The following is a 114,383-nucleotide window of genomic DNA, read 5'->3' on the forward strand; positions in this document are numbered from 1 at the left end:
TGTCCGAGTGACTCTGCACATGGCAGTGGTACATCCACGCTCCCGCTCCGACCCCCTCCCCCGCGATCACCTGGAACCCGAACGAGTCCGCCGGGCCGACGATCTTGTTGTCGATGACCTGGCTGGGGTCGTCCGGCCCGGTGAGCATGCCCGTGCGGTTGTCGGCCCAGCGGTGACCGTGCAGATGGAAGGTGTGGTAGTACTCGCCGTGCGTGATCATCACGAACTCGACGCGATCGCCCACCGTCGCCTCGAAGTTCGGGCCGCTGTGCGCGGGTTTGTTGTTGATCAGCATGTCGTTGAAGACGATCGTGTGGGTGGCGTCCGGGAGGACGTCGCCCTTGCGCCGGACGATCACCGGCCCGTACAGGCCCTTGCGGATACCGCCGGTGCCGTGCTCGGTGCCGACGACGTGGTCGTGGTAGTGCCAGTACCCCGCGCTGCCCGCCCGCCAGGTGCCGTCCTTACGGCGGCCGGGGGTGTGGGTGCGCCAGGTGTAGGTGCGGGTGTCGCCGGGTTCGACGTCGCTCTTGTTCAACTTCGTGCCGTCGCTGGTGATTTCGTAGTCGAGCCCGTGGACGTGCAGGCTCACGGGCACGTCCATCGTGTTCTCGAACTCGACGTGCAGGGTGTCGCCCTCGTTGAGTTCGATCAGCGGCCCGGGGATGGTCGCCTTGCCCTTCTCGAGGCCGTAGCCCATCTGTCCGTCGGCGAGTTTCTCGGCGTACAGCGTGATGTGCCGGACCTCGCCGCCGGCCGGTGCGGTCCTCGCCGGTCCGTCGGCGCTGACGGCCTCGGGGGCGAGGGACAACGATGTCGCGACGGCCGTGCCGCCGAGCAGAACCCGTCGGTTGAAGCTGCGTCTGTCCATGCCGAACTCCCCACTCCGGTACGGGCTTTGAGACGGTAGCCCCACTCGACTCGTTTATCCACACCCTGGACAAAGTTCGCGCGATTACGGTCATAGGTATTGGCGAGTCATGCAAAGGGGTCTAACTTCCTTGGCGCTGTTGCTGTGACCGAGGAGGTGCCCATGCACTTACGAGGGTTGAGCACGAGAAGGAGAAGGAGACGCGCCTGGGCGGCCACCGTTGCCGCCGGGGTTGTCGCGGCAGGGCTGCTCTCCGGTCCCGCCGCCAGCGCGCGCCCGGCTCCGGACCCGCCCCTGACAACGATGTCCGTGAAGTCGCCGCCGGGCGGCGCGAACGTACGGGTGCTGATCTTCTACGGATCCGCGGCCGCAGGCGATGAGTCGCCGCTGGTGAACGCCGGGATCGAGGCGATCGAGAAGATCGGCCTGTCCGGCCCCGCCGACCAGCGCTTCAAGGTCGAGGCCACGAACGACGCCACGGTCTTCACCGACGAGACGACGCTCGGCCGCTTCAACGCGATCGTCTTCCTCACCGGCGGCGGCGATGTCCTGGACCCCGAGCAAGAGGCGGGCCTGGAGGCCTACATGGAGGCGGGCGGCGGTTTCGTCGGCATCCATGACGCGGCCCGCGCCGAGCCCTACTCGGACTGGTTCACCGGCCTCGTCGGCGCCCGCCCCGCGGCCGGCGGGCCGACGACCGCGCAGCGGGCCGTCGTCGAGGTCGGCGACCGGCTGCATCCGGCCACCAAGGAACTGCCGTTGCAGTGGAAGCGGCCGGACAAGTGGCTGAACTGGGTGAAGAACCCGTCCGGCACCGTGCATACGGTCGCCCGGGTACGGGAGTCGTCCTACCAGCCGGGGTCGAGCGCCAACGGCTGGGACCACCCGGTCAGTTGGTGCCGTGACTACGACGGCGGCCGCTCCTTCTACACCGGCATGGGCGGCACGGTGTCGTCGTACGACGAGACCGACTTCCGTACGCACCTGCGCGGTGCCCTGCTGTGGACGACCCGGCTCGTCCAGGCCGACTGCAAGGCCACCATCACCGGCAACTACAAGGCCGAACGCCTCACCCAGCCCAACCAGCCGGGCCGGAACGACCAGATCGGCGAGCCGCACGGCCTGGTCACCGCGCCCGACGGCCGCGTGCTGTACATCGGCCGGGGCGGCGCCGACTCCTCCCAGCCGGTGGTCACCGACTGGAACCACCCGGACGTCGGCAAGGGCAAGGGCGAGATCCACGTCTATGACCCGAAGACCAAGAAGGTCACGCTGGCCGGGGCGTTGACGGTCTTCGGCAACAAGGGCGGCGGCGACGAGCTGATCAAGGTGGAGGAGGGGCTGCTCGGCATCGAGCTCGACCCGCGCTTCGAGGAGAACGGCTGGGTGTATCTGCACTACACCCCGCACTCGCAGATCAACCGCGACACGCGGATGGCCGAGCGGCGCGTCTCCCGGTTCACGCTCGACCTCGCCACGAACAAGCTGGACCTGAGCAGTGAGAAGGTGCTGCTCAAGTGGCCGGTGCAGATCCACAGTTGCTGCCACGCGGGCGGCGGGATGACCTGGGACTCGAAGGGCAACCTGTACATCGCGACCGGCGACAACAACTCCAGCCGCTTCAGCGACGGTTACTCCGGCAACAACCCCCAGCCCGACTACAAGGGCGTGTCCTTCGCCGACGCCCGCCGCACCGCCGGCAACACCAACAACCTCAACGGCAAGATCCTGCGCATCCATCCCGAGCCGGACGGCACGTACACGATCCCGGCCGGGAACCTCTTCACCGGCAAGGAGACCGACGAGGGCGGCGGCAAGACACGCGGCGAGATCTATGTGATGGGGGTCAGGAACCCCGCTCGCATCTTCGTCGACAGGAAGACCGACATCCTGTACGCGGGCTGGGTGGGCCCGGACGCCTCGGCACCCTCCCCGACATGGGGCCCGGCCAAGTACGACACCTTCGCGGTCATCACCAAGGCGAGCAACCGGGGCTGGCCGTACTGCATGGGCAACAAGCAGCCGTACCGGGACCGCAATCTGCCGGATCCGACGAAGCCCCTGGGCTGGTACGACTGCGACCACCCGAAGAACGAGTCGCCGAACAACGACGGCCTCGTCAACCTCCCGCCGGTCACCGGCAACAACATCTGGTATTCGCCCCAGGGCGGCGCTCCCGACTTCCCGCGCGACGCGAACGGTGTCCCGTCGTACAAGCAGGAGGAGTCGAAGTACCTGCTGCCGTGGCTCAAGGGCGGCGGGCAGGCGGCGATGAACGGACCCGTCTACCGCTACGACACGGCGATCGCGAGTGACGTGAGGTGGCCGGCGTACTGGGACGGCAAGTGGTTCGTCGGCGACTTCTACGACGCCGACCAGCCGCGCAACGCGGTGATCACCGACCCGAAGACCCAGGGTGACGGCGGACTGCCGGTCCACTCGGAGTCGCTGAAGAAGATCGTGCCGGTCGGCAACGACGGCATCAAGAACCTCATGGACTGGAAGTTCGGTCCGGACGGTGCGCTGTACGTGCTCGACTACGGCCGCGGCTTCTTCACCTCGGACGCCAAGTCGGCGCTGTGGCGGGTCACTTACACGGGCGGCGGTCCGACCCCGGCCGCCGACCGGCTGGCGAGAGGAGGGGCCCGGTGATGCGCCGACGACGTCAACGAAGAGTCTGGACGGCCTTGTCGGCCGTGCTGCTCGTGATGCTGGGACTGCAGTCCGCGCCCGTCGCCGTCGGACAGCCCGACGCCCCGGCCGCGGCCGCCGCACAGGTGCTCACCTGGACCGCGGGCGACGACATCACCAAGTACGCGTCGGCGCCGGCGACCGCGGTGGCCGGTCAGGCGACGATCGTCTTCGAGAACAGCGCGGCGACCGGCAACACCACCGGAATGCCGCACACGCTGACGTTCGACACCTCCGATCCGGAGTTCAACAACGACGTCCAGCTGAACATCCTCGCCAACCCGAACGACGACCAGGGCGGCCGCCACACCGCGGAGGTCACGCTCACCCCCGGCCGCTACCGCTACTACTGCACGATCCCCGGGCACGGGCAGATGCAGGGCATCCTCGTGGTGACCGAGGGCAGCGGCGAGGACACGACGCCACCCGAGGCGTCGGCCCACGTCAGCGGGACGCAGAACACACAGGGGCAGTACGTCGGTTCGGCGAGCGTGGCGATCCACGCCACGGACGACCAGGGCGGTTCCGGAGTCGACCGCGTCGAGTACGCACTCGGCGACGCGGGCACCTGGCAGCCGTACACCACCCCGGTCGTGGTCGACCAGGTCGGCGACCACAAGGTCCGCTACCGCGCCTTCGACAAGGCGGGGAACGTCTCGGCGGAGAAGAGCGTCGCCTTCACGGTCGTCGCGCCGCAGACCGACGACACGACCCCGCCGGAGACGTCGGCGACGGTCAGCGGCGAGCAGAACCCCGACGGGACGTACATCGACATGGCGACGGTCACCGTCTCCGCCTCCGACACCGGTTCCGGCGTCAACACGATCGAGTACGCGATCGGCTCCGGCGCCTGGCAGCCGTACACCGCTCCCGTGATGGTGCACGCGGCCGGGACCCATACGGTGCGTTACCGGGCCGCCGACAAGGCGGGGAACGTCTCCGCCGAGAAGAGTGTGCAGTTCACGGTCGTGGCGGCGCCTCCGCAGGACACGACGCCGCCGGTGACGGGCGTGTCCGTCGAGGGCACGAAGAACTCCGACGGGGCGTACATCGGCAACGCCAAGGTGACCGTCACGGCGACCGACGCGGGCGGCTCGGGTGTCGACCGGATCGAGTACTCGATCGACGGCGGACCGTACATCGCATACAGCACTTCTGTGATCGTCGACCGCGCGGGCACGCACACCCTCGCCTACCGGGCGACGGACAAGGCGGGCAACACCTCCGCGGCCCGCACGGTGACCTTCACGGTGGTGTCCAGTCAGGTTCCGGCACCCAACTGCCCCGAGTTCGACGAGCGGTTGACGGTGATCGTCGGCACGGTCGACTCGGGCGTCCCGAACCGGCTCACCAACAGCCGGTGCCGGATCAACGAGTTGATCGAGGACGAGAAGGAGTGGACGTCCCAGGCGCTGTTCCTCAAGCACGTCACGGCGGTCCTGGACAAGCTCCTGAAGGAAGGGGTCGTCGACCAGCGCGAGCACAACGCCATCCGCAAGGCCGCGCGCGAGTCGGGGATCGGCAGGCCCGGCCAGACCGAGGGCTACCGCACGATCCTCGACGGCAGCGCGGAGTCCTTCGCCAAGTGGCAGCACGTGGGCGGCGGTTCGTTCGCGCCGAACGGCGACGGATCGATCACCAGCGGCACCGTGAAGCAGGGCCTGGGCATGCTGTGGTTCCCGGAGCGCAAGTACGGCGACTTCTCGCTCAAGCTCCAGTGGCGTGACGACGCCCCGGGCACCGGGAATGCCAACTCCGGTGTGTTCGTCCGCTTCCCGTGGGTCCACGACCACCCCGAGGAGTCGCGTCCCGAGTGGGTCGCCATCAAGTACGGGCACGAGGTGCAGGTGTTCGACCGGCCCGACGGCGACATGTACAAGACGGGCTCGGTCTACGGCTTCGACCGTGTGGGGCTCGCCGGTGCCGGCGTCACGCAGAAGGGGACCTGGAACGACTACGAGATCCGCGTGGTCGACCAGCACTACTCGGTCTACCGCAACGGCGTGCTGATCAATGAGTTCGACAACACCGCAGGCCAGGAGTTCTCCCCGCCCCGCTCGGACGACCCGGGCACGGACGGGCGGCGGTTCGCCTCCGGCTACATCGGGCTCCAGGTGCACGGCACGACGGATGTGATCTCGTACCGGGACATCCGGATCAAGGAGCTGTAGGTTCCGGGGGAGGCGCCTCCGACGGGGGCGTCTCCTTCTTCGGCGCCGCCTTCTTGGCCCGGCTCGGCTGGACCCGCTTGGGCTCCCCCGGCATCTTCGGGTACTCCGGCGGGTACGGCAGGTCGCCGAGGCCGTGGTCGCGTTCGTCCTTGTTGGCCAGCTCCAGCAGGGCCTCCAGGGAGAAGCGGTGCTCGTCCATGCCCGCGTGCACGTCGCCGAGTTCGGCGAAGCGCGCGGGCATCGTCGCGATGTCGAAGTCCCGCGGATTTGCCTCGCCGACCTCCTCCCAGCGCAGCGGTGCCGAGACCGGGGCGTGCGGGCGCGGTCGTACGGAATAGGCGGAGGCGATCGTGCGGTCGCGGGCCGTCTGGTTGTAGTCGATGAAGATGCGTTCGCCCCGCTCCTCCTTCCACCACTTGATGGTCACGTGATCCGGCATCCGGCGTTCCATCTCCCGGCCGATCGCGATCGCGGCCCGCCGCACCTGGGTGAAGGTCCAGCGCGGCTCGATGGGCACGAAGACGTGCAGCCCGCGTCCGCCGGACGTCTTCGGCCAGCCGCGCAGCCCGCCGAACTCCTCCAGCACGCCCCGTAGTTCATGGGCGGCGCGCACGGCGTCGGCGTAGTCCGTGCCGGGTTGCGGGTCGAGGTCGATGCGCAGTTCGTCGGGGCGGTCGACGTCGGCGCGGCGCACCGGCCAGGGGTGGAAGGTGAGGGTGCCGTACTGGGCGGCCCACAGGACGGCGGCCTCCTCGGTGGGGCACATCTCGTCGGCGCTGCGGCCGCTGGGGAAGGTGATGTGGGCGGTGGGGATCCAGTCGGGCATGTTCTTGGGCGCCCGCTTCTGGAAGAACCACTCGCCGGTCACGCCGTCCGGGTAGCGCTCCAGGGTGGTGGGGCGGTCGCGCAGGGCGCGCAGGATGCCGGGTCCTACGGCGATGTAGTACCGGGCGAGGTCCAGCTTGGTGAAGCCGCGCTCCGGGAAGAAGATCTTGCCCGGGTTGGACAGGCGCACGGTTCTGCCCCCGGCCTGAAGTTCCACCGCTTCGCCCATGCGAGCCACGGTAGGCGCAGCGGGCATACCTCGCACACCGGGCGGTCAGGGGCGTCTGCGGTGGCGATCGCCGAGGCTCATCCCAAGCACACGGGAAGTCCGACGGTGAGGAGGCAGTGGTCGGTGACCTGGTCTCCGCGCGGGCTCGACTGGCCGACCGTGGTCTTCGCGGCGTCCTGACGGGCGAACGGCGCGGCCACGGCGGATACGGCCGTCCCCACCCCTCCCGCCACGGCGATGACCAAGGCGACGCTGACCGTGCGCAGCGGCAGACGGTGCCTCTTCGGCCGGTCCAACCGCGTATTCATCTGCGTGTCCACCTGGATGTTCATGGGGACACCCTGCATGATCGTGCCGCACAGCGCTCCCTGAGCACCACTGATCGACTGAGGCGCTCAAGCGCGCGGACACCAGGGACGACTCGTACAGTCGGAGCATGGACCTGCCGGTGATGCCGCCCGTGAAGCCGATGCTCGCCAAGTCGGTCGCGAAGATCCCGCCGGGCATGCAGTACGAGGCGAAGTGGGACGGGTTCCGGGCGATCGTGTTCCGCGACGGGGACGAGGTCGAGCTGGGCAGCCGTACGGGAAAGCCGCTGACCAGGTACTTTCCCGAGCTGGTGGCGGGGCTGAAGGAGCGGTTGCCCGAGCGGTGCGTGCTGGACGGGGAGATCGTCATCGCGCGTGAGGGGCGGCTGGACTTCGACGCGCTGACCGAGCGCATCCATCCGGCCGACTCCCGGGTGCGGATGCTGGCCGAGAAGACCCCGGCGTCGTTCGTGGCCTTCGATCTGCTGGCGCTGGCGGACGAGTCGCTGATGCAGACCCCGCTGGCGGACCGGCGGGCATTGCTCACGATGGCGTTGTCCGGGGTGACGGCGCCGGTGCATGTGGCGCCGGCGACGACCGACATCGAGACGGCCGAGGGATGGTTCGAGCAGTACGAGGGGGCCGGTCTGGACGGGGTGATCGCCAAACCGCTCGGCCTGCGCTATCTCCAGGACGAGCGCGCCATGTTCAAGATCAAGCACGAGCGGACGGCGGACGTCGTCGTCGCGGGCTACCGGCTGCACAAGAGCGGGCCGGTCGTGGGCTCCCTGCTGCTCGGCCTGTACGACGACCGGGGCGCCCTGCAGCACGTGGGCGTGTCGGCGGCGTTCCCCATGAAGCGGCGCGCCGAGCTGGTCGAGGAGCTGGAGCCGCTGCGCATGGAGGAGGTCGCGGGGCATCCGTGGGCGGCCTGGTCCGACGAGGCGGCTCATGAGACGGCCCGGCTGCCGGGCGCGCCGAGCCGCTGGTCGGGCAAGAAGGACCTGTCCTGGGTGCCGCTGCGGCCGGAGCGGGTGGCGGAGGTGGCGTACGACCACATGGAGAACGGCGTGCGCTTCCGGCACACGGCGCGATTCCGCCGCTGGCGCCCGGACCGCACGCCCGAGAGCTGTACGTACGCGCAGTTGGAGGAGCCGGTCCGCTACGACCTGGCGGAGATCTTCGCACCGCAGGCCTGAGCCTCATGGGCTTCGAGCCCCGCGTCAGGGCTTCATCAGTACCTTGATCGCGCCCTCCTGCTTGCGCTGGAACATCTCGTACGCGTGCGGCGCGTCGCTCAGCGGCACGCGGTGGGTGGCGAAGTCGTCGACGCCCAGGGGGTCCTCGTCCGTCAGGTACGGCAGGATGTCGTCGGTCCAGCGGCGCACGTTGGCCTGGCCCATGCGGATCTGGATCTGCTTGTCGAACAGGGTCAGCAGCGGCAGCGGGTCGGCCGTGCCGCCGTACACGCCGGACAGTGAGATGGTGCCGCCGCGCCGTACCAGGTCGATGGCGGTATGGAGGGCGGCGAGCCGGTCGACGCTGAAGCGCTCGGCCATCGGGCCGCTCAGCTTGCGCGGCAGCAGGGCGGAGGTGTTCTGCACCAGGCGGGCCACCGCGCTGCCGTGGGCCTCGGTGCCGACCGCGTCGATCACGGCGTCGGGACCGCGGCCGTCGGTCTGGTCGCGAATCGCGGCGACGAGTTCCTTCTCGTCGTCGAAGGACCGCAGGTCGAACGTCTCGACGCCCCGCTCGCGCGCCCGCTGCAGCCGCTCGGGGACCAGGTCCACGCCGAACACCCGCCCGGCGCCCCGCACCTGGGCGATCCGGCAGGCCATGTCGCCGATGGGGCCGAGGCCGAGCACGGCGATGCTGCCGCCCTCGGGGATCTCGGCGTAGCGGACCGCCTGCCAGGCGGTGGGCAGGACGTCGGAGAGATAGACGAACCGGTCGTCGGGCGGCCCTTCCGGGATCTTGATCGGACCGAACTGCGCCTGCGGGACCCGCAGATACTCGGCCTGGGCGCCCGGCACGGAGCCGTACAGGCGGGTGTAGCCGAACAGGGCGGCGCCCATGCCCTCGCCGGTGACCTGGGTGGTCTCGCACTGGGTCGGCAGGCCGGTCAGGCACATCCAGCAGTCGCCGCAAGCGATCTGGAAGGGCACCACGACCCGGTCGCCGGCCTGCAGGTCCATCACCCCGGCGCCGACCTCCTCGACGATGCCGATCGGTTCGTGACCGAGGATGTCGCCCGGGGTCATGAACGGGGTGAGCACCTCGTAGAGATGCAGGTCGGAGCCGCACAGCCCGGTGGATGTGACACGGATGACCGCGTCCGTCGGCTCCTGGATCTGCGGGTCCGGCACGTTCTCCACGCGGACGTCCCGCTTGCCCTGCCAGGTCACTGCCCTCATCGCCCCGCGCTCCCTCCGTCACGTGTGCGTCCGCTCGTACGGTGGGCGCCGGGTACCCCGGCGCTCCCCCGCCGAACCGCCGGGCCGGGCCCCGGCACATCCCACGGGCCGGCCGTCCCGGGCATGGGCCGATCGGCGGATTCACGCACGCGGCAGGCACTCAAGGGGTATGTGCACCTATGAACTGATAAGCGCACAATTAGCGACACAGACCGGACGGGTGGTGGCGGGTGACCATGGTGGGCAGGAAACGAGGGGCGCGGCCGAGACGCGCCACGACGATGGCGGCGCTGGTGGCCGCCGTGCTGACCGCTTCCCTGGCGGCCGGCTGCACGACGTCCGACGGCGCGCGCGACGACGGCCGCGACGACGGCCGGGGCCAGGAGCAGCCATCGGCGCCGAGTGGGAGCACCAGCCCGGAGAACCGCGAATCGGTCCTCGCCGTGAAGATCGACAACGTCCGTGCCGCGCGGCCGCACACGGGTCTGAACGAGGCGGACATCGTGTACGTCGAGCAGGTCGAAGGCGGGCTCAGCCGTCTGATGGCCGTGTACGCGCAGAAGGTGCCGAAGGTCGTCGGGCCGGTGCGCAGCGCCCGCGAGACCGACTTGGAGCTGTTGCGCCAGTTCGAGCGGCCGATCCTCGCGTTCTCCGGGGCCCAGAGCAAGCTCCTGCCGCTCATCGACAAGGCACCGCTGCAGGCGGAGCCCCCGGGCAAGGGCTCCAGCGCCTACTTCCGCAGCACGACCAGGCGCTCCCCGCACAACCTCTACCTGCGACCCCGCCGGCTGATGCCCGTCGCCCCGGGCACGAACGTCCTGACGACCGGCTTCCTCTTCGGCGCCGCCCCCGCGGGCGGCAAGGCCACAGCCTTGCGGACGGTGAGCTTCGATGCGGCCCGGTACGCCTTCAGCTGGTCCAGGAGCCAGAACCGCTGGCTGATCACCATGGACGGCAAGGCCGCCATGACGACGGACAAGAAGCCGATGACGGCCGGGACGGTCGTCGTGCAGTACGTGAAGGTGCGCAAGTCCCCGTTCCATGACGCCACCGGCAAACACACCCCGTACAGCCAGACGGTGGGCTCGGGGAAGGCGACCGTGCTGCGCGACGGACTCGCCTACGACGGCGTGACCTGGAAGCGCCCGAAGGCCTCGGGCGGCACGACGTTCACCACCCGGGACGGCAAGCCGATGAAGTTCCAGCACGGCCAGGTGTGGGTCGTGCTGGCCCCGGCACGCTGAGCGTTCCGGGCGAAGAGCGGCCGACGGGCGCTCAGGGTTGTCCGACGAGGGGTTCCGCCGGGTTGCGGAGCCCCTCGGCCGCGTCCGCGACCCGGCGGATCAGGTCGAAGAACAGCGTCTGCTCGTCGGCGGAGAGGGGGGCGAGGAAGACCTGGTTCATACGGGCCGTGCGCACGGTCAGCTTCTTGTGCGTACGCAGTCCCTCGTCCGTGAGACGCAGCAGGAAGCGGCGGCCGTCCTGCGGGTCGCGGACCTTGTCGAGCAGCCCGCGGCGGCCGAGCCGGCTGATCACCTCGGCGATGGTGGACCGGTCGAGCCCGACCCGCTCCCCCACCGTCCGCTGGTCCAGGCCCGGTTCGGCGACAAGCGTGTTGAGGACGGCGAACTGGGGCGAGGTGATCTCCTCGGAGACCATCGTGTTCCAGAGCAGGTAGTGCGCCTGCTGGAGCCGCCGGGCCAGATGCCCGGGGTGGGTGGTGAGGTCCACGGCGGCCATGTGCACTCCTGAGGGGGTCAATTCATCCGTGCACTGAACGATACCCGCCGGGACCACATGTGTCTGCACGCCCGCACCCCCACCGATCTCGCCTTTCTCCAGGGCCTTGACGCTTCACCCCACAAGTGACAGCGTGAAGGAAACTTCACCGAAATGCTCAGTGCCCTGATTAACTGGTTGACCGGGCGCTCGGACGGGATGGGGCTTCACGGATGGACAAGGTGGTCGCCACGGCCGGTGAGGCGGTGGCCGATGTGCCGGACGGCGCATCGCTCGCGGTGGGCGGTTTCGGGCTCAGCGGCGTGCCGAACGTGCTGATCCAGGCCCTGTACGAGCGGGGGGTCAGCGGCTTGAGCGTGGTCTCCAACAACTGCGGGGCGATGGAGTCCGGTCTCGCGGTGCTGCTCGCCGCGGGGCGGATCGCCCGGGTGACCGGCTCCTACATCGGCGCGAACAAGGAGTTCGCCCGCCAGTACCTGGCCGGTGAGCTGGAGGTCGAGATGATCCCGCAGGGCACGCTGGCCGAGCGGCTGCGCGCCGGCGGGGCGGGCATCCCGGCCTTCTACACGCCGGCCGGAGTCGGCACCCAGGTCGCCGAGGGCGGACTTCCGTGGCGCTACGACGGCTCAGGCGGGGTCGCGCTCGCCTCCCCTCCGAAGGAGGTGCGGGAGTTCGACGGCACCGAGTATGTGCTGGAGCACGGGATCCGCACCGACTTCGCGCTGGTACGGGCCGCGAAGGGCGACCGGCACGGGAACCTGGTCTTCAACAAGTCCGCCCGCAACTTCAACCCGCTGGCCGCGATGGCCGGCCGGGTGACGATCGCCGAGGTGGAGGAACTCGTCGAACCGGGCGACATCGATCCGGACGCGGTGCACCTGCCGGGCATCTTCGTGCAGCGGGTCGTCGCGCTCAGCCCGGAGCAGGCGGCGGACAAGAAGATCGAGCAGCGGACGGTGAGCAGCTGATGGCCTGGACACGTGAGGAGATGGCCGCCCGGGCCGCACGCGAGCTTCAGGACGGCCAGTACGTCAACCTCGGCATCGGCCTGCCGACCCTGATCCCGAACTACCTCCCCGAGGGCGTCGAGGTCGTCCTGGAATCCGAGAACGGCATCCTCGGCACCGGCCCCTACCCCACCGAGGACCAGGTCGACCCGGACCTGATCAACGCCGGCAAGGAGACCGTCACGGTGCTGCCGGGCGCGTCCTTCTTCGACTCGGCGCTGTCGTTCTCGATGATCCGGGGCGGGCACATCGACGTGGCCGTGCTCGGGGCCATGCAGGTGTCCGAGAAGGGCGACCTGGCCAACTGGGCGATCCCCGGGAAGATGATCACCGGGATCGGCGGGGCGATGGACCTGGTGCACGGCGCCCGCACGGTCATCGTCGTCATGACCCACACGGCCAAGGACGGCTCGACGAAGATCCTCTCCGAGTGCGCCCTGCCGCTCACCGGCAAGGCGTGCGTGAACCGGATCATCACCGACCTCGGCGTCCTGGACGTCACCGCCGACGGCCTGGTGCTCGTAGAGACGGCGCCCGGTGTGAGCGTCGACGAGATCACCGCCAAGACCGACGCCAAGCTCACCGTCGTGGAGGGCCTGCTGTGAACACCGTCTACCTCGTCGACGCCGTCCGCACCCCGATCGGCCGCTACAGCGGCGGCCTGGCGGGCGTGCGCCCGGACGACCTGGCCGCCCACGCCCTGCGGGAACTCCTCGGCCGTACGCCCGACCTGGACCCCTCCCGGATCGAGGACGTCTACTTCGGCAACGCCAACGGCGCCGGGGAGGAGAACCGCAACGTCGCCCGCATGGCCGCGCTGCTCGCCGGCCTGCCCACGTCCGTGCCCGGGGTGACCGTCAACCGGCTGTGCGCCTCCGGCCTGGAGGCGGTGATCCAGGCGGCCCGCGCCATCGCGGTCGGCGACGCCTCCATCGCCGTGGCCGGCGGGGTGGAGTCGATGACGCGGGCGCCGTACGTGCTGCCCAAGTCCGACAAGCCGTTCCCCGCCGGGCACGCCGAGCTGTACTCGACCACCCTCGGCTGGCGCATGGTCAACCCGCGGATGGAGCCGCAGTGGACCGTCCCGCTGGGCGAGTCGGCCGAGCTCATCGCCGAGAAGCACAAGATCAGCCGCGAGCAGCAGGACGAGTTCGCCCTGCGCAGTCACCAGAAGGCCGCCAAGGCACAGGCGGAGGACCTGTTCGACGCCGAGCTCGCGCCCGTGTCGATCCCGCAGCGCAGGGGCGATCCGGTGGTCTTCGGCGCCGACGAATGCGTACGGCCCGATGCCTCGCTGGAGGCGATGGCCAGGCTGGGGCCGTCCTTCCGCAAGGAGAACGGAACCGTCACCGCGGGCAACGCCTCACCGCTCAACGACGGCGCCGCGGCCCTGCTGCTGACGGACGAGGAAGGCCTGAAGGCCACCGGCCGCGAGCCCCTCGCCCGGATCTCGGCCACCGGCGTCAACGCCCTCGACCCGCACTGGTTCGGCCTCGCGCCCGTCGAGGCCGTCAACCGGGCCCTCGCCAAGGCGGGCAAGGAGTTCGGCGACCTCTCGGTCCTCGAACTGAACGAGGCCTTCGCCGCCCAGGTCCTGGGCTGTGTCGCCGAATGGCCCGAGTTCGACCCGGCGGTCCTCAACCCGCAGGGCGGCGCCATCGCCCTCGGCCACCCGCTCGGCGCCTCCGGTGCCCGCCTCGCCGGCACCGTCGCCCATCAACTCGCCCGCAAGGGCGGCGGAATCGGCGTCGCCACCCTCTGCATCGGCGTCGGCCAGGGCCTGGCCCTCGTCCTCGAACGGTAAGAACACGCAGGCGTCACGAACACCCAGGAAGCCCCAGGGACCCCCATGACTCTCACCCAGCACGACATCGACCAGGAGATCGCGGCCGAGCGCGCCGCGTACGAGAAGCGGATCGCCGACGGCGCCCCCGTCGAGCACCACCCGCGCCGCGACTACGCCCCGTACCGCTCCTCGGTCCTGCGCCACCCCGAGCAGCCGCCGATCGCCATCGACGTCACCAAGGACCCGGAGCTGGTGGAGCTGTCCTCCCCCGCCTTCGGGGAGCGGGACATCACCGAGATCGACAACGACCTCACCCGGCAGCACAACGGCGAGCCGATCGGTGAGCGCATCACCGTCTCCGGCCGCCTCCTGGACCGCGACGGCCGCCCGATCCGCGGCCAGCTGATCGAGATCTGGCAGGCGAACTCGGCCGGCCGCTACGCGCACCAGCGCGAGCAGCACGACGCGCCGCTGGACCCGAACTTCACGGGCGTCGGCCGCACGCTGACGGACGACGACGGCCAGTACCACTTCACCACCGTCCAGCCCGGCCCGTACCCGTGGCGCCAGCACGTCAACGCGTGGCGGCCGGCCCACATCCACTTCTCGCTCTTCGGTACGGCGTTCACGCAACGCCTGGTGACGCAGATGTACTTCCCGAACGACCCGCTGTTCCCGTACGACCCGATCATCCAGTCCGTGACGGACGACGCCGCCCGGCAGCGGCTGGTCGCGACGTACGACCACAGCCTGTCGGTGCCGGAGTTCTCGATGGGCTACCACTGGGACATCGTGCTCGACGGACCGCACGCCACCTGGCTCGAAGAGGGACGCTGACCTGCCATGACGAAGATCGACACAAGCCGCCCGGAGACCGTGCTCCCCACGCCGTCGCACACGGTCGGCCCCTTCTACGGGCACGCCCTGCCGTTCCCCGGCGGCGGTGACATCGCGCCCGTGGGCCACCCGGACACCATCACGCTGCAGGGGTACGTCCTCGACGGTGAGGGCAACCCGCTCCCGGACGCCTTCGTGGAGCTGTGGGGCGCCGACCCGGACGGCAATGTCCCCCAGGTCGACGGCTCGATGCGACGCGACCCGGCGAGCGGCGGCTTCCTGGGCCGCAACGGCGTGGAGTTCACCGGCTGGGGCCGCATCCAGACCGACGCGGGCGGCCACTGGACGGCGCGGACGCTGCGGCCGGGGGCGCGGGGGCGGAGCGCGCCGTACATCAGCGTGTGCGTCTTCGCTCGCGGGCTGCTGGTGCATCTGTTCACCCGGATCTATCTGCCGGGCGACGAGGCGGCACTCGCGGCCGATCCGCTGCTCTCCCGGGTGGCGCCGGAGCGGCGCGGCACACTGATCGCGCGGAAGGAGCGCGCGGACACCTACCGTTTCGACATCCGCCTTCAGGGCGAAGGCGAGACGGTCTTCCTGGAGTTCCAGTGACACCACCTGCCGAAAGGGCCGAATCCGGACCCGAGGCCGACACCGGCCTGCTCGCCCCGGGGTGGACGGGCTCCCCCGCCGCGGCCGCGACGAGTGACGCCGCCTGTCTGCGGGCGCTGCTCGACGCGGAGGCCGCGCTGACCCGGGCCCAGTGGGCGCTGGGGCTCGCCCCGGCCGAGGCGGCGACGGCGGTGACCGAGGCGGCCGACAACCACCCCTTCAACGTGCGGTCCCTCGCCGAACGGGCGCGGTCGGGCGGCAACCCGGTCATCCCCCTGGTCGCGGAGCTGACGAAGGCGGTCGGCGACGCGTACGGCCCCTATGTGCACCGGGGCGCCACCAGCCAGGACATCATGGACACGGCGACGATGCTGGTCGCCGTGCGCACGCTCGACCTGATCCTCGGCGACCTCGGCCGCACGGAGCGCGCACTGGCGGTACTGGCCACCGAGCACCGCGACACCGCGCTGCCGGGGCGGACGCTCACGCAGCACGCCGTACCGACGACGTTCGGGCTGAAGGCGGCCGGATGGCGGGCGCTGGTACTCGACGCGCGGGACCGGGTGATGGCCGTACGGGACTCGCTGCCCGTCCAACTCGGCGGTGCGGCGGGGACCTTGGCAGCCTTCGGGGCGTACGGCGCGAGCGATCCGACCGAGCTGCCGGCGGCGTACGCCGGTGAACTCGGCCTCCGGGCACCCGACCTGCCCTGGCACACCCTGCGCACTCCGATCGCCGACCTCGCCGGGTGCCTGGCCTTCACGGCGGGCGCGCTCGGCAAGCTCGCCGTGGACGTCCTCACCCTTTCCCGCACCGAGATCGCCGAGGTCGCGGAGGGCAGCGGCGGGGAGTCGTCCGCCATGCCGCACAAGTCCAATCCCGTACGGTCCACCCTGATCGCCTCCGCGGCACGGCGGGCGCCCCAGCTCGCGGCGACGCTGTACGGGTCGCTGGCCGCGGAGGACGAGCGGCCGGCCGGAGCCTGGCACGCCGAGTGGGAACCACTGCGGGACCTGCTGCGACTGGTGGGCGGGGCCGCCCGGGACGCCGTCGAGCTGGCCGAGGGGCTGCGCGTCAGGCCCGCTGTCATGCGGGAACACCTGTATCTCACCCACGGGTTGATCGTCTCCGAGCGGCTCTCCGCCGAGCTCGCCCCCGTGCTGGGCCGTGCCCGCGCCAAGGAACTGCTCACCCGGCTGGCATCGGAGGGGCGCCCGCTCGACTCCGCACCCGAGCTGGCGGACGTGGACCTCGACCCCACCCACTACACCGGCTCCGCGGGAGCCCTCACCGACCGTGCTCTGGAGCGACGTTGAATCTCCTCAACCACCGTGCCGAAGGGCCCGCGGCCGCGCCCCCGCTGCTGCTCGGACCGTCGCTCGGCACGTCGTACGCCCTGTGGGACAAGGTCGCGCCCGAGCTGTCGGTCACCCATCGCGTGGTCCGCTGGGATCTGCCGGGGCACGGCGGTTCGGCGGCTGATCTCATCACTGAGGGCGCGACGGTCGGCGACCTCGCCCGTCTGGTGCTCGCGCTCGCCGACTCGCTCGGTGTCGAGCGGTTCGCGTACGCGGGTGTGTCGCTCGGCGGTGCGGTGGGGCTGCATCTCGCGGTGCACCATCCGGAGCGGGTCTCCTCGCTGGCCGTGATCTGTTCGTCGGCGCACTTCAACGGTTCCGGGCCGTGGGAGGAGCGGGCCGCGCTGGTGCGGCGCGAGGGGCTGGCGGAGCTGGCGCACAGCGCGAACGCCCGCTGGTTCACGCCCGGCTTCACCGTGCCGGAGCTGGTCGCCGATCACCGTGACGCCGATCCGGACGCGTACGCCGCCTGCTGTGACGCCCTGGCCGCGTTCGACCTGCGGGACCGGCTGACGGAGATCGCGGTACCGACCCTGCTGATCGCCGGGCGCGAGGATCCGGCCACCCCGCCCGCGCATCTGCGGGAGATCGCGGACGCCGTGCCCGGTGCCGCCCTCGTCGAGCTCCCGGGTGCCTCGCACCTGGCGCCCGCCCAGTGTCCGCAGGCCGTGCTGACGGCGCTGCGGGCGCACCTGAACGGGGGCGCCGAGCGGGGCATGGCAGTGCGGCGCGAGGTGCTCGGCGACGACCACGTCGACCGGGCGCAGGCCCGGCAGACCGCGTTCACCGCGCGCTTCCAGGACTTCATCTCGCGCTACGCCTGGGGCGAGATCTGGACCGACCCGACGCTCACCCGCCGCGAGCGCAGCATGATCACCCTGACGGCCCTGGTCGCGCACGGCCATCACGACGAGCTGGCCATGCATGTCCGGGCGGCGCGGCGCAACGGTCTGACGCCGGAGGAGATCGGGGCGGTGCTGCTGCAGACGGCCGTGTACTGCGGGGTCCCGGCGGCGAACTCGGCGTTCGCGGCGGCCCAGCGGGTGCTCGCGGAAGAGGAAGGGTGACCCTGCCGGTCATAGCGCCGGCAGCATCTCGCACATGCCTCCACCGCGTGCCTACGGTGGAGGCATGTCGACGATTCTGATCACGGGTGCCACCTCGGGGCTCGGCCGGTACGTGGCCTTCGAGCTGGTCCGCTCCGGGCACCGCGTGCTCGCGCACGGGCGGGACGCCGGACGCACGGAGCGGCTCGTCGAGGAGCTGCGGGCCGAGGGTGAGGCCGAGGGGTTCGTCGCCGATCTGGCCTCGCTGGGACAGGTGCGTCAGCTGGCGTCACACGTCGCCGGGGCATGTCCCGAGCTCGATGTACTGATCAACAATGCGGGGCTGGGCTTCGGTTCGCCCGACGCGGGCCGTGAGCTGAGCGCCGACGGACACGAACTGCGCCTCGCGGTCGACTACTTGGCGCCGGTCGCGCTGACCCGCGCCCTGCTCCCGGTCCTGCGCGCGAACGCGCCCGCGCGGATCGTGAACGTCGGCTCGGCCGGACAGGAGCCCCTGGACTTCGACGACCCCGAGCTGACCCGCGGCTACAGCGGTGTCTCGGCGTACCGCCGCGCCAAGTTCGCGCTCGCCGCCCATACGTTCACCCTGGCCGAGGAGCTGGCCGGCACCGGCGTCTCGGTGAACGTCCTGCACCCGGCCACCTTCATGGACACGACGATGGTCCGGGAGGGCGGGATCACGCCCTGGAACACGGTCGCCGACGGCGCTCCCGGCGTCCTGGCCCTGGCCACCCGGGATCTGGGCACGGGCCGGTACTTCGACGGCACGCGTCCGGCGCGGGCGCACGAGGGGACGTACGACCCCGAGGTGCGGGGGCGGCTGGCCGCGGTCACCGATCAGCTGCTGGCCCTCTGACCCGTCTCACACCACGCCCGAGAGCAACACCGCCTCCCCCTGCGCCACCAGCCCGTCCGCCCCGCACGACCGCGCCAGCGTCAGACCCCGGTGCAGCTCCGCGGCCGAGCGGGCCGCGATGGCGTACTCGACGCGGGCGGCCGCGTGTTCGTACTGGCAGGGCGAGGCCTCCAGATAGGTGACCGCCTACTCGGCGAGGCGTACCGCGCGCTGGCCGGTCTCCAGCGCGGCAGCGCACCGCAGGGCCTCGCCGATGGCGGTGTCGGTGCCGAAGCGCTCGGCGTGGCGGCGGACGTCGGTGGCGAGCCGGGCGGCGCGCTCGGGGTCCTCGCTCGCGAGAGCGCGGGCCAGGTCGACGGCCCACGGGACCAGGACCGGGTTGTGGTGGCCGCGCACGGCCGCCGCCTTCTCCGCCGCCTCCAGTTCGTTGATGCCGTCCTTGGTGCGGCCGACCGCGAGGAGGAGGCGGCCGCGGACCGAGCGCGGGTCGGGCAGGACGATGGTGGACGGGTAGGGCGGGGCGAAGCCGTACTCCTCGGCGACCTCCCACGCCTGGTCGACATGGCCGCGGGCGAGCAGGGTGTCGACGAGGTTGCAGGTCGCGGACCAGTGCAGCGGCAGCCGGCGGCCGACGCGTTCGGCGAGCGCCAGCGACTTGCGCAGGGACGCCTCGGCCTCGCGGAGCCGGCCGCGCCTGCGGAGGGCGAGGCCGACGTAGGCGTGGGCCAGGGCGAGGTGGCCGCCGCTCCAGCCTGCGGACTCGTAGGCGCGCAGTCCCTCGTTGTAGAGGGTTTCGGCCCGGTCGAGCCGGTCGGTGTAGGCGTAGGAGCTGGCCAGCATCATCGGCAGCTCCAGGCCCCACTCCGGGTCGGTCCAGCCGAGTCCGGGCGCGAGGCGGCCGTTGACGAGGGCGCGGTCGCACAGCTCGACGACCTCCTCGGAGTTCTCGCCGCGGGCCATGGCGTCGAAGCCGCGCAGGATGAGCAGGGCGCGCTCGGAGTTGTCGCGGCCGGTGCAGGTTCTGGCGAGATCGGCGAGGCGGGCGGAGCGTCCCGGGGAGGTGGCCTCGCCCGCGTGGATGCCCTCCCACATGAACTGCACCGCCTGGAGCCGCAGCTTGGCGGGTCCGGCCGGCTGCCGGGCGGCCTCCGCCTCGACGGTGCGGACGGCCTCCTCCAGCTGGTCGTTGTGGAGCAGGGCCTGGGAGAGGCGGTGGACGGCGGCGACGCGTTCGTCGCCGTCCAGGCCGGGCATGGCGAGCGCGGTCTGGAGGTGGTCGACGGTGGTGGCGGGCGCGGTGAGCAGGGTGACGCAGCCCAGTTCGTAGAGCACACGCGCGTGGACCTCGGGCAGGGGCGGCTCCACCAGGGCGCGCTCCAGGCAGCGGCGGGCCGCGTCGGGCGCGCCGACGGCGAGGTGTTCGCGGGCGGCCTCGCGCAGTTGCTCGACGAGTTCCTCGTCGCTGTCCGGGTGGACCTCGAGGAGGTGGCGGGCGGCGACCGCGGCACTGTGGCCGTTGTCGGTGACGACGCGGGCGGCGATGCCGTGCATCGCGGTGCGCAGGGCGTCGGGGATGGAGTTGTAGACGGCGGTGGCGATCAGCGGGTGGACGAACTGCAGCTCGCCGTCGTCCGGTTGGACGCCCGCCGGGTCGGGCTCGGTGAGGATGCGGGCGGTGCGCAGCAGGTCGGCGCAGCGCACGGCGTCGTCGAGGCTCATGGTGGCGAGTTCGGCCACCAGGTCGACCGAGATGCCGGTGCCGAGGATCGCGGCCGCCCAGGCGAACCGGGTGGCCTCGATGCCGAGTGTCTCCAGGCGGGCGACGAGGCCGCCGCCGCGCGCCGAGCGGTTCAGGGCGCGCAGCTCGCCGGCCGCGGACTCGGTCGGCTCGAACTCGCTGTCCTGCACTTTGGCGAGGAGTTCGACGGTCTCGTACGGGTTGCCGCCGGTCACGGCCCAGACCTCACGGCAGAAGGGCGCGTCGGCGTGCGCGCCGAGGGTGGCGCGGGTGAGGCCGGCGGTGGCCTCCGGGGTGAGGGCGCTCAGGCTGGCGACGGAGGATCCCGCGGCGGCGACCGCGTCGAGGTGGCGGGCGCTGTCGCCGCTGACCTCGCCGGGGCGGCGGGCCACCATGACGAGGACGTTCAGGTCGTCGAGGCGTTCGGCGAAAGCGGCGAGCCAGCGCAGGGTCTCCTGGTCGGCCCAGTGGGCGTCGTCGATCAGCAGCACCAGCGGCCAGTCGCGCCGCGCGAGCCGGCGTACGGCGGCGACCAGGCCGTCGCACACGCCCTGCGGGTCGGCCTGGCGCTCGCCGGGGTCCGTGATGCCGAGGGCGGGGCCGGCGATGTCGTACCAGTCGCCGAGGTATTCGCGTGCCTCTTCCGGCATCAGCGACAGCAGCGCCGGCTGCAGCAGCTGCCGTACCACGTTGAAGGGGACGGACCTGAGGGTCTCGCTGCCGCGGGCGGACCACACCGCGCAGTTGCGTGCCTCGGCGATGCGGCGTGTCTCGGCCAGCAGCGCGGTCTTGCCGAGTCCCGCCTCGCCCCGCAGCACCAGGAGGCTGCCGGCGGAGGACTCGTCGGCGCACAGGGTGTCGAGGGCCCGCTCGACGGCGGCGAGTTCCTCGTCGCGCTCCCACAGCGAGGCCGAGGCGGCCGGTGTGGGCCGTACCTGCGTCATCCCGCTCCCTCCCCAAGTCGCCCGAACGACGTACAGAGCTCGAGCGTAGCCGTCGCACTGACTGAGTGGAGGCCGGTCCGGGCAGCTGTTGCCGTGATGGGTGAAAGCGGGTGCGGGCGGGCGACGCGCAGGGCCCGCGACCTGCGTCGGCAGAACTTACGAACAGTCAAAATCCAATATGGGCACCGGCAGTCGAGAGGCTGGGGCATGACGCTGACGATCCATGGAAAGGGAACGGTCCGGTCCCGCAGGGCCCTGGTCGCGGGTTCGGTGGGCAACTTCATCGAGTGGTACGAGTTCGGTGTCTACGGCTACTTCGCGACGATCATCGCGGCGCGGTTCTTCACACCGGAGGGCGGCGGCGAGGCCGAGGCGCTGGTGAGGACGTACGCGTCGTTCGCGCTGGCGTTCTTCTTCCGGCCCGTCGGGGCGGCCCTGTTCGGCCGGCTCGGCGACCGCATCGGCCGCAGACCGGTGCTGATCGTGGTGATCCTGCTGATGACCGGGGCGACGACACTGATCGGCGCGCTGCCGACGTACGCCACCGTCGGCGCCCTCGCCCCGTGGCTGCTGACGTTCCTGAGGGCGCTTCAAGGGCTGTCGGCGGGCGGGGAGTTCGGGGGCGCGGTGGCGCTGATGACCGAGTTCGCGCCAGTGGGGCGGCGTGGGCTGTACGGGGCGTGGCAGTCGTTCACGGTGGCGCTGGGGCTGCTGGGCGGTGCGGGGGCGGCGGCGCTGCTGTCCACTGTGCTGACGGAGGATCAGCTGGGCGACTGGGGATGGCGGTTGCCGTTCCTGCTGACGCTGCCGCTGGGGCTGGGTGCCCTGTGGCTGCGGCTGAGGCTTGACGAGACGCCGGCGTTCCGGGAGGAGCGGGAGGCCGAGCGGCCGCCCGGGCGCGCGGTCGTGGGGGCGATCGCGCTGGGCGCCGGGCGGATCATGGGGTGGGCGGCGGCCGGGTACACCTTCCTGGTCGTGCTGCCGTCCTATCTGCAGTCGACGCTCGACGCGTCGTTCCAGCAGGCGCTGATCGCCACGGTCCTGGCCAACCTGGGGTTCGCGCTGACCATCCTCCCGGCCGGCCTGCTCAGCGACCGGTTCGGCCGGCGGCCGGTGATGCTGACGGGGGCCGTGCTGGTGGTGGTCCTCGCGGTGCCGCTGCTCAACCTTCTTCAGGACCCGGGCGTTTCCCTCACCGTGAAAGGTGCGGCAGTGTGGGGCGCGGGTGCCGTCGTGGGGCTGCTGGCGGGGCCCGGCCCGGCGATGCTCGCCGAGCTGTTCCCGACGAACGTGCGGTACACGGGGCTGGGACTCGCCTACGCGCTGTCCAATGCGGTGTTCTCGGGCTGCGCCGGGCTCATCATCACGGAGACGATCGAACGGACCGGGAGCGTGGACATCCCCGCGTACTATGCGGCGGCGACCTGCGCGGTGAGCGTCCTCGCGCTGGCCACGACCCCAAAGGCCGGGGGCAAGGCCTCCGAGGCCCCGGACAAGGCTCCTGGCGGAAGAGCGAGGTGAGCACATGCGGGTGATCGGCCTGATGTCGGGCACGTCGTACGACGCGATCGACGCGGCCGCCGCCGACCTGGGTCTCGTCGGCGACAGCCTCGTGCTGAAGCCGCTGGGGCTGGTGAGCGAGGCGTACGACGACGCGCTGCGGGAGGAGCTCGCGGCGGCGCTGCCGCCCGGGACGACCTCGATGGCCGAGGTGTGCCGGCTCGACACCCGGATCGGGCAGGCCTTCGCGGCGGCGGCCGTGCGGGCGGACCGGGAACTGTGCGACGGGCGGGCGGAGTGGGTGGCCTCGCACGGACAGACCGTGTTCCACTGGGCCGAGGACGGGCAGGTGTACGGCACGTTGCAGCTCGGGCAGCCGGCGTGGATCGCCGAGGCGACCGGGCTGCCCGTGGTCGCCGACTTCCGGCCGCGCGACATCGCCGCCGGCGGCCAGGGTGCACCGCTGGTCAGCCTGGTCGACCTGCTGTGGCTGCGCGGGCGTCCGGGTACGCCGGTCGCCCTCAACCTCGGCGGCATCGCCAACCTCACCGCGCCGGACGGCACCGCCTTCGACACCGGGCCGGGCTGTGCGCTGATCGACGCTGCGGCGCGCGGGTTCAGCGGCGGGCGGCTGGTGTACGACGTGGACGGTGCGCTGGCCGGTCGCGGCGAGGTCCATGAGCCGCTGCTGCGACGGCTGCTGGAGGAGCCGTACTACGCGCTGCCCGCACCCAAGACGACCGGCAAGGAGCTGTTCCACCTCGGCCGGCTGACGGACGCGCTGGCCGGGGTCGGGACGCTGCCCGCCGAGGACGTCGTCGCCACCCTCACCATGCTCACGGCACGGACGGTCGCCGACGCCGTGCGCTCGGTGGGCGCGACGGAGGTGATCGCCTCGGGTGGCGGAACGCGCAACCCGGTGCTGATGCGCATGCTCGGGCAGCGGCTGCCGGGGGTGGCGCTGCGTACCTCCGACGCCCTGGGGCTGCCGGCGGCCGCGAAGGAGGCGTACGCCTTCGCCGTGCTGGGGTTTCTGACCGTGCACGGACTGGCGGGCACCGAGCCGACGGCCACCGGCGCCCGACACACCCGCGTGCTCGGCTCGATCACCCCGGGCCGGCACGGGCTACGGCTGCCCCCGCCCGCACGGGAGCGACCGGTGCGGCTCGTTCTGGAGTGACGTCGGCCGAAATCCGTGCCCGCGGGGACCGGATCCTCTCATCCGGCTTTCACCGAGACCTCATACGGTGGGCGTATGACGCAGGTGACTCCTCCCGGCTGGTACCCCGACCCCGGCCGGAAAAGTGACGGTCCGCCCACCGAGCGCTGGTGGGACGGCAAGGCATGGACGGACCAGGTCCGGCCCGCGGGGTCGGCCGCCGCGTGGGAGCCTCCGGGCCAGCCGGCGGATCACGGGCAGCCGGCGGCCGGCGGAGCGCAGCCCGCGGAGGTGCTGCAGTCACCGGCCGACGCGGCCCCTTACGCATATCCGGTGCATCCGGGGTATCCCGGCGAGCCGCAGTCCCGCGGGCGGCGCGGTCTGCGCACGGGCATAGCCGTGGGAGTGGCCGCGGTCGTCCTCGCGAGCATCGGTGTCGGCGTGTACGCGCTGGCCGCCGACGACGGCGCGGGCGGCGGCAGTGCCGACTCCCGGCAGGGCCCGGGCGGGCCGGGTGGACAAGGCGGCCAGGGCGGGCCCTTCGGTGACTCCGGTGGCGGCAACGGCGGCGGTTCCGGGGGCAACGGCGGGTCCGGCGGGCAGTCGCCGTCCCCCGACGAGTCCGAGGCGCCGAAGGTGGACAGCGGCGCCGTGACCGACCCCGTGAACGGGATCAGCATCCCCATCCCGGACGGCTGGTACGGACAGCAGATCAGGTGGGGCGCACAGGTGGCCTCGGACAAGACCTACAAGTGCCCCTCCGACACCTCCCAGACCTGCATGAAGGGCGGCGCCTACTCCGCGCCCGCGCTGGCGCTGCGCACCAAGGGCGACACGGCCGAGGAGATCGCCAAGGCGGACATCGCGGCGAACGCCGACGAGTCCTACGGCAAGGGATACGGAAAGATCACCTCGCACGAGGTACTGGCGTCCAAGCCGGTGACCGTGGCCGGGCAGAAGGGCTACATGGTCCGCTGGAAGGCGGTCACGAGCAAGGGCGCCGACGGCTATGTCGAGTCGCTCGCCTTCCCCTCGCCCCACAATAAGCAGCAGATGGTCGTGGTCCGCCTCGGCGTCGACGCCGGCGAGCAGTCGGTCCTCGACGAGATCGCCAAGGGCATCAAGGTGTCCACGGGCGGCGGCAACGGCCAGGACGTCTGAGCCGCGTTCCCGGCGCCCCCGCGGCTCGGTCGCGCCGGACGTGATGCGGCCGGGTGGGGCGCCCCTCCGCTCAAGAGGAACCCCACCCGGCCGGGGGGTGCGCGCCGCCCCCGTCCCCACGGTGCGGCGCGGAACAGGTCACCGTCCAGTCATCCCGTGGACGGCGGCCTGAGTCTTCAGGTCAGGCCCAGACAGGGCAGTACGGCGGCCTCCACGAAACGGACGAGATAGTCGGGGTCGGCGTCCTCACCTTCGAGGATCGGACGGGCCCGCAGCACGCCGAAGATCTGGGCGGGGACGTACGCCAGCGCCGGATGGTCGCGGGCGACCTCGCCGCGCTCCACCCCGCGTCGCAGGATCGCCTTCAGCGCTTCGATCTCGGGCTGGATGAGCGCCTCGCGCAGGGCGCACTGGAGCTCGCGGTCCTGCGTCACGGCGTGGCCGAGTGCCTGCAGGAGCCGGGTGTCCTTGCCCGACCACGCCCCGGCGGCCCGGGCGGCCTCGCGCAGGTCCCCGGCGAGTGTGCCGGTGTCGATGCCCTCGAAGCGGGTCTGCCGGCTGGCGCGCAGGGCCGCCGCCACGAACTGCGGCTTCGTCTTCCACTGCCGGTAGAGCGTGGACTTGCTGCAGCGTGTGCTGGCGGCGATGCCCTCCATGGAGACGGCGTCGTAACCGCACTCCCGGATCTGTTCGAGCACGGCGTCGAAGAACTCCTGCTCACGCTCCGGCGTGATCTTGGAGCGGCGCGAGGCGGCGACCGTCTCCGGTCCGTCCGCGGCCTGCGACGTCATCTGCTCTTCCCCTCGCTTCGGGTACGGCGCCCGGCGGGTGAACCGGGTCGCGCTTCCAGTGTGTCGTACGTCTATCGATACGCCACTGTACCGGAACGCCGACGTATCGGTACAGTGGCGTATCGGTACAGAGGCGTTTCGGTACGCAGACGTCTCGATGAGTTCGTTCAGGGAAAGGGCCGGGGGAATGAATGGCCGCACCGAGCCTGCAGAAGCGGAGACCGACGCGATAGCGCGGCCTCCGCTGGTCCGTGAGCTCCTGCTCGTCGCAGGGCTCTTCCTCGTCTACAAGCTGGGCCGGCAACTGGCCACCGGCCACACCTCCGAGGCGTTCCGCAACGCCGACCGTGTGTGGGACCTCGAACGCGCCGTCCGTCTGCCCGGCGAGGGCTCGGTGCAGCACCTCCTGCTGCACGGCGACACAGTCGTCCACATCGCGAACACCTACTACGCGACCGTCCACTTCCCGGCCACCGCGGCCTTCCTGATCTGGCTCTATCTGCGCCGCCCCGCGCACTACGTCTGGGCCCGCCGCGTGCTCGCCGCGCTCACCGCCGCCGCCCTCGTGGTCCATCTGGCCTTCCCGCTCGCCCCGCCGCGCATGCTGGCCGTGAGCGGCCTGATCGACACCGGGCGGGTGTACGGCCCCTCCGTGTACGGCGCGCCGCAGACCGACCACCTGTCGAACCAGTTCGCGGCGATGCCGTCGCTGCACTTCGGGTGGGCGCTGATGGTGGCGATCGGCCTGATCGTCGCGACCCGGTCCCGCTGGCGCCGGCTGTGGCTGCTGCACCCGCTGCTGACCCTGCTGGTCATCGTGGGCACGGCCAACCACTACTGGCTGGACGCCATCGTCGCGACGGCCATGCTCGGCCTCGCGCTCGCGGCGATCCACCTGCCGCACCGCACGGCCACCACGGCCGGACGCGGCACCCGCAAGCTCGTGCCGACACCCCGGGACGAGGAAGCCGTCCTCGTGGGAGCGGACCGATGAACGCCACCCTCCTCGCCGTCGTCCTGTCCCTGTTCTCCGCCGTCGCCTACGCCGCCGCGGCCGTCGCCCAGGAGCGCCTCGCATCCCGCGGCCCGGGCCCGGGCCTGCTGCGGCTGCTGGGCTCAGGCGCCTGGTGGGGCGCGGTCCTGCTCAACGCCTCCGGTGCGCTGCTGCACGTGGTGGCCCTGAAGTACGGTCCGCTGACCGTGGTGCAGCCGCTGGGCGCGCTCACCCTGGTGGCCGCGGTGCCGCTGGGCGCGCGCGTCGCGGGGCGGCGGGTCAGCGCGGTCGAGTGGCGCGGTACGGCGCTGACGCTGGTCGGCCTGGCCGCGATCCTCGTCACGGCGTCCGGGGCCGCGCCCGACGATGTGCTGAGCACGTCCGAGGCGCTGGCGGTCGCGGCCGTGACCGCCGCACTGATCGGCATGCTGGCGCGGCCCGGCGCCCGGCCCGGACTGCGGCACGCGAGCGCGTCCGGCCTCACCTCCGGGGTCGCCTCGGCGCTGACGCAGACCGTGACGGTGGCCGCGACGGACCACTCCGCCCCGCTGCTCAGCCTCCGGGTGGTCGGCGTGGCGCTGCTGGTCGCGGCCTTCGCGGCGAGTGGACTGCTGCTGTCGCAGACCGCCTACCGGGGCGGCCTGGGGGCCCCGCTGGCGGTGGTGACGCTGGCCAACCCGATGGCGGCCGCGGTGATCGGACTCGTCCTGCTCGGCGAGCGGCTGCAGGGCGGCGCCGCGGGCGTCCTCCTCGCGCTGGCCGGAGCAGGCGTGGCGTCCTGGGGCGTCGTGCTGCTCAGCCGGGCGACACCCGAGCCCGCCGTCACGCCCTCCCACGAGACCGACGAGGAGCACCCCGTGGCCGCCGTACTGGCGCTGGGGCCCGCATCGGCGGCGCCGGAACCGGTGTTGGTGCCCCGGCAGCCGCAACCGGGGCACCTCACGCCGCTGTGACAGGGGCTACTCGGTGATGATCGCCGGGTCGCTCACCCCCGGCCGTCCGTTCTCGACGTGCCCGGTGAGGCGCCGCAGGAAGGCCGGGTCGGCGTCGGTGGTGACGGTCAGGTCGTACCAGCGCCTGCTCGCCGTCAGGTCGACGCAGTGCTTCACGGTGGCGCCGGGCCGGACGGTCACCGTCACCGGGGCACCGCCGTATCCGCCGGTGATCTTCAGGCGAACGCTCGTCGTTCCCTTGTTGGTGAAGACCAGCTCGATGTCGTCCCCCGTGTGCCGGGCGGTGACCTCGGGACCGGCCTTCTTGTTCGAGCCCTTGAAGGCGCGCAGGAAACCGTTCGGGCCGTGCACGGTGAGGTCGTACGAGCCGTTCGAGTACGCCGAGTTCCAGGTGTCGGCGACGGTCCTGCCGGCCTCGGTGGTGTAGGTCCACGGCCCGTCGGTGCGATTGCCGGACGTGACCAGGAAGGCGGCGCCGGCCTTGGCGCCCGAGGCGAAGGTCAGGGTGAACTTCCCGGCCGCCGCGTCCACCGAGCCGTCCACGTACGGGGCGTACTTCAGCGGACGGGCGGGGCGCAGCCCGCGCTCCTGCTTCGGCAGGGATCCCTGCGCGGGCGGCGTCGGCACGTAGTCGGGGTGACGGACACGGTCCGGCGGCTCGTAGCCGTCGGTGTCCGGCAGGGCGACCGGGCGGGTGTCGGTGCGGGAGAAGTCGAAGGCGGAGGTCAGGTCGCCGCAGATCGCGCGCCGCCAGGGCGAGATGTTCGGCTCGTGGACGCCGAAGCGGCCCTCCATGAACCGGATGATGGAGGTGTGGTCGAGCGTCTCGGAGCAGACGAATCCGCCCTTGCTCCAGGGCGAGACGACCAGCATCGGCACCCGCTGACCGAGTCCGTACGGACCGGCGACATGGCCGCTGTCGCCCTTGAACAGGTCCGGGGCGGGATCGACCGTCGACCTGCCCTGCGCGGCGGAGGCCGGCGGGAAGGGCGGGATCAGGTGGTCGAAGAAGCCGTCGTTCTCGTCGTAGGTGATGAACAGGGCCGTCTTCGCCCACACCTCGGGGACGGAGGTGAGCGCGTCGAGGACCTGGGCTATGTACCAGGCGCCGTAGTTGGCGGGCCAGTTGGGGTGCTCGGTGAAGGCCTCGGGGGCGACGATCCAGGAGATCTGCGGCAGTTTGCCGCCCTTGATGTCGGCCTTCAGCCGGTCGAAGTAGCCCTCGCCCTTGGTGTAGTCGGTGCCGGTGCGCGCCTTGTCGTACAGCGGGTTGCCGGGCTCGGCGCCCCGGTACTGGTTGAAGTACAGCAGCGAGTTGTCGCCGTAGTTGCCGCGGTAGGCGTCCTGGATCCAGCCCCAGGAACCCTGCGCGTCGAGGCCGTCGCCGACGTCCTGGTAGATCTTCCAGGAGACGCCCGCCTTCTCCAGACGCTCCGGGTACGTCGTCCAGCCGTAGCCCTTCTCGTCGTTGCCGAGGACCGGGCCGCCGCCCTGGCCGTCGTTGCCCGTGTACCCCGTCCACATGTAGTAGCGGTTGGGGTCGGTGGAGCCGATGAACGAGCAGTGGTAGGCGTCGCAGACGGTGAAGGAGTCGGCGAGCGCGTAGTGGAACGGGATGTCCTCGCGGGTCAGGTACGCCATCGTCGTGGAGCTCTTCGAGGGGACCCACTTGTCGTACTTGCCGCCGTTGAAGGCCGCGTGTCCGTCGTTCCAGCCGTGCGGGAGGTCCTGGATGAAGGCCATGCCCAGGTCGTCGGCGTCGGGGTGGAACGGCAGGATCTCCTTGCCGCCGCCGTCCGTCTGGTGCCACACCGACTTGCCGTTCGCCAGGGTCGCCGGGCGCGGGTCGCCGAAGCCGCGGACGCCGCGCAGCCTGCCGAAGTAGTGGTCGAAGGATCGGTTCTCCTGCATCAGGACGACGATGTGCTCGACGTCCTCGATCGAGCCCGTGCGATGGTTCGCGGGAAGTGCGGCAGCGCGCTGAATACTGGCCGACAGGGCGCTGAACGCCGTGGTGGCGCCCGCGAGTTGGAGGAATCGGCGCCGGTTGACGTCGGGCATGAGTGAGGGACCTCTCATCCTGCGCACGGAGAGCCGGAACATGACGGAAGGTGCGCGCAGCGAGTGTTCCAAGAGCAACAAACGTCAGGGAAGGGTCCGGTGGCGCTCGTGTGAAAGTCGGGGGTACGCGAGGTGTGCCGCAGCGGCCCCCGGGGGATGGTCGCGATCATGACAGAGACGACGCGCACGGACTCCCCGCCGGCCTCACGGCCCGTACGCCAGCTCCTCGCCGCCTCCGTCGGCAACGCCGTGGAGTGGTACGACTGGTACGCCTACACGTTCCTGGCCACCTACATCGCCGCCGAGGTCTTCCCCAAGAGCGCGGACAACTCACTGGTGCCGCTGCTGTCGACGTTCGCGGTGTTCGCGGTGGGCTTCTTCATGCGGCCGGTGGGCGGACTGCTCATGGGCGCGATCGCCGACCGGCGCGGGCGGCGCGCCGCGCTGACGGTCACCATCCTGCTGATGGGCGGCAGCAGTCTGCTGGTCGGGCTGACCCCGACGTACGCGGCGGCCGGGGTCCTGGCTCCGGTGGTTCTGGTGCTGGCCCGGCTGCTCCAAGGCCTGTCGGTGGGCGGCGAGTTCGCGGCGTCGACGACGTTCCTGGTGGAGTCGGCGGGGCCGGAGCGGCGCGGGCTGTTCTCCAGCTTCCAGTACGTGTCGACGACCGCCGGTCAGCTGGTCGCCTCCGGCGTCGCGACGCTCCTGGTGGACACCTTGAGCGACGGGCAGATGAACGGCTGGGGCTGGCGGGTGCCGTTCGTGCTGGGGGCGGTGCTCAGCCTGGTCGGCTTCTGGATCCGGCAGGGCGCGCAGGAGACGAGGAGTACCGAGCAGCAACAGGCCGCCCGCCCGGGCCTGTTGGAGGCACTGCGCCGCCACCCGCGCCAGTCGCTGCTGATATGCGGAATCACAGCCGGCGGAACGATCGCCTACTACACCTGGACGTCGTACCTGCCGACGTACGCCGAACTCAACGCGGGCGTCGAGAAGTCCGACGCCCTCCTCGCGGGCACGATCTCGCTCGCCTTCTTCGGTCTGCTCCAGCCCCTCGGCGGCCTCCTCTCCGACCGCTTCGGCCGCCGCCCTCTGCTGCTCTTCTTCGGACTGGGCTTCACCCTCCTCACCGTCCCGCTCCTGCACACCCTGCGCGACTCCTTCGCCGTGCTGCTGCTCGTGCAGTGCGCGGGGATGGTCCTGCTGACCGGGTTCACCTCGATCAGCGCGGCCGTGAACGCCGAGGTGTTTCCGCCGCGGGTGCGCGCGGCGGGCATCGGGTTCCCCTACTCCCTGACGGTCGCGCTGTTCGGGGGTACGGCTCCGTACGTCGGCACGCTGTTCAAGGAACTGGGTCACGCGGGCCTGTTCCCCTGGTACGTCGCCGCCCTGTGCCTGGGCTCCTCGCTGGTGTATCTGCGCCTGCCCGAGACCGCGCACCGGGCTCTGGAACGGTGATCGCGCGGCTGCGAACGGAGAAGCGCGGCCCTGAGGTCGCTGTCGTAGCCGGCCCTGAAGACGTAGTCCGGGTCGGACTTCGGGTCCCAGCCGGAGCCGACGAGCGGGCCCCAGCCGTACTGGTAGCCGTTGCAGGACCCGGCCGACCGGGTGCCTGAGCTCCTGACACATGTCAGGACCGTGCCTGACCGCGCTCTCCTAGCCTTTCGTGCATGACCCATGTATACGGACACTCGGTCAATCTCAGGGGGCACCACCTGTGAAGCTTCGTCTTCTCGCTGCCGCCGCCGCGCTGCTGCTGATCGGCGGCGCGGCCGGATCCGCCGCTGCCGACACCCCGGCCGGGCAGCCCGTGCAACTGGGTGCCGCGTCCGTCGCGGTGCCCGCCGGCGTCAGCGCCGGGGTCGCCGTCTTCGACCGGCAGACCGGTACCTTCACCGAGCAGCTCAACTCGAGCACAGGCTTCCGCTCCGCCTCGGTCGTCAAGCTGCTGCTGGCGCTGGACCACCTGTGGAACCGGGGCCCCGACTACACGGTGCCCGCAGCCGACCGCGCATGGCTGGAGCCGATGCTGCGCAGCAGCAACGACGACGCGGCCAGCGCCTACTGGTCGGACAACGGCGGTACGGCGATCATCACCCGCATGGTGAGCCGCCTCGGCCTCAAGGACACCGCACCACCGCCCACCGGGTACGAGGGCTACTGGGGCTACACCACGCTCTCCGCCCGCGACACGGTGACGATCTACCGCTACCTCCTGGACTCGGCGCCCGGCCCCGTGCGCGACTTCGTGATGGGGAACCTGCGCCAGTCCACCCGCTGCGCCTCGGACGGATTCGACCAGCACTTCGGCATCGCCGGGGCGTTCGAGAAGCCGTGGGCGGTGAAGCAGGGCTGGTCGGGATCCTCGTACGAGAAGGGCACGTGCGGCCCGCCGCGCACCGCTGCCGCGACGGACACGGCGAGCCCGGCACCGGCCGCCGCCGCGGACGTGGACCTGACCCGCCCGGCGCTGCACAGCACGGGCACCGTCGGCGCCGGTGACCGCTCCATCGTGGCCGTGTTCACGCTGCACCCCGTCGGCACGTCGTACGGGAAGGCGTACACGGACATCGGCCGGCTGACCCGCTCCCTGAACGTCCCCGGAGCCGCGCGGCCCGCGGGATGGTGGTACGGCACGTGGAGCGACCATGTGAACGTCCGCCCCGACCCCGGCACGGGCAAGGCACCGATCACCCAACTCCCCGCGGGCGTCGAGGTGCTGGTGGGCTGCCAGGCCAGGGGCGAGGTGGTCGACGTACCGCCCTACACCAACGAATGGTGGGCGTACCTCCCTCAGTACAAGGGCTGGATCTCCAACATCTACATCAAGTCGCCCGACAACAAGATGCCGGACGTCAAGGACTGCTGAACGGCCTCGAGCGGCAGCTCCGCCACCTCACCGCTCGTAGTCGGCGAGGTAGCGGAGCACTTTCTCGACGTGGGGCCGCACCCGTTCGGGGACACCGCCCTCCGTGATGACCGTGCGGTCGCTCGTGCGGTAGCCGGCCGCCATCAGCGCGGGAAGATCCTTGGCGGGCATGTCGGCCTTCTTGAACTGCTGGTCGAGCCAGCACACGTACAGCGACATCGTGGAGATCGCGTCCGGTGGCGACCGGTAGTCCTTGTCCCCGTCGCCGTCGCCGTCGACCGCCCAGGCCCGGAACACCGACGGCGTCCACATGGCGATGCCGTACTCCTCGCTCGCCGGGCGGGCCGCGTTCACGTCGAAACCGCTCTCCGCCTTGAGCATGGCGGCGAGAAAGGCCGGCGTGACCTCCGCGTCGGTGCAGCGGTGGGCGGCCTTCACGATGACCGGCCGCAGCGCTTCGGGTACGTCGGAGTCCTCAGGGATCTCCCCGGCGGCCGGGCTGTGCGCGTCGGTGACGACGGCCGGCGTGCCGCGCCCCTTGTCGTCGTCGTCCCCGCCTCCGCCGCCCCCGAGCAGCGCGGCCCCGGCGCCCGAGAGCAGCACGGCCCCGGCGATGGCGGCGGCCGACACCGCGCCGAGCGTCTTTGCGGTGACCGGCAGCAGCCGGTGCCGGCGCGGGCTTGCCAGTTGCTCGATGCGGGCGGAGAGGCTCGCGGCAGTGTGGCGCAGGCGGCCCGCGTGGTCGGGTACCAGACAGTCCTCGATGAGCCGGCGCCAGTTCTCGTCGAGTCCGGCGTCCAGACGCAGCGGTGCGGTGCCGCGGGCGTAGGCCTGCGCGGCGAGTGAGCGGGCGCGCGCGGTGGCGCCGGGGAACGGGTGCAGGCCACCGGTGAGCACCTGGTGGGCCAGGATGCCGAAGGCCCAGATGTCGGCGGTCGGCCGCACCACCGTCCCGTCGGCTCCGGTGCGCTGGGACCACCACTCCGGCGGCACATGGTCGAGCGTGCCGAGCGGCGGCACATAGGCGTGGGTGCCCTCGAGTTCGGTGGCCAGGCCGAAGTCGGCGAGCCAGACCGCTCCGTGGGCGCCCAGCAGCACGTTGGCGGGTTTGAGGTCGCCGTGCACCCAGCCGGCGCCGTGCATATGGGCGAGCCCGGCGGCGACGCCGCGCAGGATCCGCACGGCGTCCGGGATCGGGCCGCCCGTCCCGGCGGCGTCCAGCACCTGCCGGAGACTGGCCTCGGCGCGGTCCATGACGAGCGCGATCGCCCCGTCCAGCGCGGGCAGATCCGGTGCGGCCACCGTGCACACGGCATGCGTCCGTACGAGGTGCGGATGGTCCGCCGCGGCGCTGAACCGCACCTCGCGCGCGACCAGTTCACCGAGCGCGGCACGCTGACCGGGCGCCAGGGCACCGGTCGGCAGCACCTTCACCGCCGCGATCGTGCCGTCCGCGACCGCATGGGCCTCGTACACGGTCCCCCAGCCGCCCGATCCGATGACGGCGTCCAGCTCCCAGCCGTCGATGCGGAAACCCGCCGGCAGCCGCGGCATCTCGCGGGCGCCCTCCTCGGCGCCTGACGTGCTCACGCGCCGCTCGTCTGCGGGACGGGCCGTCTGCGGGACGGCAACAGGGCGAGATGCTCCTCGCGCACCAGGCCGAAGCGCAGGGCGAGGGAGGCCAGTCGGGCACGCTTGGCACCCGTGCGAGCGCTGCCGTCCGCTCCGGGCTCGTCGCCGATGTCCAGACGCAGCTTGGCGAAGGCCAGATAGTCGATGTGGTAGTTGACCGCGGAGCGGGTCAGACCACGACAGCTCTCCAGCGGGCGGAGCCTGTCCGCGATGTCCCCGGCGCCCGGCAGCGTGCCGTCCGAGGGGTCGCGCAGCCGCGGCTCGCACAGGGCCACCAGCACCAGGAAGTACTTCGCCGTAGCATCGAGCGCGTAGGGATGGACGGTCAACTCCCCTGCGTCGGGGGAGGATCGCTCGTCCAGATAGGCGTGCTGCGGGGCGAACACCTTGAAGTCGACGGTCCCGGACAGCGCGGGCAGGACGACCCGGGAGAACTCGAAGGGCACCGGCGCTCCGAGCCGACCGGGCGCGACGGTGATGTACTCGCCGGCACCCTCCAGGTTCTCGACCGCATACGCGGTGTCACGGCTGAAGTTCGACAGCCGCCAGTAGTCCTCGGCCGCCTCCAGCCGCCCCGCCCGCCGGGAGATCCCGGGATCGGGCAGCGCGATGGAGAGGTCCCGGCCGCCGGGCACCCCGCGTCCGAAGTCGGCCACGTCGCCCGGTCCCAGATGCAGCAACTCGGGTCTGGCCGCGTCGACTTGGCCCGGCCGTGACGGGCCGGGCGGCTGCACAATGATCGTTTCCATACCGACTTTCCCCCGATGTGGTCGCCAGGATCGCGGAGTCGATTCCGGTTGCCGCAAACCCGGCGTCCGGGCACCGGGCAAGGCGTGGCTCCTGGTCACAGTCGCCGCTCCGCCACCTCGCGCGTCCCAGCTGTGAAGGCGTCAATGGATCGTTCGCCACCACGTGCCGACTTCTGGTCAAAAGCCGCACAGGTGACACCGTTGCCATGTCCGGCACCGCATGCGGGCCGATTCCACGGGTGAGAGGCGCGAGGCACGTCCACTAGGACGATCGGCCGATCATCTCGGTTCCCGGCCCGTAAGCGCTTTCGCGGCCTCATGGCGGATGACGGCTCTGCCCATCTCCTGCGCCGGAATCGCTGCGGGCGGGCACAGTCCGGACGCGGGTCCCTGACACCTGTCAGGGACCGCCGGGACCGGCGGCCCTCTAAGTTCCGGTGCGCACAGGGTCCCTCCGCACGCGGTCCCGTCGGTCGCCCCGACCGGCATCCGCCCGTCCTCACTCCCCTCGCTCGGCACCGAAGGAGCAACGAACCCATGCGCATCAAGCGATCCCTTCTCGCCGCGATCGGCACCATGACCTTGGTGCTGGGCGTCTGCGCCTCCGGCTCGGCCCAGGCGGCGACCTCCGCCACGTCCGCCGTCCCCCCGACGATCTCACCGGCCGCCCCTTCGCAACTGGTGCCCTCCGGCGACCACGTCACCTGCGACACGGGGAACTTCTGCGCCGGCGTCTGGGACCCCACGGTCAACCAGTGGCGGGTCTTCTTCCTGTACCAGTGCAACCGCTACTACCTGTCGAACTGGCACGGCACGGGCGAAGTCATGAACAGCCAGACCGACGAGGCCCAGGCGACGCTCTACGGTCAGAACGGCAACGTGATCCAGACCTTCCCGGTCAGCACCGACGCACCCGACGTGGACTGGGAGCCGGTCTGGTCGATCCGCAACTGCTGACCGGGGCGACAGCAGGTGCGCCCCTGGCGGGTGCGCATCCTGTCGGCGGATGCCGAGTGTGGGGTGTGGTCGACGGTCTTCGTGGGAGCTTTCGCGGTACGTGCGGCACGCCGAACGCTACGCCTGTCACGACCAGCCCGACGGCCTCGTCCGCACCCCTGCCTACCGTCCCGGCCTGGTCGATCCCCACCGTGGCCGCCTATGGTGGGGACGGCCGGAGCCGCGCTGCGGCGCGTGCGCCCGCCTGCCGGCCGGGATCCGGGAGTTGGGCTGCATGGCAGCGACGGCCTTCTCGTGCGCTCATCAACTCCGGCCGCGTCGAAGCCGAGCACACCACGCTGTCCCCACGCCGCGTCACCTCACCCAGCCGCTGAGCACCCGCACCGGCTGGCTCGACGTCGACCGGCAGACCACCGGCACGCCGGGCGGGCTGTCCGGTGGCCGTCCGGTTCAGCCGTTCAGGATGCCGCCGACGTCGGTGACGGGGACCGTGTCCGCGGTCCGCGGAACCGTCACGCGGACCGGTTCACCGATGTCCGACAGGGCCATGGTCAGCGTCACCCGCGCACTGGACAGGTTGACGCTCATGCGGGTCTGCACCAGGCGCCCCCGGCCGTCGACCCAAGCGTCCGCGAAGACCGGGAGGTCGCTGCCGAGGACGTCGCGGGCTTGGTCCGTCTTCGTGCGGACGTCCGGGGCCATGCGCAGAGTGACGGTCCGGTGGTCGAGGATGCCGCGGTAGTGCACCGCGCGCACCCCCCGGACGTTCTCCTCGCCCTCCCGGGAGATCTTGCGCATTGCGGCGATCTGCTGCAGGACGTGCTCGGGGTCGTTGAGCGGGGCCCGCAGCAGGTAGTGGGCCTGCGCCTTGTCCCGGGGCACAACCCCCCAGGCGTCCTCACCGATCCCCTGGACGCCGCTGATGTAGATCTTGCCGTCCGCGAAGACCTGGTCGCTGTGGTCGATGGCGCCGCCGGGGAGGTCGACCGCCAGGTGACCCCTGTCCGCGGCGAAGTCGAAGCCGCCGGTGACGGTGAGGCCGTACACCTGGCCCTCACCTTCCAGTTCGATCTCCTGGCGGAACCCGGCGCTGTCCTCGCGCAGAGCCGCGACGGCCGCTCGTACTGCGGAGCGGGGGCCGGCCGACGAGGTGGAAGACGGTGACGCGGACGCGGGCTTGTCACGGCTTCCGGCGTCGGCCGTGGAGCAGCCGGCGCACAGCAGCGCGGCGGCAGCGGTGAGCAAGAGAGGACGGCGCATGGATTCTCCGGAGTTCTTGGGCGAGCACTCGGCCATTGCGGTACCGCCTCGCGCGGAGATCTTACGAAGTTGCGCACAGGGGTGCGAACGAAATGTGGTGGGAGCGTGCGGTGACGGCCGTGAGGGAAACCTCCGTGCTCCACGACGGCCCTCCGGCCAGGGCCTTCAGATCGCCCCTTCCGTGAGGCGGAAGCAGTGTTGCGTCCCCGTGACGCCCTTCCGGACGATGTCGCCATCACCCAACGACGGGAGCCGCAGCCATGCCGCACATGACGACTTTCGCCAGGAACCAGTGGTACAGCTAGCGCACCTTTCTGACCTGCGCTTGTGTGGGGGCGATGAGGCTGTGACCTGCTAGGACGGGTTGCGGAGGCGATCGGAGGCAGTCAGAGGAAAACACTCTGATTCGACCCCGGTTCGACCCGGGTCGCTCAGAGGCAGTCAGAGGCAGCGACCTCTGCAACTGACCTCTGGGGGACCTGAGTCGGCCGGTGTGGATCACCAGTGGGCCTCTCTGGCGGTGCTCTGGTTCGACCTCGGTCGAGCTGCGATGGGGACGCCTGCCTCCACTCGGGGCCAGGCATACGAGGGCCTCCAGGACGGCCATTCTGGAGACCTTTCTGGCGCCGATGGAGGTCGGTTCCGGACACCACCCGTGGTTTTAGCGGGCCTGGGTGGCGTCCACGTCTTTGCGAGACGACCTCACCGTGCCAGACAGCACCCATCACGCCCTCACTCAACGAAACTCCACCCAATTCCGCGGCCTTCTGGAATACGCCCGACTTCCGTCGGCCGCAACCGATCTCATTCTGCTCGGAGACCTCACCGGCCGCTACGCCACCGGCAGTTACAGCCGGCTCGCCCCCGGCGGCCGGACGGTGGCCTTGCGTGCGGACCGGCAGGGGGCGGCTGAGCACGGGCACCGGATCACCGCGGCCATCGCCTGCCACGTGGCCCGCGCCGGCGGCACCGTCGACCAGCTCACCCAGCTCCTGCTGCACCCCGACCACGAAGGCGGGCGGCACGCCCGCAACATCGCGTTGCGGTCCGGGCAGTCGCGCGCCCTGGACTACATCCGGCGGGTCTGGGCCAACGCCACGGAAGCGGTCAGCACCACCAGGGCGGTGGACTCCCGGCACGACGCGTACGAGGTTCTCGCCGCGCTGCGCGACCGCATCGAGACCACGCCCTGGCGCGGGGAGCGGGGGCGGACCGCGCTGCGGGTGCTGCGGGCGCATCTGACCTTCGCCGAGATCGCGGGCGGCCCGCTGCATCACGCCAGTGAGCGGCAGACCGCGGAGGAAGCCGGCATCTCCCGCACGACGTTGCGGGCCGTCTACGACACCGTCCTCAAGCCGCAGGGCTGGCTGCGCCGGCTGCGGGTGGGCTACGGACGGGAGGGCTCCACGTGGTACCTCGATTGCGGCAGCGCTCCCAGCCAGGGTGCCCCTGCTCCGATGTCTCGTTTCCGGACCACTCAGTTCCCCCCCGACCCGGCACTTGAGGAGTGGCCCACCCCTGAGACGGCCACGACGGCCGACATCGACTCCACCGTCCTCGGCCGTCTGATGGGCCACGACGCCTTCGCCCATCACGGCCTCGGCAGCGCCGCCCTCATGCTCATCAGCGCCCTGCACCAGCGCCCCCACCAGACGGTCGCTGAGCTCGTCGGTACCTCCTCGGTGTCCCGCGCGACCGCCTATAGGACTCTGAAACGCCTCGCCGAGCACGGCCTCGTGCAGCACACCGGGGAGACCTGGGCCCTGGCGCCGCGTGCTCTGGAGGGCTTTGGTGACGGCCTCCCGGGCGCGGATACCGGCCTCACCGCAGCGGCGGCACAGGGCTGGGACAAGGTCGCCGAGCACCACGGCACTGCGGGTGTCGCGGCCCGGCGGAAGGCCCTGCACGCGGTCGAGCGTGCGGCCTACCGGGAGGCGCTGGACCGGCTCGCGGAGCACCGCAGCCAGGCCGTGGTGATCGTCCGCGACGGCCGCCGAGTGCTGGTCCCCGCGTCACGCCCCGACGAGATCCCGCCGACCTGGCACGCCCCGGACGGGCGCGTCCTCGACCCGGTCACAGGTCGTCCGGCTTCCGACTGGCGGGTCGCCACGGACGGCCGCCTGATCCTCATCACCCCTGCCGACCAGCGCAGTTACGACGAGCTGGCCGCCGCCCATGCCGAAGCCCTCAGCGAATGGAACTCCGCCGCATGAACCAACAACACCCTCCAACGAACTCTGCCCAGAGTCACCCGGTGACTCCGGATGCCTTGCGCAAGCAGTACGAGTCCGGTGCGACCGTCGACGAACTCGTTGCCGTCAGCGGTCTGTCGTACGGCACGGTCCTCAACCGGCTGCACGATGCCGGGACCGTCATGCGCACCTCGTGGCAGACCCGCAGGATGCGCCAGGATCCCCAAGCCCGCCGACGTCTCGCAGCCCGTCTGCGCACCCTTTACGAGCAGCAGGGGGCGACGCTCACCGAACTCGCCGCGGCTGCGGGAGGGACGAGGCGTGGTGCCCGGCGTCTGCTGATCGAGGCCGGCGGCACCGTGCGCACGACGCAGCAGACGCTGCGAATGCGCGCCGCGGCGCGGGCCGTTGAGCGGCACAAGCTGGCGCTGTCTCTGCGGGCGCGCTACGAGGCCGGCGCCACGGTCCCGGACCTAGCCAAGGAGTGCAACTACTCCGTTGCCACGGTCTACCGGCTCCTGCACCAGGCAGGCACCCGCATGCGGCCTCAGCACCGCCACGGCCCTGCTCCTCGTGAAGGGAAACGGCCATGAGCGCGCCAGACAGAGCCGTCGCTCGTTCCACCCGCCATGTCCGTCGCATGCGCGTCCTGCCCGAAGGCCATCCCGGCTGCAGCTGCGGGGCACGGGCACCTCCCCCAATCCGCCGGAAGACGTGCTGGCAGAGCAGCGGCACTGTCACCGAACCGCACGAGACAACACCCCTTCCCTTTTCAGGAGATCAAGCACGTGAACGAGAACACCCGTCACAAGACCCTGGCCGCGGCCACAGCCCACGCCTGGGACGCCTTCGTCATCGTCGTCGGCATGCTCAAGGGCGGCACCGGCAAGACCACCTCCGCCTGGTTCATCGCCCTCTACTACGCCGTCGTCCTCGACCTGCCGACGCTGCTCCTGGACGCCGACGCCACCAGCCAGTCCGCCTACGACTGGTTCAAGGTCGCCCAGGCCGCCGGCTTCGAGATCCCCGCCAACCTGGTGGTCGAGCGGTACCCGTTCGACGACATCGCCGAGTACGTCCGTGCCAAGCGGTCCGAGTTCGGCGCGATCGTGGTCGACGCCGGCGGCGGCAGCGCCCGCATCTTCCACGAGGCTGTTACCGAGGCGAACCTGCTGCTCGTGCCGGTCGCCCCCACCAAGATCGAGCGCCGCAAGCTCGTGGCCACCTTCGACGAGGCCGAGCGCGCCGCCGCCCGCAACGAGCGCGACGTCACCGCCCACGTGGTGCTGGTCAAGGCCGACGACCGCACCAGCCTGCCCCGCAACGCGAAGGACAAGCTGCTGGAGCCCGCCCAGGGCGAGGGCATCGGCCCGGACCGCGACGAGCCGTTCCCGCTCGCCGAGACCGTCATCCACTCCTGGGTGCACTACATGGAGGCCTTCGGCGAGATCCCGACCGAGCTGAGCGAGTACGCCGAGCTGATGAAGGAGCTGACGGCATGAGCGAGCGTATGAAGCCTCCAGCCCGCCGCACGGGTCGCACCCTGGGCGGGGCCAAGAAGGCGACCCCGCCGCCCCCTCCCCCGGCCGCCGAGCTCACCCCCGAGCAGTACGCCGCCGAACAGACTGCCGCCCAGGGCCAAGGCCGTCCCGCTGCGGGCGAGGCGCAGGTTCAGCCCGCGCCTTCCGCCGTTCCCGCCGAGGCATCGGCGCACGGCCGGACCGGGGCGGCGCCCGACGTGGCACAGACCTCTCCCCAGCCGACTGCCGAGGCGCCGAGCGGCCCCGTGCCGGAGCCGGCCACCAGTCAGCTGGTTCGCCCCGCTGACGTCGCCCCCGAGGCGGGGACGGAATCCGCTGGGGAGGCAATGGAGGGGCAGGTGCCACCTCCGGTCCTGGCCCCCGAGCCCGCAGCACGTACGGTCCAGCCCGCACAGTCGGCCGAGCACGATTCGCAGAACGGGCCGACTCAGAAAGCTGAGATGGCCGTACGCCATGCGGTTCTGCCGCCTACCACCAACACCGCGTTCCCGGTCAGCAGCGGAACGCCCGGTCCGCAGTACGAGCAGCACGCCGGTTCGCATGCGGCACCCGCTAACGGGACGTCATGGGAACACGGGCCCGGGCGCCCGAAGGATATCCCCGAGGTGGCGGTCGTCCTGAATCAGCGCATCATCGCGCGCGAGGGCCTCGACGCCTCGGTCCCCGCTGCGCTGAGGCTGAAGAAGCGGATTAAGCGGTTCGCGCTGGACAACGAACTCGATCACCTGCCCATGGGCGACATCGTCTCGGTCGCGCTGGACGAATGGCTTACCACCCGCGGCTTCTGACCCACCGTACGGCACAGGGGCGGCTGCGGCCCGGAAAGCTCACTGAGTGCGCGGCCGCCCCTTCCGCCGACTATTCCAATAGCCCAATAGGCGGCTAACTAGTCGCCTAGCCGGACCGACCGGAGCAATGTTCGTGCCCGACCTCTCCCACCACGCCCGTCGCCTGCGCGACATCGCAGACGCACTCGAAGCCCAGTCCCAGCCCACCGGCGATCCGCTCACTCCCCATCCCGACACTCTTGCGGTCATCGGCAACCGCCACATCAAACGCGGACAGCTCAACTACGCCGTCCCAGATGTCTTGCAACTCCAGCGGCGCATCCGCCGCTACAACGCCGAACAGGACATTCCCCACGGCGACATCGTCGCCCTGGCTCTCGACACCTGGCTTCGCGCCAAGGGCTACCCGCCCGATCTCAATCCGCCCCAGGCCGAAGCACCATAAGCGAACAGCCGAGCCAAATGCCGCTCGACTCCCCGCTGCACAGGCCTTCGTGTCACACCTGCTCCCCGACGAGCTTTCACTCCTTGGCCACGCGAGTAACAAATCGACTCGTACTTTCTGGAGCCCCCTTCTCATCATCGGCTCTTGTCAGAATGGTGCCCTTTCACTGGACGTCGAGCCGACGGCGCCTGCCGCCGTGGGGTTTTGCACGGACCGAGCGACCAGGGTCGGAACAGGCAGACTCGTCACCACGAACAGGTTCACGATGTCTTCCCGATCCATGAAAATGATGTGACGCCGCTTCGCCGCATCGAGACTGTTGATGATCCATGACCGCGCCTGTTTGGTGATTTCTCCGCCAGCAACGATGTAGGCGTGATCGACCAGGACACGTCTGTTGAAGTCTGGATCGAAAACCTCATGTCCGAGCATCATCAATGTCTGGTTGAGGATCTCGGCGACGTTCGCGTTCCCCTGCCTTGACATCCCTGCTGCATCGAGCTTGTTCTTCTTGACCTGAAGCCCGAAGTAAATGGCATGACTGGTCGGCAGGACGTACTTCATCCAGATGTCCTTGCCGTATTCCAGCGCCTTGTCCTTATGACCGGTCGCGGTGATGCGCTGATACCCGAGCTGCCGGAATAGAGGCAACAGCACTCTCTCGATCAAGTCGTCCTCTGAGCACCTATCGAGATAGCCGATCAGATCGTCCCGACGCTGGCGCTCCAACGTAGTCAGTGGACGGTGGGGATTCTGCGCCTGCTGTGCGATCGTGTTAGTGGCAATGTGCCGAACGTAGCACTTGCGGTCTTCCCCATAGAACGCCTCGTAGCCGTCCTGAACCAGTACGGTATTGAGATGAGCCAGAGCGCCGGGGCGTGATGCTTCCTCCTCCCTCGCATCCCGCTGGTCCATGAGTACCCGGATGACACGCGCGAATTCCAGAGGGACGCCATGAGGGCCATTTGCAGGTTCCTTGAGGACCTCCTTGAGGACATCGCCCACCCAGATCCGGCGGGTCGATCCGTCATGCTGGTACTCCATGCCCGCCTCGTCGAAGAACTCCGTAAGGCGGCTGCTGCTGCGATAGATGAAGTGCCTCAATGCCGGGACATCATCGCCACAGATCATTTCAGCCAGGTCACGGATGGTACGCCGACTGAGCTCCAACTTGGTCTCCTGGGTGCTCCGCACTTGTTCACTCACTGTAGCGAGCGGCACTGACAGGCTGTGTCGGTTCGCTGGCTTCCGACCTCCTTGGACTTCACTCGGTCCAGACCGCCCGTTGCAGCTTGACCGGTTCTCCAAAGCGTGCTTCTGCAGGCCCTGTTCAAGACGGTCAGAGAGATCGTGAAGCGTGTGGGCTGCTGATGGCAGGCGGGCAGGATCGGCATCTGAGGTGCGGTAGCCGACTCACGGGGGTATATCCGTTTAACCCCTACTAACGTGCTGCAAGGGGCATGTTGGTTGGGTGAGGGCACTGGGGCGACTGTGCTACCAGCCCAGGCTTTGTGGGAACAGGAGCACGTATGCACGTCGCGACCAGCAAGGTGTGGGCCCAGCAAATGGTGTTCGCCCGCAATGAGGTCCGCCAACTACTGGTGCCCTCCGGGCCTCTGGAAGTCCTAGAGACAGCCGCCAGCCTGGAGGTGGCCAGTGTCCAGGGCAGATGGCCGGCGATACGTGCCGGAGGCAAGGAGCCTGAGCAGCTGACAGCCGTCATACCCACCGTCAGAACGGGCGGACGTGTGGGGTGGATTGGCGACAGCGCGCTTCGCTCACCGCAGGCGGTGCTGGACTCGTTCGTTGACGGTATCGGGTTCCGCGACCACGCCGAACCGCACGCGCTGCGACGTCCGCAGATCGGCGCCCTTCACTCGGTGATCGGCTACTGGGCCTCCGGGGTGACCGCTCCGGGAATCGTGGTGATGCCTACGGGGACGGGTAAAACGGAGACGATGCTCGCGCTGCTCGTGGCCGCCCGGCCTGAGCGTCTGCTGGTTCTGGTGCCGACCGCCGCGCTGCGTGACCAGATCGCGGCGAAATTCGAGTCGCTCGGCATCCTGCACACCCACCAGATTGTCACTCCGAGCGTGATGCGGCCGGTGGTGGGCAAACTCCTGCACGGTTTCCGTGACGCTGCCGAGGCGGCGGCATTCGCTGCTGCCTGCAATGTGGTGGTCGCGACGCCGCACGCCCTGCAGGCCTGCGAGCCGGAGGCTCGCGAGGTACTGCTGGCTGCATTCAGCCACCTCATGGTCGACGAGGCCCATCATGCACCGGCGCCCAGCTGGTCACGCGTTGTCGAGGCGTTCTCCGACCGCCATGTCCTGCTGTTCACCGCCACTCCGTTCAGGGAGGACGGGCGCCCGGTTCCCGGCCGGACGATCTTTCGGTTCCCGCTCCGCGAGGCCCAACGGGATGGTTACTTCACCCCCGTCAACTACCGGGCTGTGCTCAGCCTGGAGGACACGGACCGGGCGCTCGCACAGCTGGCCGTGACACAGCTCCGTGCGGACCTGGATGCCGGGCTGGACCACATCGTGATGGCGCGGGCGCGGAGCATCGCGCGGGCCAAAGAACTCGGCGTGCTCTATCAATCCCTCGCTCCGGAGCTGAATCCGACCGTTCTGCACGAGAAAGTAGCGACCAGAGCTCGACGTGCGGCATTGGCCGCTCTCCAGGACCGGTCGTGCCGGATCGTGGTCTGCGTCGACATGCTCGGTGAAGGATTCGACCTGCCGGCCCTGAAGATCGCCGCACTGCACGACGTGAAGAAGAGCCTCAGCCCGATGATCCAGTTCATCGGACGGTTCACCCGCTCCACTTCCACCAACTCCACGATCGGAACGGCCTCGGTGTTCGTAGCCCGCGATCCGTCGGTCGCCCTGTCGCCGCTGCGTGAACTGCTGCGCGAGGACGCCGACTGGGACACGATCCTGCACGACATCACCGAACGCGCCACAGCGAGCGTGGAGGAGCTCAGCGACTTCGAGGCCTCCTTCACCGACACCCCGGAAGAGGTGTCGGTCACGGTGCTGGAACCCAAGATGAGCGCCATCGCCCACCGCGCTCCAGGCCACAACTGGACTCCGGAACGGGCCTTGGCCGTCTACGGCGACGGCCGCATCCTGGACAGCACCATCGCTGTCAACACCACTTCCACCGTCGCCTGGTTCGTCGTGGAGAACCGCAGCGAAGTCCGCTGGGGCGCCCCGCAAGCCCTGGAGCAGATCACCTACGAGCTGATCATCATGTACTTCAGCCGTATCCGAGGCCTGCTCTACATCCATGGCTCGAACAACACCGGCGACTACCGCGAACTCGCCCAGGCCGTCCTCGGCATGGACTCCCGACCGGTCACCGGCATGGTCACCTTCCGGGTGCTGGGCCACATGGAGCGCCTGATCCCCACCAACGTAGGCCTGCTGGATTCACGAGACCACTTCAACCGCTTCTCCATGCATGTTGGAAGCGACGTCTACGAGGCACTGACCACCGCCGACCGGCAGGGCAAGAGCCAGACCCACATCGCCGCCTCTGGATTCCGCAACGGGGAGAAGACCACCATCAGCGCCGCCTTGTCGGGACGGTTCTGGTCTATGCAGACCGCCCCCAATCTCAAGGCCTGGACCAACTGGTGCGACGAGCAGGGAGCCAAGCTCACCGACGCCAGCATCGACCTGGCCAGCGTCATGGACGGGTTCATCTTCCCCGAGGACCTCACCGAACGGCCCGAAGGCGTACTCATCGCGGCCGAATGGCCCTGGCCCCTGTTCACCGGCAGCGGGCCCGGCCCGCAGATCTCCTACGCCGGCACGTCCTATCCCGCCGTCGACGTGGCCCTGGAAGTCGCCGACCACTCCCCCACCGGCCCCTTCCGGCTTCGCCTGGCCACTCCTGCCTGGCAGATCTCCTACAGCGCCGACTTCACCCACAACGGGCTGACCTATACGCCCGACGAGTCGGACGGACATGTCCGCTCGGGAATCCACGAGTATCCGCTTCAGGAATGGATCAATCGAAACAAGCCCACCCTGTTCCTGGCGGGCGACAAGATGATCACCGCCGAGGACCGGTTGCTCGCCCCTCGCAAGGATCTCGACCCCTTCGACCGCAGGCGACTGAGCGTCTTGGATTGGGCCGGGGTAGATATCCAAAAGGAGTCGCAGACCGCCACGCGCGAACCCGACTCCATCCAGGCCTACATCTCCGCCCACCTGCAAGAGTCCCACGAGTTCGACGTCCTCATCGACGACGACCGCGCTCGCGAAGCAGCCGACCTGGTCGGAATGAAGATCGACGGAGACGAACTGGTCGTCACCCTGGTGCACTGCAAGTACTCCTCCGAGCCGACCCCCGGTGGCCGGGTGGCTGACTTGTACGAGCTGTGCGGCCAGGCCGTCCGTGGCGCGAAGTGGCGGCAGGACCACCTGGGCCCGCTCCTGAACCATCTGGACCGGCGCGCCAGAAGCTTCCGGGCACGCACCGGGGTCTCACCCTTCGAGGCCGGCAACATCGAAGAGCTGTACCGGATCCGGGAGCTTGCGCCGCAGTTGCGGCCTCGCATCCGCACAGTGCTCGCCCAGCCCGGGCTGTCTGCGGCCGCATGCACGGAAGAACAGCTGCGGCTGCTGGCCGGCGCCGACACCTACGTCCATGCCCTCACCCGAGGCACGTTCGTCGTCTACTGCAGTGCCTGACCAATCATCTATCCGAGGCACACGCGCGGGACTGCTGCACGATCGGGGGACACCTGACCTGGCTTGCTGAAAGGCAGCCTGGAAAGATGTCGCAGTGCCCAAGCCGTATCCGCTCGCCGCCGACTTCGGCGTCCACCCGATCACGCTGTCGAAGTGGCTGCGTCGTGCCGAAACCGACGAGGGCGCCAGGCCCGCAACGGCGTCGGGTGAATCGGCCGAACTGCGCGAGGCCCGGAAGCGGATCCGGCTGCTTGAGCAGGAGAACGAGGGTCTGCGGAGGGCTGCGGCGTATCTGTCGCAGGCGAACCTGCCGGCAAAATGATCCGCTCGTCCGCGAGCTGGCCGCCACCGCTGCCCCTGCCCGGGTGCCGGTGTTGAGCTCTTGCAGGGCGCGCAGGGCGCTGCGGCGGCCGGCGGCCGTTGTGGCGGTGTCCATCTCGTCCAGACCGTCGAGGACAGGCAGGATGTGGTGCCCCTGGACCAACTGCCGGGCGTCTGCGCGGCTGATGCCGCGGCCGCGGAACCGCTCGTGGACCTGGTCTGTGGGCCAATCCGGGAGGGGGCGGCTGGTGTCCCAGCTCGCCAGGGAGAGGCGAACCGGAACCATGTCGGCCTGCTTACGGTCGGGGTGCGTGAGCAGACCGAGGATGAGTTCGACGGCAAGCAGCGTCTTGCCGGCACCTGGTTCGCCAGTGATCACCAAACGGGCAGGGCGCAGATTCTGGTAATACGAGACGATGTCAATGAGCGAACCCCTGGGCATGGGCGCCACTAGCGTTGTTGGCGGGTTCGGGCCGGTGGGTGAAGGTCAGGTCGATGCGGTGGGCGCCGGGGCCGATTAGTTGAGCTCGCTGCCGGGCCTCGTCGACAGCTACGGCGGCGGCCAAGCTCTTGACCTTCGTGTCGGTGTCTGCCGCGGCCTCGGTACGGTCGGCCCGGTAGGCGCCGGGCAAGCTCGGCGCCAGTGCGACGGCTGTGACGGCTAAGGGGCCACATCAAACCGTTTGGACAGCCACAGCGCCAGTGCCGCGGCAGCGGGCTGCAGGATCAGATAGACAACAGCGACCGGCGTGTGCGTGATGCCCCCATGCGAGGCATCTTCCGGGTCCACGCCTCCGCCGAGTAAGAAATCATCTTCATTCGTTTCGAGTCGACCAAAGCGGGCGGCACGTGCGCACCTAGGGACTGAAGCCGAGCAACTCTTGGTCCATTCAGAGCCCCGGTGGGGAGATTCAGTTTCAGCGAGCGTCGAGTGCCTCGCACAGTCACCGCGGCCGCAGTGACGCCGGGCCGCGCACAGCCGCTCACAACCAGCTCAGGAACACCGTGTGTACGTCCAGTTCCTCGTCAGCGAGATCGGTCGCCGTTCCTTTCCGTGTGGTCGGCACCACCCGGAGGTCGGGCGCCTGGTACCCGTAGTCGGGGTCCTGCTCGGCATTGGGCCGGTGGACGGAGACGATGAACTTCGTCCCGTCGGGCGACACCAGCATCCCCTCCGCGACGGTGCCGTCCTGCGGGCCGACCACGCTGATCGGTGCGCCCGCGGCGCGGCCGGTGCGAGCGTTCATGGTCCGAAACGAACCGGACGACGTGCGGCACAGCACCCGGTCGTCACCGGCCCAGCCGACGACGCCGGCGCATCCGCTGAGCAGCACGGCACCGCGCGCCGACGTTCTGCTGAGCGGGCCTGAGGAGTTCCAGGTGTCGAAGACGGTGCCGAAGACTTTGGGTGCGGTCGCTGTGAGTCGGCGGCCGTCCGGTGCGAGGTGCACCATGTTCGCCTGGATGGCGCGCGCGGGCTTGCCCGTGATGGTCAGAGGCAGGTCGTTCCCCGCGGCCGGGCCCTCGTCCGACAGGTGGTGGTCGCCCTCGGCGGACCGGGAACCGATCCTCTTCCGGCCGTGGCGGTCCGTGTACGTGAACCACACGCTGCGCCCGTCCGGCGACATCACCGCGTTCTGCTCGTCGTCGCCCGCGGCATCGCTCAGGCGCACGAAGTCGTCCTGTTCTGCGTCGCTCTTGACGAAACCGACGTGAGAGGCGGTCTTCCTTGCGGGGTCCCGGAGGATCACCGCCATGCGCGTGTAGGACAGGTCGAAGAGCGCGCGGACCCGGGGAGCGATGTGTTCCAGGCGGTCCGTGGGATAGGGGGCCGGTGCGTCCGATTTACCGGCGCAGAGGTCTGCGAGTGGGCTGTGGATCGTCTTGGCACCGGAATAGTTGTTGAACGCGGCGTCCTCCGGAACGGCGAACCACCGTGTCGCGCGCGGTTTCCAGCTCTCCGGGTCCCATGCCGTCACGGCGACGCCGACGTAGCGGGCGCCTACGCCGCACCTGGCGGTGACGACCGTGTCCTTGCGGGTGAAGGGACTGTCCGCAAGGGCGTATCCGCGGTTGCCCAGGTAGGGCGCCGAGCGCGCCGAAGGCCCGGACGCGGGCTGCTCGCTCGGTTGGGAGGTGCAGGCCTGAAGGGGCAGGATCGCGAGGACCGCAAGGACCGCAGCTTTTCCGGCTAGACCAGGCCGCACATCGGCTCCTTGGTCTTCTGGTGGCACGCCGTCCAGGGGACGGCCCCGAAGACCCACGTCTGCCGGGGGTCGGCGGGGACGGACTCCGTGCGGATGCGCAGCGCCTTCCCGTCGCTGTCCTTCAACTGCAGCCACTGCGCCTTCTGGTAGGCGTCGATGTAGTGGACCTTGATCCCCCACTCGCACGACTGTCCTGGCGGCGCGATCGCCTCCACGCGCATGGCGCCCGAGGACTGGCCGTTGCCAACCTCAATGTTGTGGGTGTCGAAGTAGGGCTCGCCCTGTCCCTCGTCATCGTCGGTCAGCACCGGCTCGCCGCCTCGGGGCGGGACGTGGACCCGGATCCCCTGGTAGGCGACTCCGCCCTGCGAGGGATAGCCGACGACCGTCTTCGCGGTGCTCGGCCGGCAGCTGACGTCGGTTGCTTTCCAGTCGTCGATGACCACGGGGGCGGACCGGGTGCTCAGTACTCTCAGCTTGAAGGTGCCCGAGAGTTCCAAGCGGCCGGTCGACGTCCGCTGCGTGTACTGCTCCGGGGCGTGCTCCAGGTAGGACGCGTAGGTCAACAGGCGGCCGCCGAGTGACTTGAGGTACGCGAAGGCGGCGGAGGCGTCATTACTGGACGTCAGTTTCCGCGTCTCGCCTTTGGTCAGTTCGCGGTCGAGGACCATGACCCAGTCCTGGCGTGGGTCGCCTAACTCGGTTTGCACGGACGCCGTGAAGGGCGCTTGGGAGGCGTCGTACCCCTTGTTGGAATCGTTCTCCCTGGTCACGCTCGGCTTGATCATGTAGTAGCTAAGCAGCGCGCCACCCAGCATGCCCAGGAGACCCACCGTCGCCGTCACCGACAGCCACAGGATCTTCTTGCGCCGGGAGGCAGCAGGGTCCACTCCAAGCGCTTCGGAGGTGATCGCCCCTAAGCTGTCATCGCGTCCGCCTCCCGTATCGGCGGACCTCTCCGGCGGGGGCTGACTAGGGGCAGACGGCGCGGTGGCGTCCGAGCCTCCTTGCTGCCCCGTCGGCTCTGGAGCGTTGTCTCTCGCGGCGCTCGGCTGCGGGTCCGGTGTCCCGTCCGGTGCAGTTGCGGTCATGCCAGCTCCCCCACGTCGTAATACGTCCTGTGCGCTCGGTACAGGACACAGGCGTCCGTACAGAACCCAGCTGTACGGGGCGCTCGCCATGCCTCGCGGCCCACCATAAGGAAACGCACCGTCGCTGTCTCGTCACTTGGGACAACCGCCCCATGTTCCGTCACTGCCCGTCGCCATCGCGATGGCGCTCGGGGCGCGGAGTCTGCTGGAGTCCGAGCGGCTCCAGTCCCACCACCAGGGCCGGTTCGGCCCTGCGCCTTCGGACTCGACGATGCGTCGCCTGCTGGCCGAACTGGGCGACAAGACCGTGCTGGAGATCGCGAAGGTGCAGCGACGGGTGCGCCGGCACCTGTGGATGCTGCTCCACCTGCGGCCCGCCAGCTTCCCGTGGCTCACTGTCGCCGGACGGAGGCTGGCGGGCTGACTCGTCGTTCACCTGGAGGTCACGGTCATCACGAGCGCGTCCAGGAAGGCAGGGGGCCGCGGCCACGTTCAAAGGCACGTTCGCCTTCCACCCGCTGGGCAGCTGGCTGGCGGACGCCGGCGAGAGCCTCGCGATGGAACTGCGGGCGCGTAACACAGGGGCGAACACCGCGGACGACCACGTCCGAGTCCTTGCCTCAGATACCGCACTCTTCCCGGTCGAAGACCTTGTCCGCGTCGACGCCGCGGGCGCCATCTACGGCCTGCCGGAACACCTTCAGGGGCTGAACACGAAGCGGCGCACGGTCCGTTACACGATCGGCTGGAAGATCACACCCAAGGACGAGGCGGCGATCAAGAAGCCGCCGTAGTTCAGGCGCTGTCCCGCCAGCGTCGAGGTACCTGCACCGGCGAACGGCGGCGGCCTATGGTCGACCTCCTCCTCCGCCCGTTGCGGGAACGGCTCGTCGGCAGCTGCACCATCTACCGCGAGCCCGCGGCCCCCGCGGACGTCAAGGAGAAGGTACGGGAGGGTCTCACAGGCCACGCACACGGCGAACTCCCGGCGCGACTCAGGCCCCGGTGCCGGGGCGTACGCGCTCCAACGGCACTGGGGCCCGGTCGTGGTCAGACTGGGATACGGATCTTCAGGCGCTGCTTCGGAAGCCGCGCATCGTTCCGCTGCGGTTGGCCCTGCTCCTTCGCCAGCCGCCGTCGGCGCATCATGACGAACGGCAGGGCGGTGAGCAGACCGAGCGTCGCGGCGTAGAGGCCATACGGCCACGGCCAGCTCAGCCCGAACAAGCGGTCGAGCGATACGCCGCCCGGTCCGGTGAACGCGACTCCCAGCGCCGTGACCGCGTAGAGCAGCGGGGTCTCGTAGCCGCCGTTCTGCACCCACAGGCCGTTTCGCATGTGTATGGCGGCCGCGGCGGTCATCGTGCCGACGATGACGGCGGCGGCGAGCGGGGTCAGCAGGCCCAGTGTCAGCAGCAGGCCACCGGTCAGCTCGGCGAGGCCGGCCAGCAGAGCCAGGCGACGTCCTGGCCGGTAGCCGACGCTGTCGAAGAAGGCGCCCGTGCCGGCGAGCCCGTGCCCGCCGAACCAGCCGAAGAGCTTCTGGGCGGCGTGCCCGATGAGCAGCATTCCGACGATGACACGAATGAGGAAGAGTCCGACAGTCATCATTGCCCCTCCTTCACACGTCCCATGATTCCCCGATTGCGGGGATGCGAATGATTCCCTGGTTGCGGTGGTGCGAACGTCACGCGCGTCCGGCCATCAGGTCCTCAGACCTGCGCGGTCCAGGCATGCGCCGCTCTGTTGTCGGCGTTTGGTGCCGCTCCGCGGTACCAACTGTGCTGACTGGCGCGGGGCTTCCTCGCAGGGGCCGCGGGATCACATCCGTGATCAGGTCGTCCAGTGTGGTGCCGGACTTACCGAACCTCTCGAAGGCGTCCCCCCACCACTCGAAGATCTGCCCGTACCTCACCAGGGCTTGCCAGCACCTCTTGAGAACCGATGACGCTACGGACCAGAACATCACCATCACCCCATTCGGAGAGGAATGTCCATCTCAAGGATGAGGAATACAACCGCAAGGCCCCTGAGGGCTGATGCGCCGCGTGGGGCGTTGACAGGCCGGGTCACCCACCCCCGTCGGCCGTTGCTCGGCACCAGCACACCTCACGTGCGGACAGGCGATGAGGCCGCAAGCCGAACCCGGCCGAACAGCAGGGCGTAACCGGGCGGGAGCAGACGGATGATGCGCTCTGTGAGCTGGTCACCCGCAGCGTCCGCCACCACGCTCAGGACCGAGCTGACGTCCCAGTGGGCAGTCGTGGGAGTGGCTCCATCGATCCGGGCCGCCACGCTGTCGACGAACTGCTCACCAGTCAGCGGTTTGCTAACGGGTACCTGCTCGGCAATGACCTTGGCGGCCTCGACAGGAAGCCGCTTGACCAGATCGGCCTTCGCGGGACCGGTCAGGTGCCCGCCCAGTGTGGAGAGCACGATCTTTGTGATCCGCTCGGCCTCCTTGGTGGTGGAGTACCCCCCGCGCTCGCGCACTTCCTCCACGAGTTCGCTCCATCGCATCTCCGGTACCCCTTCCTTCATTCTGTTCGCCGATCTCCGAGCCAAAGGCGCCGACGACGATGTCATACACGGTGCGTGCAGGAGAAGGGCCGGCCGCCGGCAGTGCGAAGCGAGGGCTCCCACCGGAAGCCGGCGCAGCCCGCTTCAGGCGTCGATCTGCTTCGGAGGCTCGCCGCCCGAGATCTGGATCTTCCGCGACTTGGCTTCCTCGGCCACCGGGATGCGGAGCGTGAGGACCCCGGCATCGTACGAGGCGTCGATCCGCTCGGTGTCGAGGCTGTCGCCGAGGAACAGCTGGCGGCTGTACGTCCCGGTCGGGCGCTCGGCTGCGATCACCTGTGCCGCATCCGGTGCCGACGAGCGGCGGACGACGCGGACGGTGAGGATGTTCCGGTCGACGTTGAGGTCGATGGTCTCGGGGTCGACACCTGGGATGTCGAAGTGGACCACGAATGCGTCATCCGCGCGGTATGCCTCCATCGGCATGGCGGTGGGCCAGGACCTCGTACCGAGCGCCTGCTGGGTGAGTCGATCCAGTTCACGGAACGGGTCGGTGCGCATGAGCATCACTGGTCATCTCCTTTCGAACGACGGATCCGGTCTGCGATGCCCGTACACCATTCATATAACTCAGAGAAGAAAACTTGACAAGCATGGGCTCATATTTCCCCGGGCCGGGCCCGTGCCCTGGGAGCGATCAGCGCCGCCCATCCAGGATGATCTTCCATACGCGCGTTGCCACCTGCAGATTGAGCCGGGTGTCGACATCCGCCAGGTCGCGGTCGCTGATCTCACGGATGCGCTGCAGCCGGTAGCGCAGGGTGCTGCGGTGGACTGTCAGCGCTGCGGCCGCCTCGTCGTAGTTGCCTCCGCAGTCGAAATAGCGACAGAGTGTTTCCACCAACTCCGTGTCGTGCTCCGCGTCGTAGTCGATCAGCTGGCCGAGCCACTCTCGCACGAAGCCTTCGAGTTCCCGGAGATCGTTTCCGGGCCCCAGGATCCGGTACAGCCCAAGGTCGTCGAAGAACGTCGTCCCGCTGCGCTGGCGGGAGTTCTGCCGCACCTCCAGCGCCCGCAGTGCCTCCTGATAGCAGCGTGGAACGCCGTCCGGGGAGTCGCAGCGGGTGCTCACCCCGATAGCTCCGTCGGGCCTCCCCAGCTCATGGGCCAGCGCCGCGTGCACCGCATCGTGGTCGGGCCTCGCTTCGGTCAGCAGTACCACGCGGTCGCCGCGACGGGTGATCAACGGACGGGCCGCTGTCGTGGCCGTTGCGTGCTCGACGGCCCGGGTGAAGGAGTCGTCTGCGGCGTTGCCCGGCCAGTGCACCACGACCACGTAATGGGTACGTCGCAGGTCGTGGCCGAGGGCTTCGGCCCGGGCGTAGGCGCTCGTCTCGTCGGTGCCCTCCAGGAGGTCGTCGATCAGTTGGCGGCGCAGCCGCAGTTCGACCTCGGTGAGCTCGCGCGTATGCAGGAGCTCCTGAGCGAGCAGGCGCTGGGCGTGGTCCAAGGCGAACATGGTGTGCTCGTCGGCCGTCGCCTCGGGGTCCTCGAGGGCGAGTACGCCGAGGACGTCGCCGCGTGGCTGGGCCAGGGCGATCAGCCGGGCCTTGACCCTGACCGGGCCCGCCTCGCGCGCGACCTGGCGCAGCATCTCTTCCTGGTAGGTCGGGGACCGCACCGGATGAGGGGCGGGCCGGCCGGGGCCGGCCCAGGACCTCAGGTTGCCGAACTGGTCCTCGATGAGCGCTGACAGCCCGGTGAGCTCGTACAGCGCTTGGGTGATGGCGTCCTCGCCGCCGCCCCGGGCAGCGACACGGGCGAGGGTCTCGTGCACGGTCTTCTGCAGGTGCAGCTCGGAGCGCGTCGTGTCCAGCTGCCGCAGTGCGGTGTCCCGTTCGGTGCGCAGGCGGCTCAATTCGCCGGCGTTGTCGTGCTGCGCGGCGCGCGTGGCCGCCAGTGACAGGGCCGCCGATGTGAGTCCCACGAGGGTCGAGAGGAGGAAGCGCCCCTGCTCATCGGGTCCGGAGTGGGAGGAGACCACGATGTAGCCGAGCAGACCGCCGGCCCCACGCAGGCCGAAGGCCCAGTTCCAGGACCGCTCCGGAAGGGATACGGAGCCGTCAGCCTCGCCCAACTCCTTCATGCGTGCGTCGTCGATCGCTGGCGTTCCCGCGTCGTGGCCGGGGACGCGGGACAGACCGTCGCCCGTCGCGAGGTATCCGGCCTCGGAGTTGTAGGGACCAAGGGCACTGACATGCCGCATGGCCAGACGCACGATCTCACTCTGCTCCGTGCAGGTGAAGAGGGTGCGGGACAACACCAGCAGCCCGTACGGGTCCAGCGCCGCGAGCGAACGGGGGTCGCGCCGTTCGGTGCCCGCGGTGTCGCCCGGGAGACGGGACACTTCCCGGCCGGAGACGTCAGAGGACAACCTCTGTGACGGACGGCGGGCCATAGATCACTCCGTTCTCCGGTCTTCGGAGGCGATCGAGTGAATCGTTGGGATCCACGCCTGTGCGAGCCCCGCGTACCCAGCCTAGGCAAGGTCACCCGGCTTATCAGGATGTAGCGGCCTTGTTCTCATGGAGTGACTCACTGCGTCGATTCCTGACCTGCCGGGTGCAGGCGGAGCGCGCTGCGCTCCTGCAACTCTGGGCCTGTCAGGGATCGCCGGGCGCACCGGTGGCCGTGGCAGGAAGGACTGGCTGATGAACGAGCAGGCCCGCAGGACCATCGCCTCGTACACGACCTACCAGGAGGCGGAACGCGCCGTCGATCACCTTTCCGATCAGGGTTTCCCCGTCGAGAGGGTGGCCATCATCGGGCAGGACGTGCGCCTGGTCGAGCAGGTCACCGGCCGCATGGGACCCGGCGGCGCCGCCCTGCACGGCGCGGCGAGCGGCGCTCTGCCCGGTGCACTGATCGGTTGGATCTTCGGGCTGCTGAACTGGCTGGATCCGGTCGTGTCGGGGCTGCTCCTCGCCTTGTACGGGCTGGTTTTCGGAGCACTGGTCGGCGCGCTGTTCGGCCTGCTGGTGCACGCGGCCCAGCGTGGCCGCCGGGACTTCGCCTCGGTGAGCTTCATGCAGCCCGGCCGGTACGACGTCGTCGCCGACGACGCAGTCGCCGAGGAGGCGGTGCAGCTGCTGGCCGAGCTGCCCACCGGGATCGACACCAGCACAAGCGGCGGGGCTTGGAAGAGCCGCCCGCGGAGCGGTCCCGCCGTCACCTGAGCGAGTGCGGAAGACCGGGCGCGACTCTGAGGCGAACGGGGGCCGCCCGTCGCGGAAGGAGTTCCTCATGGCCAAGGCAGTAGGCATCGACCTGGGCACCACGAACTCGGTGATCGCCGTCTGGGAGGGCGGCGAGCCGACGGTCGTTCCCAACAGCGAGGGCAACCGCACGACGCCGTCCGTGGTGGCCTTCACCGACACCGGCGAGCGCCTGGTGGGCCAGCTAGCCCGTCGGCAGGCGATTCTCAACCCCAAGGGCACCATCTACTCGGCCAAGCGGTTCATCGGCCGGCATTTCGACGAGATCTCCGAAGAGGCCAAGGCCGTCGCGTACGACGTGGTCGAGGGGGACGGCGGGGCGGCGCGCTTCCAGGTGCGCGACAAGCTCTACGCGCCCGAGGAGATCAGCGCGCAGGTGCTGCGCAAGCTCGCCGACGACGCCTCCAAGCAGCTGGGGGAGCGGGTCACGGAGGCGGTCATCACGGTGCCCGCCTACTTCAACGACGCCCAGCGCACCGCCACCAAGGACGCCGGACGGATCGCCGGCCTGGAAGTGCTGCGGATCATCAACGAGCCGACCGCGGCCGCCCTGGCCTACGGCATGGACAAGAAGCAGCACGAGACGGTGCTCGTCTTCGACCTGGGCGGTGGCACCTTCGACGTCAGCATCCTCGACGTCGGCGACGGCGTGGTGGAGGTACGGTCCACGGCGGGCGACAGCCATCTGGGCGGCGACGACTTCGACCGCAGGCTGGTCGACCAGCTCGCCGACGGCTTCCAGAAGGAGAACGGCATCGACCTGCGCCAGGACCCACAGGCCCTGCAGCGCCTGTTCGAGGCCGCAGAGAAGGCCAAGACCGAGCTCAGCTCGGTGACCCAGACGCAGGTCAGCCTGCCATTCGTCACGGCCGACGCCTCCGGGCCCAAGCATCTGACCACGACGATCATGCGGTCCACGTTCGAGCAGATCACCGGCGACCTGGTGGAGCGCTGCCTGGGTCCGGTGCGGCAGGCCATGGACGATGCCAAGGTCAGTGACAGCGACATCGACGAGGTCATCCTCGTCGGCGGCTCCACCCGCATCCCGGCCGTCCAGGCCCTGGTGCGGAGGCTGACCGGCGGCAAGGACCCCAACATGAGCGTCAACCCCGACGAGGTCGTGGCGATGGGCGCCGCGATCCAGGCCGGGGTCCTCAAGGGCGAGGTCAAGGATGTCCTGCTGCTCGATGTCACCCCGTTGTCGCTGGGCGTGGAGACACGCGGCGGCGTGATGACGAAGATCATCGAGCGGAACACCACGATCCCGGTGCGCCGCTCCGAGACCTTCTCCACCGCCGAGGACAACCAGCCCGCCGTCGATGTCGTCGTCCTGCAGGGCGAGCGGGAGAGGGCCGCCGACAACCGGGTTCTGGGTCGCTTCCAGCTCACCGACATCCGCCCCGCGCCGCGCGGAGAGCCGCAGATCGAGGTCATCTTCGACATCGACGCCAACGGCATCCTCAACGTCACCGCGCGGGACAAGGACACCGGCAAGGAGCAGGGCATCACCATCAGCGAGAGCTCCAACCTCGATCGCAGCGAGGTCGAGCGGATGGTCGAGGAGGCCGAGCGCAACCGCGGCGAGGACCAGGCCCTGCGCGAGGCGGTCGACGCCCGCAACGAACTGGACGCCATCGCCTACCAGGTCGAAAAGCGTCTCGGCGAGCTCGGCGACGCCGCGCCCGCCCACGAGAAGGCCCGCGCCGAGATGCTGGTGTCCGAGGCCCGCGAGGCGGTCAAGAACGAGGCCGGGGCGGACAAGGTCCGGCCGCTGACGTCCGAACTCCAGCAGGTCTTCGCGGGGCTCGCGGCCCACCAGGCGGGAGCCGCCACCGGCGGTCCGACGGGCACCGGCTCACCGGACGGATCCGGTCCCGGCGGGGCCGCGCCGGGCGGCGCCGGGGACGACGACGATGTGATCGACGCCGAGTTCGACAAGGGCTGAGGTGGCCCGCCATGCCCAAGCCACACCGAGGCCGAGAACCCGACCCGCCACCGGAAGGCGCCGTACAGCCGCCGCGCGGGGACCTTACGCAGCCTGGACCGCCGGCCGAGGAGGCCGAGCCGGGGCCCGACGCAGCAACCGGCACCGCCGCACCTGACGATGAACACGCGGCCGCGCTGCGCGAGGACGACGAATACGCGGCCGCGCTGCGAGAGGCCGAGGACCGCTGGCGCCGCGCCCTGGCCGACCTTGACAACCTGCGCAAACGTCACGTCAGGGAGCTGGAGCGGGTGGCCGCGGCCGAACGCGCCCGTACGGCTGCGGCCTTCCTGCCCGTCATCGACAACCTGGAACTTGCCCTGAGCCACGCGGCCGCCGACCCCGGTGCGATCGTCGAGGGTGTCCGGGCCGTGCGTGACCAGGCCGTGAGCGTCCTGGAGCGGCTGGGCTACCCGCGCCACGCGGAGAGGGGCGTGTCGTTCGACCCGGCGCGGCACGAGGTGGTCGGCGTGGTCCAGGATTCCGACGCCGATCCGAACACCGTGGTCCAGGTGGTGCGACCCGGTTACGGGGAGGCCGAGCGGCAGCTGCGGCCTGCCGCCGTGACCGTCGCCAAGCGGGAGTGACCGTCCATGGCACGCGACTTCTACGAGGTGCTCGGCGTTGCGCGCACCGCCGACCGGGATGAGATCCAGCGGGCCTACCGCACCCTCGCCCGCAGGTACCACCCCGACGTCAACAAGGACCCCCAGGCGGAGGAGCGGTTCAAGGAGATCAATGAGGCCTTCAGTGTCCTGTCCGATCCGGAGCAGCGAGCCCGGTACGACCGCTTCGGCGAGGACTTCCGGAAGGTCCCGGAGGACTGGGAGGAGCGGGTAGGCGCCGGTGCCGGAGCGGGCGGCGGATTCCGGTGGGCCACCGGCGGCGGCCCCCGGGTGCGGTACTCCACGGGAGGTTTCGGGGGCGAGGGGGTCGACGTCGAGGATCTGTTCGGCTCGCTGTTCGGCGGCGCCGGGCGGATGCGTGTGCCCGGCGCCGACCAGGAGGCCGAACTGCCGCTCACCGTCGAGGAGGCCTATAGGGGCGGCCGCCGTACGGTCACCCTCGCCGGGCCGTCCGGGCAGCGGAGCTACCAGGTCGACGTGCCGCCCGGCACCACCGACGGCCAGCGCATCCGGCTGGCCGGGGAGGGCGGGCGCGGGAGCGGAGACGACGCTCCCTCCGGGGACCTGTACCTGAGGGTGCGGATCCAGCCCCACCCCGAGTTCCGCCTCGACGGCCGGGACGTGCACGTGCGGCTTCCGGTCACCCCGTGGGAGGCGGCGCTGGGCGCGACCGTGCCCGTGCCCACACCGGGCGGTGCCACAGCGAAGGTGACCGTGCCCGCCGGATCCTCCAGCGGACGGCGCCTGCGGCTGCGCGGCGAGGGCATGCCGGGCCCGCGCGGTGCGAACGGAGACCTGTACGCGGAGTTGCGGATCATGGTGCCGCCCCGGCTGAGCGACCGGGAGCGCGAGCTGTTGGAGGAACTTGCCGCTGTCTCCTCGTTCGACCCCAGGAGGACCTGATGACCGACCGACCGGCCGAGGCCCGCCCGTCCCCCGCACGCACGCACGAGGTGGGCGCGCAGTACGCGATCGTGCCTGTGCCCAGGCTGTCCCTGGAGACCGTGGCCCGCCGCTCAGGCCTGCATCCCGACCTGATCCGTCGGTTCGTCGCCCTCGGACTGGTGGACGCCGGCCGTGACGCCTCCGGACGGCTGGTGTTCGCCCCCACGGCCCCAGCCGCCCTGGCCCGCGTCCAGCGGTTGCGCACCGGGCTGTGCCTGAACTACGCATCCCTCGGTCTGGTGCTTGACCTGCTCGACCGCATCAGCCTGCTCGAAGCCGCCCTGCGGCGTGCAGGCATGAGGAGTGATCTACCGCCATGGACATGAACCGCCTGACTCAGAAGTCACAGGAAGCCCTGCAGGAGGCCCAGAGCGCTGCCGGCCGCCTGGGCCACACCGAGGTCGACGGCGAGCATCTGCTGCTCGCCCTCCTCGACCAGGAGGAGGGCCTGATCCCGCGGCTGCTGCAGCAGGCGGGCACCGAGCCCAAGGAACTGCGCGCGGCCGTACGCGAGGACCTCTCCCGCCGGCCCAAGGTGACCGGCCCGGGCGCGGCGCCGGGCCAGGTCTTCGTGACCCAGCGCCTGGCCCGGCTGCTGGATGCGGCCGAGCGGGAGGCCAAACGTCTCAAGGACGAGTACGTGTCCGTGGAACACCTGCTGCTGGCGCTGGCCGAGGAGGGCTCGGCGACCGCCGCCGGGCGCATGCTGAAGGAGCACGGCGTGACCCGGGATTCCTTCCTCGGCGCGCTCACTCAGGTCCGCGGCAACCAGCGCGTGACCTCCGCCAATCCCGAGGTGGCCTACGAGGCTCTGGAGAAGTACGGTCGCGACCTGGTCCTTGAGGCTCGGTCCGGGCGGCTGGACCCGGTCATCGGCCGTGACGCGGAGATCCGCCGCGTCACCCAGATCCTCAGCCGCAAGAGCAAGAACAACCCCGTCCTGATCGGCGATCCCGGCGTCGGCAAGACTGCAATTGTGGAGGGTCTGGCCCAGCGCATCGTTCGCGGGGACGTGCCCGAGGGCCTGCGCGACAAGACGGTGTTCGCGCTCGACATGGGCTCGCTCGTGGCGGGCGCCAAGTACCGAGGCGAGTTCGAGGAACGCCTTAAGGCCGTGCTGAGCGAGGTGAAGGCCGCCGAGGGGCGGATCCTGCTCTTCGTCGACGAGTTGCACACGGTCGTCGGCGCGGGTGCCGCCGAAGGGGCCATGGACGCGGGCAACATGCTCAAGCCCATGCTGGCACGGGGCGAACTGCACATGATCGGCGCGACGACCCTGGACGAGTACCGCAAGCACATCGAGAAGGACGCCGCCCTCGAACGCCGCTTCCAACAGGTCCTGGTCGACGAACCCAGCGTGGAGGACACCATCTCCATCCTGCGCGGCCTGCGCGAACGCCTGGAGGTCTTCCACGGTGTCAAGATCCAGGACACAGCGCTGGTCGCGGCGGCGACGCTCTCCCACCGCTACATCACCGACCGGTTCCTGCCCGACAAGGCAATCGACCTCGTCGACGAGGCCTGCGCCCGGCTGCGTACCGAGATCGACTCGATGCCCGCCGAACTCGACGAGATCACCCGCCGGGTGACCCGCCTGGAGATCGAGGAGGCGGCCCTGTCCAAGGAGACCGATGCCGCCAGCAAAGCCCGTCTGGAGGAGCTGCGCAAGGAACTGGCCGACCTGCGCGGCGAGGCCGACGCCAAACACGCCCAGTGGGAGGCCGAACGGCAGGCGATCCGCCGCGTGCAGGAACTGCGCCAGGAACTGGAGCAGGTCCGCCACGAGGCGGAGGAGGCCGAACGGGCCTACGACCTCAACCGCGCCGCCGAACTCCGCTACGGCCGCCTCCAGGACCTGGAACGCCGACTGGCGGCCGAGGAGGAGCAACTGGCCGCCAAGCAAGGGCAGAACCGGCTGCTGCGCGAGGTTGTCACCGAGGAGGAGATCGCCGAGATCGTCGCCGCCTGGACCGGCATCCCCGTCAGCCGCCTGAAGGAGGGCGAACGCGAGAAGCTGCTGCGCCTCGACGAGATCCTGCGCGAGCGCGTGATCGGCCAGGACGAGGCCGTCAAGCTCGTCGCCGACGCCATCATCCGCGCCCGCTCCGGCATCCGCGATCCGCGCCGCCCCATCGGCTCGTTCATCTTCCTCGGCCCCACCGGCGTCGGGAAGACCGAGCTGGCCAAGACGCTCGCCCGGGCCCTGTTCGACTCCGAGGAGAACATGGTCCGCCTCGACATGAGCGAGTACCAGGAACGGCACACCGTCAGCCGGCTCATGGGGGCTCCGCCCGGATACGTCGGCTACGAGGAGGGCGGCCAGCTCACCGAGGCCGTACGCCGCAAGCCGTACTCGGTCGTGCTGTTCGACGAGATCGAGAAGGCGCACACCGATGTCTTCAACACCCTGCTGCAGATCCTCGACGACGGCCGCATCACCGACGCCCAGGGCCGCACCGTCGACTTCCGCAACACCGTGATCATCATGACGTCCAACATCGGCTCCGAGCACCTCCTCGACGGCGCCACCGCCGAGGGCGAGATCAAGCCGGACGCCCGCGCTCTGGTTATGGGCGAACTGCGCGGGCACTTCCGCCCGGAGTTCCTCAACCGTGTCGACGACATCGTGCTGTTCAAACCGCTTGGTGAGCGGCAGATCGAGCGGATCGTGGAGCTGCAGTTCGACGAACTGCGCAGTCGTCTCGCCGAACGCCGCATCACCGTCGAACTCACCGACGCCGCCCGGGAGTTGATCGCCCACCAGGGCTACGACCCGGTGTACGGGGCACGACCACTGCGGCGCTACATCTCCCACGAGGTCGAAACCCTCGTCGGGCGCGCCCTGCTGCGCGGTGACGTCCAGGACGGCGCGACGGTCCGCGTCGACGCCGAGCACGGAGAGCTGGTGGTCACCTACGACCAGCCCGAGGGCATGAAGGGAGCGAGGGCGGCATGAGCACCGTGCAGGCCACCAACGTCACCTGTCCGCACTGCGGGCGCACCAACCGGGTGCCGGCGGCCGCCGAGGGCCGCCCCAGGTGCGGCAACTGCAAGCAGCCGCTGCCGTGGATGGCCGACGCGGGCGACGACGACTTCGCCGAGGTCGTCGAGCAGGCCACCGTGCCCGTCGTCGTCGACCTGTGGGCCACCTGGTGCGGCCCTTGCCGCATGGTGAGCCCCGCGCTGGAGAAGGTCGCCGCCGATCTCGCGGGAAAGATCAAACTGGTCAAGGTCGACATCGACAAGAACCCGGGCCTGGCGCGGCGGTTCGAGGTCCAGGCGGTACCGACGCTGCTGGTCCTCGACCGGGGCGAGACGGTGGCCCGGCAGGCGGGGGCGGCGCCCGCGCCCGTTCTGCGCCAGTGGGTGGAAGAGTCGATCACTGCCCGGAAAGGGTGATCCGGATGACCCTGCACGCAGATCCCCACCTCGCGCTCGTCCGGCCGGTCCAGCCGCTGACCCCAGAAGGGTGTCAGGAGTGTCTGATGATCGGCTCCCCCTGGGTCCACCTCAGGCTCTGCCTGACCTGCGGGCACGTCGGCTGCTGCGACTCCTCGCCGAACCGGCACGCCCGCCGTCACGCCGCCGCCGACGGCCATCCGATCGTGGCGTCGCTGGAGCCCGGCGAGAACTGGCGGTGGTGCTACGTCCACGAGGCGCTCGTGTGATGCCCAGCGACGAGACGCGGCCGGGCACAGCGCCGGTGCCGGACGAGGCGGAGGAGAGCATCCCCTTCGAGACTCCCGACATCTACGGCGCTTATCCCCGCCTGTCGGACGACCAGATGGCCCGCCTGGCACAGCACGGCCGGCGGCGCGCGGTTGACGTTGGTGACGTGCTGATCCGGGAGGGGGAGCGATGCGAGACGTTCTACGTCGTCCTCAGTGGCTCGGTCGCCATCGTCGAGGGCTACGGAACACCCGGCGAACGCCTGCTGCGTGTCCACGGCCCCGGCCGCTTCATCGGCGAACTCGGCCTCCTGAACGGACAGGTGGCCTTCTACACCGCCGTGGTCAGGGACCCCGGCGAGATCCTTGCCCTGTCCATGGATCAGCTGCGTAACCTGGTGACCCGGGACTCCGCCCTTGGTGATGTGGTGCTGCGCGCCTGCCTGGGCCGCCGTGCTCTGCTCGTCGGGCAGGGCGCCGGTTTCCGCATCATCGGTTCGCGCTATTCGCCCGACACCCGGCGGCTGCGCGAGTTCGCCGCCCGCAACCGGCTGCCGCACCGCTGGATCGATCTGGAGACGGACGAGGAGGCCGAGGCGCTGCTGCGCCGCTTCGAGGTCGGTCCGGAGCAGACGCCACTGGTCATCTGGCGGGACACGACCCTGCTGCGCAATCCGAGCAACGCCGAACTGGCCCGCTTCATCGGCCTGCCGTCTCTGGAATCGGGCAACGACGGCGGCGATCTCCTCGTCGTCGGCTGCGGTCCGGCAGGTCTCGCCGCCGCGGTGAACGCGGCCTCGGAGGGCCTGGGCACCACCGTGGTCGAGGCGATGGCCACCGGGGGCCAGGCCGGGACGTCGTCCCGCATCGACAACTGCTTCGGCTTCCCCTCCGGCATCTCCGGCGCCGAACTCACCGAGCGCGGTGTACTACAGGCGCGCAAGTTCGGCGCCCGGATCAGTGTCCCGGCGGAGGCGGCCCGGCTCGAACGGCGGGACGGCCACTACGCCGTCAGCTTCGCCGACGGCAGCGAGGTCACCGCCCGTACCGTCGTCCTGGCCACCGGCGCCCGCTACCGCCGCCTCCATGTGCCCGGCATCGAGCCGTTGGAGGGTACGAGCGTCCACTACTCGGCGACCGTCTACGAGGCCCAGCAGTGCCGTACCGACCCGGTGGCGGTGGTCGGCGGAGGCAACTCCGCGGGCCAGGCCGTGCTCTTTCTGGCCGGGTACGCACCGCAGGTGTATCTGCTCGTCCGTGGGCCGAGCCTCGAGGCGCACATGTCCCGCTACCTGATCGATCAGATCGAGCGCCACCCGCGGGTGCGCGTGCTGCTGCGCACCGAGGTGACCGAGGCACTCGGCGACAAGGTGCTGGAGGCGGTCACCGTGGTCGACCACCGTACGGGCGAGCACCGCCACCTCGAGGTGCGGGCCCTTTTCGTCTTCACCGGCGCCGCCCCTCACACCGAGTGGCTGTCCGGCGCGCTCGCCCTCGACGCGCGCGGCTACGTGCTCACCGGCGCGGAGGCGCAGGCCTGCTCCGTTCCCGAGCTGTGGCAGAGCCAGGGCCGCGACTGCCTGACGTTGGAGACCAGCATGCCCGGCGTCTTCGCCGCCGGCGACGTCCGCAGCGGATCGGTGAAGCGCGTGGCCTCCGCGGTCGGCGAAGGCGCGATGAGCATCCACTTCGTGCACCGCTACCTGGGCCACACGGCCGCCCCCGGCGGTACCGACAGCTCCCCGCACACCCGTCCGAAGGAGTCTGCTTGGCTCGCATGACCTCCAGCGACCACGAGATCACAAGAAGGAGAAGGAGAAGGAGGCGAGGGGAATGACCACACCCGTCCGGCGCCACCGCGGTGGCGCAATGCAGGACAGGCCCGTCGGCTGGGCACGCAATCCGCTGACGGAGTTCGACCAACTGCTCAGCGAAATGAGCGGACTGATCGAATCCACGGTGGCAGGCGCGACGCCCGCAGTCGCGTGGACACCCCTGGCGGATGTCACGGAGTCCGACGACGCCTTCCACGTCGAGATCGAACTCCCCGGCGTCAAGAGCAAGGACATCGACGTCGAAGCCAACGGCCAGGAGCTGGTGGTCACCGGAGAGATCAAGGAGAAGGAACGCAAAGGAGTCCTGCGCCGGAGCACCCGCCGCACCGGATCCTTCGAGTACCGGCTGCGGCTGCCCGGAGAGGTCGACACCGAAAAGATCAATGCGCAGATGTCGGACGGGGTGCTCACCATCACCGTCCCCAAGGCCGAGGTCGCAAAGCCCCGGCACATCGAGATCAGCGAGACGAGTGAAAGCACCGGGGGCGGCGGCTGAGCCGCAAACGCCGCGGTTCCGGACGCACGTGCGGAACCGCGGCCGGGCCGGCGATGCTCGGCACCCGGGGTGACCCATGAACGACGTCCCGTATCACACGCCCTCACCGCGGTGGAGACTCGGCACGCGGCTGCCCACCGGCTTGCTTTCGGCGCCGCAGGCGCCAGGCGCGCAGCAGCCGAAGGGGGAGCAGGCCCAGCGGTGCTCGCCGGCCCATGTCCTCCTGGTCCTCGCGGTCGAAGGCCCGTGCGTAACGCTCGGCGTCCTGGGCCGTGGGATATCGCTTGCTTCCCTCCGCTCCGCAGCCACGCGCGCAGTGCCAGCGCATCGTGTCGCCCTCATGGAGAAAGCGGAAACGGTGTCCCAGAAGGTGGCAACGCAGCACGGAAGACCACCCTATGCGGACCGGTCCCGTCCGGCCTGTTCTGTCCCTCTTCCGGCAACAGCCCGTGGCCCTGAACGAGGAGGCGTGGCATGACCACCACTGGCGAGCTCGGTATCGTCACCACCAAGGTCCCCGCCCGGCTTGACCGGCTGCCGTGGTCCCGGTTCCACTGGCGGATCGTCATCGGTCTGGGAACCGTCTGGATTCTGGACGGACTCGAAGTGACGATCGTCGGGGCGGTTGCCGCCCGTATGACCGAGCCGGGCAGCGGCATCGACCTGACCAGCGCCGACATCGGCACTGCCGCCGCCATCTATGTGGCAGGCGCATGTGCGGGCGCTCTGTTGTTCGGGAGGCTCACCGACCGCTACGGGCGCAAGAAGCTGTTCATGCTCACGCTCGGGATCTACGTCCTCGCCACCGTCGCGACCGCGTTCGCCCACGACGCCTGGTACCTCTATCTCGCCCGCTTCATCACCGGTATGGGCATCGGCGGAGAGTACGCCGCGATCAACTCGGCCATCGACGAGCTGATTCCGGCCCGGAACCGCGGGCAGGTGGATCTGGCCATCAACGGCAGCTACTGGGTCGGTGCGGCGCTCGGCAGCCTGGTCGCCGTGCTGCTTCTCAACGAGAGTCTGCTGGCGGCCGATCTCGGCTGGCGGCTGGCCTTCGGCCTGGGCGGCATTCTGGGCCTGGGCATCATGCTGGTCCGCCGCCATGTGCCGGAGAGTCCGCGCTGGCTGTTCATCCACGGGCATGAAGACGAGGCTGAACGCATCGTCGACCGGATCGAGGCCGAGGTACACCAGGAGACCGGCCGTGAGCTGCCGGAACCGGGCGAGGCGGTCACCGTACGGCAGCGCGACGTCATCCCGTTCCGGGAGATCGCCGGCGTGGCTCTGCGGCGGTACCCGCGTCGCGCCGTTCTCGGTCTGGCGCTCTTTGTCGGACAGGCGTTCCTGTACAACGCGATCGTCTTCGACCTGGGCACGATCCTGAACGGCTTCTTCGACATCGGCTCCGGCTCGATCCCCTACTTCCTTGCCATCTTCGCGATCGCCAATTTCCTCGGACCACTCCTTCTCGGCCGATTGTTCGACACCGTTGGCAGAAAGCCGATGATCGCGGGCACATACTTCGGCTCGGCAGCCGTGGCAGCTGTCCTCGCCGTCCTTCTGATCAACGGCTCCCTCACCGCATGGTGGTTCTTCCTGCTGGTCTCGCTGACCTTCTTCGTGGCGTCCGCGGGAGCGAGCTCGGCCTACCTGACGGTGAGCGAGGTCTTCCCCATGGAGACCCGAGCCCTGTCCATCTCGCTGTTCTTCGCGATCGGCACGGCCGTGGGCGGAATCACCGGCCCACTGCTGTTCGGCCATTTGATTCACACTGGCGATGCCAGCCTGGTGGCCATCGGCTTCCTCGTCGGAGCGGCAGCCATGGCGCTGGGCGGGCTGGCCGAGGTCTTTTTCGGCGTCCGGGCCGAACAACAGTCCCTGGAGAACATTGCCCGGCCGCTCACCGCTGAGGAAACCGAGGCGGACTGGCGCGACGAGCCCGCGCCACAGGACGCACGAGACCGCCTCCGGCCCGCGCACGTCCGGCACGCCGAGCACGAGCGGGAACTGCGGATCGCCGACCGCACCGCCCGCCGCCGGGAGCGGGAGCGCGCCGGAGCCCGCCGCTACCGACCGGGCACCGGGTCGGGCAGCACCCTGTACTCGCCGGGGATGGCGGGCACCGCGGGCACAGCAAGCCGTACGTCCGCCATGGCCGAACAACGCCTCGACGACGAGATCGAACAGATCACCCACGCGCTCCGAGAAACCGGCCCGACCAGCCGCGACCAACTCGAACAGGCCGTGGATGGCCGTTCCTGGGGCCCCGGGCGCTTCCGCCGTGCCCTGCGTGAATCCGTGCAGGAGTCCCGCGCCAGAAGCCTTGCCAACGGCAGCTACGCGCCGACGGACGGACCCGGCCGGCCCGACAGCGCACCGAGCGGCCCCCATGACCAGGGGTGACCGGGGCAAAAGGAGGCAGCGATGAAATACGACGGATTCCTCGCCCGTGTACGCGAGCGAGGCGAATACAACGATCAGGACGAAGCCGCGGACGTCACCAACGCCGTGCTGGAAGTGCTGGCCCAACGGATCAGCCCGGGAGAGGTCAAGGACCTTGCATCCCAGCTGCCCGGCCCGCTGGGACAAGTTCTGGACCATGCCACGCCGCAGCAGGCGCGGAGCTTCGGGATCGAAGAGTTCTACCGCCGGGTCGCCGAGCGCACCAACGCCCGGCCGCGTACTGCGCAGTGGGACGCCAGCGCCGTCCTGACCACCGTTGCCGACGCTGTGACCGGCGGAGAGCTGAATCAGGTCATCAGCCAGCTCCCCTCCAGTTATGCGGTCCTGTTCGGCAAGGCCGACCTCGCGGACTGAGCCCGTGGGCGCGGCGCCCAGAACGAAAGGCCCCGGAAATGGTTGATACAGGTTTCTCCTCGTTCGACACCATGGTGGACAAGGCCAATCGGCTCCTCAAAGACGTCGAGGAGGCCTTCGAATGGCCCAAAGACCGCCGCAAGCAGTCGTACGCGGCACTGCGGGCCGTGCTGCACCCGCTCCGGGATCGTCTCCCGGTCGAGACGGCAGTACAGTTCGGTGCCCAGCTGCCGACCATCGTCAGAGGCGTCTACTACGACGGCTGGAAACCGGCCGAGACGCCCGTGAAGATGAGCAACGAGGAGTTCTTTGCACGAGTCCGGAGCGAATTCCCCTATGCGGTCGATGGCGGCAGCGAGAAGCTGGTGCGCACCGTACTGAAATCCCTGGAACGCCATGTGAGCGCCGGCGAATGGCAGCACCTCAAATCCCGGGTGCCGAACTCGTTTGCCACGCTCCTACCGTGATCCGGGCGTCGACAGTCGGGTGCGCCGGCCACTGCAGATGTTGCGGTCACGGATCAGGGGGCTGCCACTCGAACATCAAAATCGTGGCGTCGTCGCTGAGTCTGTCGTGCCGATGCTCGAGGATGGCATGGATGAGCAGGCGCAGCACTTCCGAGGCGTTCTGGCCCGCTGCGGTCGACCGGATGATGTAGTCGGTGAAGCGCTCCAGGCCGAACTCTTTGCCTGCATCATCGCGTGACTCCACGACACCGTCCGAGTAGAGCAGTATTCGGTCACCGGGTTCGAGTCTGACGTCGTACACCTGACGGGCGGTCTCGGCGAGACTGGCGGGCAGACCCAAAGGAGGCTCAGGCGGCCGCTCCAAGGCTTTATGGAGCAGGCGGTGGCGACGGATGAGCAACGGAGCCGGGTGGCCGCAGTTGCACCAGCGCAGCACACCGGTGGGCATGTGCAACTGGGTGAAGACACCCGTGCAGAACTGATCCGGAAGCCACTTCGCCAACGCATCGTCCATGGTGCCCACGAGTTCGTTCAGGTCTGCCCCGCTGCGCCGGGCGTTACGGCAGCCTGCCATGGCGACAGAGGTGGCAAGTCCGGACGCCAGATCGTGCCCCATGCCGTCAAGGATTGCGGCGTGCAGAACGTCCTCGGTGAACGCATGATCGAAAGCATCGCCGCCCAGTTCGTACGCAGGCTCCAGAACCGCCGTCGACACGACCCGCCCGGTGCCGATCGACCGGGGAGGGAGAAATGCCCTGACCATCTCCGTGGGCAGGTGCATCGGCCTGGTACGCATGCGCTGCGCGATGGTGTCGCTGTAGGTGCGCTTGGATGTGATGATCAGCGCGAGGAGCAGCGCCATCGTGCGGCAGCGCCGTAGCTTGAGCCCGTCCAAGGTGCTCATGTTCAGCTCCACGACGCCCAGCCGCTCCGCTCCGTCGGCCAGGGGCAGCCAGACGTTCATCCCGCCGGAGGGGCCTTCTTCCACTCGGAGAGAGTCGGTGCGGTAGGCCCATCCGGCCAGCGAAGTGTCGAGGTCCACTTCCGGCTCGCCTTCGACAAGCGGCACCAGCAGTCTTTGCTGGAGGTCGACCAGATAGACGCCGGCCCTGCCCAGACCCATGGCCTCGGCATACCGGCTCAGGACCACGGGCAGTTCCGCAGGTGACGCCAGCTGGGCTGCTCTGACCAGCTCCTCCAGCAGCCGCTCACCGGACCCGTTGGACACGTTCCTGTCCATGCCTTCGATGATCCCCGCGAGGTTGAGCCGCCACAATCTGAGCCCTCCGACACCCGAGATGTGGGCCGATCAGCCTGGGGTGCTGCGGTTACACTTGCGCATCGGTCGGGCAGCGGGTATCGGCTGACGACACCAGCAGGTCGTCCCCGCTATCCGCACAGCGGTCTGCTCCAGCAGCCGGCAAGTGGCCGCCACGGTGTCGGCCAGCTCACCGACCACGTGCGTTAGCCACCCCGAAGGATGTTTACCCAGCGCGCAGCGGGCGTTCCGCTCCACCGCAGGAAGAGTTCGACGTGGACACGACGCTGCAGCACGGGCTCTGGGACGGCCTGGCGCTGCCGGTTGAGGTCACGAACGCTCTCAGCAGCGCCCTGGACGTGGACGAGGCCCTGCGACGGACGGCCAGCAGGATCGTTGCGGCAGTCGGGGAAGCAGAGCGCACTGACGGTGTTTGGCAACGGCCCGCTCCGCCTGGTCCGGTCGCCACTCACAGCAGGAGGTCGAAGACGGCTCGTGCCTCGTCCCAGTGCTGGGTCTGGGGGTTCTTCAGGTCGGGATGGAGAATCTTGAAGCTCTGGGCAAGGGCCAGGCTGAGTCCGCCGATGATGTCCGGATAGGCCGCCTCGGTCTCCTCGTCGGGTGTGCGGTCCAGAGCGGGGTGGGTGGCGAGCTGTTCCAGGATCGGCTTGAGTTCTACTTCCTGGTCGATCTTCCGGAAGTGGTGAATGCTCTCCTGCAGGCCTTTCGTGATCGGTAGGTCACAGGTCCGGATGATGTCGCGCCCGTTGGCCTTGGCATTGGCCTGGGCGACGGTCAGCAGATCGTAGAGCTTGGCGTCGACGAAGTCGCTGTAGCGCTTGAGATCGTTCTTGTCGACGTCCAACCCCCCGGCCGCGCGGAAGAACCTTTCGAACCTGGCGATGGACATCACGGTCATGACGGCAACCTCCGGCTGCGGGAGCCGGGTGGCTCCCGGCCCCCTGGGCTTCCCAGTCAGCCTGGCCGACGGGGACGCGCGAACGCATGCGCATGCCGGGCTCAATCGGCCTCCCTGTATTGCCCTGCCAGGCCCAGACGTGCGACTGCCCGGAGGGTCGGACAGGCGTGCGGATCGACAGCAGGGTGACCACGGCGTCGCGGAGCGACCCCACGAAATGGGTCCGCCAGATGCCGCTGCTGATGAGGCCGAACGCCGCGGTGGCGGACACGCCAGGGACCACTCGGGAGAGGCCAGTGGACAGCACCCGGGCCCTGTTGAGGTGGACCTCTCGCCTACCAGCCGCCCCGACGCCGGCAGGACGTAGGCGCTGAGCCTCGCAGGCGTTCTGGACTCTCCCAGCCGGGGCGATGCCTGAGCGGGTGGCGCCGGCGGACGCGATCGCGGCCAGGTGCTGGGACCAGGCCCTGAGCTGGAAAGACGAGGAGATCCGGCCGTACCGCCTGCACCTGCATGCGGAGGCCAGCGTGTCACGCGGCATCGACGTTACCTCGGCGGCGTCTGCGGGCACTTGGGATCGGGATCGCGGGGCAGCCGACGAGGAGGGTCCGTCATGCGGGTGTCGCAGGGCGCTACGGTCGTGGCTCTCCTGGCGGATCCGGACGCGCCGACGGAAATCGCGCAGCGCATGGCCCGGACACTTTCTGCTCGGCTCGCCGACAAGTCGGGCCAAAGGCGACAGTTCGACGTCGAGGTGGTCAGTGAGCCCTTCACCTCGGGGACGGAAGACCCGCCCACCTTGATGAACCGGATCATGGACCGTGCGAGTGCGGAGAAGTGGGACATCGTCGTTGCCCTCACCGACCTTCCGCTGCACTCACACGGGCGCAAGCTCGCTGTGAATCTGAATCACGAACACGGCTTGGCGCTGCTTTCCCTTCCCTCGCTGGGGGGCCTGCGGCTGCAGACGAGGGCCCGGCGGGCCGTCGAAGAAGCCGTGCTGGGCTTGGCGGGTCCGCAAAACACTGGGACTGAAGAAGCTCCGCGAAGTCAGCCGCTTCGGTGGCCCTTCGTCAATCGTCTCGCGCCTATTCATCCGGGCCCAACCGGTGAGAAGGAGACCGACGATCTTCGGTACGTCGTCAGCGGGCCGCGTGGTTACCTGCGAGTGCTCGTCGGTATGGTCCGCGCCAACCGGCCGTGGCGGTTGGTGCCGGGCTTGTCGAAAGCCCTGGCGGCCGCACTCGCCACGGGAGCAGTCGCCACCGTGAACTCCACCGTCTGGAGCCTGGCCGCGTCCCTGAGCACGCCACGCCTCGTGATCGCCATGGTCGGGTCTGTCGCGATCATGATCGGCTGGCTGATCGTGGACGCGGAGCTGTGGCATCGATCACCAGAGAGCTCGCCGGATGCGAGGCAGCGGGCGCGGCTCTACAACGCCTCGACGGTCGTGACCGTGGGGATCGGGGTGCTCGTCTGCTACGTGGGTTTGATGGTCATCAACTTGGTGTGGGCGCTGTTCATCCTCAACGACCAACTGTTCGCTTCCGTGACACGAAACCCACTGCACGCCGAGGAGTACTGGACGTTGTCCTGGTTCGTCGCTTCGGTCGCCACCGTGGGCGGCGCGCTGGGATCAGGCCTGGAGAGCGACGAGGCGATCCGGGCAGCCGCCTACTCCAAGCGCGAACAGGAACGTCGCCACGCCCTCCAAGGCGACCAGCCCTCGAAGTGAACCGCTACCGGCGCAAATGGCTCCTACGGGCGGCGGTCCCTCGGACCACCCCACGTCCGCTGAACTTGGGCCGCTTCCCTCAGCCGGCGGGCGACTCACATCAGGCTGAGCATGGGCGGTAGCAGCGCGATGTGCCCGGCGGGCTGATCATGGCGATGATGGGGCGGGTGTGGCCCCCGGCAGGGCAGGTCCGGCACCCTTCTTCAGCCGCTTCGCGACCCCCGCCGACCATTCCCGATCGGCTACCGAGGACGACGTCGAGCTGCGACCGCTACGGGCTGAACAGGGCTAGGGATGTGGCATCGATCGCCCCGTACGTGGGTGCCGGTTTGTCGGTGTAGGCCAGCCGGGGTCGCGCGCCCGCCGAGCGCGGTGCCGTCAGGAGGCGGCGGCGCGGCCGGCGCGACCCAGCAGGGCGTTCCGGCTAGGCTCACGCCCGTGACGTGGCTGCGGGCCTTCGGGGAGGCCGCGAGATCCGGGCTCACGATCGAGGAGACGCGGCTGGAGCCCCTGCTCGCGCTGCGCACGGCCGCCGGCGTGGCGATCGTCATCGGGCCGGCGCTATGGCTGGTCTCCCCTGCGTACGCCGCGTCCGCCGCCCTCGGTGCCTACTCCGCGGGTGGGGCCACCTTCCAGCGCACCTGGCGTCCACGCAAGGTGATCGCGCTCGGCGCAGGCGCGGGTCTCGCGCTCAGCACGTTCGTGGGCTACCTGGCGGCGGGGCGACTCGTGACGTTCCTCCCACTGCTGGCCGTATGGGCCTTTGCCGCGGGGATGGCGTGGGCTGTCGGATCGACCGCCGGGATCGTCGCAGCGACGACCGTCGGCAGCATGCTGGTGACCATCACACTGCCTACGAGCGTCGGGCGAGCCCTGGAGCACGCCGGGAGCATCGCGCTCGGGGGCGTGGTGCAGGCCGTGCTAATCCTGCTGTTCCCGATCCGCCGTTGGGGGGCGCACCGTGACGCGCTCGCCGACGCCCTGGCCGCCGTGGCCGACTACGCCCGCCGGTTGCGGCACGACCCGACCGCCCCGTTCGACCCGGAGCCGTTGATGACGGCCCGGGACGCGGCGGCCGTGACGCCGTCACAGGCCCGCACCCGTCCCCCCGTCCTCCACGGCCCCCGGGGCCTCGCCGAGCGCATTCGGCCGGTCGTCGCCGCGCTCGCCGACCCGGACGTCGGCGCCCCGCCGGAGGGACCCGGGCGGGACCGCGCACGGGAGTTGCTCAACGCGGCCGCCGACGTCCTGGACGCGGCCGCCCGTTCGATCCGCCGCGGCACTCCCGCCGAGGTGCCCCCCGGGAGCGCAGACGTCCTGCGCGTCAACGAGGAGCACGAGGTGCTGGAAGGGCCCGCCCGGCAGGCCGCCGAACAGCTCGTGGAACTGCTCGGCGAGGCGTTGGAAATCGCCGGGAGCGGCGGCGCACGCGGGAATGCGCCCACACCGCCCGGCCCCGCGAGCGCCCAGTTCCTGGTGCGCCCGACAATGTTCCGGCTGGTCCCGGTCGTCGTCCGGGCGGTCCGCCGTGAGCTCCGCAGGGACTCCCCCGTATTCCGGCACGCCGTCCGCCTGGCGGCGGTGGCCACGCTCGGCTATCTGATCGCCGCCCGGCTCCCCCTCGGCCACGGCTACTGGGCGCCCATCGCCTCGGTGATGGTGATGCGGCCGGACTTCCACCGGACCTACGCGCGTGCGGTGGCCCGCCTCGCCGGGACCCTATCGGGGGTCGCGCTCGCCACCGGCATGGTGCGGGCCCTGGCCCCGGACGCCCAGGTGTTCGGCGCGCTGGCGGTGGTCTCGGCGGGCCTGTCGTACACGTTGATCCGGACCGGCTACGCCTACTCCCAGTGCTTCACGGCCGCGTACGTCGTCTTCCTGCTCGGCATGGGCGGCCAGGCATGGGAGCAGACAGTACCGGAGCGGGTGGTGCTCACCCTGCTCGGCGGGGCCCTGGCCATGCTGGCGTACGTGGTGTTCCCCGCATGGGAGACACCCCGGCTGCCGAGCCGGCTCGCGGACTGGCTCGCCGCCAACGGCCGCTATGCGGCCGCCGTGCTCCGCACCTACGCCGAACCCACCCGGGAGCATCGCGCCGACATGCGCAGGGCCCTCCTGGAGAGCAGATCGGCACGTGCCGCCTGGCAGGAGGCCTACGACCAGGCAAGGCAGGAACCGGTCCGCCCCAGGGGGCTGACGTCGCGCGAGGTGCAGGAGGCGCAGGAGGCGCTCAAGGGGTTCGGCCGGGCGGCGATGCTCATGGAGAGCCACGTCCCGCGGGCCGACAGCCGTGTCGTCCCCGAGGCGGAGCAGTTCGCCGAGGCCCTGGAGACGGACACCGCGCAGGCGGCAGTCGCCGTGCGCGAGCACAGGAATCCGGACTGGGGGCGTGTGGAGGAGGCGCTCCACGCGTGGGAGGGCGTCGCCGCCCGGGAGCGGAGCCCGGTCCTACGGCGCGGGGCGGAACTGCAGAAACGGGCCCTGGAGGACCTCACGACAGCCGTAAGCCGCACCGCCCTGGAACGGGACGTCGGCTCCGCTCGCGAGGAGCAACGAGTACGGGAGGCCGTGGCTGCGGAAGGTGACGGATCAGGACCCGCGCACCGGGGTGGGTGACGGCTCCGGCGACGGGGAGCGCCGCGCCTCCTGAGGCCGGAAGTAGTCTCCCGGCCGCGTCGAGCGCCGCCACACGTACACCGCTGTCGCCATCACGAGGATCAGCCCCGCCAAGATGAGCAGTTCGATCCCCTCGGGGTTCCAGCGGAAGGACTTCTCCGCCTCGGCCGTCACGATGAGCACCTTGCGGATGCCGGCGATCAGACCGACAACGAGGAACGGCTCCGCGTCGAGGGTCCGGTTCCTGATGGTGAGGCGGACGGTGTGGAGCAGCTCGGCCACGATGAACAGCACCAGGCTGCTGTCCAGGGCGGAGAGAACGACCGTCTCCGCGCGGTACGGCCCCTGGATCGACCTGATGACGTCGTGGACGACCTCGACGGTCAAGAGCCCCGCGAGCAGTACGAGAAGCGCCGCGACGACGAGGTGGATGCTGTCCTCGATGAGCTGTAGGAGGCCCTGCACCCGGCCGCCCTCGAGCTTCGGGAGAATGGGTCGCACATTCGCATGCTACGGGTGCCCCGGCCCGCAGGCGCGGCGTGCTGCCGAACAGGTGGACGAGCGGACCCCTCCCTGTGGTGGCAGCCTGGGGGGAAGCGGCGAGGCGCGACATCACCGAGGCCTACCAGGCGGCAGGACAAGGGCTATGAGGCAGCCCGACGCGGACACGAACGGCAGAAACCTGCGGCCCGTCCTGGCGCCGACCCGGGGTCTACTTGGAGACGGCCCGGGACTTCGCCTCCGGCCTGCGGGAGGAACCCCTCCGCCGCACCGCCAGGGGCCATCGCTGGCAGCCGGACACCGACAGTGCCCCAGGCAGCCAACGAGCAGGTCCCCGTGTCCGATGAGGCCGAAACGTCGGCACCCGCCTGCAGGAGGGAATTGGGACATCGGCGTCGTCCTCACCGACCTGCCGAGCCGGGCGGAGCACAACCCGGTCCGTACCGAGGCCGACCCTGAGCACAGGGTCGCACTCCGTGGCAGGCGCACCGTGCCGGAGGACGCGAGTGCACTGGAGGTGTGTGATGAGTGCTGACCGCTCCCACGAGAGCCGTAATGGTCACGTACTGGTCCTCGATGCCGGCTCTTCCAGCCTTCACATCGCTCTGTTCGCGGCGGACGGTGAACGGGTGGCGGATCGAGACGCCTCGGAGTCGCCGGGGCCTGCTGCGGTGGCGGAACTGCGGAACTTCCTCAGCGAGGTGCCCGCTCCTGCGGCGGTTGGTCACCGCATCGTCCACAGCGGCCCGCACCTGACTGGACATACGCTGATCGACGCACGCGTACGGGCTCTGCTGGCGGACGTCGCCGATCTTGCGCCACTGCACGTGACCCCTGCCCTGCACATGGTGGATGCCGCACGAGAACTCCTGCCTGACGTTCCTCATGTCGTCTGCTTTGACACTGTCTTTCACAAGGATCTGCCGGCACAGGCGCGCACGTACGCCGTGCCGGAGCGATGGCGAGCCGAATACGGGCTGCGCCGGTACGGCTTCCACGGGCTTTCCTACTCGTGGGCACTGCAGAGGACGGCGCAGGCCCTGGGCCGACCCGTCGACAACCTCCAGGTCGTGCTCGTGCACATGGGCGGTGGCTGCTCGGCGTGCGCCGTCCGGAACGGACGCAGCGTGGACACCACCATGGGCCTCACTCCGCTAGAAGGCCTGGTGATGAGCCGGCGCAGCGGCAGCCTCGACCCCGGCGCGCTGCTGTGGCTGCAGCGGCGGCACGGTCTGAGCACAGACGAATTGGATGACACACTCCACCGGCATTCCGGTCTGCTCGGCCTCTCCGGTACCTCGGGAGACACCCGGGACCTGGTGCGCGCCCGCGCAGAGGGTGATACCGCGGCCGCGTTGGCGCTGGCGACGTTCACACTCAGCTGCCGCAGGGGCATCGCCTCGATGGCCACCTCGCTGGACCAGCTGGACGCGCTGGTCTTCACCGGGGAAATCGGCGAAGACCAACCCGAGATACGCGAGGAGATCTGCTCGGCCCTGACTGTTCTCGGTGTACGAGGCGGGCTGCTCGTCCCCGAACTGGACGATTTGATGCGGGAAGGCCTCCTACGCATCGATCAGGCGGGGAAAGGTGTCCCGGTCCTCGTAGTCGCAACCGGCGAGACACAGCAGATCGCCGCCGAGACCCGACGGCTGCTCGGCATGTGACTGGCCAAGGCAACTGCTGGCACATCCACACTTGCCTGGGCCCGCGCAAAGAACCGGCCTCCTGTACCAGGACAGCACGGAGGAGCGACGTCTGTAGGGTCATCAGCGGGCCGTGCTCCGCCCAGTATTGGGACAGTCGAATACGCGGCCTACCAGTACCGAGGCCGGTCACCAGCCGACCTGATCTCCCGGGCGGGCCCGCCCGGGCCCTCATCCGGCGTCACCTCGGGCGAGCGCTCCTGGACCTGGACGACATGGTCGACACCCTGCGCACCAAGGCACGGCTCCAGCCGGTGTCCGTCGACTGGGCGCAAGACACCGCGGATCCCTCGCACCGGGACGCGTCCTGATCACCACTCCTCGGATGCTGCCAAGCGCGGACGGATCGGATCCAGCGGCTGTTCCACCTCGGACGGCTGGGGTTTCATGCAACGCTCAGCCGGGCGACGGACGGTGCCGTCGCCCGGCCGACCATGCGGCCGAGGGTGTTCAGGCGGCGGCGTACACCCGCTCGGCGAACTCGGCGATCCGATGCTCGTTGAGGTGCTGGGCGATGTCGCTGATCATGCCGACCAGCGTCTTCGTCGATCACCGGCAGACGCTTGACCTGCTGACGCTCCATCGTGGCAAGCAAGCACCTCGCTGACGTCGGCAGTGACGTCGACCCACCGCGTGATGCCCTGACACATTTCCGAACACTCGGTCTCGGCGGGGCTGCGCCCCCCTGGCCACACCGGCGGACCCGGGCGACCTCACCCACGACAGCGGCGGCTGACCCGGCCGCCACCCGTGCCCGTGCTCACTCCTCGGGAGGTCCTTCGTCCACCCGGTGCGTCCTGCTCCACATGGCACCACAACGGCAGTGAAACAGCTCGATCAAGTCGCCGCCGTCGCTGACACTCATGCCGTCCCAAATGCGGACGTGAACGTGTTCACCCATCGACTCTCCTCTGACGGGCGGAATGCTATGCAGCGAGATGCCGAAATGGACAGGATCTGCTCACGTGATGAGATTTGCCCCCTGGGTATCGGCCCTCGCTTGGCCTTTGCGTGAATGTGTTCCCGTCAGCGGCTCGATCAGATAGGTCTCGCCGTGGTGCCTTTCGCGCGCGCCGCGGCGATTGCGGTTTCTGACCTGGCTACTCGGTGATCGACTCCCTGTATGCCAGGCCCGGCCCACGCCTCCGTCTACGTGCACACTTCCCGGGACATCGACGACCCGGACAAGGCGATCGAGCTGCGCAAACGCCACATCCGCTCGGACCTGATCGAGCTCGGCGCCGACCCGGCCACCGCCGACGCCTCCGCCGATGCCGTCGGAACCGACGCCGGCCTGCCGGGCGCGGTCACGCAGCTTCCTCGTTGACAAGTGCGTCGAGGCGCCGCCTGGCCCCGGCCAGGGAGCGTCGGCAGCGGCTGAGCTCCTTCCAGGCATCGCCCCGGTCGGAAAGACGGTCGTGCAGGCTGCGCAGTGTCCATCGTTGCGGGCCGAGTTCTGGGTCGTCGAGTTCGTCCCAGGTCACGGGGTAGCGATGGGGGCGTGGGGGCGGGCGCACGGCGTAGGGGGCGACTGAGGTCTGGGCGTAGGCGTTGCGTTGAGTGTCGAGGTTGAGCCGGCCGCGGCGTTTGTCCTTGCGGGGTGCGGTGGTCAGTTTGTCGGGGTGGCGGGCGGCCAGCAGGTCGGCGGCGCTGCGGGCGAAGGCGCGGGCGGTGTCGAAGTCGGTGCGCCGGTCGAGCAGGACCAGCAGGTGCAGTCCGCGGGAGCCGGTGGTCATCACCGCGGGCGCCAGCCCGAGGCCGGTGAGGAGGTCGCGGAGTCGCCGGGCGGTCCATCGGACGATCTCGAAGTCGTCGCCTGGCGGGTCGAGGTCGAACACCAGCCGGTCGGGGCAGTCGAGGCGGTCGGCGCGGGCGAGCCAAGGGTGCGGGGTGATGCGTGACTGGTTGGCGAGATAGGCGAGGGTGGCGGTGTCGTCGCAGACCATCATGGTCACGGTGCCGCCTTCCTTGGGGACTTCCCGGCGATGGATCCAGTCGGGGAAGTAGTCGGGCACGTCCTTGTGGATGAAGGACCTTCCGCGGTAGCCGTCCGGGTGGCGTTCCATCACCAGGGGGCGCCCCCGGAGGTGCGGGAGCATGAGGCGGCTGACGGTGCGGTAGTAGTTGACGAACTCGGCCTTGGTGATGCCGTCCTCGGGGGAACGCTGCGCCCGCCGATCCGGATCTCCTCTTTCGCTGCCCTGCTCATTCCTTTCCTCCTCTCGGCCGTTCCCTGACGACTTGGGTGGCGGGCTTGTCGGTCCGCAGGCCGAGATAGCGCGGGTGGCGCAGTTTGCCGCTGCCGGTCCACTCGGTGAAGCCGATCTCTGCGACAAGTTCGGGACGGACCCAGTGGGCGCCGCGTTCCCGTACGGTCTGTCCGGCGAACGGCTGCTCTTCGCATTCCAGGGCATCCAGCCGCTTGCGCAGGCTCGTCAGAGTGTTGCGGTCGTAGCCGGTGCCGACCTTTCCCGCGTATACCAGGCGCCGGCCTTCGTAGTAGCCGACCAGCAGGGCACCGAATCCGACGCGCTCGCCCTCCGGCTCGGTGAAGCCGCCGATCACGAACTCCTGCCGCTTGCCGCATTTGAACTTCAGCCAGTCCGTGGACCGACGGGACACGTACCTGCTGTCGGCCCGTTTGGCGATCAGACCCTCCCACCCCCACTCGCATGCCTTGCGCAGGTACACCTCACCGGTGCTGTTGCGGTGGGTGGCGAAGCGCAGAGGGGAGGTGTATGTCAGGGCACGGCGGAGCAGGGCCTTGCGGGTTCGCAGTGGCAGGCCGGTGAGATCCTGCCCGTCAAGGCGCAGCAGATCGAACACGTAGTAGGTGATCGCGATCCGGCTGGCCCGGGCCTGGCGTTCATTCGTGATGCCCATGCGCTGCTGGAGCAGGGCGAAGCTGGTCCGGTTGCCTTCGAAGGCGACGACCTCGCCGTCGACCACGAAGTCGTCGCAGGGCTGGCGAGCCAGGGCATCCGCCGCTTCGGGGTAGGTCGCGGTCAGTGATCGGCCGCTTCTGGAGAGCATCCGGGTTCCCGCTCCGTCTCGCGCGCCCAGGCACCGCTCTCCGTCGTATTTCCGCTCGTAGATCCAGGCAGGGTCGGAGAACGGGGTGTTGGTCAGCGTGGCAAGCATGGGCTTCGGGACGTGTCCGGTCGCCGGCCGCAACTGCTCGCGTTCCTCCCCGGACAAGCCGTCCAGGAGGTTGTGAGCGGGCATCGTGAGGCTCCCTTCAAAGCCGGGCGTGTGCGGGAATCCCGCACGACAACCGGCCAAAAGCCGGCCGAAGGCATTCGCAGGGGGTCCCGTGGCGCCTGGAATCCGCGACAGCCACACCTCGCTCCCCGGCACGCTCAAGGCGTGTGCACGGCTCTCTTGCTGCCTCGCCTCCTGCCGTCTCCCCCTTCGGGCCAGCAGCAAACGCTGTCGGGTCGGGCCGAGTCTCAACCCGGTCTTCACCGGGCTCGGCTCGCCGCACAAGGTGCTGCCCGTGATTGCTACGAGTCATCGGTGGAACTCGAACCGAGTCCCGCGGCGCCTTTTGTCGCAGTAGCAGCATCCGAGCGGAGGAGGCGCCTGAGCAGCGAAGAGTTTGGTCCGCAAGAGGGAGATGGAGGCGAGGGCCACGCCGTCGCCGCCTGAGTGCCGCGCGTGCACCCTGCCCCGACCGGTTCGTTCGGAGCGATACGTTGCGAACTACGGTGCGAGGAGGCGGAGATGCCCCATGTACACCTGAGTCGAAAGCATAAGAAGGGCGGACCGGCTGTCAGGCGCGAGCCTGTGCCGCGCGCGCGTTCTGGCTTCGTCGGCCGCCGCTGGGAGCGTACGGGCACCGAGCCTGTCACGGCCCGCAGTGCTCTGGGACTGCGGCTGCTGCTGTCTGCCTTCTTCACGCCGCTGTTCGTGGCCGCAGCGGTTGCTGTTCGCGGTGTGGTCAGTGCAGTCGGGGCCGGGCAGTAGCCCGACGTCCTCTCAACTGGCGGTTCTTGCAGGGGTGTGCGCGGCACTCGCGGTGTTCTCCGCGGCGGGCCTGATCGTCGTCCTGCGCCGTCGGCGCAGGGAACGTCCTTCCCGCGGTAGTGCCCGGTGACCAGGCTCCGTGACGGATGGAATGGCGTCAGGCGTCAGGCGTCAGGCGTCAGGCGTCACCGGAAGGGGTAAGGCGCCGCAGGGCAACCAGGAGCACGAGACGTCGGAGCCTTCGCCGTCATCTCCCGCGGTGGCCGCCCGGGCCTGGCAGGCGACGCGCTGGAGCAGGTGTCTGCACCGGTTCTGCTGCTGGTCGGGCCCGTGACCGGGAGGTGCTGCGGCTCAACGAGGAGGCCGCACGGCGGCTGCGCGCCCGAACAAGCTGCACGTCGTACCGAACGCAAACCCACCTCTTCGGGAAACCCGGCGCGCTCGAGGAGGTCGCCCCGGCAGGCCAGGCCCGGCAGGACCGTCGGCCCCAGGCAGGCGAGCCGGTGGGCTCCCGGGTCGCGCCCGAAGCCCTGGCGACGGCGGGCGCGGACCGGCTGGTGATGGACCCGCACACGACCGCACTGGAGATCATGTCCCCCGTACCGGTCGAGGTGCTGACCGCGGTGCCGGTCGTCGCCGCCGTGCTCGCCGAGGACCTGCACAACTGCCTGCGCCTCGTCCTCGTCACCGACACCCTCGCCACGCCACGGCGACCACGGAGGAGACGTAGGAACCCACCACTGCAGGTGCGGTCCGTGGCCCAGCTGCTCGCCGACGCCATCGCCCGCCTGCACAGCGACCGGCCCCTGGACACACTGCTGATGCCTTCCTGATCCGTCTGGACCCCCACCGCGCGACTCCGCCCGACACCCCGCCGGGACTCTGTTCGGTCAGCCGCGGGACCTTCGGTTCAGCCGTGAGACTTGCGACCAGTCCTTCCCTTGCGCAAGAAGCGCCGCAGGCGGGCCTGGGGCCAGGTGTTGATCACGTCGTCCTTGGTGAGCCAGCCGCGCTGTGCCGTGCCCACGCCGTAGCGCATGTTGGCCAGGTGGATGGTGGTGTGGGCGTCGCTGTCGACGGCGAACTTCACACCGTGCCGCTTGGCCCGCAGGATGTCCTCGTCGCGCAGATCCAGCCGGTCGGGGTGGGCGTTGATCTCCAAGGCGGTGCCGGTGCGCGCAGACGCCGCGAAGATCGCGTCGAGGTCGGCATCGACGGGCGGCCGCCTGCCGATGATCCGGGTGGTGGGATGGCCGATGATGTTGACGTACGGGTTCTCGCAGGCCCGGACGATCCGCCGGGTCAGCGCCTCGCGACTCTGGTTGAAGTGCGAGTGCACAGAGGCCACGCACAGGTCGAAGCCGGCCAGGAACTCCTCGGGCCAGTCGACGTTGCCGTCCGGGTCGATGTTCAGCTCCGCGCCGTGCAGCAGCCGCATACCGCGACGATTGCCGCGCCGTGCGTGCTCGCCGTCGAGTTCCCGGATGCGTTCGCGCTGGGCCAGGATCCGTGCGTCGGTCATCCGCTGCATGTACAGGTTCGGGCCGTGATCGGTGATGGCGTAGTAGGTGTAGCCGCGCTCGGCGGCCGCGGCGGCCATCTCTTCCAGCGGCGCGAGCCCGTCGGTGAGGTCGGTGTGGGTGTGCAGGTCGCCCCGGATGTCCGTCTCCTGGACGAGGTCGGGCAGCTCGTCGTGCAGTCCGGCCTCGATCTCGCCGCGGTCCTCGCGCAGGGTAGGCGGGATCCAGGGCAGGCCGAGGCGGGCGTAGACGTCCTCCTCCGTCTCGGAGACGATCTTCTTGCCGCTCTCGGCGTCGAAGAGCCCGTGCTCGGAGAGCTTGAGTTTCTGGTGGACGGCCAGCTCCCGGGTGCGGCTGTTGTGCGCCTTGCTCCCCGTGAAGTACTGCAGCGCCGCGCCCCAGGAGTCCGGTGGCACGACGCGCAGGCGGACGGACAGGCCCTTGGTGGTGCGGATGGACGTCTTCTTCTCGCCGTGCGCGATGACCTCCGAGGCGTACGGCAGCTCGGTGAAAGCCCGCGTCACGGGCGCCGATCTGCCGGCCGCGGCGAGCACGTCGATGTCGCCGATCGTCTCACGGAAGCGGCGCAGCGACCCGGCGTAGGTGCAGCGCCAGCATCCGGTCACCTGGGACAGCTCGGTGACGATGTCGTCGGCGAGGTCCATGGCGGCGTCGAGCAGGGCCCGCTCTCCGGAGGACTGCAGCAGCTCGATGCCGTGCAGGATGTTCTCCTCCGTCCTTGGCCCGAAGCCCTTCAGGTCACGCAGCCGCTCCTCGTGGATGGCCTCGGCCAGTTCCTCGACGGAGGAGATGCCCAGCTCCTCGTACAGGACGCTGGCCTTCTTCGGGCCGAGCGTGGGGATGGCGGTCAGCCGCCGGACACCGGCCGGGATCTTCGCCCGCAGCTCCTCGACGGCGGACACGCTGCCGCTGGAGAAGTATTCGAGGATCTTCTCGGCGATGGACTTGCCGACGTTGGGGATCTCCTGCAGGGCGTTGACGTCGAGGGTGGACACGTCGGCGTGATAGCCGCCCACGGACCGGGCGGCCTTCTCGTAGACGCGTGATTTGTATGCGTCTCCTCCGGTGATCGAGATCAGGTCGGCGTACTCCTGGAGGAGGGCGGCGACCTCGTCGTTGGACCGAGCCATGCCCTCCGAGTAGGCAGACCACGCCCGTTCATGCGTGAAGGTCACGTCCGTGTGCCCCGGAACCTGCACGGGTACCCGAGGGGCTCACACGCGGCGCGACCGAGCGCGCCGTGCACCCGATCGCCGACGGCCCGCACGCGGGACAGTGCGACGAACCAGGAAGGGAGTCCGGGGCCATGACGGACGACTTCGTTCTCGACGTCAGCCGGATCCGAGCCGAAGCACAGCAGAAGATGGCGGCGGGTCCAATCACCGACACCTACGGCGCGGACAAGGGGAAGGTGATCGACATCCTCAACGACGTGGTCGCCACCGAGGTGGTGTGCTGGCTGCGCTACACCCGCCACGCGATCTCGGCGACCGGCATCGACCGCAGTCAGGTCTCCGGGGAGTTCACCGAACACGCCGAGGAGGAGATGCAGCACGCCCTACGGGCCGCGGAGCGGGTCTCACAACTCGGCGGAGACCCGGACTTCGACCCGGCGACACTGGCCCAACGCGCCCACACCGACTACACGACGCCGCCCCGGCAGGAACTGCGGACCATGCTGGAGGACAACCTGCTCGCCGAGCGCATCGTGATCTCCACCTACCAGGACATCATCCGGTGGCTGGGAGACTCCGACCCCACCACCCGGCGGCTCATGGAGTCGATCCTCGAGGAAGAAGAGGAACACGCCGACGACATCATCAACCTCCTCGGGAGTTGATCGCGCCCTGGCGCCGATGATCTGAGCGAGGACAGGTTCCCAGCTCAAGGGACCCCGCGCAGCCCCATGAACTCGACGAGGTACCAAGATTTCCAGTTCGCGTTGGTGACGGCGAGCCAACCGAGGCTGTGCTGATGTCTACTCCGAGGAATGGCAGTTCCGGGGGTGTACCGGATGTTGCGAGAGCGCCGGCCGCCGCTGCCGCGCGAGGCGGCGCGCCCTCGGCGACATGGCCCGACCACCGCGCGACTCCTGGACGGCCCCTGACACACCCGGCAGGTCGGTCTCGGCCAGGAACCATCATTCCCGGGCCGTCACGTATCAGCCGTCCCACTTGAAGACACTTCCGCAGGACATGATCGCGAAAGGCGACCGCCGCCAGCAGCGAAGAATCCGCTGGTCAGCCCCCGCCCCTGGCAGCCAGCCACCGCCACTCAGTGCCTCTTCAGCGGCTCATCGGTCCGACTGTGCGCCACGCCACCCCCATCCGCAAAGCGAGCCAGCACGCGGCCTCGCACCACCCTGACCAGCAGCAATACGCTGAACAGCCTGAAGGGGTGCGGATTCGACCCGGATTCGCCCCGAGGGCCCAGAGTCCTAAACGAACAGTAGTTGACCTGCGGTGATGCTGATTCTTGCCGGTGTACCGAGCATCCGCCGACAGAGGAGTATCACAATTGAAACTAAGTGGACATTGTTGGGCGATTAATGCCACGTTGTGAGTCGTCGTACTCGCCGTCGCCGCCTCCGGCTCCCCCGAGCTTGAACCGAGTGGCTGCACCACGCGGCGCTCGACTCTGGCGATCAGGGGTTGACATAATAGGGCTCTGAACAGCCTCTTTACAGAAGCTCTTCCGCCTGACAGAAGCCGTCTTGTGGAGCCGATGCAAGCCTCACGACCCTGTTTCCAACCACGGCACGCGGGGCGGCGACGCCCCGCCGACAGGGACGGGAACCCCATGCCTCACATGACCGCCTTCGCAAGGAACCAGTGGTACGTCGCCGCCTACAGCCATGAGGTCGGGCGCGAGTTGCTCGGCCGGACGATTCTCGGTGAGACCCTCGTGCTCTACCGCACGGAGGAGGGGACGCCGGTCGTCCTGCACGACCGGTGTGTGCACCGCCGCTACCCGCTGTCCGAGGCCCCGACCCGCCTCGACGGCGACCGGATCGTGTGCGGGTACCACGGGTTCACGTACGACACGACCGGTACGTGTGTGTACGTGCCGGGGCAGAAGCGTGTCCCACGGACGGCGCGCGTGGCGTCGTACCCCGTCGTCGAGCAGGACTCCCTGATCTGGGTGTGGATCGGCGACCCGGCGCTCGCGGACCCGCGGAGCATCCCGCGGGCCAGGCACCTCGACTCCCCCGGCTGGGTCACCGTACGCGGCATGGAACCCATCGACTGCGACTACGGCCTCCTCGTCGACAACCTCCTCGACCTCTCCCACGAGACCTACCTCCACGGCGGCTACATCGGCACCCCCGAGGTCGCCGAGACGCCGATCACCACCGAGGTCGACGAGGGCGCCGGCATCGTCCGGGTGAGCCGGCACATGGACGATGCCGAGTGCCCGCCGTTCTACGCCAAGTCGACCGGCATCAAGGGCCGCATCACCCGCTGGCAGGACATCGAGTACCACGCCCCGTGCCTGTACCTCCTGCACAGCCGGGTCGCTCCGGTCGGGGTCGTGCCCGAGGCGGACGGCAGCGACCCGAACGGGTTCCACACGGAGGTGACGTACGCCATCACGCCGTCCGGCGACGGCAAGGTGTACGACTTCTGGGCGGTCTCGCGGGACTGGGCGACGGACGACGACGAGGTCACCGAGTTCCTGCGGAGCAACAACCACACGGTGGTCATGCAGGACGTCACCGCCCTCAACCTGCTGCAGAAGACCCTCGGCACCGAGCGCCACGGCTACCAGGAGCTGAGCATCAACATCGACACGGGTGGCCTCGCCGCCCGGCGCATTCTCGCCCGGCTGGTCGAGGAGGGCGCGAAGCCGATGGAGAAGGTCCAGTGACCGGTCCGACCGGCGAGGTCTATCGCATCGACTGGCTCCCGGGCACCGACATCCTGCACGGCACCTGTCACTGCGGCCGCGAGCACACCGCGCAGGACCCGGTGGAGATGTGGGAGTGGATGCTCGCCCATCCCCAGGGGCACTCCTCGGACGAGTCGCAAGGAAACAGTTCATGACCGGGTACGAAGCCGAACTGGTCGTCGAGCGCCGGGAGTTCGCAGCGGACGGCGTGCTCGCCCTCACCCTGCGCCACCCGCTGGGCGAGCAGCTTCCGGCCTGGGAGCCCGGAGCCCACATCGACGTCGTCCTCGGGCCGGAGCTGGAGCGGCAGTACTCGCTGTGCGGCGATCCGGCGGACCGGACGCGGTGGCGGATCGCCGTCCTGCGGGAGCCGGACGGGCGGGGCGGTTCCGCCCGTGTGCACGAGCAGGTGGGGCAGGGCGACAAGGTCCGGGTGCGCGGTCCACGCAACCACTTCCGGCTGGAGCCCGCTCCCCGCTACCGGTTCATCGCCGGCGGCATCGGCATCACCCCGATCCTGCCGATGCTGGCCGCGGCCGAGGCGGCGGGCGCCGAGTGGACGCTGCTGTACGGCGGGCGCACGCGCCGGTCCATGGCGTTCACCGCGGAGTTGGAGCGGTACGGCGACCGGGTCACGATCGCCCCGCAGGAGGAGACCGGCCTGCTGGATCTGGCCTCGGTGCTGGGCGCCGTGCCGGACGGCACGCTCGTCTACTGCTGCGGTCCCGGGCCGCTGCTCGACGCCGTCGAGGAGCGGTGCCCGTCCCGGGCGCTGCATGTCGAGCGGTTCCAGCCCAAGGAGCAGTCGGGCGGGGACGACGGGGAGTTCGAGGTCCGGCTGGACCGCAGCGGCCTGACGCTCACGGTCGCGGCGGGCGTCTCCGTGCTGGACACGGTGCGGGCGGCCGGAGTCGAGGTGCTCTACTCCTGCACCGAGGGCACCTGCGGGACCTGTGAGACGGACGTCCTCGACGGCACCCCGGACCACCGGGACTCCGTGCTCACGCGGGAGGAGCAGGAGAGCGGCGAGACGATGATGATCTGCGTGTCGCGCTGCCGCGGGAAGCGACTGGTCCTGGATCTGTGACCCGTCCCTAATCCGTGACCCGTCCCTGATCCGTGCCCTGTCCTGGATTCGTGATCCTGAGGTCGGTCTCGATCCGGGCGACGGTCGTCAGCAGGTGCGGCAGCAGGTCGCGGCGCACGGAGTCGACGGAGTTGCGGCCGGCGTGCACGGCGATGTTGACGGCCGCCACCACCTCGCCGTCCCGGTCCCGCACCGGGGCGGCGACCGACCTCAGCCCCTCCTCCAGTTCCTGGTCGACGACGGCGTAGCCCTGCCGGCGGACGCGGCGCAGCTCCGCCCGCAGGGCGTCCGGCGCGGTGAGGGTGCGGGCGGTCAGGGGCTTCAACTCGGTACGGCCGAGCCGGACTTCGACCTCCTCGTCCGGGAGATGGGCGAGGATCACCCGGCCCACCGACGTCACATACGCGGGGAAGCGGGTGCCCACCGTGATGGACGCGGTCATGATGCGGCGGGTCGGCACCCGGGCGACGTACACGACGTCGTCGCCGTCGAGGACGCACAGCGACGACGACTCCCGTACCTGCGCGACGAGTTGCTCCAGATGCGGCTCGGCGATCTGCGGCAGCGTGTAGCCGGCGAGGTAGGAGTAGCCGAGTTCCAGCACGCGCGGAGTGAGGCGGAAGAGCCGTCCGTCCTGGTGGACGTAGCCGAGGTCGGCGAGGGTCAGCAGCAGGCGGCGGGCGGCGGCGCGGGTCAGGTCGCAGGTGTGCGCGACCTCGCTGAGCGTGCGGGCGGGATGGTCCGCGTCGAAGGAGCGGATGACGGCGAGGCCGCGCTCGAAGGACCTCACGAAGTGCGGTGCGCGGGCTTCGGCGGACATCGCCACCTCCAGAAGTGTCAAGCGTTTGAGGTTTCTACCTTCCCGCTGAGCAAGTCCGCGCACTACTGTGCGCCTTGCGCACAACCTGTCGGAACACCGTTGCACCGTTGTCTGTACAGGAGGAGCCATGCGTCGTCTGTCGGCCGGTCTCAGCGCCGGCGTCCTGCTGCTGGTCGCGACGGCCTGCGGCTCGTCCGACGGCCCTTCGCCGGCGGCGGGCGCGTCGTCCGGTGGTGTCACCACCGTCAAGCTCGGCCTCATCCCCATCGTCGATGTCGCGCCGCTGTACCTCGGCCAGAAGAAGGGCTTCTTCGAAAAGCAGGGCCTGAAGCTGGAGTTCACGACCGCTCAGGGAGGTGCGGCGATCGTGCCCGGCGTGGTCAGCGGGCAGTTCCAGTTCGGGTTCAGCAATGTGACGTCCCTGATGGTCGCCCAGACCAACGGCGTTCCCGTGCAGGCCGTCGCCAACGGCATCGCTTCGACGGGCGTGCGGGGCAAGGACTTCAACGGCCTCATGGTCCGGAAGGACAGCCCCGTCAAGTCGCCGAAGCAGCTTGAGGGCAAGAAGGTCGCCATCAACACCCTGAAGAACATCAACGAGACCGCGGTCCGCCAGGCGGTGCGCAAGGACGGCGGCGACCCGGACAAGGTGAAGCTCGTCGAGATGGCCTTCGACCAGATGCCCGCCGCCCTCGACGGCGGCCGGATCGACGCCGCGTGCGTGGTGGAGCCGGCGACCGCCACCATCAGGAGCCAGGGCGGCCGGGAGATCGCCTCACCGCTGATCGACGTCGCGCCACAGCTCACCGTCGCCCTCTACTTCACGTCGAAGCAGTACGCGCAGCAACACCCGGACGTGGTCAAGAAGTTCCAGACAGCCACCGCCGAGTCCCTGGCCTACGCCGAGGCCCACCCGCACGAGGCCCGGCAGATCGTCACGACGTACACCAAGATCCCGGCGTCGGTCCTGGACCGGGTGACCCTGCCGAAGTGGCCGGCCGAGCCGAACCGCTCCTCCATCGAGGCGCTCATGAAACTCGGCGAGGAGGACGGCCTGTTCAAGAAGACGCCCGACCTGGACGCGCTGCTGCCGTGAAGGACGGACGGATGAGGGGCGGGAACGTCGCACTCGGTGCGGCCGGGCTCGCGGCCTTCCTCGCACTCGGCGAGGCGGTACCGCGGCTCGGCCTGGTCAAGCAGGTCTACTTCCCGCCGACGAGCCGGATCGCCGGAGCGCTCGTCGACGAGGTGAGCGATTCCGCGTTCTGGAACGCCCTCGGCGACACCCTCACGGGCTGGGCGCTGGGCCTCGCCATCGCGGTCTGCGCCGGAGTCGTCGCGGGCGTGGCCGTCTCCGTCGTGCCGTACCTGCGCGAGGCGACGGCGTCGACGATCGAGTTCCTGCGCCCGATCCCGTCGGTGGCGCTGATCCCGCTCGCGGTGCTGCTCTACGGCACCGAACTGAGGTCGGTGCTCGTGCTGGTGGTGTACGCCTCCTTCTGGCAGGTGCTGATCCAGACCCTGTACGGCGTCCAGGACGTCGACCCGGTCGCCGAGGAGACGGCACGCAGTTACGGCCTCGGCACCTGGGCGCGGGTCCGCCATGTGCTGTGGCCGACGGCCCTGCCGTATGTCATGACCGGGGTGCGGCTCGCCGCCGCGGTGGCGCTGATCCTCGCGATCACCGCCGAACTCGTCATCGGCGCACCGGGGTTGGGACAGCGGATCGCGGTGGCGCAGACCTCGCAGGCGGTGCCGGAGATGTACGCGCTCATCGTCGTCGCGGGACTGCTCGGGCTGCTCATCAACGTCGGCGCGCGGACGGTCGAGCGGCGGGCGCTGGCCTGGCACCAGTCGGTGCGCGGGGAGGTGGCGGTGTGATCGGGCGCCTGCTGCTCAGGCTGTTCTTCGTCGTCGCGCTGCCCGTGGTGCTGGTCGCCGTGTGGTGGGCGGCGTCCGACGGCAGCACGGACCCGTTCTGGCCGCCGCTGCGGACGATCCTCGACACCTTCCCGGACGTCTGGACGGTCGACCGGCTGCGCACGGACGTCGTACCGAGCCTCCTGCGCCTCCTGGGGGGCTTTGCGACGGCTGCCGTGGCCGGTGTCGCGCTCGGCACGGTGATCGGCTCCTACCGGCGGGTGCGCGCGGTGTGCGAGCCGGTCCTGGAGTTCCTGCGGGCCGTGCCGCCGCCCGTGCTGGTACCGGTCATCATGCTGTTCGCGGGCATCGGCGACACCATGAAGATCGTCGTGATCGCGAGCGGCTGCGTCTGGCCCATCCTGCTCAACACCGTGGAGGGCGTGCGCGCGGTCGACTCGGTGATGCTGGAGACGGCCCGCTCCTACGGCGTCACGGGGATCGCCCGCCTGCGCCATCTGGTGCTGCGCTCGGCGAGCCCGCAGATCTTCGCCGGGCTGCGCCAGGCGCTGTCCCTCGGCATCATCCTCATGGTCATCAGCGAGATGTTCGCCGCCAACAACGGCATCGGCTTCACCGTCGTCCAGTTCCAGCGCAGCTTCGCGATCCCCGACATGTGGACCGGGATCCTCGTCCTCGGTCTGCTCGGCTTCCTGCTCTCCGTCGTCTTCCAGCTGGTCGAGCGCCGGGTGCTCGGCTGGTACCACGGTCTGCGCGCCACCACCCGGCGGTCCTGAGTGAGCATGATGAAGGGGCGGTCCATGCTCGACGTACGCGGCCTGAAGAAGGTCTACGAGGGTTCCGGGCGGCGCGTGGAGGCGGTGCGCGATCTCACCTTCACCGTCGACGCGGGTGAACTGGTCTGTCTCGTGGGCCCGTCGGGCTGCGGCAAGACGACGCTGCTGAAGTGCGTGGGTGGTCTGCTTGCGCCGACCAGCGGTGAAGTCCTGTTGGAGGGGCGGAGGGTGAATGGTCCGCCACCCGGGATGGCGTTCGTCTTCCAGGAGTACGGGCGCAGCCTGTTTCCCTGGATGCGGGTCGGCGAGAACGTCGAACTGCCTCTCAGGCAGAAGGAGTTGAGCAAGGGGCGGCGCCGGGAGCTGGTGCGGGACGCCCTGGAGTCGGTGGGGCTGGCGGATGCCGTCGGGGCGTATCCGTGGCAGCTGTCCGGCGGTATGCAGCAGCGGGTCGCCATCGCCCGGGCGCTGGCGTACGAGCCGCGTGTGCTGCTGATGGACGAGCCGTTCGCGGCGGTGGACGCGCAGACGCGGGCCGATCTCGAGGACCTGGTGAGGGGGCTGTGGCGGGAGCGGGGGATCACGATCCTGTTCGTCACCCATGACATCGACGAGGCCGTGTATCTCGGTGAGCGGGTGATCGTGTTGTCCGCGTCGCCGACTGTGGTGCGGGAGCAGTTGAAGGTGGATCTGCCTGCGGAACGGGATCAGCTGCACACGCGGGTGGATCCTCGGTTCGCGGAGTTGCGGACGCATGTGTATGAGCGGATTCAGGCCGCGAAGCGGGGAGCGCGCTAATGGGGCGCCGCCCACAAGCCCCGTACATGGCCCAGGTGGCGGGTCATCACCTCTCGTACGGCGTCCTCGTCCCGTGCCAGCAGAGCGTCGAGGAGTTCCAGGTGCTCCTCGGCCGACGCCTGCAGGCGTCCCGCCTCCACCAGCGCCGTCAGCCCGTACAGGCGGGAGCGGCGCCGCAGGTCCCGTACGACCTCCACCAGATGGCCGTTGCCCGCGAGGGCCAGCAGCCCGAGATGGAATCTCAGGTCGGCCTCGACGTAGGCGACGAGGTCGCCGGTCGCGGCTGAGGTGACGATCTCCTCGGCCACCGGGCGCAGGGCCTGAAGGGCGGTGGGGTCTGCCGTGGCCGCCAGGCCGACCGTGGTGGGGATCTCGATGAGGGAGCGGATGTGGGTGTACTCGTCGAGCTGCTTCTCGGAGACGGCGGTGACCCGGAAGCCCTTGTTGGGCACGGTGTCGACCAGGCCCTCCTTGACCAGATCCAGCATGGCCTCGCGCACCGGGGTGGCCGAGACGCCGAAGCGGGCGGCAAGGCCGGGCGCCGAATGGACTTCGCCCGGCCGCAGCTCGCCGGCGATCAGCGCGGCCCGCAGGGCGTCCGCGACCCGCTCCCGGTGGCTGGGCTTCCTGCCGCCCAGCACGGGCAGGTCGGGGATGTGCTGCGGGGCCACGACGGTCGCTCTCCTTCGGTCACCGGACATCATGCGCCCGCCTAGAGTACGAACCCGGCCGGGAACGGGTCGGACGGGTCGAGCAGATACTGCGCGGTGCCGGTGATCCACGCGCGTCCGGTGAAGCTGGGCAGGACGGCGGGCATGCCGGCGACCTCCGTGGTGCCGAGGAGGCGGCCCGTGAACCGGGTCCCGATGAAGGACTCGTTGACGAACTCGGTGTGCAGGGGCAGTTCACCGCGGGCGTGCAGCTGCGCCATCCGTGCGCTGGTGCCCGTGCCGCAGGGTGAGCGGTCGAACCAGCCGGGGTGGATCGCCATGGCGTGCCGGGAGTGCCGGGCGGTGGCGCCCGGGGCGATCAGGTGGACGTGGTGGCAGCCGCGGATGGACGGGTCCTCGGGATGGACGGGTTCCTCCTCGGCGTTGATCGCCGCCATGAGGGAGAGGCCCGCCTTGAGGATGTCGTCCTTGCGGGAGCGGTCGAAGGGCAGCCCGAACTGGTCCAGCGGCAGGATGGCGTAGAAGTTGCCGCCGTACGCCATGTCGTATGTCACCGTGCGTCCGTCGGGCAGGGTGATCTTGCGGTCCAGGGCGACGGAGAACGACGGCACGTTCCGCAGGGTGACCGCCTTCGCGGCGCCGTCCTCCACGGCCACCTCGGCGACCACGAGCCCGGCCGGGGTGTCGAGCCGGACGGTGGTGACCGGCTCGACGACCTCGACCATGCCGGTCTCGACGAGCACGGTCGCCACACCGATGGTGCCGTGGCCGCACATCGGCAGATAGCCGGAGACCTCGATGTAGATCACACCCCAGTCGCAGTCGGGGCGGGTGGGCGGCTGCAGGACGGCGCCGCTCATCGCCGAGTGGCCGCGCGGCTCGTTCATCAGGAGCTGCTTGATGTCGTCGCGGTGCTCGCGGAAGTACAGGCGCCGCTCGTTCATGGTCGCGCCGGGGATCGTGCCGATGCCGCCGGTGATGACGCGGGTGGGCATGCCCTCGGTGTGCGAGTCGACGGCGTGCAGGACGAGTTTGCTGCGCACGGTCCGGTCTCCTTTGCGGTGAGCGCGAGGTCGGTTACGCGAGCCCTGCGGCGACGGCCTTCTCGGTGGCGGCGCGGATCGTGGCCTCCTGCTCCGGCAGCAGGGGCACCCGCGGTGGACGGCAGCGTCCCCCGTGCCGGCCCACGATGTCCATGGAGAGCTTGATCGCCTGGACGAACTCGACCTTGGAGTCCCAGCGCAGCAGCGGGTGCAGCTGCTCGTAGAGCTTCCTGGCGGTGCCCAGGTCACCGCCCACGGCCGCCCGGTACAACTGAGCACTCGACCTCGGCAGCGCGTTCGGGTAGCCGGCGACCCAGCCTTTGGCGCCGGCGATCGCGAGCTCCAGCAGGACGTCGTCGGCACCGATCAACAGGTCCAGTCCGGGGGCGAGTTCGGCGAGCTGGTAGGCGCGACGGACATCGCCGGAGAACTCCTTGACCGCGTGGATGTACCCCTCGCCGTGCAGCTTGGCGAGGAGTTCCGGCACGAGGTCGACCTTCGTGTCGATCGGGTTGTTGTACGCCACGACCGGCACGCCCGCTTGCGCGACCTCGGCGTAGTGCGACAGCACCGACCGCTCGTCGGCGCGGTAGGCGTTCGGCGGCAGCAGCATCACGGACGTACAGCCCGCGTCCCGGGCCTGTTCGGCCCAGCGCCGGGACTCGGCCGAGCCGTAGGCGGCCACACCGGGCATCACCCGCGGCCCGCCGATCGCGGCGACGGCCGTCTCCACGACCTTCGCGCGCTCCTCGGGGGTGAGGACCTGGTACTCCCCGAGAGAACCGTTCGGCACGACGCCGTCACAGCCGTTCTCGACGAGCCAGGCGCAGTGCTCGGCGTACCGGCCGTAGTCGACCCGGAGGTCGTCGTCGAGCGGGAGGGCGGTGGCGACGAGGACGCCGCGCCAGGGACGGTTCTCGGTGGTGGTCATCTGAGTTCCCTCTCAGTGGCGTGTGACATTGTATTGGCAGGCGAGGCGGCCGACGGCCGCGGCATCAGGGCCTGGGCGGGCTGTCCGGGCTCCCGGCTACGGAACTTCGGCGTCGCCGTCCGTGCTCTCCCTTGCCCGCGCGAGCACCCCGAGCGGCACCGGCCGAGCGAAGGGCCGACGCGCCGGAGTGAGCTCGCACCCGGCGAGCCCCGCGACCGCCGGCCCGCACATCCGTCCCTGACACCAGCCCATCCCGGCCCGGGTCAGCAGCTTCACGGTCCGCGCGTCACCGGCGCCCAGCTCCGCGACGGCCGCACGGATCGCACCGCCGGTGACCTCCTCGCAGCGGCAGACGACGGTGTCGTCGGTGATCTGCTCGGGCCAGTGGGCCGGCGGGGCGTACACCGGGTCGAGTGCGGCGAAGAAGGCGCGCAGCCGCGTCCGGCTCCGGGCCGCGGCCGCCCACTCCCGCGGGTCGGGCCGGGCTCCGCGCAGGCGGGCGGCGGCCGATCGCCCGGCGATGTGCCCCTCGGCGAGCGAGAGGGCGGCGCCCCCGATGCCGGTGGCCTCCCCGGCGGCCCAGACGCCGGGCACATCGGTGCGCTGCTCCTCGTCGACGTGCACGGCGAGTCCGTCCAGGCGGCAGCCGAGGGTCTCGGCGAGGTCGGTGTGCGGCAGCATGCCGTGGCCGACGGCGAGGGTCTCGCAGGGGATACGGCGCCCGGTGCCGGGCCTGACCCGCCCGTCGGCGTCGAGCGCGGCGACGGTCACGGCCTCCAGCCGCCCGGTGCCGTGCGCCTCGACGACGGTGTGCCGGGCGAGGAGCCTGATCCGGTGCCGCAGCAACCGGGCCGCGTATTCGGCGCCTTCGGCGACTTTGCCGGGCTGGGCCGCCAGCGCACGGGTGCGCCGTGCCAACGCCTTCGGATCGGCGGACTCCACGAGCGCGGCCACCTCGGCGCCGGCCGCGGCGAGCCCGGTCGCCACGGGGAGCAGCAGCGGCCCGGTGCCGGCGACGACCGCGGTGCGCCCGGACAGCGCGAGGCTGCCCTTGAGCATGGCCTGGGCGCCGCCCGCCGTGACGACGCCGGGCAGGGTCCAGCCCGGGAAGGGCAGCACCTTCTCGTATCCGCCGGTCGCGAGGAGCACGGCGTCGACCCGTACTTCGGCCGGGTCCTGCTGTTCGGGGCCGAGCAGCGCGTGCACGGTGAAGCCGCCGTCCGTCCGGCGCTCGACGAGCCAGACATGGTGGTCGGTCGAGTGCCGTACCCGGCCGGCCTGAACGTGGCAGGCCAGCCCGTTCCTCAGCCGCTCCCACGTCCGCCACGCATGCTGCAGGGCCTGCGGTCTGCGGGCGCGCAGGCCGGTGGCCGGCTGCCGGTAGAACTGGCCGCCCGCCTCGGCGGCCGAGTCCAGCAGGGTGACCCGGACGCCGCGGGCAGCGGCGGCGAGGGCCGCGGCCAGTCCGGCGGGGCCCGCCCCGATCACGGCGAGATGCGGCCTGCCCCGTTCGAGGTCGCGGTCGGTCATCGTGCCCCGTCCCCTTCCGCCTCGTGCCCCGTCCCCTCCTGCGTCCGGATCGCATCCCCCGGTCGCAGCGGCACCAGACAGGCCCGCTGGTTCGGACGGTCGTTGACGGTGATCAGGCAGTCGAAGCAGACGCCGATGCCGCAGAAGACGCCGCGCGGGCGGCCCTCGCCCCGGGTGGTGCGCCACGAGGTGACCCCGGCGGTCCAGAGCGCGGCGGCGACCGTCTGCCCGGGCAGCGCCCGGACCTCACGGCCGTCCAGGGTGACCGTGAAGGCCGGGCCCGGGTCGGCGTCGGCCAGGTCCAGGGGGGTTCTCACACGGCCTCCTCGGCGAAGCGGTCGGGGCGGAACGGCGTCAGGTCCAGGTCGGGGGTCTTCGCGGTCATCGCCTGGGCGATCAAGTGGCCGGTGCCGGTGGCGAGTCCGATGCCCGCGCCCTCGTGACCGCAGGCGTGGTGCAGGCCGGGCACGCGGGGGTCGGGGCCGAGGGCGGGCAGGTGGTCGGGCATGAACGGGCGGAAGCCCAGGTAGGCGCGCATCGCGTGGACGTCCGCGAGGAACGGGAACAGCCGCGTGGCGCCCGCCGCCAGTGCCCGTACGACGGGCAGCGAGAACGCCCGGTCGAAGCCGACGCGTTCGCGGCTCGCGCCGATCAGGACCGGGCCCGCCGCGGTGCCCTCCACGACCGGAGAGGTCTGCAGCGCGGCCGAGTCGCTGGCGACGTCGGCCACGTAGTCGGCGGCGTACACCTTGTGGCGGACCTTGCGCGGGAGGGGCTCGGTGACCAGGACGAAGCCTCGCCGCGGGAGGACGGGCAGGTGGACGCCCGCGAGTGCGGCGAGCTCGCCGCCCCAGGTGCCGGCCGCGTTGACGACAGCGGGGGCGTGGAGGTCGCCCCGGTCCGTGCGGACCCCGCGTACCGAGCCGTCCGGCGCGCGGAGGATGTCCGTCACCGTCCGGCCGGTGAACAGGCGGGCGCGCGAGCCGCGGATCAGGTGGGCGGCGGCCAGGGCGGGCATGACCTGGCAGTCCTGGGGGTAGTGGACGCCGCCCGGCAGGCCCGGTGCCAGGTGGGGTTCGAGGTCGTACAGGCCGTCCGGCGCCACCGGCTCCGCCACGACCCCGGCGGCGCGCTGCCCCTCGGCGAACCGCTCGAGCGCCGCGAGCCCGCCCGGCGACGACGCCACGACCACGCCGCCCTTCGCCTCGTACTCGACGACCGCCCCGAACTCGCGCGCCAGCTCGGCCCACAGGCGTCCGGACAGCAGTGCGAGGTCGAGCTCGGGACCCGGTTCCTTGTCGGAGACGAGGAGATTGCCCTCACCGGCGCCGGTCGTGCCGCCGGCCACCGGGCCCCGGTCGACGACGATGACGTCGAGGCCCGCCCGGGCCGCGTAGAACGCGCAGGCCGCGCCCACCATCCCGGCACCGACGACCACGACGTCGCAGGTCGGTCGCTCACTCACGGCAGTACTATGTCACACACCACTGCGGGACGGAATGGTGCGGCGCCAGCGGCATCCCTGCCGTACATGTCCGGTAAGTACTGGTCCCGCCGCGCTGACGGGGCGCCGTCGACGACCTGAACGCCGACGGTGCCCCGTTCAGTTCTCGGTGGCGGGCACCACGCGCAGATGGGCCGCGCTCCGCCGCACCCCGCGCGCCCTGGGCCGGTCACGCCGCACCTCGCGCAGCACCAGCGTGAGCCTGGTGTAGCCCATCTCCTGAAGGGTCCTGGGCGTCTCGTCGACGACCCGGCACTCGGTCGCGCCCCACCGCGGGTCCGGGTGCAGCAGCGGGCGTACGGCACCGTCCTGAGCGACGGCCTGCTCGCCGACCGCGCGGATCCAGTGCGGCAGCCCCTGCCGGTAGGCGGCCTCCATGATCGGGTCCTGGGCGATCTCGCGGCGGATGGCCTGCAGCCCGTGGTCATGACCGTGCCGTTCCACCGCCGCCGCGAACTGCGCCAGCATCGGCAGACACCAGCTGGACTCGTGCTCACCGAGGACCGCGCCGGCATCCGGATGGAAGAGCACGAACCTGAGGAAGTTGTCGTCGGGCATGGCCGTCGGATGTGCGCCCACTCCACCGAAAAGTGACGCGAAAGCGGTGTTGCTCAGAACGACGTCCCAGCGGTGATCGAGGATCACGGAAGGGAAGGGCACGGCCTCCATGAGAGTGGCGTAGTCCCGGAGATACGCCTGGGCCTCGCAGCTGTCGGGGACGGGCCGCGGCACGAACCGCTGCCCACCTGCCTGATATGCCATCGGGAGGTCACCCCTCTTGCCTATGCGGCCTTCACGCGGCGTCTTGATCCTGCTGCCCGGTCCGGACCATGTCAACTATCGTGGCATTCCATGCCTGTTGACGGCTGAAATTGGCCACAGTTGTGGCGAGACCTGGATGTGAGTTCGAACCAGCGGGTAATCTCCACCAAGTTCACGGCAACCGCTTGTGAGAAGCCTGTGAGAGACGTAGGAGATCTGTCGGTGACGGATGGCTTCGAGGGTCCGGGCGCCACCCCGACGGCTGCGCTGCCGGCCGTCGTCGCTCGTGTCACCGCGCTCGCCGACCGGCTCGGCGTGCCGCACGCGGAGGTCTTCGACACCGGCCGCCTGTCCGTGGCCTCCGGCGTCCCGGTGTCCGTGGTCAAGGCACTGCTGAGCGGCCGCCCCGCGGGCGAACCGGACGTCCAGGCCCGCTTCCTGCAGCGCCTGGACCTGCTGCGCCGCACCCGCCTCAAGCCCAACGGCCGCAAGTACACCCAGCAGGAGATCGCCGACGGCGCCGGCATGTCCCGCCAGCAGGCAGGAGCCCTCATCAACGGCGACCGGCGCCCCACCATGGAGCACTGCGACGCCATCCAGCGCTTCTTCCGCGTGCACGCCGGATTCCTCACGGCCGAGGACCCCGAGGCACTCGCGGGCGCCCTCCAGCGCACCGAACAGGACCTGCTCCAGAAGCTCGCGGAACGCGAGGCGGCACAGCCCGCCGACGACCCCCTTGAGAGACTCCTCCAGGACCACGGCGTCCGCGGTATCGCCTGGCGGGCCGCCCAACTACCCACCGACCAGCACCGCGACAAGGTCGCGGAGTGGCTGGACATGCTCCTGGAGAGCGTCAAGCGGCCCGAGTCGTGATGCGGGAGAACGGGAGACCTGTGGGCATCGGTAGGGAAATGCGCCGCCTGTGCGGCGAGTTGGTCGCGGAGCTGACGCTCCCCGCACCCGCGGCGCCGGAGAAGCTGTACGGCGCCCTGTGTGACGCGATGAGCAGACGCCGCGGCCGTCCCGTCCACTTCCGTACGGCCGCCTTCCCGGCCGACACGGCCAGCGGGCTCTGGCTCGACATGGCCGACCAGGACCTGGTCGTGATCGAGGAACGCACCGCACCCGACCACCAGTTGGTGATCCTCGGCCACGAACTGTGGCACATGAAGGCCGGCCACTGCAGCCACAGCGTCGAGGGCGCCACGGTGGCGGCCCGCCTCCTGCACGACGACGCCGACCTGCGCTCGACGGTCCTGAAGGTGGCCGCCCGCAGCCACTTCGACCAGGCCGAGGAGAAGGAGGCCGAGACCTTCGGCCTCTTACTGGCCAGCAAGTGCCGGGCATGGCTGGCGGTGTCCTCGGTACGGGGCCAACGGGACCACCTGGCAGGGCGGATCGAGGCGTCGCTGGGCTACCTGGGGCCGCAATGATGGCTCGGTCGCCTACGGGGCGCCATATGCCGGTGTCGTCGGGACAGTAGCTGTGGGTGGGCCGTTGCTCAGCGTGGGTGTGAGCAGGTTGGACTGCTGACCTGGCTCCCGAGGTACCCGGTCAGGTGGCACTGCGCTCACTGGCCTCCCGCAGATCCCGCTCCACCGCACGGCTGCGAGCCGTGTCCGGCTGCCCCGCCGCTGTTCCCGGGCGGCCCGCCCGCAGCAGCTCGCGCCACGTCTCCCGGCTCCAGGCCGCCGGTGCCGTGCCGCTCGTGAACTCCTCGACCAACGCGACGAACCGGTCCGGGTCGGAGTGGAACGGAAAGTGCCCCGCACCCTCGAAGATCTCCAGCCGGCTCCCCGGCATGGCCTCATGTGCCCCGAACGCGTGCCGCACCGGAACCACGCTGTCGCGGTCCCCCCACAACAGCATGGTCGGCATCCCCTCGGTCAGATAGCAGCGGTCGAGCATGGTCACCACCTGGCCCCGCCAGTCGACGACCGCCCGCAGGGTACGGATGAAGGCGTTGCGCGCGGTCTCGTCGGGCAGCGCGTCGACGAGCGTGAGCAGCTCCGGCGCGTCCTGGCCGAGATCGGTGTCCAACAGCCTCATCAGCCGGACCGCCAGGCCCACTTGAAGCCGCATCCCCGGCAGCCGCAGTGCCGACAGCATCAGATGGGCACCGGGCAGCGAGACCAGCCGCAGCACCGGATTGACCTCACGTCCGACGCCGCCCGCGCTGACCAGGATGAGCCGCTCGGTGCGCTCGGGGAACTGGTAGGCGAACTGCATCGCCACTCCCCCGCCCAGCGAGTGCCCGACCAGCGTCGCCGACTCGATGCCCAGCGTGGTGAGCAGATCGCGCACGCCGTTCGCGTACGCGGCCACCGAGTAGTCGGCGCGCGGCTTGTCCGAGGCGCCGTGGCCGAGCAGGTCGGGGGCGATCACGGTGTGCGTGCGAGCGAGGTCGGGGATGAGCCGGGCCCAGGTGTCGGAGGAGTCCCCGATGCCGTGGATCAGCACCAGGGCCGGCCCTTCGCCGGCCATCCGGAAGGCGCGCCGGTAGCCGTGCACGACGCGGTACTGCAACTCGAGTTCGCCGTCGCCCACCGGACGCAGCCGTACGGCGCGCGCCGGGGGCGGCCCCGGGAAGTCGACCACGCACAAGCCTCCCGCTCCCATGGCCGCCAGGGTGCGGCCGAAAGCCCTTCCTTCCAGCGTAGGGGCAGATTCCCCCAAGGGATTTCGGGGAGGTTTCACCTCCGCTAAGCGGGCGAACCGACGTGTAGCCAAACCCGATTGTCAGTGGTGGGCGGCAAGCTGGTGGTGCGCCCTCATATGCGGGGGCGTGACGCGATGAACGCCGACTTCGGGGAGAGCCGACCGATGCCCACCGCCGTACTGACCGACCGCGAGCGCACCGCCGTCCAGGCTTATCTGCGACTGTTGCAAACAGTACGAGCCGCGTTCGACGGGCCCCCCGGGGCCTGCCGGCCGCCGGTCGTCCCGCCCGCCGTCCTCGCCGAGGCGGAACAGGCCCTGGCGGACGCTGGACTGGCGGGCAACGAGGAGGAGTTCTTCCGGCTGCTGCAGAGCTGGTGCCCCTCAGAGGCGGTGTAGGGCGCCGCGGCCGGGGGTTCAGGTGTGCGGCACGCTCACCGCTGTCGCCACCAGCCCCCGCCGGACCGTCCACCGGCCCTCGAAGAGATCGACCCGGCGGTCGCCCACCCAGGGGCCGGGGACGAGGAGCCGGGCGCGGAAGCCACCGCTGTCCTGCTCACCGGGGTCGGCGAAGACGTCGATGTCGGCCTCGGTGAAGTCCAGCCACTGTCCGGTGAGGGGGAACCATGCCTTGTAGACGGACTCCTTGGCACTGAACAGGAGCCGGTCCCAGTGGATGCCGGGGCGGTCGCCGGCCAGGCGGCGCAGCCGGTCCGCCTCGGCGGGCAGGGAGACGGCCGGGAGGACGCCCTCCGGGAGTGTCTGGTGGGGTTCGGCGTCGATGCCGAGGGAGGCCAGGTCGGCGGCGCGCACCAGTGCGGCGGCGCCGTAGCCGTCGCAGTGGGTCATGCTGCCGGCGAGGCCGGCCGGCCAGGCGGGGGCGCCGCGTTCGCCGGGCAGGATGGGCTGAGGCGGCACGCCGAGCTTCTCCATGGCGCGTCGGGCGCAGGCGCGTACCAGGGCGAACTCCCGGCGTCGCTTGGCGACCGCCTGGACCACGACGGCCTCCTCCTCGGGGTACAGCACGGCGTGGGGGAGCTCTTCGTCGCCGTACGCCTCGACGGTGACCACCACGTCCGGCAGCAGTTCCTCGATCAACGGGACCCGTCCTCCCTGGGCACACCGGGCAGAATCCGGCGCAGTCGTCCCGGCGGTTCCGTTCGCTTGCGCCACTCGCGGGGGTAGCCCACCGATACCTCCTCGAAGCGGACGCCTTCGTGCCAGGTGGTCCGCGGGATGTGGAGGTGGCCGTAGACCATGGTGTCGACGCGGAACCTGCGGTGCCAGTCCGCGGTGAGGCGGGTGCCGCACCACATGGCGAACTCGGGGTACCACAGGACGTCGGTGGGGTGCCGGTCCAGCGGGTAGTGGTTGACGAGGACGGTGGGCAGGTCCTCGGGCAGTGCGGCGAGCCGCCGCTCGGTCTCGGCGACCCGGGCGGCGCACCAGGCCTCGCGGGAGGGGTACGGGTCGGGGTGCAGCAGGTACTCGTCGTTGCACACGATGCCGGTCCCGTGCGCGTACTTCAGCCCCTCTTCCTTGGTCGTGCAGCCGGAGGGCAGGAAGGAGTAGTCGTACAGCAGGAACAGCGGGGCGACGGCCACCGCGCCGCCGGGGCCGTCCCAGACGGGGTACGGGTCCTCGGGGGTGGTCACGCCGAGTTCGCGGCACAGGTCGACCAGGTGCTGGTAGCGGGCGACGCCGCGCAGGGTGACGGAGTCCTTCGGGTGGGTCCACAGTTCGTGGTTGCCCGGCGTCCAGACGACCTTGCGGAAGCGGTCGGCGAGGGTTTCGAGGGCCCAGCGGATGTCGGCCACGGTCTCGGCCACGTCACCGGCGACGAGCAGCCAGTCGTCGTCCGAGTCGGGGCGCATCTTCTCGACGAGGGCGCGGTTCTCCTCGTAGCCGATGTGCAGGTCGCTGATGGCCAGCAGCTGTCCGGCACGGCCGGCCGTCGACGTCACCCTCGCCCCTTTCGATCATCCGAATGGAACCACGAGAACACATGGTGTGGTCACGGTACAAGGCGGGATCTCGTCGTCGTCCCGGCAGGCGGTGCCGTGGGGGGGGAGTGCGAGGGATGCGGGGGGTGCGGGGCGGCCGGGACGGTCAGGAATGATCCGCAAATCCGTAACACGTACGTTGCACGCGCCACCCCTTGAAAGCCGTATGATCGCCCCAACACCACCGCTATGAATGCCCCTTCGCACGGGGCGCTTTGGTGTCCCTCCATCCACCCTGCCCGGGCACGGGCCTGCTTCGCCCTGCCCGCGAACCCCGAAAGGACGGCCCTGCATGGTCTCTCGCGTACGCGTCTGGCTCAACCGCACGTACGCGGAGAACGTGTTCTTCATGGATCAGCTGCGGAGAAATCCCAGCGATCGGGCGGTCGAGATCCATGCGACGCACGGGGACGCCGACTCGCCCGTGCTGGCCGCCGCCGACACCGCCGACCTGGAGCCGGAGGGCCTGTCCCCGGCCGGATATGTCGAGTACGCGCTCGACCAGTGCCAGCGCCGAGGCATCGACGTCTTCGTGCCCCGGCTGCACCAGTCGGCGATCGTGGCGCACCGCGCGGAGTTCGAGGCGGTCGGTACGGCGCTGCTGGCGCCTCCGCCTGAGGCCGTGGCGGTCTTCCAGGACAAGGTGATCGCGTACGAGGCCGTGCAGGCGATCGGGGTGCCGGTGCCGCCGTGGTGGCGAGTGCGGACCGCCGACGAACTCGTGGCGGCGGTGGAGGAGTTGGAGGCGGGTGGGCACAAGGCCTGCTTCAAGCCGGCGTCCGGTGCGGGCGGGGTGGGCTTCCGGGTGATCACGCGCTCCCCCTTCTCGATGGTGCACCTGACCGGGTTCCCGACTCCGTATGTGCAGCTGGATCTCGTGGTGGACGCGCTGCGGCGGGCCGACGAGCCGGTGGACTGGCTGGTCATGCCGCGACTGGAGCAGCCGGAGGTGTCGGTGGACTGCCTCACGGGTCCGGACAACCGGGTGCGGCTGGCGATCGGCCGGATCAAGAACGGCCGTCGGCGTGGGTTCACGCTGCACGAGCAGTGGCTGGGGCCGGCGCGGCGGATCGCCGAGGGGTTCGGGCTGCACTATCTGTCCAACATCCAGTTCCGGATGTTCGGGGAGAAGCCCGTGCTGATGGATGTGAACACGCGGCCGGCCGGGGGGCTGCACCAGCTGTCGCTGTGCGGGGTCAACGTGCCTTGGCTGGCTGTGCAGTTGGCGCTCGGCGAGGACCCGGGTGAGGTGGCTCCGCCGTTCCTCGGGCAGGACTACACGGTGGTGTCGGGGCCGCGGCCACTGAGGCCGGTGTCCATTCCACAGCAGCGGACGGAGGCCGAGGAGCCGTTGCTGCCGGCGGTGCCCGCGCCGGCGTCGGTCGATTCGGTCGGGAGCGCGGCGGCCCAGGCCCTGCCTCTTTAGCCCCTCCGGTATGGACCAATCCTGGCCTCAACGCTTGACAGCGGGATTGGTCCATACCAACTTGGTCTGCGCACCTCTCAGCACCTCGTGCACTCCCGAACACCCCACATTCCTCAGGGAGATCGCGTGCGCAAACAACCACCCCTCAGACGCCTCGGACGGCGTCTTCTCGCCCTGCTCGGCTCCGCCGCCCTTGCGCTCGCCGGAGCCGTCGCTCTACCCGGTACGGCCCACGCGGCCGACATCCTCTCCAATGCCGGCTTCGAATCCGGCGCCCTCTCCCCCTGGTCCTGCACCGGCAACCTAGGCTCGGTCGTCTCCTCCCCCGTGCACGGCGGCTCCAAGGCCCTTGCGGGCGCGGTGAGTTCGAGTGACAACGCCAAGTGCAGCCAGACCGTCTCCGTCCAGCCGAACACGACGTACAGGCTCAGCGGCTGGGTGCGGGGGTCCTACGTCTACCTCGGTGTGGACGGCGGTGCGTCCACGTGGACGTCGTCGCCGTCGGCGTACGGTCAGCTGACCCTGTCGTTCACGACCGGCGCCGCACAGACCAGCGCCACCGTCTACGTCCACGGCTGGTACGCGCAGGGCACCTACTACGCCGACGACATCAGCCTCGACGGGCCCGGTGGCGGCGGCTCGGACAGCCAGGCGCCGAGCGTGCCGGGCAGCCTGCGGTCCACCGGCAAGACCTCGTCCAGCGTGTCGCTCGCGTGGAACGCAGCCACGGACAACGTGGGGGTGACGGCGTACGACATCTACCAGGGTTCGAGCCAGGTGCTCAGCGTCTCCGGTACGAGCGCGACGGTCAGCGGGCTGTCGCCGAGCACCGGTTACACCTTCACGGTCAAGGCGAGGGACGCGGCCGGGAACGTCTCCGCCGCCTCCAACGCCGTGACCGTCACCACGGACGCGGGCGGCGGTGGCGGCACCGGATTCAAGCAGGCCGCGCCCTATCTGTACCTCGGCTGGGGCGACCCGCCGAGTGCGACGTCGGTGATGAGCGCGACCGGCATCAAGTGGTACACGATGGCGTTCATCCTGTCGTCCGGCGGCTGCAACCCGGCCTGGGACGGGCAGCGTGCGCTGACCGGCGGGAACGACCAGTCCGTCATCAACTCCATCCGCTCCGCGGGCGGTGACATCGTGCCGTCGATCGGCGGGTGGAGCGGCAACAAGCTCGGGCCGAACTGCTCGACCGCCGAGGCTCTGGCGGGGGCGTATCAGAAGGTCATCGACGCGTACGGGCTCAAGGCGATCGACGTCGACATCGAGAACACGGACGAGTTCGAGAACGCGACCGTGCAGGACCGGATCCTGAACGCGCTGAAGATCGTCAAGGCGAACAACCCGGGCCTGCGGACCATCCTCACCTTCGGCACCTCGACGACCGGGCCGACGTACTGGGGCAACCGGCTCATCGAGCAGGCCAAGGCGGTGAACGCCGGCATCGACGTCTTCACGATCATGCCGTTCGACTTCGGCGGCGGTGCCGACATGTACGGCAACACCGTGAACGCGACGGAGGGGTTGAAGAACAAGCTGAAGTCCACCTTCGGCTGGGACGACGCCACCGCCTACGCGCACATCGGCATCTCCGGCATGAACGGCCTGTCCGACCAGCAGGAGAACACCACTCCGGCGATCTGGACCCAGATCCGCGACTGGGCGAACTCGCACCACATCGCCCGCCTCGCCTTCTGGTCGGTCAACCGCGACCGGCCGTGTCCGGGCGGCGGCGTGACGAGCAACTGCTCCGGGATCAGCCAGAACAACTGGCAGTTCACGTCCATCACGGCCGGGTTCACCGGCTGAGGCGACACCCTCCCGGGAATTTTTTTCCGGGAGGGTGTATCAGGGCGCGGACCGCGCGCTCATAGGAGTGAAAGGCAACGGGGGAACAACGGGGGGAGCGCAACAACGGGGGAAACACGGGGGACGCACCACCACGGGGGAAGCACCATCACCGGGGGAACGCACCACCACGGGGGAGCACGGGGGCCCCGGATCGGCCGGCGCTGTCACGGGGGCGGCGGCCGGCCGGTCCGAAGGGGAGCCGCCCGGTCAGAAGCGCCCCGCGCCCCGGTAGAGCTCCAGCTCACCGTCCAGTTCGACCGCGAGCACCGTGGCGTGCGGGTCGAGGTCCGCCGCGGTGGGCGGTTCGATCCAGAGCACGCCCGGCGTTTCGTGCAGGCCTCCGGTGACGCGGTGGGACAGTTCGGTGCCGCTGCCGAGCACCGTGACCCGGCGTACCGAACCGAGCAGTCCGCGGACGTTGATCTCGGCGCGCGGGGCGTCGAAGAGGATCAGGTAGAGGGTGCGGCGGTCCTTGGAGAGGGTGCTGGGGCCGTAGTGGTGGCCGGCCGGGAGGCCGCGCACCGTGCCGTACACCGCCTCCGCGTGCCGGGCGATCCAGTCGCCGAGGCCCTCCAGTCGCTCGACGTGCTCGGCCGGGATGGTGCCGTCCTCGCGCGGTCCGACGCTGAGCAGCAGGTTGCCTCCGCCGCCGATCGTCTCCGCGAAGTAGCGGATCAGCTGGTCGACCGATTTGTGGTTGTGGTCGTGGTGCTGGTGCCCCCAGGAGTCGTTGACCGTCAGGCACAGCTCCCAGGGGCCCTCGGGCGGAACGACCGGGGCGCCCTGTTCGGGCGTCGCGTAGTCGCCCTCGCCGAGCATGCGGGCGTTGAAGACGACGTCCGGGACCTCGGAGCGGATCAGCGCGGCCAGCTCCGGGATGCGCCACTGCTCCTCGCTGCGGTCCCACTCGCCGTCGAACCACAGCAGGTCCGGCTTGTAGCGTGACGTCAACTCGCGGATCTGGCCGTCCCGGTAGGCGAGGAAGCGTTCCCAGGCCTCCAGGTCCTCGTCCTCGGCCGCGACCTCCGAGTAGCGGTTGTCCTCCAGCTCCGGCGGGCGGTCGGGCTTGCGGGTGGAGGCGTAGTCGGGGTGGCTCCAGTCCGAGTGCGAGTAGTACAGGCCGACCTTGAGGCCCTGCTCGCGCAGGGCCTCGGCGTAGCCGCCGATCAGGTCGCGGCCCACGTTCAGGTCGCCGTACGCGGTGTCCCAGAGGGCTACGCCGTCGTGGTGACGGCTGGTCAGGACGGCGTACCCGGCGCCGGCCCGCGCGAAGAGCTTCGCCCAGTCGCGCGGGTCGTAGCGGGAGGCCGTGAAGCGGTCGAGCTGGGACATGTACTGGTCGTACGGGACGATGTCGTCGTAGAACGACCAGGACTCCTGGACGCCGTCGACGGCGTAGATGCCCCAGTGGATGAAGATCCCCAACTTGGCGTCGGTGAACCAGGGTTGCATCGGCACCGGTCAGCTCCTCTCGGTGCGCCGCAGCCGGAGGGTGAGGACCTGGAAGGGGCGCAGCGTGACGGCGACCCCTCCGTCGTCGGTGACGTCCGCGTCCTCCTCCAGCGGGCGCTCCAGCAGGTCGGTCACCTGGGCGCCCGCGAGCGGGAAGCCGGTGCGCAGGACACCGGTCGCGCGGCCGCCGCGGGACTCGTAGAGGCGTACGACGACGTCGCCGGACCGGTCGTCGGCCAGCTTGACCGCCTCGACGGTCACGCCGTCGCCGTCGACGGAGACGACCGGCTCGGGCGCGCCCGCCGCAGCCGCCACCCGCAGGGGCAGGTTCAGGGCGTAGCCCTCGGCGACGGCGTCCTCGATGCTCGCGCCGGGGAGGAGCGCGTAGGTGAAGCGGTGCTTGCCCTGGTCGGCCTCGGGGTCCGGGATGCGTGGGGCGCGGACCAGGCTGAGGCTGACCCTGGTCGTCGTACCGCCGTCCTCGCGGACCGTGCGGGAGACGTCGTGGCCGTACGTCGAGTCGTTGATCACCGCGACGCCGTAGCCGGGCTCGGCGATGTGCACCCAGCGGTGGCCGGAGACCTCGAAGCGGGCCGCCTCCCAGCTGGTGTTGGTGTGGGTGGGGCGCTGGATGTGGCCGAACTGGATCTCGGCGGAGGAGTGCGGGGCGCGGATGTCCACCGGGAAGCCCGCCTTGAGGATCTTCTCGGCCTCGTGCCAGTCGATCTCGGTCTCGAAGTCGATCCGGGGGCTGCCGGCGCGCAGGGTGATCGTCTGGGTGAGCCGCGACCCCTTGCCGAAGGCCCGCTCGACCTTGATCGCCCCGAGCATCGGGTCCTGCTCCACGACGGTCACCGTGTCCGCGTCCAGCAGGTCCGTGTAACGGTTCTTGTAGTGCTTGTCGATGTCCCAGGCGTCCCAGTAGTTGGGCAGGTCCGTGTGCAGGCGGAGCAGATTGCCCTGGTCGGCGAGGACTTCACGGTTCGACCGTAGATCGAAGACGGACGACAGTGTTCCGTCTTCCGCCACCTCGACCCGGACCAGTCCGTTGTCGAGGACACGGCCGTCGACCCGCACGGGCTGCGGGGACTCGATGCCGTCGGCGAGGGGCGCACTGCCGCTCGCGGGCACCCGCACGTACACCGGTGCGCCCTCTGCCGTACGGACCACCTCGGCACGCTCGTACGGGCTCGTGTTGAAGACCCGGGCGTCACCACCGCCCAGCGCGGCCACCGCCTCCGCCGTCAGTGCCTCCAACTCCTCGGCGACACGGGCGTATTCGGCCTCCGCCTCCCGGTGCACCCAGGCGATCGACGAGCCCGGCAGGATGTCGTGGAACTGGTGCAGCAGGACCGTCTTCCACAGGCGGTCCAGCTTCTCGTACGGGTACGCGTAGCCCGGCGCGTGCAGCGCGGCGGTCGTCGCCCACAACTCGGCTTCGCGCAGGCGGTGTTCGGAGCGCCGGTTGCCCTGCTTGGTGCGGGCCTGGGAGGTGTACGTCGCCCTGTGCAGCTCCAGGTACAGCTCGCCGACCCACACGGGGGCGTCGGGGTACTCCTCGCGGGCCTTGGCGAAGAACTCGTCGGGGTGTTCGACGACGACCTTGGGCGAGCCCTCCAGGTCGGCGAGGCGGCGCGCCCGCTCCATGATCTCGCGGGTGGGGCCGCCACCGCCGTCGCCCCAGCCGAAGGGGGCGAGGGAGCGCGTACCGCCGCCCTTCTCGGAGTAGTTGCGGACCGCGCGGTCCATCTCCTCGCCGCTGAAGCGGGCATTGTAGGTGTCGACCGGCGGGAAGTGGGTGAAGATGCGGGTGCCGTCGATGCCCTCCCACCAGAAGGTGTGGTGGGGGAACTTGTTGGTCTGGTTCCAGGAGATCTTCTGGGTGAGGAACCAGTCGTTGCCGGCGAGCTTGGCGAGCTGCGGGTAGGCGGCGGTGTAGCCGAAGGAGTCCGGCAGCCAGACGCCCTTGGTCTCCACGCCGAAGTGCTCGATGAAGAACCGCTTGCCGTGGATGAGCTGGCGGGCGATCGCCTCGCCGCCGGGCAGGTTGCCGTCGGCCTCGACCCACATGCCGCCGACCGGCGCCCACTGGCCCTTCTTCACCGACTCCTGGATGCGGGCCCACACGTGCGGGTAGTTGTCGCGCACCCATTCGTACTGCTGGGCCTGCGAGCAGGCGAAGATGAAGTCGTCGTACTCGTCGGCGAGCGACGTGACGTTGGAGAAGGTGCGGGACGTCTTGCGCTTGGTCTCGCGGATGGGCCACAGCCAGGCCGAGTCGATGTGGGCGTGGCCGACGCCGGAGATCGTGTGGGCGCTGGCGTGGGCGGGGCGGGCCAGGACGGGGGCGAGGACCTCGCGTACGGCGGTGGCACTTCCGGAGATGTCGTCCAGGTCCAGGGTGTCCATGGCCCGGTCGAGGGCGTGCATGATCTCGTGGCGGCGCGGCTCGTGCTCGCCGAGGTGGACCATGAGCTCGCGCAGCACCTGGACGTCCAGGTCCAGGTGCCAGACCTCCTCGTCGAGGACGGCGAGGTCGGCGCGCCGGAAGGTGTACAGGGGCTTGTCGCCCGCCGTCAGGACGTCACCGAGCGGGGTCGGGGACGCGAAGTTGTTCGCCAGGATGTCCGGGTTGGAGGCGGCCTCGACCAGGTAGTCGATCTCCTCGCCGCCCGAGACCGGGTTGCCGACCGGCACGTACTGGTTGAGCGGGTTGACCGCCTTCAGGGGCCGGCCGTCGGGCAGGTGGACCAGGGCCTCGGCCTGGTTGCCGGGCCAGTCGCCGACGAAGCCGAGGTCGATGACCGCCTCGACGCGCCGTCCGGCCCACTCGGCGGGCACCCGTCCACGCATCCGGAACCAGGTCGTGCCCCAGGGCGGGCCCCACGGGGTGTCCATCGCGAAGGGCGTGTACCGGGCGGCCGCGGCCTCCTCGAAGGAGACCGGCTCGCCCGGCGCCTGCCAGGCCTCGACCTCGAACGGGACCGTGGCCGAGTAGATCGCGGGCTTGATGCGCTGGGTGTGGAGGCGCTCGACGCGTTCCTCGATCCGGCGGCGTTCGTCGTGCATCAGGGTCTCCAGGGAGGGAGCAAGCGGAGAGGGGAAGCGAGGGTGGAGCCGGGGGGTGGAAGCGCTTTCCCGAGCGAGCGCTACCTAAGGTACGCGAGACCGGGATGGACCCCGGTGTAGCCGTCGACCAGCCTGCGGGCGACGTTGACCGAGTCGACCAGCGGGTGCAGCGCGAACGCCTTCACCGCCGTCGTACGGGAGCCGGACTCGGCGGCGGCCAGTACCTCGCGCTCGACCGCCTTGACCGCGCAGACGAGCCCCGTGGCGTGGTCGGGCAGCGGGGCGACCGCGACCGGGTGCGCGCCGTTGGCGTCGACCAGGCACGGGACCTCGATGACGGCGTCGGTGTCGAGGACGGACAGCGTGGCCTGGTTGCGGACGTTGAGGATCAGGGTGGTGCGCTCGTCGCGGGCGATGGCCCGCATCAGGGCGAGCGCCACCTTCTCGTAGCCGCCGGAGAGGTCGTCGGCGTCGCGCTCTCCGGCGCCGGCGGTCTCCCGGTTCTCGGACATGTAGGTGGCCTCGCGCTCGGCGCGGGTGCGGTCCCAGACCTCCAGGGCGGAAACGTCGGCGCGCCGGGCCTCCTCGTAGAAGCGGGCCTGCTGGTCGCGCAGGAAGGCGCCGCGGGTCTTGTCGGCCTGCTGGTAGGCGCGGACGGCTTCCCGGTTGAAGTAGTAGTAGTGCAGGTATTCGTTCGGGATGGCGCCGAGCGACCGCAGCCAGTCGACGCCGAAGAGCTTGCCCTCCTCGAAGGAGCCGAGCAGGTCGGGGTCGGCGAGCAGGCGCGGGAGTTCGTCGCGGCCGGCGACGCGCAGGCCGCGGACCCAGCCGAGGTGGTTGAGGCCGACGTAGTCGATCCACGCCTCGCCGGGGTTCTTCACGCCGAGCACGCGGGCGATACGGCGGCCGAGGCCGACCGGCGAGTCGCAGATGCCGATGACGCGGTCGCCGAGGTGGCGGGACATGGCCTCGGTGACGAGACCGGCCGGGTTGGTGAAGTTGATGACCCAGGCGTCGGGGGCCAGGCGGGCCACCCGCCGGGCGATGTCGACGGCGACCGGGACCGTCCGCAGGCCGTAGGCGATGCCGCCCGCGCCGACCGTCTCCTGGCCGAGGACGCCCTCGGCGAGCGCGACCCGCTCGTCGTTCGCCCGGCCCTCCAGACCGCCGACGCGGATCGCGGAGAAGACGAAGTCGGCGCCGCGCAGGGCCTCGTCGAGGTCGGTGGTGGCGGTCACCCGGGGCGCGTCGGGGACGCCGGCCGCCTGTTCGGCGAGCACGCGGGTCACCGCGGAGAGTCTTTGTGCGTCCAGGTCGTGCAGCACGACGTGGGTGACCCGGCCCTCGGCCCGGTCGCCGAGGAGCGCCCCGTACACGAGCGGTACGCGGAATCCACCGCCGCCCAGAATCGTCAGCTTCACGTCTGCACCTTTCCCGCCACGACGACCTCGACGCCCGCCTCCTGCAAAGAGGCCTGCGTCGCCGTGTCGACCGGCGCGTTCGTCACCACCACGTCCAGGTCCTCGGGACCGCACACCTTCGCCATCCCGTGCCCGGGGAACTTCGCCGCGTCGGCGAGCAGGACGACCTTGTCACTGGCCTTGATCATGGCCCGCTTGACCGGCACCTCGACGACCGTCGTGTCCATCACCTGTCCGCCCGGCCGTACCCCACTGGTGCCCAGGAAGAGCCAGTCGGCATGCAGCTGGCGCAGGTTGTCCTCGGTGAGGAAGCCGACCAGGGAGCGGTACTCGCGGCGGACCATGCCGCCGAGCAGCACCAGTTCGATGCCCTCGTCGTCGGCGAGCTCCTCGTAGACCACCAGGTTGCTGGTGATCACGGTGAGGCGGCGGCCGTGCAGCTGGCGGGCGAGGCGGAAGGCGGTGGTGCCGATGTCGAGCAGCACCGACTGACCATCTTCGATCATCGCGGCGGCGTGGGCGGCTATGGCGTCCTTCTCGGGTACGCGCACCTCGGCGACCTCGGCGAAGGGCTGGTCGCCCTCGTCCGCGACCGCGCCGCCGTGGACCCGGGTCAGCAGCCCGTCCTCCTCGAGTTTGACCAGGTCACGCCTGATCGTGGCGGGGCTCACACCCAGCTGCTCGGAGAGGTCGGTCACAGCCGCGGGGCCGCCGGAGCGCAGCGCCCGCAGGATGAGTTGATGTCGTCGTTCCGCCAGCATGGCGTGAACACTACTCGTCATCTTCAATCATCGCCATGCTCGTTTCTGCTCGGGTATTGACCAATCTCGCTGAGCGGCGCACGATTCCGGTCACCGAATTGAAGAGTTTTGACGAGCCCTGCTCTCGGACTCCCCGCTCGCGACGAGAGGACGCTGCCGTGGACGACGACCGGCCCGATGTGCTGTTGACCGGGCTGCTCTTCTACGACCTCGTCCTCACGGGGCTCGGGAAGCCGCCGACCCCCGGCGAGGAGATCTGGACGCGGGGCATGGGCTGCGGTCCGGGCGGCATCGCCAACCTGGCGGTGGCCGCGGCCCGCTTCGGCCTGAGGACGTCGCTGG

General features: G+C 70.1%; 99 protein-coding genes and 2 pseudogenes (2 of these 101 running past the window's edge). 61 read left to right on the plus strand and 40 right to left on the minus strand.

Annotation, left to right across the window (positions count from 1 at the left end):
• Window positions 1–871, minus strand: the 5' portion of a protein-coding gene (locus ACIBU0_RS04165; RefSeq protein ID WP_398811303.1) for a multicopper oxidase domain-containing protein. Its footprint begins 101 nt before the window's first position; the window shows 871 of its 972 coding nt (coding positions 1–871); its start codon is at window positions 869–871; the stop codon falls past the left edge of the window.
• A gap of 162 nt (window positions 872–1,033) precedes the next feature.
• On the opposite strand from ACIBU0_RS04165, the gene ACIBU0_RS04170 reads away from it, so the two are divergent.
• Together ACIBU0_RS04170 and ACIBU0_RS04175 are read left to right on the plus strand one after the other, a co-directional pair.
• Complete coding sequence (locus tag ACIBU0_RS04170; RefSeq protein ID WP_398811306.1) at window positions 1,034–3,523, plus strand: ThuA domain-containing protein; 2,490 nt, start codon at window positions 1,034–1,036, stop codon at window positions 3,521–3,523.
• Window positions 3,523–5,733 carry an OmpL47-type beta-barrel domain-containing protein gene (locus ACIBU0_RS04175; RefSeq protein WP_398811309.1) on the plus strand — a complete coding sequence of 737 codons (2,211 nt, stop codon included), beginning with the start codon at window positions 3,523–3,525 and terminating at the stop codon, window positions 5,731–5,733. Before ACIBU0_RS04170 ends, ACIBU0_RS04175 begins: the two co-directional genes overlap by 1 nt.
• Here the strand turns inward: ACIBU0_RS04175 and ligD (ACIBU0_RS04180) are convergent.
• Together ligD (ACIBU0_RS04180) and ACIBU0_RS04185 are read right to left on the minus strand one after the other, a co-directional pair.
• Entirely contained in the window at window positions 5,720–6,787 is a 1,068-nt protein-coding gene (gene ligD, locus ACIBU0_RS04180; protein WP_398811312.1) for a non-homologous end-joining DNA ligase, read from the minus strand. The two genes, ACIBU0_RS04175 and ligD (ACIBU0_RS04180), sit on opposite strands and share 14 nt — an antisense overlap.
• A 77-nt stretch (window positions 6,788–6,864) precedes the next feature.
• Entirely contained in the window at window positions 6,865–7,119 is a 255-nt protein-coding gene (locus ACIBU0_RS04185) for a hypothetical protein (protein ID WP_398811315.1), read from the minus strand.
• Between the two features lie 104 nt (window positions 7,120–7,223).
• On the opposite strand from ACIBU0_RS04185, the gene ACIBU0_RS04190 reads away from it, so the two are divergent.
• Complete coding sequence (locus ACIBU0_RS04190; protein WP_398811317.1) at window positions 7,224–8,294, plus strand: ATP-dependent DNA ligase; 1,071 nt, start codon at window positions 7,224–7,226, stop codon at window positions 8,292–8,294.
• 24 nt (window positions 8,295–8,318) lie between these two features.
• On the opposite strand, the gene ACIBU0_RS04195 is transcribed toward ACIBU0_RS04190, so the two are convergent.
• Window positions 8,319–9,509 carry a zinc-dependent alcohol dehydrogenase gene (locus tag ACIBU0_RS04195; RefSeq protein ID WP_398811320.1) on the minus strand — a complete coding sequence of 397 codons (1,191 nt, stop codon included), beginning with the start codon at window positions 9,507–9,509 and terminating at the stop codon, window positions 8,319–8,321.
• A 236-nt stretch (window positions 9,510–9,745) separates the two neighbouring features.
• Between ACIBU0_RS04195 and ACIBU0_RS04200 the strand changes: the two genes are divergently transcribed.
• Window positions 9,746–10,753 (plus strand): DUF3048 domain-containing protein, encoded by a 1,008-nt coding sequence (locus ACIBU0_RS04200; protein WP_398811323.1) that lies wholly within the window; start codon window positions 9,746–9,748, stop codon window positions 10,751–10,753.
• A gap of 31 nt (window positions 10,754–10,784) precedes the next feature.
• Here ACIBU0_RS04200 and ACIBU0_RS04205 read toward each other — a convergent pair whose 3' ends face one another.
• On the minus strand, window positions 10,785–11,249 hold the full coding sequence (locus tag ACIBU0_RS04205) for a MarR family winged helix-turn-helix transcriptional regulator (RefSeq protein WP_398811326.1): 465 nt from the start codon (window positions 11,247–11,249) through the stop codon (window positions 10,785–10,787).
• Between the two features lie 212 nt (window positions 11,250–11,461).
• Between ACIBU0_RS04205 and ACIBU0_RS04210 the strand changes: the two genes are divergently transcribed.
• The 8 genes from ACIBU0_RS04210 (at window position 11,462) to ACIBU0_RS04245 (ending at window position 18,772) form a co-directional block, all read left to right on the plus strand.
• Window positions 11,462–12,217 carry a CoA transferase subunit A gene (locus tag ACIBU0_RS04210; protein ID WP_398811328.1) on the plus strand — a complete coding sequence of 252 codons (756 nt, stop codon included), beginning with the start codon at window positions 11,462–11,464 and terminating at the stop codon, window positions 12,215–12,217.
• On the plus strand, window positions 12,217–12,861 hold the full coding sequence (locus ACIBU0_RS04215) for a CoA transferase subunit B (protein WP_398811331.1): 645 nt from the start codon (window positions 12,217–12,219) through the stop codon (window positions 12,859–12,861). Before ACIBU0_RS04210 ends, ACIBU0_RS04215 begins: the two co-directional genes overlap by 1 nt.
• On the plus strand, window positions 12,858–14,060 hold the full coding sequence (locus tag ACIBU0_RS04220; RefSeq protein ID WP_398811334.1) for a thiolase family protein: 1,203 nt from the start codon (window positions 12,858–12,860) through the stop codon (window positions 14,058–14,060). Before ACIBU0_RS04215 ends, ACIBU0_RS04220 begins: the two co-directional genes overlap by 4 nt.
• Window positions 14,061–14,105: 45 nt before the next feature.
• Window positions 14,106–14,879, plus strand: a complete 774-nt coding sequence (pcaH, locus tag ACIBU0_RS04225) for a protocatechuate 3,4-dioxygenase subunit beta (RefSeq protein WP_398811336.1) — start codon at window positions 14,106–14,108, stop codon at window positions 14,877–14,879.
• 6 nt (window positions 14,880–14,885) lie between these two features.
• Window positions 14,886–15,491, plus strand: a complete 606-nt coding sequence (gene pcaG / locus ACIBU0_RS04230; protein ID WP_398811339.1) for a protocatechuate 3,4-dioxygenase subunit alpha — start codon at window positions 14,886–14,888, stop codon at window positions 15,489–15,491.
• Window positions 15,488–16,807, plus strand: a complete 1,320-nt coding sequence (gene pcaB / locus ACIBU0_RS04235) for a 3-carboxy-cis,cis-muconate cycloisomerase (protein WP_398811342.1) — start codon at window positions 15,488–15,490, stop codon at window positions 16,805–16,807. The genes pcaG and pcaB overlap by 4 nt, the downstream gene beginning before the upstream one ends.
• A complete protein-coding gene (gene pcaD, locus ACIBU0_RS04240; protein ID WP_398811345.1) occupies window positions 16,804–17,916 on the plus strand; it encodes a 3-oxoadipate enol-lactonase in 1,113 nt (370 codons plus the stop codon). Before pcaB ends, pcaD begins: the two co-directional genes overlap by 4 nt.
• Window positions 17,917–17,980: 64 nt before the next feature.
• Window positions 17,981–18,772, plus strand: coding sequence for an SDR family NAD(P)-dependent oxidoreductase (locus ACIBU0_RS04245; RefSeq protein WP_398811348.1), 792 nt, complete (start codon window positions 17,981–17,983; stop codon window positions 18,770–18,772).
• Window positions 18,773–18,778: 6 nt separating this feature from the next.
• Here the strand turns inward: ACIBU0_RS04245 and ACIBU0_RS04250 are convergent.
• Window positions 18,779–21,454 (minus strand): annotated as a pseudogene (locus tag ACIBU0_RS04250) (ATP-binding protein).
• Window positions 21,455–21,661: 207 nt separating this feature from the next.
• On the opposite strand from ACIBU0_RS04250, the gene ACIBU0_RS04255 reads away from it, so the two are divergent.
• The 3 genes from ACIBU0_RS04255 to ACIBU0_RS04265 all read left to right on the plus strand — a co-directional run bounded on the left by ACIBU0_RS04255 (window position 21,662) and on the right by ACIBU0_RS04265 (window position 25,274).
• Window positions 21,662–22,975 carry an MFS transporter gene (locus ACIBU0_RS04255; protein ID WP_398811351.1) on the plus strand — a complete coding sequence of 438 codons (1,314 nt, stop codon included), beginning with the start codon at window positions 21,662–21,664 and terminating at the stop codon, window positions 22,973–22,975.
• Between the two features lie 4 nt (window positions 22,976–22,979).
• Window positions 22,980–24,134, plus strand: a complete 1,155-nt coding sequence (locus tag ACIBU0_RS04260; RefSeq protein ID WP_398811353.1) for an anhydro-N-acetylmuramic acid kinase — start codon at window positions 22,980–22,982, stop codon at window positions 24,132–24,134.
• A 75-nt stretch (window positions 24,135–24,209) separates the two neighbouring features.
• Entirely contained in the window at window positions 24,210–25,274 is a 1,065-nt protein-coding gene (locus ACIBU0_RS04265; protein ID WP_398811356.1) for a DUF2510 domain-containing protein, read from the plus strand.
• A 176-nt stretch (window positions 25,275–25,450) separates the two neighbouring features.
• Here ACIBU0_RS04265 and ACIBU0_RS04270 read toward each other — a convergent pair whose 3' ends face one another.
• Window positions 25,451–26,065: a TetR/AcrR family transcriptional regulator gene (locus tag ACIBU0_RS04270; RefSeq protein WP_398811359.1), complete on the minus strand. Its 615-nt coding sequence runs from the start codon at window positions 26,063–26,065 to the stop codon at window positions 25,451–25,453.
• Window positions 26,066–26,252: 187 nt separating this feature from the next.
• Here ACIBU0_RS04270 and ACIBU0_RS04275 point away from each other — a divergent pair, with 187 nt between their 5' ends.
• Together ACIBU0_RS04275 and ACIBU0_RS04280 are read left to right on the plus strand one after the other, a co-directional pair.
• Complete coding sequence (locus tag ACIBU0_RS04275) at window positions 26,253–27,059, plus strand: phosphatase PAP2 family protein (RefSeq protein WP_398811362.1); 807 nt, start codon at window positions 26,253–26,255, stop codon at window positions 27,057–27,059.
• Window positions 27,056–28,012, plus strand: a complete 957-nt coding sequence (locus ACIBU0_RS04280; RefSeq protein ID WP_398811365.1) for a hypothetical protein — start codon at window positions 27,056–27,058, stop codon at window positions 28,010–28,012. Before ACIBU0_RS04275 ends, ACIBU0_RS04280 begins: the two co-directional genes overlap by 4 nt.
• A gap of 6 nt (window positions 28,013–28,018) precedes the next feature.
• Here the strand turns inward: ACIBU0_RS04280 and ACIBU0_RS04285 are convergent, their stop codons facing one another.
• Window positions 28,019–30,073 carry a phosphocholine-specific phospholipase C gene (locus ACIBU0_RS04285; protein WP_398811368.1) on the minus strand — a complete coding sequence of 685 codons (2,055 nt, stop codon included), beginning with the start codon at window positions 30,071–30,073 and terminating at the stop codon, window positions 28,019–28,021.
• A gap of 156 nt (window positions 30,074–30,229) precedes the next feature.
• On the opposite strand from ACIBU0_RS04285, the gene ACIBU0_RS04290 reads away from it, so the two are divergent.
• On the plus strand, window positions 30,230–31,528 hold the full coding sequence (locus tag ACIBU0_RS04290; RefSeq protein WP_398811371.1) for an MFS transporter: 1,299 nt from the start codon (window positions 30,230–30,232) through the stop codon (window positions 31,526–31,528).
• Between the two features lie 259 nt (window positions 31,529–31,787).
• Window positions 31,788–32,939, plus strand: a complete 1,152-nt coding sequence (locus ACIBU0_RS04295) for a hypothetical protein (protein WP_398811374.1) — start codon at window positions 31,788–31,790, stop codon at window positions 32,937–32,939.
• A 27-nt stretch (window positions 32,940–32,966) separates the two neighbouring features.
• On the opposite strand, the gene ACIBU0_RS04300 is transcribed toward ACIBU0_RS04295, so the two are convergent.
• Complete coding sequence (locus ACIBU0_RS04300; RefSeq protein ID WP_398811377.1) at window positions 32,967–34,529, minus strand: serine/threonine-protein kinase; 1,563 nt, start codon at window positions 34,527–34,529, stop codon at window positions 32,967–32,969.
• Window positions 34,526–35,320, minus strand: a complete 795-nt coding sequence (locus ACIBU0_RS04305) for a serine/threonine protein kinase (protein WP_398811379.1) — start codon at window positions 35,318–35,320, stop codon at window positions 34,526–34,528. Before ACIBU0_RS04305 ends, ACIBU0_RS04300 begins: the two co-directional genes overlap by 4 nt.
• Window positions 35,321–35,857: 537 nt before the next feature.
• Here ACIBU0_RS04305 and ACIBU0_RS04310 point away from each other — a divergent pair.
• Window positions 35,858–36,277 carry a hypothetical protein gene (locus ACIBU0_RS04310; RefSeq protein WP_398811382.1) on the plus strand — a complete coding sequence of 140 codons (420 nt, stop codon included), beginning with the start codon at window positions 35,858–35,860 and terminating at the stop codon, window positions 36,275–36,277.
• A gap of 450 nt (window positions 36,278–36,727) precedes the next feature.
• On the opposite strand, the gene ACIBU0_RS04315 is transcribed toward ACIBU0_RS04310, so the two are convergent.
• Window positions 36,728–37,537 (minus strand): hypothetical protein, encoded by an 810-nt coding sequence (locus ACIBU0_RS04315; RefSeq protein WP_398811385.1) that lies wholly within the window; start codon window positions 37,535–37,537, stop codon window positions 36,728–36,730.
• Between the two features lie 707 nt (window positions 37,538–38,244).
• Between ACIBU0_RS04315 and ACIBU0_RS04320 the strand changes: the two genes are divergently transcribed.
• The 5 genes from ACIBU0_RS04320 (at window position 38,245) to ACIBU0_RS04340 (ending at window position 42,503) form a co-directional block, all read left to right on the plus strand.
• The gene (locus ACIBU0_RS04320) at window positions 38,245–39,750 is read left to right on the plus strand and encodes a helix-turn-helix domain-containing protein (protein WP_398811387.1); all 1,506 of its coding nucleotides are present in this window, start codon (window positions 38,245–38,247) and stop codon (window positions 39,748–39,750) included.
• Window positions 39,732–40,322: a helix-turn-helix domain-containing protein gene (locus ACIBU0_RS04325; protein ID WP_398811390.1), complete on the plus strand. Its 591-nt coding sequence runs from the start codon at window positions 39,732–39,734 to the stop codon at window positions 40,320–40,322. Before ACIBU0_RS04320 ends, ACIBU0_RS04325 begins: the two co-directional genes overlap by 19 nt.
• A 195-nt stretch (window positions 40,323–40,517) precedes the next feature.
• A complete protein-coding gene (locus tag ACIBU0_RS04330; protein WP_398811393.1) occupies window positions 40,518–41,231 on the plus strand; it encodes a ParA family protein in 714 nt (237 codons plus the stop codon).
• Window positions 41,228–42,058 carry a hypothetical protein gene (locus ACIBU0_RS04335; protein ID WP_398811396.1) on the plus strand — a complete coding sequence of 277 codons (831 nt, stop codon included), beginning with the start codon at window positions 41,228–41,230 and terminating at the stop codon, window positions 42,056–42,058. The genes ACIBU0_RS04330 and ACIBU0_RS04335 overlap by 4 nt, the downstream gene beginning before the upstream one ends.
• Before the next feature lie 127 nt (window positions 42,059–42,185).
• The gene (locus ACIBU0_RS04340; protein WP_398811399.1) at window positions 42,186–42,503 is read left to right on the plus strand and encodes a hypothetical protein; all 318 of its coding nucleotides are present in this window, start codon (window positions 42,186–42,188) and stop codon (window positions 42,501–42,503) included.
• Between the two features lie 147 nt (window positions 42,504–42,650).
• Here the strand turns inward: ACIBU0_RS04340 and ACIBU0_RS04345 are convergent, their stop codons facing one another.
• Window positions 42,651–43,697 (minus strand): hypothetical protein, encoded by a 1,047-nt coding sequence (locus tag ACIBU0_RS04345; protein ID WP_398811402.1) that lies wholly within the window; start codon window positions 43,695–43,697, stop codon window positions 42,651–42,653.
• A gap of 335 nt (window positions 43,698–44,032) precedes the next feature.
• Between ACIBU0_RS04345 and ACIBU0_RS04350 the strand changes: the two genes are divergently transcribed.
• Together ACIBU0_RS04350 and ACIBU0_RS04355 are read left to right on the plus strand one after the other, a co-directional pair.
• Entirely contained in the window at window positions 44,033–47,206 is a 3,174-nt protein-coding gene (locus ACIBU0_RS04350) for a DEAD/DEAH box helicase (RefSeq protein WP_398811405.1), read from the plus strand.
• Between the two features lie 94 nt (window positions 47,207–47,300).
• Window positions 47,301–47,528 carry a transposase gene (locus ACIBU0_RS04355; protein WP_398811408.1) on the plus strand — a complete coding sequence of 76 codons (228 nt, stop codon included), beginning with the start codon at window positions 47,301–47,303 and terminating at the stop codon, window positions 47,526–47,528.
• Between the two features lie 9 nt (window positions 47,529–47,537).
• On the opposite strand, the pseudogene ACIBU0_RS04360 reads toward ACIBU0_RS04355, so the two are convergent.
• The 3 genes and pseudogenes from ACIBU0_RS04360 to ACIBU0_RS04370 form a co-directional block, all read right to left on the minus strand.
• Window positions 47,538–47,969 (minus strand): annotated as a pseudogene (locus ACIBU0_RS04360) (NACHT domain-containing protein); the annotation flags it as partial.
• Between the two features lie 541 nt (window positions 47,970–48,510).
• Window positions 48,511–49,734: a hypothetical protein gene (locus ACIBU0_RS04365; protein ID WP_398811411.1), complete on the minus strand. Its 1,224-nt coding sequence runs from the start codon at window positions 49,732–49,734 to the stop codon at window positions 48,511–48,513.
• A complete protein-coding gene (locus tag ACIBU0_RS04370) occupies window positions 49,719–50,624 on the minus strand; it encodes a hypothetical protein (protein WP_398811414.1) in 906 nt (301 codons plus the stop codon). The genes ACIBU0_RS04365 and ACIBU0_RS04370 overlap by 16 nt, the downstream gene beginning before the upstream one ends.
• Window positions 50,625–50,961: 337 nt before the next feature.
• On the opposite strand from ACIBU0_RS04370, the gene ACIBU0_RS04375 reads away from it, so the two are divergent.
• Complete coding sequence (locus ACIBU0_RS04375) at window positions 50,962–51,249, plus strand: hypothetical protein (RefSeq protein WP_398811416.1); 288 nt, start codon at window positions 50,962–50,964, stop codon at window positions 51,247–51,249.
• A gap of 133 nt (window positions 51,250–51,382) precedes the next feature.
• Window positions 51,383–51,619 carry a hypothetical protein gene (locus ACIBU0_RS04380; RefSeq protein WP_398811419.1) on the plus strand — a complete coding sequence of 79 codons (237 nt, stop codon included), beginning with the start codon at window positions 51,383–51,385 and terminating at the stop codon, window positions 51,617–51,619.
• Window positions 51,620–51,875: 256 nt separating this feature from the next.
• Here the strand turns inward: ACIBU0_RS04380 and ACIBU0_RS04385 are convergent, their stop codons facing one another.
• The 4 genes from ACIBU0_RS04385 to ACIBU0_RS04400 form a co-directional block, all read right to left on the minus strand.
• Window positions 51,876–52,436 (minus strand): DoxX family protein, encoded by a 561-nt coding sequence (locus tag ACIBU0_RS04385; RefSeq protein WP_398811422.1) that lies wholly within the window; start codon window positions 52,434–52,436, stop codon window positions 51,876–51,878.
• Between the two features lie 498 nt (window positions 52,437–52,934).
• Window positions 52,935–53,327, minus strand: coding sequence for a DUF2267 domain-containing protein (locus ACIBU0_RS04390; protein WP_398811425.1), 393 nt, complete (start codon window positions 53,325–53,327; stop codon window positions 52,935–52,937).
• Window positions 53,328–53,489: 162 nt separating this feature from the next.
• A complete protein-coding gene (locus ACIBU0_RS04395; RefSeq protein ID WP_398811428.1) occupies window positions 53,490–53,912 on the minus strand; it encodes an Hsp20/alpha crystallin family protein in 423 nt (140 codons plus the stop codon).
• 130 nt (window positions 53,913–54,042) lie between these two features.
• Window positions 54,043–55,752 (minus strand): PucR family transcriptional regulator, encoded by a 1,710-nt coding sequence (locus ACIBU0_RS04400; RefSeq protein ID WP_398811430.1) that lies wholly within the window; start codon window positions 55,750–55,752, stop codon window positions 54,043–54,045.
• Between the two features lie 304 nt (window positions 55,753–56,056).
• On the opposite strand from ACIBU0_RS04400, the gene ACIBU0_RS04405 reads away from it, so the two are divergent.
• The 13 genes from ACIBU0_RS04405 to ACIBU0_RS04465 all read left to right on the plus strand — a co-directional run bounded on the left by ACIBU0_RS04405 (window position 56,057) and on the right by ACIBU0_RS04465 (window position 69,461).
• On the plus strand, window positions 56,057–56,581 hold the full coding sequence (locus tag ACIBU0_RS04405) for a general stress protein (protein WP_398811433.1): 525 nt from the start codon (window positions 56,057–56,059) through the stop codon (window positions 56,579–56,581).
• 67 nt (window positions 56,582–56,648) lie between these two features.
• Window positions 56,649–58,565: a molecular chaperone DnaK gene (gene dnaK / locus ACIBU0_RS04410; protein ID WP_398811435.1), complete on the plus strand. Its 1,917-nt coding sequence runs from the start codon at window positions 56,649–56,651 to the stop codon at window positions 58,563–58,565.
• An 11-nt stretch (window positions 58,566–58,576) separates the two neighbouring features.
• A complete protein-coding gene (grpE, locus tag ACIBU0_RS04415) occupies window positions 58,577–59,191 on the plus strand; it encodes a nucleotide exchange factor GrpE (RefSeq protein ID WP_398811438.1) in 615 nt (204 codons plus the stop codon).
• Window positions 59,192–59,197: 6 nt separating this feature from the next.
• The gene (locus ACIBU0_RS04420) at window positions 59,198–60,133 is read left to right on the plus strand and encodes a DnaJ C-terminal domain-containing protein (RefSeq protein ID WP_398811441.1); all 936 of its coding nucleotides are present in this window, start codon (window positions 59,198–59,200) and stop codon (window positions 60,131–60,133) included.
• Entirely contained in the window at window positions 60,133–60,501 is a 369-nt protein-coding gene (locus ACIBU0_RS04425) for a chaperone modulator CbpM (protein WP_361267183.1), read from the plus strand. Before ACIBU0_RS04420 ends, ACIBU0_RS04425 begins: the two co-directional genes overlap by 1 nt.
• A complete protein-coding gene (gene clpB / locus ACIBU0_RS04430; RefSeq protein ID WP_398811444.1) occupies window positions 60,492–63,131 on the plus strand; it encodes an ATP-dependent chaperone ClpB in 2,640 nt (879 codons plus the stop codon). The genes ACIBU0_RS04425 and clpB overlap by 10 nt, the downstream gene beginning before the upstream one ends.
• Window positions 63,128–63,574: a thioredoxin gene (gene trxA, locus ACIBU0_RS04435; protein WP_398811447.1), complete on the plus strand. Its 447-nt coding sequence runs from the start codon at window positions 63,128–63,130 to the stop codon at window positions 63,572–63,574. Before clpB ends, trxA begins: the two co-directional genes overlap by 4 nt.
• Window positions 63,575–63,579: 5 nt before the next feature.
• Window positions 63,580–63,843 (plus strand): UBP-type zinc finger domain-containing protein, encoded by a 264-nt coding sequence (locus ACIBU0_RS04440; RefSeq protein WP_398811450.1) that lies wholly within the window; start codon window positions 63,580–63,582, stop codon window positions 63,841–63,843.
• Window positions 63,843–65,624 (plus strand): FAD-dependent oxidoreductase, encoded by a 1,782-nt coding sequence (locus ACIBU0_RS04445; RefSeq protein ID WP_398811453.1) that lies wholly within the window; start codon window positions 63,843–63,845, stop codon window positions 65,622–65,624. The genes ACIBU0_RS04440 and ACIBU0_RS04445 overlap by 1 nt, the downstream gene beginning before the upstream one ends.
• A gap of 52 nt (window positions 65,625–65,676) precedes the next feature.
• Window positions 65,677–66,174, plus strand: a complete 498-nt coding sequence (locus ACIBU0_RS04450) for an Hsp20/alpha crystallin family protein (RefSeq protein WP_398811456.1) — start codon at window positions 65,677–65,679, stop codon at window positions 66,172–66,174.
• A gap of 474 nt (window positions 66,175–66,648) precedes the next feature.
• The gene (locus ACIBU0_RS04455; protein WP_398811459.1) at window positions 66,649–68,580 is read left to right on the plus strand and encodes an MFS transporter; all 1,932 of its coding nucleotides are present in this window, start codon (window positions 66,649–66,651) and stop codon (window positions 68,578–68,580) included.
• A gap of 21 nt (window positions 68,581–68,601) precedes the next feature.
• Window positions 68,602–68,994 (plus strand): DUF2267 domain-containing protein, encoded by a 393-nt coding sequence (locus ACIBU0_RS04460; RefSeq protein WP_391780960.1) that lies wholly within the window; start codon window positions 68,602–68,604, stop codon window positions 68,992–68,994.
• 71 nt (window positions 68,995–69,065) lie between these two features.
• Window positions 69,066–69,461 (plus strand): DUF2267 domain-containing protein, encoded by a 396-nt coding sequence (locus ACIBU0_RS04465; RefSeq protein ID WP_391828781.1) that lies wholly within the window; start codon window positions 69,066–69,068, stop codon window positions 69,459–69,461.
• A 46-nt stretch (window positions 69,462–69,507) separates the two neighbouring features.
• Here the strand turns inward: ACIBU0_RS04465 and ACIBU0_RS04470 are convergent, their stop codons facing one another.
• Both ACIBU0_RS04470 and ACIBU0_RS04475 read right to left on the minus strand, forming a co-directional pair.
• Window positions 69,508–70,701: a PP2C family protein-serine/threonine phosphatase gene (locus ACIBU0_RS04470; RefSeq protein WP_398811463.1), complete on the minus strand. Its 1,194-nt coding sequence runs from the start codon at window positions 70,699–70,701 to the stop codon at window positions 69,508–69,510.
• A gap of 487 nt (window positions 70,702–71,188) precedes the next feature.
• Window positions 71,189–71,638, minus strand: a complete 450-nt coding sequence (locus ACIBU0_RS04475) for a DUF1931 family protein (protein WP_398811466.1) — start codon at window positions 71,636–71,638, stop codon at window positions 71,189–71,191.
• A 613-nt stretch (window positions 71,639–72,251) separates the two neighbouring features.
• Between ACIBU0_RS04475 and ACIBU0_RS04480 the strand changes: the two genes are divergently transcribed.
• Both ACIBU0_RS04480 and ACIBU0_RS04485 read left to right on the plus strand, forming a co-directional pair.
• A complete protein-coding gene (locus ACIBU0_RS04480) occupies window positions 72,252–73,373 on the plus strand; it encodes a hypothetical protein (protein WP_398811469.1) in 1,122 nt (373 codons plus the stop codon).
• A gap of 438 nt (window positions 73,374–73,811) precedes the next feature.
• Window positions 73,812–75,989, plus strand: a complete 2,178-nt coding sequence (locus tag ACIBU0_RS04485) for an FUSC family protein (protein WP_398811472.1) — start codon at window positions 73,812–73,814, stop codon at window positions 75,987–75,989.
• Here ACIBU0_RS04485 and ACIBU0_RS04490 read toward each other — a convergent pair.
• The gene (locus tag ACIBU0_RS04490) at window positions 75,963–76,490 is read right to left on the minus strand and encodes a phosphate-starvation-inducible PsiE family protein (protein ID WP_398811474.1); all 528 of its coding nucleotides are present in this window, start codon (window positions 76,488–76,490) and stop codon (window positions 75,963–75,965) included. The two genes, ACIBU0_RS04485 and ACIBU0_RS04490, sit on opposite strands and share 27 nt — an antisense overlap.
• 524 nt (window positions 76,491–77,014) lie before the next feature.
• Here ACIBU0_RS04490 and ACIBU0_RS04495 point away from each other — a divergent pair.
• The gene (locus ACIBU0_RS04495) at window positions 77,015–78,157 is read left to right on the plus strand and encodes an acetate/propionate family kinase (protein ID WP_398811477.1); all 1,143 of its coding nucleotides are present in this window, start codon (window positions 77,015–77,017) and stop codon (window positions 78,155–78,157) included.
• A gap of 1,162 nt (window positions 78,158–79,319) precedes the next feature.
• Window positions 79,320–79,523, plus strand: a complete 204-nt coding sequence (locus tag ACIBU0_RS04500; protein WP_398811479.1) for a hypothetical protein — start codon at window positions 79,320–79,322, stop codon at window positions 79,521–79,523.
• Here ACIBU0_RS04500 and ACIBU0_RS04505 read toward each other — a convergent pair.
• The gene (locus ACIBU0_RS04505; protein ID WP_398811776.1) at window positions 79,504–80,472 is read right to left on the minus strand and encodes a DNA polymerase domain-containing protein; all 969 of its coding nucleotides are present in this window, start codon (window positions 80,470–80,472) and stop codon (window positions 79,504–79,506) included. The two genes, ACIBU0_RS04500 and ACIBU0_RS04505, sit on opposite strands and share 20 nt — an antisense overlap.
• Window positions 80,402–81,421 (minus strand): non-homologous end-joining DNA ligase, encoded by a 1,020-nt coding sequence (ligD, locus tag ACIBU0_RS04510; RefSeq protein WP_398811482.1) that lies wholly within the window; start codon window positions 81,419–81,421, stop codon window positions 80,402–80,404. The genes ACIBU0_RS04505 and ligD (ACIBU0_RS04510) overlap by 71 nt, the downstream gene beginning before the upstream one ends.
• Window positions 81,422–82,503: 1,082 nt before the next feature.
• On the opposite strand from ligD (ACIBU0_RS04510), the gene ACIBU0_RS04515 reads away from it, so the two are divergent.
• Entirely contained in the window at window positions 82,504–82,995 is a 492-nt protein-coding gene (locus tag ACIBU0_RS04515; protein ID WP_398811485.1) for a hypothetical protein, read from the plus strand.
• 77 nt (window positions 82,996–83,072) lie between these two features.
• Here ACIBU0_RS04515 and polX read toward each other — a convergent pair whose 3' ends face one another.
• Window positions 83,073–84,833, minus strand: a complete 1,761-nt coding sequence (polX, locus tag ACIBU0_RS04520) for a DNA polymerase/3'-5' exonuclease PolX (RefSeq protein WP_398811488.1) — start codon at window positions 84,831–84,833, stop codon at window positions 83,073–83,075.
• A 176-nt stretch (window positions 84,834–85,009) separates the two neighbouring features.
• Between polX and ACIBU0_RS04525 the strand changes: the two genes are divergently transcribed.
• From ACIBU0_RS04525 to ACIBU0_RS04540, 4 genes are all read left to right on the plus strand, one after another.
• Entirely contained in the window at window positions 85,010–85,543 is a 534-nt protein-coding gene (locus ACIBU0_RS04525; RefSeq protein WP_398811491.1) for a ferritin-like domain-containing protein, read from the plus strand.
• Window positions 85,544–86,502: 959 nt separating this feature from the next.
• Window positions 86,503–87,570, plus strand: a complete 1,068-nt coding sequence (locus ACIBU0_RS04530) for a Rieske 2Fe-2S domain-containing protein (protein ID WP_398811493.1) — start codon at window positions 86,503–86,505, stop codon at window positions 87,568–87,570.
• The gene (locus tag ACIBU0_RS04535) at window positions 87,567–87,746 is read left to right on the plus strand and encodes a hypothetical protein (RefSeq protein ID WP_398811495.1); all 180 of its coding nucleotides are present in this window, start codon (window positions 87,567–87,569) and stop codon (window positions 87,744–87,746) included. The genes ACIBU0_RS04530 and ACIBU0_RS04535 overlap by 4 nt, the downstream gene beginning before the upstream one ends.
• The gene (locus tag ACIBU0_RS04540; RefSeq protein WP_398811497.1) at window positions 87,743–88,678 is read left to right on the plus strand and encodes a PDR/VanB family oxidoreductase; all 936 of its coding nucleotides are present in this window, start codon (window positions 87,743–87,745) and stop codon (window positions 88,676–88,678) included. The genes ACIBU0_RS04535 and ACIBU0_RS04540 overlap by 4 nt, the downstream gene beginning before the upstream one ends.
• A gap of 7 nt (window positions 88,679–88,685) precedes the next feature.
• On the opposite strand, the gene ACIBU0_RS04545 is transcribed toward ACIBU0_RS04540, so the two are convergent.
• A complete protein-coding gene (locus ACIBU0_RS04545) occupies window positions 88,686–89,498 on the minus strand; it encodes an IclR family transcriptional regulator C-terminal domain-containing protein (protein ID WP_398811779.1) in 813 nt (270 codons plus the stop codon).
• 127 nt (window positions 89,499–89,625) lie between these two features.
• On the opposite strand from ACIBU0_RS04545, the gene ACIBU0_RS04550 reads away from it, so the two are divergent.
• From ACIBU0_RS04550 to ACIBU0_RS04565, 4 genes are read left to right on the plus strand one after another with little or no spacing between them, the layout of a single operon-like run.
• Window positions 89,626–90,594, plus strand: coding sequence for an ABC transporter substrate-binding protein (locus ACIBU0_RS04550; protein ID WP_398811499.1), 969 nt, complete (start codon window positions 89,626–89,628; stop codon window positions 90,592–90,594).
• An 11-nt stretch (window positions 90,595–90,605) separates the two neighbouring features.
• Window positions 90,606–91,379 (plus strand): ABC transporter permease, encoded by a 774-nt coding sequence (locus tag ACIBU0_RS04555; protein ID WP_398811501.1) that lies wholly within the window; start codon window positions 90,606–90,608, stop codon window positions 91,377–91,379.
• Complete coding sequence (locus ACIBU0_RS04560; RefSeq protein WP_398811782.1) at window positions 91,379–92,155, plus strand: ABC transporter permease; 777 nt, start codon at window positions 91,379–91,381, stop codon at window positions 92,153–92,155. Before ACIBU0_RS04555 ends, ACIBU0_RS04560 begins: the two co-directional genes overlap by 1 nt.
• A gap of 24 nt (window positions 92,156–92,179) precedes the next feature.
• Window positions 92,180–92,953 carry an ABC transporter ATP-binding protein gene (locus ACIBU0_RS04565; RefSeq protein WP_398811503.1) on the plus strand — a complete coding sequence of 258 codons (774 nt, stop codon included), beginning with the start codon at window positions 92,180–92,182 and terminating at the stop codon, window positions 92,951–92,953.
• Here ACIBU0_RS04565 and ACIBU0_RS04570 read toward each other — a convergent pair.
• The 7 genes from ACIBU0_RS04570 to ACIBU0_RS04600 form a co-directional block, all read right to left on the minus strand.
• The gene (locus ACIBU0_RS04570; RefSeq protein ID WP_398811785.1) at window positions 92,950–93,654 is read right to left on the minus strand and encodes a GntR family transcriptional regulator; all 705 of its coding nucleotides are present in this window, start codon (window positions 93,652–93,654) and stop codon (window positions 92,950–92,952) included. The genes ACIBU0_RS04565 and ACIBU0_RS04570 overlap by 4 nt on opposite strands.
• 11 nt (window positions 93,655–93,665) lie before the next feature.
• On the minus strand, window positions 93,666–94,667 hold the full coding sequence (locus ACIBU0_RS04575) for a proline racemase family protein (RefSeq protein ID WP_398811505.1): 1,002 nt from the start codon (window positions 94,665–94,667) through the stop codon (window positions 93,666–93,668).
• A 34-nt stretch (window positions 94,668–94,701) separates the two neighbouring features.
• The gene (locus ACIBU0_RS04580; RefSeq protein ID WP_398811507.1) at window positions 94,702–95,598 is read right to left on the minus strand and encodes a dihydrodipicolinate synthase family protein; all 897 of its coding nucleotides are present in this window, start codon (window positions 95,596–95,598) and stop codon (window positions 94,702–94,704) included.
• Between the two features lie 96 nt (window positions 95,599–95,694).
• A complete protein-coding gene (locus tag ACIBU0_RS04585; RefSeq protein WP_398811509.1) occupies window positions 95,695–97,128 on the minus strand; it encodes an FAD-dependent oxidoreductase in 1,434 nt (477 codons plus the stop codon).
• Window positions 97,125–97,445, minus strand: a complete 321-nt coding sequence (locus ACIBU0_RS04590) for a (2Fe-2S)-binding protein (RefSeq protein WP_398811512.1) — start codon at window positions 97,443–97,445, stop codon at window positions 97,125–97,127. Before ACIBU0_RS04590 ends, ACIBU0_RS04585 begins: the two co-directional genes overlap by 4 nt.
• A complete protein-coding gene (locus ACIBU0_RS04595) occupies window positions 97,442–98,593 on the minus strand; it encodes an NAD(P)/FAD-dependent oxidoreductase (RefSeq protein WP_398811514.1) in 1,152 nt (383 codons plus the stop codon). Before ACIBU0_RS04595 ends, ACIBU0_RS04590 begins: the two co-directional genes overlap by 4 nt.
• Window positions 98,594–98,731: 138 nt before the next feature.
• On the minus strand, window positions 98,732–99,394 hold the full coding sequence (locus ACIBU0_RS04600) for a hypothetical protein (protein ID WP_398811517.1): 663 nt from the start codon (window positions 99,392–99,394) through the stop codon (window positions 98,732–98,734).
• Window positions 99,395–99,616: 222 nt separating this feature from the next.
• Here ACIBU0_RS04600 and ACIBU0_RS04605 point away from each other — a divergent pair, with 222 nt between their 5' ends.
• Together ACIBU0_RS04605 and ACIBU0_RS04610 are read left to right on the plus strand one after the other, a co-directional pair.
• Window positions 99,617–100,267, plus strand: a complete 651-nt coding sequence (locus ACIBU0_RS04605; protein ID WP_398811520.1) for a helix-turn-helix domain-containing protein — start codon at window positions 99,617–99,619, stop codon at window positions 100,265–100,267.
• A 38-nt stretch (window positions 100,268–100,305) separates the two neighbouring features.
• The gene (locus ACIBU0_RS04610; protein ID WP_398811788.1) at window positions 100,306–100,827 is read left to right on the plus strand and encodes a toxin-antitoxin system, toxin component; all 522 of its coding nucleotides are present in this window, start codon (window positions 100,306–100,308) and stop codon (window positions 100,825–100,827) included.
• A 121-nt stretch (window positions 100,828–100,948) separates the two neighbouring features.
• Here the strand turns inward: ACIBU0_RS04610 and ACIBU0_RS04615 are convergent, their stop codons facing one another.
• Window positions 100,949–102,013 carry an alpha/beta fold hydrolase gene (locus tag ACIBU0_RS04615; protein WP_398811523.1) on the minus strand — a complete coding sequence of 355 codons (1,065 nt, stop codon included), beginning with the start codon at window positions 102,011–102,013 and terminating at the stop codon, window positions 100,949–100,951.
• Between the two features lie 204 nt (window positions 102,014–102,217).
• On the opposite strand from ACIBU0_RS04615, the gene ACIBU0_RS04620 reads away from it, so the two are divergent.
• Window positions 102,218–102,451, plus strand: coding sequence for a hypothetical protein (locus tag ACIBU0_RS04620; protein ID WP_398811791.1), 234 nt, complete (start codon window positions 102,218–102,220; stop codon window positions 102,449–102,451).
• A gap of 18 nt (window positions 102,452–102,469) precedes the next feature.
• Here ACIBU0_RS04620 and ACIBU0_RS04625 read toward each other — a convergent pair whose 3' ends face one another.
• Window positions 102,470–103,150 carry a 4'-phosphopantetheinyl transferase gene (locus tag ACIBU0_RS04625; protein WP_398811526.1) on the minus strand — a complete coding sequence of 227 codons (681 nt, stop codon included), beginning with the start codon at window positions 103,148–103,150 and terminating at the stop codon, window positions 102,470–102,472.
• Window positions 103,147–104,016, minus strand: a complete 870-nt coding sequence (locus ACIBU0_RS04630) for a metallophosphoesterase family protein (protein WP_398811529.1) — start codon at window positions 104,014–104,016, stop codon at window positions 103,147–103,149. The genes ACIBU0_RS04625 and ACIBU0_RS04630 overlap by 4 nt, the downstream gene beginning before the upstream one ends.
• 331 nt (window positions 104,017–104,347) lie before the next feature.
• Here ACIBU0_RS04630 and ACIBU0_RS04635 point away from each other — a divergent pair, with 331 nt between their 5' ends.
• Window positions 104,348–105,481, plus strand: coding sequence for an ATP-grasp domain-containing protein (locus ACIBU0_RS04635; RefSeq protein WP_398811531.1), 1,134 nt, complete (start codon window positions 104,348–104,350; stop codon window positions 105,479–105,481).
• A 126-nt stretch (window positions 105,482–105,607) separates the two neighbouring features.
• Complete coding sequence (locus ACIBU0_RS04640) at window positions 105,608–107,296, plus strand: carbohydrate binding domain-containing protein (protein ID WP_398811534.1); 1,689 nt, start codon at window positions 105,608–105,610, stop codon at window positions 107,294–107,296.
• 249 nt (window positions 107,297–107,545) lie between these two features.
• Here ACIBU0_RS04640 and ACIBU0_RS04645 read toward each other — a convergent pair whose 3' ends face one another.
• From ACIBU0_RS04645 to ACIBU0_RS04660, 4 genes are all read right to left on the minus strand, one after another.
• Window positions 107,546–108,796: an alpha-L-fucosidase gene (locus tag ACIBU0_RS04645; protein ID WP_398811536.1), complete on the minus strand. Its 1,251-nt coding sequence runs from the start codon at window positions 108,794–108,796 to the stop codon at window positions 107,546–107,548.
• Between the two features lie 3 nt (window positions 108,797–108,799).
• Window positions 108,800–111,859, minus strand: a complete 3,060-nt coding sequence (locus ACIBU0_RS04650; protein WP_398811539.1) for an alpha-mannosidase — start codon at window positions 111,857–111,859, stop codon at window positions 108,800–108,802.
• Window positions 111,860–111,939: 80 nt separating this feature from the next.
• On the minus strand, window positions 111,940–113,280 hold the full coding sequence (locus ACIBU0_RS04655; RefSeq protein ID WP_398811542.1) for a 6-phospho-beta-glucosidase: 1,341 nt from the start codon (window positions 113,278–113,280) through the stop codon (window positions 111,940–111,942).
• Window positions 113,277–114,041: a DeoR/GlpR family DNA-binding transcription regulator gene (locus ACIBU0_RS04660; protein ID WP_398811794.1), complete on the minus strand. Its 765-nt coding sequence runs from the start codon at window positions 114,039–114,041 to the stop codon at window positions 113,277–113,279. The genes ACIBU0_RS04655 and ACIBU0_RS04660 overlap by 4 nt, the downstream gene beginning before the upstream one ends.
• Before the next feature lie 158 nt (window positions 114,042–114,199).
• Between ACIBU0_RS04660 and ACIBU0_RS04665 the strand changes: the two genes are divergently transcribed.
• Window positions 114,200–114,383: the start of a carbohydrate kinase family protein gene (locus ACIBU0_RS04665; RefSeq protein WP_398811544.1), read on the plus strand. It continues 905 nt past the right edge of the window; only the first 184 of its 1,089 coding nucleotides appear in the window; the start codon lies at window positions 114,200–114,202; the stop codon falls past the right edge of the window.

Origin of the sequence: Streptomyces sp. NPDC049627, from assembly GCF_044465645.1 — a bacterium.
Taxonomy (GTDB): Bacteria; Actinomycetota; Actinomycetes; order Streptomycetales; family Streptomycetaceae; genus Streptomyces.

Bases quoted from the DNA above. Each gene is read 5' to 3' on its own strand.
- ACIBU0_RS04170 (WP_398811306.1), top strand. From the start codon at position 1,034: ATGCACTTACGAGGGTTGAGCACGAGAAGGAGAAGGAGACGCGCCTGG.
- ACIBU0_RS04175 (WP_398811309.1), top strand. From the start codon at position 3,523: ATGCGCCGACGACGTCAACGAAGAGTCTGGACGGCCTTGTCGGCCGTG.
- ligD (WP_398811312.1), bottom strand. From the start codon at position 6,787: ATGGGCGAAGCGGTGGAACTTCAGGCCGGGGGCAGAACCGTGCGCCTG.
- ACIBU0_RS04185 (WP_398811315.1), bottom strand. From the start codon at position 7,119: ATGAACATCCAGGTGGACACGCAGATGAATACGCGGTTGGACCGGCCG.
- ACIBU0_RS04190 (WP_398811317.1), top strand. From the start codon at position 7,224: ATGGACCTGCCGGTGATGCCGCCCGTGAAGCCGATGCTCGCCAAGTCG.
- ACIBU0_RS04195 (WP_398811320.1), bottom strand. From the start codon at position 9,509: ATGAGGGCAGTGACCTGGCAGGGCAAGCGGGACGTCCGCGTGGAGAAC.
- ACIBU0_RS04200 (WP_398811323.1), top strand. From the start codon at position 9,746: ATGGTGGGCAGGAAACGAGGGGCGCGGCCGAGACGCGCCACGACGATG.
- ACIBU0_RS04205 (WP_398811326.1), bottom strand. From the start codon at position 11,249: ATGGCCGCCGTGGACCTCACCACCCACCCCGGGCATCTGGCCCGGCGG.
- ACIBU0_RS04210 (WP_398811328.1), top strand. From the start codon at position 11,462: ATGGACAAGGTGGTCGCCACGGCCGGTGAGGCGGTGGCCGATGTGCCG.
- ACIBU0_RS04215 (WP_398811331.1), top strand. From the start codon at position 12,217: ATGGCCTGGACACGTGAGGAGATGGCCGCCCGGGCCGCACGCGAGCTT.
- pcaH (WP_398811336.1), top strand. From the start codon at position 14,106: ATGACTCTCACCCAGCACGACATCGACCAGGAGATCGCGGCCGAGCGC.
- pcaG (WP_398811339.1), top strand. From the start codon at position 14,886: ATGACGAAGATCGACACAAGCCGCCCGGAGACCGTGCTCCCCACGCCG.
- ACIBU0_RS04245 (WP_398811348.1), top strand. From the start codon at position 17,981: ATGTCGACGATTCTGATCACGGGTGCCACCTCGGGGCTCGGCCGGTAC.
- ACIBU0_RS04255 (WP_398811351.1), top strand. From the start codon at position 21,662: ATGACGCTGACGATCCATGGAAAGGGAACGGTCCGGTCCCGCAGGGCC.
- ACIBU0_RS04260 (WP_398811353.1), top strand. From the start codon at position 22,980: ATGCGGGTGATCGGCCTGATGTCGGGCACGTCGTACGACGCGATCGAC.
- ACIBU0_RS04265 (WP_398811356.1), top strand. From the start codon at position 24,210: ATGACGCAGGTGACTCCTCCCGGCTGGTACCCCGACCCCGGCCGGAAA.
- ACIBU0_RS04270 (WP_398811359.1), bottom strand. From the start codon at position 26,065: ATGACGTCGCAGGCCGCGGACGGACCGGAGACGGTCGCCGCCTCGCGC.
- ACIBU0_RS04275 (WP_398811362.1), top strand. From the start codon at position 26,253: ATGAATGGCCGCACCGAGCCTGCAGAAGCGGAGACCGACGCGATAGCG.
- ACIBU0_RS04280 (WP_398811365.1), top strand. From the start codon at position 27,056: ATGAACGCCACCCTCCTCGCCGTCGTCCTGTCCCTGTTCTCCGCCGTC.
- ACIBU0_RS04285 (WP_398811368.1), bottom strand. From the start codon at position 30,073: ATGCCCGACGTCAACCGGCGCCGATTCCTCCAACTCGCGGGCGCCACC.
- ACIBU0_RS04290 (WP_398811371.1), top strand. From the start codon at position 30,230: ATGGTCGCGATCATGACAGAGACGACGCGCACGGACTCCCCGCCGGCC.
- ACIBU0_RS04305 (WP_398811379.1), bottom strand. From the start codon at position 35,320: ATGGAAACGATCATTGTGCAGCCGCCCGGCCCGTCACGGCCGGGCCAA.
- ACIBU0_RS04310 (WP_398811382.1), top strand. From the start codon at position 35,858: ATGCGCATCAAGCGATCCCTTCTCGCCGCGATCGGCACCATGACCTTG.
- ACIBU0_RS04315 (WP_398811385.1), bottom strand. From the start codon at position 37,537: ATGCGCCGTCCTCTCTTGCTCACCGCTGCCGCCGCGCTGCTGTGCGCC.
- ACIBU0_RS04325 (WP_398811390.1), top strand. From the start codon at position 39,732: ATGGAACTCCGCCGCATGAACCAACAACACCCTCCAACGAACTCTGCC.
- ACIBU0_RS04335 (WP_398811396.1), top strand. From the start codon at position 41,228: ATGAGCGAGCGTATGAAGCCTCCAGCCCGCCGCACGGGTCGCACCCTG.
- ACIBU0_RS04340 (WP_398811399.1), top strand. From the start codon at position 42,186: ATGTTCGTGCCCGACCTCTCCCACCACGCCCGTCGCCTGCGCGACATC.
- ACIBU0_RS04350 (WP_398811405.1), top strand. From the start codon at position 44,033: ATGCACGTCGCGACCAGCAAGGTGTGGGCCCAGCAAATGGTGTTCGCC.
- ACIBU0_RS04380 (WP_398811419.1), top strand. From the start codon at position 51,383: ATGGAACTGCGGGCGCGTAACACAGGGGCGAACACCGCGGACGACCAC.
- ACIBU0_RS04385 (WP_398811422.1), bottom strand. From the start codon at position 52,436: ATGATGACTGTCGGACTCTTCCTCATTCGTGTCATCGTCGGAATGCTG.
- ACIBU0_RS04395 (WP_398811428.1), bottom strand. From the start codon at position 53,912: ATGCTCATGCGCACCGACCCGTTCCGTGAACTGGATCGACTCACCCAG.
- ACIBU0_RS04405 (WP_398811433.1), top strand. From the start codon at position 56,057: ATGAACGAGCAGGCCCGCAGGACCATCGCCTCGTACACGACCTACCAG.
- dnaK (WP_398811435.1), top strand. From the start codon at position 56,649: ATGGCCAAGGCAGTAGGCATCGACCTGGGCACCACGAACTCGGTGATC.
- grpE (WP_398811438.1), top strand. From the start codon at position 58,577: ATGCCCAAGCCACACCGAGGCCGAGAACCCGACCCGCCACCGGAAGGC.
- ACIBU0_RS04420 (WP_398811441.1), top strand. From the start codon at position 59,198: ATGGCACGCGACTTCTACGAGGTGCTCGGCGTTGCGCGCACCGCCGAC.
- ACIBU0_RS04425 (WP_361267183.1), top strand. From the start codon at position 60,133: ATGACCGACCGACCGGCCGAGGCCCGCCCGTCCCCCGCACGCACGCAC.
- clpB (WP_398811444.1), top strand. From the start codon at position 60,492: ATGGACATGAACCGCCTGACTCAGAAGTCACAGGAAGCCCTGCAGGAG.
- trxA (WP_398811447.1), top strand. From the start codon at position 63,128: ATGAGCACCGTGCAGGCCACCAACGTCACCTGTCCGCACTGCGGGCGC.
- ACIBU0_RS04440 (WP_398811450.1), top strand. From the start codon at position 63,580: ATGACCCTGCACGCAGATCCCCACCTCGCGCTCGTCCGGCCGGTCCAG.
- ACIBU0_RS04445 (WP_398811453.1), top strand. From the start codon at position 63,843: ATGCCCAGCGACGAGACGCGGCCGGGCACAGCGCCGGTGCCGGACGAG.
- ACIBU0_RS04450 (WP_398811456.1), top strand. From the start codon at position 65,677: ATGACCACACCCGTCCGGCGCCACCGCGGTGGCGCAATGCAGGACAGG.
- ACIBU0_RS04455 (WP_398811459.1), top strand. From the start codon at position 66,649: ATGACCACCACTGGCGAGCTCGGTATCGTCACCACCAAGGTCCCCGCC.
- ACIBU0_RS04460 (WP_391780960.1), top strand. From the start codon at position 68,602: ATGAAATACGACGGATTCCTCGCCCGTGTACGCGAGCGAGGCGAATAC.
- ACIBU0_RS04465 (WP_391828781.1), top strand. From the start codon at position 69,066: ATGGTGGACAAGGCCAATCGGCTCCTCAAAGACGTCGAGGAGGCCTTC.
- ACIBU0_RS04470 (WP_398811463.1), bottom strand. From the start codon at position 70,701: ATGGACAGGAACGTGTCCAACGGGTCCGGTGAGCGGCTGCTGGAGGAG.
- ACIBU0_RS04475 (WP_398811466.1), bottom strand. From the start codon at position 71,638: ATGACCGTGATGTCCATCGCCAGGTTCGAAAGGTTCTTCCGCGCGGCC.
- ACIBU0_RS04480 (WP_398811469.1), top strand. From the start codon at position 72,252: ATGCGGGTGTCGCAGGGCGCTACGGTCGTGGCTCTCCTGGCGGATCCG.
- ACIBU0_RS04495 (WP_398811477.1), top strand. From the start codon at position 77,015: ATGAGTGCTGACCGCTCCCACGAGAGCCGTAATGGTCACGTACTGGTC.
- ACIBU0_RS04500 (WP_398811479.1), top strand. From the start codon at position 79,320: ATGCCAGGCCCGGCCCACGCCTCCGTCTACGTGCACACTTCCCGGGAC.
- ligD (WP_398811482.1), bottom strand. From the start codon at position 81,421: ATGCCCGCTCACAACCTCCTGGACGGCTTGTCCGGGGAGGAACGCGAG.
- polX (WP_398811488.1), bottom strand. From the start codon at position 84,833: ATGGCTCGGTCCAACGACGAGGTCGCCGCCCTCCTCCAGGAGTACGCC.
- ACIBU0_RS04525 (WP_398811491.1), top strand. From the start codon at position 85,010: ATGACGGACGACTTCGTTCTCGACGTCAGCCGGATCCGAGCCGAAGCA.
- ACIBU0_RS04530 (WP_398811493.1), top strand. From the start codon at position 86,503: ATGCCTCACATGACCGCCTTCGCAAGGAACCAGTGGTACGTCGCCGCC.
- ACIBU0_RS04540 (WP_398811497.1), top strand. From the start codon at position 87,743: ATGACCGGGTACGAAGCCGAACTGGTCGTCGAGCGCCGGGAGTTCGCA.
- ACIBU0_RS04545 (WP_398811779.1), bottom strand. From the start codon at position 89,498: ATGTCCGCCGAAGCCCGCGCACCGCACTTCGTGAGGTCCTTCGAGCGC.
- ACIBU0_RS04550 (WP_398811499.1), top strand. From the start codon at position 89,626: ATGCGTCGTCTGTCGGCCGGTCTCAGCGCCGGCGTCCTGCTGCTGGTC.
- ACIBU0_RS04555 (WP_398811501.1), top strand. From the start codon at position 90,606: ATGAGGGGCGGGAACGTCGCACTCGGTGCGGCCGGGCTCGCGGCCTTC.
- ACIBU0_RS04565 (WP_398811503.1), top strand. From the start codon at position 92,180: ATGCTCGACGTACGCGGCCTGAAGAAGGTCTACGAGGGTTCCGGGCGG.
- ACIBU0_RS04570 (WP_398811785.1), bottom strand. From the start codon at position 93,654: ATGTCCGGTGACCGAAGGAGAGCGACCGTCGTGGCCCCGCAGCACATC.
- ACIBU0_RS04580 (WP_398811507.1), bottom strand. From the start codon at position 95,598: ATGACCACCACCGAGAACCGTCCCTGGCGCGGCGTCCTCGTCGCCACC.
- ACIBU0_RS04585 (WP_398811509.1), bottom strand. From the start codon at position 97,128: ATGACCGACCGCGACCTCGAACGGGGCAGGCCGCATCTCGCCGTGATC.
- ACIBU0_RS04600 (WP_398811517.1), bottom strand. From the start codon at position 99,394: ATGGCATATCAGGCAGGTGGGCAGCGGTTCGTGCCGCGGCCCGTCCCC.
- ACIBU0_RS04610 (WP_398811788.1), top strand. From the start codon at position 100,306: ATGCGCCGCCTGTGCGGCGAGTTGGTCGCGGAGCTGACGCTCCCCGCA.
- ACIBU0_RS04615 (WP_398811523.1), bottom strand. From the start codon at position 102,013: ATGGGAGCGGGAGGCTTGTGCGTGGTCGACTTCCCGGGGCCGCCCCCG.
- ACIBU0_RS04620 (WP_398811791.1), top strand. From the start codon at position 102,218: ATGCCCACCGCCGTACTGACCGACCGCGAGCGCACCGCCGTCCAGGCT.
- ACIBU0_RS04635 (WP_398811531.1), top strand. From the start codon at position 104,348: ATGGTCTCTCGCGTACGCGTCTGGCTCAACCGCACGTACGCGGAGAAC.
- ACIBU0_RS04650 (WP_398811539.1), bottom strand. From the start codon at position 111,859: ATGCACGACGAACGCCGCCGGATCGAGGAACGCGTCGAGCGCCTCCAC.
- ACIBU0_RS04660 (WP_398811794.1), bottom strand. From the start codon at position 114,041: ATGCTGGCGGAACGACGACATCAACTCATCCTGCGGGCGCTGCGCTCC.